Annotated in this window: 103 protein-coding genes, 1 tRNA gene and 2 pseudogenes (1 of these 106 cut by a window edge); 34 read left to right on the forward strand and 72 right to left on the reverse strand. The window is 69.8% G+C overall.

Going from position 1 to position 113,902, the window contains the following annotated elements; all coding sequences use genetic code 11:
• Both ACGFX9_RS34625 and ACGFX9_RS34630 read left to right on the forward strand, forming a co-directional pair.
• Nucleotides 1-146, forward strand: a pseudogene (locus ACGFX9_RS34625) (ABC transporter permease); the annotation flags it as partial.
• Between the two features lie 136 nt (nt 147-282).
• Nucleotides 283-1,185 (forward strand): hypothetical protein, encoded by a 903-nt coding sequence (locus ACGFX9_RS34630; protein ID WP_393482529.1) that lies wholly within the window; start codon nt 283-285, stop codon nt 1,183-1,185.
• An 85-nt stretch (nt 1,186-1,270) separates the two neighbouring features.
• Here ACGFX9_RS34630 and aspS read toward each other — a convergent pair whose 3' ends face one another.
• Nucleotides 1,271-3,055 carry an aspartate--tRNA ligase gene (gene aspS / locus ACGFX9_RS34635; RefSeq protein WP_393482532.1) on the reverse strand — a complete coding sequence of 595 codons (1,785 nt, stop codon included), beginning with the start codon at nt 3,053-3,055 and terminating at the stop codon, nt 1,271-1,273.
• A gap of 176 nt (nt 3,056-3,231) precedes the next feature.
• Between aspS and ACGFX9_RS34640 the strand changes: the two genes are divergently transcribed.
• A complete protein-coding gene (locus ACGFX9_RS34640) occupies nt 3,232-5,406 on the forward strand; it encodes a SpoIIE family protein phosphatase (protein ID WP_393482535.1) in 2,175 nt (724 codons plus the stop codon).
• Between the two features lie 45 nt (nt 5,407-5,451).
• Here ACGFX9_RS34640 and ACGFX9_RS34645 read toward each other — a convergent pair whose 3' ends face one another.
• From ACGFX9_RS34645 to ACGFX9_RS34655, 3 genes are all read right to left on the reverse strand, one after another.
• Entirely contained in the window at nt 5,452-6,522 is a 1,071-nt protein-coding gene (locus ACGFX9_RS34645) for an AI-2E family transporter (protein ID WP_393482538.1), read from the reverse strand.
• A gap of 61 nt (nt 6,523-6,583) precedes the next feature.
• A complete protein-coding gene (locus tag ACGFX9_RS34650; RefSeq protein ID WP_393482541.1) occupies nt 6,584-7,540 on the reverse strand; it encodes a pirin family protein in 957 nt (318 codons plus the stop codon).
• Nucleotides 7,541-7,659: 119 nt separating this feature from the next.
• Nucleotides 7,660-8,148, reverse strand: a complete 489-nt coding sequence (locus ACGFX9_RS34655) for an SseB family protein (RefSeq protein ID WP_393482544.1) — start codon at nt 8,146-8,148, stop codon at nt 7,660-7,662.
• Between the two features lie 119 nt (nt 8,149-8,267).
• Here ACGFX9_RS34655 and ACGFX9_RS34660 point away from each other — a divergent pair, with 119 nt between their 5' ends.
• From ACGFX9_RS34660 to ACGFX9_RS34675, 4 genes are all read left to right on the forward strand, one after another.
• The gene (locus ACGFX9_RS34660; RefSeq protein WP_393482547.1) at nt 8,268-10,094 is read left to right on the forward strand and encodes an acyl-CoA dehydrogenase; all 1,827 of its coding nucleotides are present in this window, start codon (nt 8,268-8,270) and stop codon (nt 10,092-10,094) included.
• A 138-nt stretch (nt 10,095-10,232) separates the two neighbouring features.
• Nucleotides 10,233-11,588 carry a M18 family aminopeptidase gene (locus ACGFX9_RS34665; RefSeq protein ID WP_393482550.1) on the forward strand — a complete coding sequence of 452 codons (1,356 nt, stop codon included), beginning with the start codon at nt 10,233-10,235 and terminating at the stop codon, nt 11,586-11,588.
• Nucleotides 11,589-11,679: 91 nt separating this feature from the next.
• A complete protein-coding gene (locus ACGFX9_RS34670; RefSeq protein WP_393482553.1) occupies nt 11,680-11,901 on the forward strand; it encodes a hypothetical protein in 222 nt (73 codons plus the stop codon).
• Between the two features lie 119 nt (nt 11,902-12,020).
• Nucleotides 12,021-12,518, forward strand: coding sequence for an LURP-one-related/scramblase family protein (locus tag ACGFX9_RS34675; RefSeq protein WP_393482555.1), 498 nt, complete (start codon nt 12,021-12,023; stop codon nt 12,516-12,518).
• Nucleotides 12,519-12,527: 9 nt separating this feature from the next.
• Here ACGFX9_RS34675 and ACGFX9_RS34680 read toward each other — a convergent pair whose 3' ends face one another.
• Nucleotides 12,528-13,334, reverse strand: coding sequence for a carbon-nitrogen family hydrolase (locus tag ACGFX9_RS34680; RefSeq protein ID WP_393482558.1), 807 nt, complete (start codon nt 13,332-13,334; stop codon nt 12,528-12,530).
• Nucleotides 13,335-13,503: 169 nt separating this feature from the next.
• On the opposite strand from ACGFX9_RS34680, the gene ACGFX9_RS34685 reads away from it, so the two are divergent.
• Nucleotides 13,504-14,328 carry a maleylpyruvate isomerase family mycothiol-dependent enzyme gene (locus ACGFX9_RS34685; RefSeq protein WP_393482561.1) on the forward strand — a complete coding sequence of 275 codons (825 nt, stop codon included), beginning with the start codon at nt 13,504-13,506 and terminating at the stop codon, nt 14,326-14,328.
• A gap of 31 nt (nt 14,329-14,359) precedes the next feature.
• On the opposite strand, the gene ACGFX9_RS34690 is transcribed toward ACGFX9_RS34685, so the two are convergent.
• Both ACGFX9_RS34690 and ACGFX9_RS34695 read right to left on the reverse strand, forming a co-directional pair.
• Complete coding sequence (locus ACGFX9_RS34690; RefSeq protein WP_393482564.1) at nt 14,360-15,667, reverse strand: nitrate/nitrite transporter; 1,308 nt, start codon at nt 15,665-15,667, stop codon at nt 14,360-14,362.
• Nucleotides 15,664-16,338: a GntR family transcriptional regulator gene (locus ACGFX9_RS34695; RefSeq protein WP_393482567.1), complete on the reverse strand. Its 675-nt coding sequence runs from the start codon at nt 16,336-16,338 to the stop codon at nt 15,664-15,666. Before ACGFX9_RS34695 ends, ACGFX9_RS34690 begins: the two co-directional genes overlap by 4 nt.
• A gap of 157 nt (nt 16,339-16,495) precedes the next feature.
• Between ACGFX9_RS34695 and ACGFX9_RS34700 the strand changes: the two genes are divergently transcribed.
• A complete protein-coding gene (locus tag ACGFX9_RS34700; RefSeq protein WP_393482570.1) occupies nt 16,496-17,386 on the forward strand; it encodes a D-alanyl-D-alanine carboxypeptidase family protein in 891 nt (296 codons plus the stop codon).
• A 93-nt stretch (nt 17,387-17,479) separates the two neighbouring features.
• Here ACGFX9_RS34700 and ACGFX9_RS34705 read toward each other — a convergent pair whose 3' ends face one another.
• The 3 genes from ACGFX9_RS34705 to pdhA (ACGFX9_RS34715) are packed head-to-tail and all read right to left on the reverse strand — an operon-like array spanning nt 17,480 to nt 21,131.
• Nucleotides 17,480-18,958, reverse strand: a complete 1,479-nt coding sequence (locus ACGFX9_RS34705; RefSeq protein ID WP_393482573.1) for a dihydrolipoamide acetyltransferase family protein — start codon at nt 18,956-18,958, stop codon at nt 17,480-17,482.
• An 11-nt stretch (nt 18,959-18,969) separates the two neighbouring features.
• On the reverse strand, nt 18,970-19,950 hold the full coding sequence (locus tag ACGFX9_RS34710) for an alpha-ketoacid dehydrogenase subunit beta (protein ID WP_393482935.1): 981 nt from the start codon (nt 19,948-19,950) through the stop codon (nt 18,970-18,972).
• 2 nt (nt 19,951-19,952) lie between these two features.
• On the reverse strand, nt 19,953-21,131 hold the full coding sequence (gene pdhA / locus ACGFX9_RS34715; protein ID WP_393482575.1) for a pyruvate dehydrogenase (acetyl-transferring) E1 component subunit alpha: 1,179 nt from the start codon (nt 21,129-21,131) through the stop codon (nt 19,953-19,955).
• Nucleotides 21,132-21,513: 382 nt separating this feature from the next.
• On the opposite strand from pdhA (ACGFX9_RS34715), the gene ACGFX9_RS34720 reads away from it, so the two are divergent.
• The 3 genes from ACGFX9_RS34720 to ACGFX9_RS34730 all read left to right on the forward strand — a co-directional run bounded on the left by ACGFX9_RS34720 (nt 21,514) and on the right by ACGFX9_RS34730 (nt 23,705).
• On the forward strand, nt 21,514-22,173 hold the full coding sequence (locus ACGFX9_RS34720; protein WP_393482578.1) for a response regulator: 660 nt from the start codon (nt 21,514-21,516) through the stop codon (nt 22,171-22,173).
• Between the two features lie 18 nt (nt 22,174-22,191).
• Complete coding sequence (locus ACGFX9_RS34725; protein ID WP_393482580.1) at nt 22,192-23,136, forward strand: NADP-dependent oxidoreductase; 945 nt, start codon at nt 22,192-22,194, stop codon at nt 23,134-23,136.
• Between the two features lie 122 nt (nt 23,137-23,258).
• Nucleotides 23,259-23,705, forward strand: a complete 447-nt coding sequence (locus tag ACGFX9_RS34730) for a pyridoxamine 5'-phosphate oxidase family protein (RefSeq protein WP_393482582.1) — start codon at nt 23,259-23,261, stop codon at nt 23,703-23,705.
• Between the two features lie 93 nt (nt 23,706-23,798).
• On the opposite strand, the gene ACGFX9_RS34735 is transcribed toward ACGFX9_RS34730, so the two are convergent.
• The gene (locus ACGFX9_RS34735) at nt 23,799-25,376 is read right to left on the reverse strand and encodes a protein kinase (protein ID WP_393482585.1); all 1,578 of its coding nucleotides are present in this window, start codon (nt 25,374-25,376) and stop codon (nt 23,799-23,801) included.
• A 295-nt stretch (nt 25,377-25,671) separates the two neighbouring features.
• Here ACGFX9_RS34735 and ACGFX9_RS34740 point away from each other — a divergent pair, with 295 nt between their 5' ends.
• Nucleotides 25,672-27,345: a protein kinase gene (locus ACGFX9_RS34740; protein WP_393482589.1), complete on the forward strand. Its 1,674-nt coding sequence runs from the start codon at nt 25,672-25,674 to the stop codon at nt 27,343-27,345.
• A 96-nt stretch (nt 27,346-27,441) separates the two neighbouring features.
• Here the strand turns inward: ACGFX9_RS34740 and ACGFX9_RS34745 are convergent, their stop codons facing one another.
• From ACGFX9_RS34745 to pdhA (ACGFX9_RS34785), 9 genes are all read right to left on the reverse strand, one after another.
• Nucleotides 27,442-27,984: a bacterial proteasome activator family protein gene (locus ACGFX9_RS34745; protein ID WP_393482592.1), complete on the reverse strand. Its 543-nt coding sequence runs from the start codon at nt 27,982-27,984 to the stop codon at nt 27,442-27,444.
• Between the two features lie 100 nt (nt 27,985-28,084).
• Nucleotides 28,085-28,504, reverse strand: coding sequence for a hypothetical protein (locus ACGFX9_RS34750; RefSeq protein WP_393482595.1), 420 nt, complete (start codon nt 28,502-28,504; stop codon nt 28,085-28,087).
• Nucleotides 28,505-28,623: 119 nt separating this feature from the next.
• On the reverse strand, nt 28,624-29,601 hold the full coding sequence (locus ACGFX9_RS34755) for an NAD(P)H-quinone oxidoreductase (protein WP_393482598.1): 978 nt from the start codon (nt 29,599-29,601) through the stop codon (nt 28,624-28,626).
• Nucleotides 29,602-29,646: 45 nt separating this feature from the next.
• The gene (locus tag ACGFX9_RS34760) at nt 29,647-30,744 is read right to left on the reverse strand and encodes a potassium channel family protein (protein WP_393482601.1); all 1,098 of its coding nucleotides are present in this window, start codon (nt 30,742-30,744) and stop codon (nt 29,647-29,649) included.
• Nucleotides 30,741-32,141 (reverse strand): molybdopterin-binding protein, encoded by a 1,401-nt coding sequence (locus ACGFX9_RS34765; protein ID WP_393482938.1) that lies wholly within the window; start codon nt 32,139-32,141, stop codon nt 30,741-30,743. Before ACGFX9_RS34765 ends, ACGFX9_RS34760 begins: the two co-directional genes overlap by 4 nt.
• A gap of 365 nt (nt 32,142-32,506) precedes the next feature.
• Nucleotides 32,507-33,547, reverse strand: coding sequence for an NTP transferase domain-containing protein (locus ACGFX9_RS34770; protein ID WP_393482604.1), 1,041 nt, complete (start codon nt 33,545-33,547; stop codon nt 32,507-32,509).
• Between the two features lie 69 nt (nt 33,548-33,616).
• Nucleotides 33,617-35,059: a dihydrolipoamide acetyltransferase family protein gene (locus ACGFX9_RS34775; RefSeq protein ID WP_393482607.1), complete on the reverse strand. Its 1,443-nt coding sequence runs from the start codon at nt 35,057-35,059 to the stop codon at nt 33,617-33,619.
• On the reverse strand, nt 35,059-36,087 hold the full coding sequence (locus tag ACGFX9_RS34780; RefSeq protein ID WP_393482609.1) for an alpha-ketoacid dehydrogenase subunit beta: 1,029 nt from the start codon (nt 36,085-36,087) through the stop codon (nt 35,059-35,061). The genes ACGFX9_RS34775 and ACGFX9_RS34780 overlap by 1 nt, the downstream gene beginning before the upstream one ends.
• Entirely contained in the window at nt 36,084-37,256 is a 1,173-nt protein-coding gene (gene pdhA / locus ACGFX9_RS34785; RefSeq protein ID WP_393482612.1) for a pyruvate dehydrogenase (acetyl-transferring) E1 component subunit alpha, read from the reverse strand. Before pdhA (ACGFX9_RS34785) ends, ACGFX9_RS34780 begins: the two co-directional genes overlap by 4 nt.
• Nucleotides 37,257-37,447: 191 nt before the next feature.
• On the opposite strand from pdhA (ACGFX9_RS34785), the gene ACGFX9_RS34790 reads away from it, so the two are divergent.
• On the forward strand, nt 37,448-37,972 hold the full coding sequence (locus ACGFX9_RS34790; RefSeq protein WP_393482616.1) for an Lrp/AsnC family transcriptional regulator: 525 nt from the start codon (nt 37,448-37,450) through the stop codon (nt 37,970-37,972).
• Nucleotides 37,973-37,976: 4 nt separating this feature from the next.
• Here the strand turns inward: ACGFX9_RS34790 and ACGFX9_RS34795 are convergent, their stop codons facing one another.
• On the reverse strand, nt 37,977-38,570 hold the full coding sequence (locus ACGFX9_RS34795; RefSeq protein WP_393482619.1) for a TetR/AcrR family transcriptional regulator: 594 nt from the start codon (nt 38,568-38,570) through the stop codon (nt 37,977-37,979).
• Entirely contained in the window at nt 38,567-40,084 is a 1,518-nt protein-coding gene (locus ACGFX9_RS34800) for a 3-hydroxyacyl-CoA dehydrogenase (protein WP_393482622.1), read from the reverse strand. The genes ACGFX9_RS34795 and ACGFX9_RS34800 overlap by 4 nt, the downstream gene beginning before the upstream one ends.
• A gap of 196 nt (nt 40,085-40,280) precedes the next feature.
• Here ACGFX9_RS34800 and paaN point away from each other — a divergent pair, with 196 nt between their 5' ends.
• Nucleotides 40,281-41,972 (forward strand): phenylacetic acid degradation protein PaaN, encoded by a 1,692-nt coding sequence (gene paaN / locus ACGFX9_RS34805; protein WP_393482625.1) that lies wholly within the window; start codon nt 40,281-40,283, stop codon nt 41,970-41,972.
• A 14-nt stretch (nt 41,973-41,986) separates the two neighbouring features.
• Here the strand turns inward: paaN and ACGFX9_RS34810 are convergent, their stop codons facing one another.
• From ACGFX9_RS34810 to ACGFX9_RS34820, 3 genes are read right to left on the reverse strand one after another with little or no spacing between them, the layout of a single operon-like run.
• Entirely contained in the window at nt 41,987-42,766 is a 780-nt protein-coding gene (locus ACGFX9_RS34810; protein WP_393482628.1) for a TrmH family RNA methyltransferase, read from the reverse strand.
• A 42-nt stretch (nt 42,767-42,808) separates the two neighbouring features.
• Nucleotides 42,809-44,083, reverse strand: a complete 1,275-nt coding sequence (locus ACGFX9_RS34815) for an HTTM domain-containing protein (RefSeq protein WP_393482631.1) — start codon at nt 44,081-44,083, stop codon at nt 42,809-42,811.
• Nucleotides 44,080-44,949 (reverse strand): DUF5819 family protein, encoded by an 870-nt coding sequence (locus ACGFX9_RS34820; RefSeq protein WP_393482634.1) that lies wholly within the window; start codon nt 44,947-44,949, stop codon nt 44,080-44,082. Before ACGFX9_RS34820 ends, ACGFX9_RS34815 begins: the two co-directional genes overlap by 4 nt.
• Before the next feature lie 225 nt (nt 44,950-45,174).
• Here ACGFX9_RS34820 and paaA point away from each other — a divergent pair, with 225 nt between their 5' ends.
• The 6 genes from paaA (at nt 45,175) to ACGFX9_RS34850 (ending at nt 50,083) form a co-directional block, all read left to right on the forward strand.
• The gene (gene paaA / locus ACGFX9_RS34825) at nt 45,175-46,173 is read left to right on the forward strand and encodes a 1,2-phenylacetyl-CoA epoxidase subunit PaaA (protein ID WP_393482637.1); all 999 of its coding nucleotides are present in this window, start codon (nt 45,175-45,177) and stop codon (nt 46,171-46,173) included.
• The gene (gene paaB / locus ACGFX9_RS34830) at nt 46,170-46,460 is read left to right on the forward strand and encodes a 1,2-phenylacetyl-CoA epoxidase subunit PaaB (protein ID WP_380958928.1); all 291 of its coding nucleotides are present in this window, start codon (nt 46,170-46,172) and stop codon (nt 46,458-46,460) included. Before paaA ends, paaB begins: the two co-directional genes overlap by 4 nt.
• Nucleotides 46,457-47,206 carry a 1,2-phenylacetyl-CoA epoxidase subunit PaaC gene (paaC, locus tag ACGFX9_RS34835; protein ID WP_393482640.1) on the forward strand — a complete coding sequence of 250 codons (750 nt, stop codon included), beginning with the start codon at nt 46,457-46,459 and terminating at the stop codon, nt 47,204-47,206. The genes paaB and paaC overlap by 4 nt, the downstream gene beginning before the upstream one ends.
• On the forward strand, nt 47,200-47,721 hold the full coding sequence (paaD, locus tag ACGFX9_RS34840; RefSeq protein WP_393482643.1) for a 1,2-phenylacetyl-CoA epoxidase subunit PaaD: 522 nt from the start codon (nt 47,200-47,202) through the stop codon (nt 47,719-47,721). The genes paaC and paaD overlap by 7 nt, the downstream gene beginning before the upstream one ends.
• Entirely contained in the window at nt 47,721-48,812 is a 1,092-nt protein-coding gene (paaE, locus tag ACGFX9_RS34845; protein WP_393482646.1) for a 1,2-phenylacetyl-CoA epoxidase subunit PaaE, read from the forward strand. Before paaD ends, paaE begins: the two co-directional genes overlap by 1 nt.
• Nucleotides 48,813-48,949: 137 nt before the next feature.
• Nucleotides 48,950-50,083 carry an acyl-CoA dehydrogenase family protein gene (locus ACGFX9_RS34850; protein WP_393482649.1) on the forward strand — a complete coding sequence of 378 codons (1,134 nt, stop codon included), beginning with the start codon at nt 48,950-48,952 and terminating at the stop codon, nt 50,081-50,083.
• Nucleotides 50,084-50,101: 18 nt separating this feature from the next.
• On the opposite strand, the gene ACGFX9_RS34855 is transcribed toward ACGFX9_RS34850, so the two are convergent.
• The 4 genes from ACGFX9_RS34855 to ACGFX9_RS34870 form a co-directional block, all read right to left on the reverse strand.
• Nucleotides 50,102-50,449, reverse strand: a complete 348-nt coding sequence (locus ACGFX9_RS34855) for a rhodanese-like domain-containing protein (protein ID WP_393482652.1) — start codon at nt 50,447-50,449, stop codon at nt 50,102-50,104.
• A 42-nt stretch (nt 50,450-50,491) separates the two neighbouring features.
• The gene (locus tag ACGFX9_RS34860) at nt 50,492-51,370 is read right to left on the reverse strand and encodes a J domain-containing protein (protein WP_393482655.1); all 879 of its coding nucleotides are present in this window, start codon (nt 51,368-51,370) and stop codon (nt 50,492-50,494) included.
• Nucleotides 51,371-51,496: 126 nt separating this feature from the next.
• Complete coding sequence (locus ACGFX9_RS34865) at nt 51,497-52,963, reverse strand: DUF2252 domain-containing protein (RefSeq protein WP_393482940.1); 1,467 nt, start codon at nt 52,961-52,963, stop codon at nt 51,497-51,499.
• Between the two features lie 227 nt (nt 52,964-53,190).
• A tRNA-Leu gene (locus tag ACGFX9_RS34870) sits at nt 53,191-53,277 on the reverse strand.
• A gap of 413 nt (nt 53,278-53,690) precedes the next feature.
• On the opposite strand from ACGFX9_RS34870, the gene ACGFX9_RS34875 reads away from it, so the two are divergent.
• From ACGFX9_RS34875 to pknB, 6 genes are all read left to right on the forward strand, one after another.
• Entirely contained in the window at nt 53,691-54,617 is a 927-nt protein-coding gene (locus ACGFX9_RS34875) for an FhaA domain-containing protein (RefSeq protein WP_393482657.1), read from the forward strand.
• Nucleotides 54,618-54,627: 10 nt separating this feature from the next.
• Nucleotides 54,628-55,152 carry an FHA domain-containing protein gene (locus ACGFX9_RS34880; RefSeq protein WP_361828992.1) on the forward strand — a complete coding sequence of 175 codons (525 nt, stop codon included), beginning with the start codon at nt 54,628-54,630 and terminating at the stop codon, nt 55,150-55,152.
• Nucleotides 55,153-55,272: 120 nt separating this feature from the next.
• On the forward strand, nt 55,273-56,811 hold the full coding sequence (locus ACGFX9_RS34885) for a Stp1/IreP family PP2C-type Ser/Thr phosphatase (RefSeq protein ID WP_393482660.1): 1,539 nt from the start codon (nt 55,273-55,275) through the stop codon (nt 56,809-56,811).
• 26 nt (nt 56,812-56,837) lie between these two features.
• Nucleotides 56,838-58,265: an FtsW/RodA/SpoVE family cell cycle protein gene (locus ACGFX9_RS34890; RefSeq protein WP_393482663.1), complete on the forward strand. Its 1,428-nt coding sequence runs from the start codon at nt 56,838-56,840 to the stop codon at nt 58,263-58,265.
• Nucleotides 58,262-59,725 carry a peptidoglycan D,D-transpeptidase FtsI family protein gene (locus ACGFX9_RS34895; protein ID WP_393482665.1) on the forward strand — a complete coding sequence of 488 codons (1,464 nt, stop codon included), beginning with the start codon at nt 58,262-58,264 and terminating at the stop codon, nt 59,723-59,725. Before ACGFX9_RS34890 ends, ACGFX9_RS34895 begins: the two co-directional genes overlap by 4 nt.
• Nucleotides 59,726-59,893: 168 nt before the next feature.
• Nucleotides 59,894-61,891 carry a Stk1 family PASTA domain-containing Ser/Thr kinase gene (gene pknB / locus ACGFX9_RS34900; protein WP_393482668.1) on the forward strand — a complete coding sequence of 666 codons (1,998 nt, stop codon included), beginning with the start codon at nt 59,894-59,896 and terminating at the stop codon, nt 61,889-61,891.
• 107 nt (nt 61,892-61,998) lie between these two features.
• Here the strand turns inward: pknB and ACGFX9_RS34905 are convergent, their stop codons facing one another.
• From ACGFX9_RS34905 to ACGFX9_RS34930, 6 genes are read right to left on the reverse strand one after another with little or no spacing between them, the layout of a single operon-like run.
• Nucleotides 61,999-62,736 carry a class E sortase gene (locus tag ACGFX9_RS34905; protein WP_393482671.1) on the reverse strand — a complete coding sequence of 246 codons (738 nt, stop codon included), beginning with the start codon at nt 62,734-62,736 and terminating at the stop codon, nt 61,999-62,001.
• 23 nt (nt 62,737-62,759) lie between these two features.
• On the reverse strand, nt 62,760-64,019 hold the full coding sequence (locus ACGFX9_RS34910) for a class E sortase (protein WP_393482674.1): 1,260 nt from the start codon (nt 64,017-64,019) through the stop codon (nt 62,760-62,762).
• A complete protein-coding gene (locus ACGFX9_RS34915; RefSeq protein WP_393482677.1) occupies nt 64,016-64,669 on the reverse strand; it encodes an aminodeoxychorismate/anthranilate synthase component II in 654 nt (217 codons plus the stop codon). The genes ACGFX9_RS34910 and ACGFX9_RS34915 overlap by 4 nt, the downstream gene beginning before the upstream one ends.
• A complete protein-coding gene (locus tag ACGFX9_RS34920; protein ID WP_383284977.1) occupies nt 64,666-64,827 on the reverse strand; it encodes a hypothetical protein in 162 nt (53 codons plus the stop codon). Before ACGFX9_RS34920 ends, ACGFX9_RS34915 begins: the two co-directional genes overlap by 4 nt.
• A gap of 31 nt (nt 64,828-64,858) precedes the next feature.
• Complete coding sequence (locus tag ACGFX9_RS34925) at nt 64,859-65,557, reverse strand: class E sortase (RefSeq protein ID WP_393482943.1); 699 nt, start codon at nt 65,555-65,557, stop codon at nt 64,859-64,861.
• A gap of 39 nt (nt 65,558-65,596) precedes the next feature.
• Complete coding sequence (locus ACGFX9_RS34930; RefSeq protein ID WP_393482680.1) at nt 65,597-66,367, reverse strand: DUF881 domain-containing protein; 771 nt, start codon at nt 66,365-66,367, stop codon at nt 65,597-65,599.
• Nucleotides 66,368-66,459: 92 nt separating this feature from the next.
• Between ACGFX9_RS34930 and crgA the strand changes: the two genes are divergently transcribed.
• Nucleotides 66,460-66,714: a cell division protein CrgA gene (gene crgA / locus ACGFX9_RS34935; RefSeq protein WP_160506128.1), complete on the forward strand. Its 255-nt coding sequence runs from the start codon at nt 66,460-66,462 to the stop codon at nt 66,712-66,714.
• Nucleotides 66,715-67,034: 320 nt separating this feature from the next.
• Here crgA and ACGFX9_RS34940 read toward each other — a convergent pair whose 3' ends face one another.
• Together ACGFX9_RS34940 and ACGFX9_RS34945 are read right to left on the reverse strand one after the other, a co-directional pair.
• Nucleotides 67,035-67,931, reverse strand: a complete 897-nt coding sequence (locus ACGFX9_RS34940; RefSeq protein ID WP_393482683.1) for a rhomboid family intramembrane serine protease — start codon at nt 67,929-67,931, stop codon at nt 67,035-67,037.
• Between the two features lie 115 nt (nt 67,932-68,046).
• Nucleotides 68,047-68,580, reverse strand: coding sequence for a peptidylprolyl isomerase (locus ACGFX9_RS34945; RefSeq protein ID WP_393482686.1), 534 nt, complete (start codon nt 68,578-68,580; stop codon nt 68,047-68,049).
• 258 nt (nt 68,581-68,838) lie between these two features.
• Here ACGFX9_RS34945 and ACGFX9_RS34950 point away from each other — a divergent pair, with 258 nt between their 5' ends.
• Entirely contained in the window at nt 68,839-69,561 is a 723-nt protein-coding gene (locus tag ACGFX9_RS34950) for a DUF5324 family protein (RefSeq protein WP_393482689.1), read from the forward strand.
• A gap of 106 nt (nt 69,562-69,667) precedes the next feature.
• Here the strand turns inward: ACGFX9_RS34950 and ACGFX9_RS34955 are convergent, their stop codons facing one another.
• From ACGFX9_RS34955 to ACGFX9_RS35000, 10 genes are all read right to left on the reverse strand, one after another.
• On the reverse strand, nt 69,668-70,618 hold the full coding sequence (locus ACGFX9_RS34955; protein WP_393482693.1) for a carbohydrate kinase family protein: 951 nt from the start codon (nt 70,616-70,618) through the stop codon (nt 69,668-69,670).
• Between the two features lies 1 nt (nt 70,619).
• On the reverse strand, nt 70,620-71,852 hold the full coding sequence (metK, locus tag ACGFX9_RS34960; protein WP_393482696.1) for a methionine adenosyltransferase: 1,233 nt from the start codon (nt 71,850-71,852) through the stop codon (nt 70,620-70,622).
• Nucleotides 71,853-72,008: 156 nt separating this feature from the next.
• Nucleotides 72,009-73,244: a methyltransferase domain-containing protein gene (locus ACGFX9_RS34965; protein WP_393482699.1), complete on the reverse strand. Its 1,236-nt coding sequence runs from the start codon at nt 73,242-73,244 to the stop codon at nt 72,009-72,011.
• A gap of 9 nt (nt 73,245-73,253) precedes the next feature.
• A complete protein-coding gene (locus ACGFX9_RS34970) occupies nt 73,254-74,246 on the reverse strand; it encodes an SDR family oxidoreductase (RefSeq protein WP_393482702.1) in 993 nt (330 codons plus the stop codon).
• Between the two features lie 105 nt (nt 74,247-74,351).
• Nucleotides 74,352-76,682, reverse strand: a complete 2,331-nt coding sequence (locus tag ACGFX9_RS34975; RefSeq protein ID WP_393482705.1) for a methyltransferase domain-containing protein — start codon at nt 76,680-76,682, stop codon at nt 74,352-74,354.
• Complete coding sequence (locus ACGFX9_RS34980; protein WP_393482708.1) at nt 76,679-77,374, reverse strand: antibiotic biosynthesis monooxygenase family protein; 696 nt, start codon at nt 77,372-77,374, stop codon at nt 76,679-76,681. The genes ACGFX9_RS34975 and ACGFX9_RS34980 overlap by 4 nt, the downstream gene beginning before the upstream one ends.
• Before the next feature lie 61 nt (nt 77,375-77,435).
• Complete coding sequence (locus ACGFX9_RS34985) at nt 77,436-78,458, reverse strand: methyltransferase (RefSeq protein WP_393482712.1); 1,023 nt, start codon at nt 78,456-78,458, stop codon at nt 77,436-77,438.
• Between the two features lie 69 nt (nt 78,459-78,527).
• On the reverse strand, nt 78,528-79,667 hold the full coding sequence (locus ACGFX9_RS34990; protein ID WP_393482715.1) for a nucleotide disphospho-sugar-binding domain-containing protein: 1,140 nt from the start codon (nt 79,665-79,667) through the stop codon (nt 78,528-78,530).
• A gap of 316 nt (nt 79,668-79,983) precedes the next feature.
• Nucleotides 79,984-80,988, reverse strand: coding sequence for a hypothetical protein (locus tag ACGFX9_RS34995; protein ID WP_393482718.1), 1,005 nt, complete (start codon nt 80,986-80,988; stop codon nt 79,984-79,986).
• A 91-nt stretch (nt 80,989-81,079) separates the two neighbouring features.
• Nucleotides 81,080-81,610 (reverse strand): MarR family winged helix-turn-helix transcriptional regulator, encoded by a 531-nt coding sequence (locus ACGFX9_RS35000; RefSeq protein WP_393482721.1) that lies wholly within the window; start codon nt 81,608-81,610, stop codon nt 81,080-81,082.
• Nucleotides 81,611-81,748: 138 nt separating this feature from the next.
• On the opposite strand from ACGFX9_RS35000, the gene ACGFX9_RS35005 reads away from it, so the two are divergent.
• From ACGFX9_RS35005 to ACGFX9_RS35025, 5 genes are all read left to right on the forward strand, one after another.
• The gene (locus tag ACGFX9_RS35005; RefSeq protein ID WP_393482946.1) at nt 81,749-83,362 is read left to right on the forward strand and encodes a DHA2 family efflux MFS transporter permease subunit; all 1,614 of its coding nucleotides are present in this window, start codon (nt 81,749-81,751) and stop codon (nt 83,360-83,362) included.
• Between the two features lie 348 nt (nt 83,363-83,710).
• A complete protein-coding gene (locus ACGFX9_RS35010) occupies nt 83,711-84,778 on the forward strand; it encodes a glucose-1-phosphate thymidylyltransferase (RefSeq protein ID WP_393482724.1) in 1,068 nt (355 codons plus the stop codon).
• Entirely contained in the window at nt 84,775-85,761 is a 987-nt protein-coding gene (gene rfbB / locus ACGFX9_RS35015; RefSeq protein ID WP_393482727.1) for a dTDP-glucose 4,6-dehydratase, read from the forward strand. Before ACGFX9_RS35010 ends, rfbB begins: the two co-directional genes overlap by 4 nt.
• Nucleotides 85,762-85,958: 197 nt before the next feature.
• Nucleotides 85,959-86,606 carry a DNA-binding response regulator gene (locus tag ACGFX9_RS35020; RefSeq protein WP_393482730.1) on the forward strand — a complete coding sequence of 216 codons (648 nt, stop codon included), beginning with the start codon at nt 85,959-85,961 and terminating at the stop codon, nt 86,604-86,606.
• A 599-nt stretch (nt 86,607-87,205) separates the two neighbouring features.
• Nucleotides 87,206-87,793, forward strand: coding sequence for a hypothetical protein (locus ACGFX9_RS35025; RefSeq protein WP_393482733.1), 588 nt, complete (start codon nt 87,206-87,208; stop codon nt 87,791-87,793).
• Between the two features lie 139 nt (nt 87,794-87,932).
• Here ACGFX9_RS35025 and ACGFX9_RS35030 read toward each other — a convergent pair whose 3' ends face one another.
• The 25 genes and pseudogenes from ACGFX9_RS35030 to ACGFX9_RS35150 all read right to left on the reverse strand — a co-directional run.
• Nucleotides 87,933-88,913, reverse strand: coding sequence for an acyltransferase domain-containing protein (locus ACGFX9_RS35030; protein WP_393482736.1), 981 nt, complete (start codon nt 88,911-88,913; stop codon nt 87,933-87,935).
• The gene (fabD, locus tag ACGFX9_RS35035) at nt 88,913-89,881 is read right to left on the reverse strand and encodes an ACP S-malonyltransferase (protein WP_393482739.1); all 969 of its coding nucleotides are present in this window, start codon (nt 89,879-89,881) and stop codon (nt 88,913-88,915) included. Before fabD ends, ACGFX9_RS35030 begins: the two co-directional genes overlap by 1 nt.
• A 65-nt stretch (nt 89,882-89,946) precedes the next feature.
• On the reverse strand, nt 89,947-90,135 hold the full coding sequence (locus tag ACGFX9_RS35040) for a ferredoxin (RefSeq protein WP_393482742.1): 189 nt from the start codon (nt 90,133-90,135) through the stop codon (nt 89,947-89,949).
• 52 nt (nt 90,136-90,187) lie between these two features.
• Nucleotides 90,188-91,372, reverse strand: coding sequence for a cytochrome P450 (locus ACGFX9_RS35045; RefSeq protein ID WP_393482745.1), 1,185 nt, complete (start codon nt 91,370-91,372; stop codon nt 90,188-90,190).
• Between the two features lie 39 nt (nt 91,373-91,411).
• A complete protein-coding gene (locus tag ACGFX9_RS35050) occupies nt 91,412-91,675 on the reverse strand; it encodes an acyl carrier protein (RefSeq protein WP_393482749.1) in 264 nt (87 codons plus the stop codon).
• A gap of 63 nt (nt 91,676-91,738) precedes the next feature.
• Nucleotides 91,739-92,947 carry a ketosynthase chain-length factor gene (locus tag ACGFX9_RS35055; protein WP_393482752.1) on the reverse strand — a complete coding sequence of 403 codons (1,209 nt, stop codon included), beginning with the start codon at nt 92,945-92,947 and terminating at the stop codon, nt 91,739-91,741.
• Nucleotides 92,944-94,212, reverse strand: coding sequence for a beta-ketoacyl-[acyl-carrier-protein] synthase family protein (locus ACGFX9_RS35060; RefSeq protein WP_393482755.1), 1,269 nt, complete (start codon nt 94,210-94,212; stop codon nt 92,944-92,946). Before ACGFX9_RS35060 ends, ACGFX9_RS35055 begins: the two co-directional genes overlap by 4 nt.
• A 99-nt stretch (nt 94,213-94,311) precedes the next feature.
• Nucleotides 94,312-95,820, reverse strand: a complete 1,509-nt coding sequence (locus ACGFX9_RS35065; protein ID WP_393482758.1) for an FAD-dependent monooxygenase — start codon at nt 95,818-95,820, stop codon at nt 94,312-94,314.
• Nucleotides 95,817-96,761: an aromatase/cyclase gene (locus ACGFX9_RS35070; RefSeq protein WP_393482761.1), complete on the reverse strand. Its 945-nt coding sequence runs from the start codon at nt 96,759-96,761 to the stop codon at nt 95,817-95,819. The genes ACGFX9_RS35065 and ACGFX9_RS35070 overlap by 4 nt, the downstream gene beginning before the upstream one ends.
• Nucleotides 96,762-96,810: 49 nt before the next feature.
• Nucleotides 96,811-97,062, reverse strand: a complete 252-nt coding sequence (locus ACGFX9_RS35075; protein ID WP_393482764.1) for an acyl carrier protein — start codon at nt 97,060-97,062, stop codon at nt 96,811-96,813.
• Nucleotides 97,063-97,120: 58 nt separating this feature from the next.
• Entirely contained in the window at nt 97,121-97,450 is a 330-nt protein-coding gene (locus tag ACGFX9_RS35080) for a TcmI family type II polyketide cyclase (RefSeq protein ID WP_393482767.1), read from the reverse strand.
• Between the two features lie 63 nt (nt 97,451-97,513).
• The gene (locus ACGFX9_RS35085) at nt 97,514-99,058 is read right to left on the reverse strand and encodes an FAD-dependent monooxygenase (protein WP_393482770.1); all 1,545 of its coding nucleotides are present in this window, start codon (nt 99,056-99,058) and stop codon (nt 97,514-97,516) included.
• Nucleotides 99,055-99,624 carry an NADPH-dependent FMN reductase gene (locus ACGFX9_RS35090; protein WP_393482773.1) on the reverse strand — a complete coding sequence of 190 codons (570 nt, stop codon included), beginning with the start codon at nt 99,622-99,624 and terminating at the stop codon, nt 99,055-99,057. Before ACGFX9_RS35090 ends, ACGFX9_RS35085 begins: the two co-directional genes overlap by 4 nt.
• Nucleotides 99,621-99,995, reverse strand: coding sequence for a darcynin family protein (locus ACGFX9_RS35095; protein WP_393482775.1), 375 nt, complete (start codon nt 99,993-99,995; stop codon nt 99,621-99,623). Before ACGFX9_RS35095 ends, ACGFX9_RS35090 begins: the two co-directional genes overlap by 4 nt.
• Before the next feature lie 38 nt (nt 99,996-100,033).
• Nucleotides 100,034-100,819, reverse strand: a complete 786-nt coding sequence (locus tag ACGFX9_RS35100) for an SDR family NAD(P)-dependent oxidoreductase (protein WP_393482778.1) — start codon at nt 100,817-100,819, stop codon at nt 100,034-100,036.
• Nucleotides 100,820-101,602: 783 nt separating this feature from the next.
• Nucleotides 101,603-102,706 carry a hypothetical protein gene (locus ACGFX9_RS35105; RefSeq protein WP_393482781.1) on the reverse strand — a complete coding sequence of 368 codons (1,104 nt, stop codon included), beginning with the start codon at nt 102,704-102,706 and terminating at the stop codon, nt 101,603-101,605.
• Between the two features lie 344 nt (nt 102,707-103,050).
• Nucleotides 103,051-103,857: a hypothetical protein gene (locus tag ACGFX9_RS35110; RefSeq protein ID WP_393482784.1), complete on the reverse strand. Its 807-nt coding sequence runs from the start codon at nt 103,855-103,857 to the stop codon at nt 103,051-103,053.
• Entirely contained in the window at nt 103,854-104,762 is a 909-nt protein-coding gene (locus tag ACGFX9_RS35115) for a DNA-processing protein DprA (RefSeq protein ID WP_393482787.1), read from the reverse strand. The genes ACGFX9_RS35110 and ACGFX9_RS35115 overlap by 4 nt, the downstream gene beginning before the upstream one ends.
• Nucleotides 104,763-104,857: 95 nt before the next feature.
• The gene (locus tag ACGFX9_RS35120) at nt 104,858-105,484 is read right to left on the reverse strand and encodes a response regulator (RefSeq protein ID WP_393482949.1); all 627 of its coding nucleotides are present in this window, start codon (nt 105,482-105,484) and stop codon (nt 104,858-104,860) included.
• A gap of 776 nt (nt 105,485-106,260) precedes the next feature.
• Nucleotides 106,261-106,606 (reverse strand): annotated as a pseudogene (locus ACGFX9_RS35125) (restriction endonuclease); the annotation flags it as partial.
• A gap of 394 nt (nt 106,607-107,000) precedes the next feature.
• On the reverse strand, nt 107,001-107,801 hold the full coding sequence (locus ACGFX9_RS35130; protein WP_393482952.1) for an ABC transporter permease: 801 nt from the start codon (nt 107,799-107,801) through the stop codon (nt 107,001-107,003).
• A gap of 17 nt (nt 107,802-107,818) precedes the next feature.
• Nucleotides 107,819-108,661 (reverse strand): ABC transporter permease, encoded by an 843-nt coding sequence (locus ACGFX9_RS35135; RefSeq protein WP_393482790.1) that lies wholly within the window; start codon nt 108,659-108,661, stop codon nt 107,819-107,821.
• Complete coding sequence (locus ACGFX9_RS35140) at nt 108,642-109,724, reverse strand: ABC transporter ATP-binding protein (RefSeq protein ID WP_393482792.1); 1,083 nt, start codon at nt 109,722-109,724, stop codon at nt 108,642-108,644. The genes ACGFX9_RS35135 and ACGFX9_RS35140 overlap by 20 nt, the downstream gene beginning before the upstream one ends.
• Nucleotides 109,678-110,484, reverse strand: a complete 807-nt coding sequence (locus ACGFX9_RS35145) for a thioesterase II family protein (protein WP_393482795.1) — start codon at nt 110,482-110,484, stop codon at nt 109,678-109,680. The genes ACGFX9_RS35140 and ACGFX9_RS35145 overlap by 47 nt, the downstream gene beginning before the upstream one ends.
• Nucleotides 110,481-113,902, reverse strand: the 3' portion of a protein-coding gene (locus ACGFX9_RS35150; RefSeq protein ID WP_393482798.1) for an SDR family NAD(P)-dependent oxidoreductase. 2,074 nt of this gene lie beyond the right edge of the window; 3,422 of the gene's 5,496 nt are visible here — the last part of the coding sequence; its start codon lies off the right edge, out of view — the gene reads right to left on this strand; its stop codon occupies nt 110,481-110,483. The genes ACGFX9_RS35145 and ACGFX9_RS35150 overlap by 4 nt, the downstream gene beginning before the upstream one ends.

The raw sequence follows: 113,902 nt of genomic DNA on the forward strand, positions 1-113,902 counted from the left end.
TCACCCCCGCCATCGAAACCCTGCGCGGCCTGCTCCTGGGCACCGAGATCGGCCACAACGGATGGCTCACGATCGCCTGGTGCCTGGGCCTGGCCATACTCGGCTACTTCTGGTCCACCGCAAAATTCAACAACGACCCGAAGTAACCCCGCCGACTCGCCCCACCCCCGGGCGGCGCACCCCGACACCACGTCGGCGTACGCCGCCCCGTCGACGTACTCGAAAGAGTGATCGCCGCCCACCGACCGGAAATCCGGGCCTTGATCCACCTACGTTCCGCACATGGTCACATCACAACACGAGGCCTCGCACCGGATCTTCCAGGAGCGGCCGGAGCTGCTGACGCCGGTCTTCCGGATCCTGGGCGTACCGCTTCCCGAACGACCATCCGTCGAAGTGCTCTCGCCGGACGTCACCGAGATCCGCCCTCTTGAACGCCGGATCGACACCGTGCTCCGCATCAGCGCTCCGAACGGCAGCGCGTTCTTGCTGGCCATCGAGGCTCAGGGACGCCGGGACCCGGAGAAGGCCGCGAGCTGGGGGTACTACCTCTCGTATCTCTACTCGAAGTACAACATCCCCGCACTGCTGCTCGTCGTGTGCCAGGACAAGGCCACGTCCGTGTGGGCCGCCGGGCCATTTCGGATCGGGCTGGACGGCTGGACAGCCCTCAGCGTGCATCCGATGGTCATCGGCCCCGACAACGTACCGATGATCACGGACCCGGACGAGATCGCACAGAACCTCGCCTTCGCCGCCTTCGCCGCGTTGATGCATGGGCGCAGCCCTGACTGCACGGCCATACTGGACGCACTGGCCACTGCACTGAGGTCGGCCGACGACGAGTTCATCGATTACTACTGGCAGCTGCTGGACGTCGGCCTGGGAGAGACCCCGGCCAGAGCAACGTGGAGGGACGTGATGGGCGTGACGATCTACTTTCCCGGTCAGGGGACCCTCGCCGAGGAGAAGTACCTCGAAGGCAAGGCCGAGGGCGAAGCCGAGGGCAAGGTCCAGTCGCTTCTGCTCTTCCTGGACGCGCGCGGCATCCCGGTCCCGGACAGTGCCCTCGGCCGGATCAAGGGCTGCACCGACCTGGACACCCTCGACCGCTGGCTCGTCCGTGCCGTCGCGGTCACCGATGCCGACGAACTCTTCGCCGAAGCACCGGGGCAGGGCGACTAGCGCCAGCACCACGCACAGCAAAGGCCCCAGGACTGTTGAAGTCCTGGGGCCTTGATCCGGCCGCGTCTACGCGGCGCGTTGCCTTCTACTTGTCCGCGTCACCCTTGCCGGAGGCAACCGGCTTCCGCAGGGAGATGTTCAGTTCCCGCAGGCGCGACTCCTCCAGCTCGGAAGGCGCCCCCATCATCAGGTCCTGCGCGTTGCCGTTCAGCGGGAACGCGATCGTTTCGCGGATGTTCGGCTCGTCCGCCAGGAGCATCACGATGCGGTCCACGCCGGGGGCGATGCCGCCGTGCGGCGGGGCGCCGAGGCGGAAGGCGCGGAGCATGCCCGCGAACTCCTGCTCCACGGTCTCGGCCGCGTAGCCCGCGATCTCGAAGGCCTTCAGCATGACCTCGGGCTCGTGGTTACGGATGGCGCCGGAGGACAGCTCGATTCCGTTGCAGACGATGTCGTACTGCCAGGCGAGGATGTCGAGGGGGTCCTTCTCCTCCAGGTCCTTCATGCCGCCCTGGGGCATCGAGAAGGGGTTGTGGGAGAAGTCGATCTTCCCGGTCTCCTCGTCCTTCTCGTACATCGGGAAGTCGACGATCCAGCAGAAGCGGAAGACGCCCTCTTCGAAGTGGCCCGCACGCTTGGCCGCCTCGACGCGGACAGCGGACATGATCTTGGAGACTTCGTCGAACTCGCCCGCGCCGAAGAACACCGCGTGGCCGGGGGCCAGGGAGAGGCGCTTCGTGAGCTCCTCTACGTTCGCCTCCGTCAGGAACTTCGCGATCGGGCCCGTCAGCGAACCGTCCTCGGCGACGCGCACCCAGGCCAGGCCCTTCGCGCCCTGCTCCATGGCGTAGTCGCCGAGGCCGTCGAAGAACTTGCGGGACTGCGAGGCCGTGTCGGGGACGGGGAGGGCCCGGACGTGCTTGCCCGCGAACGCCTTGAACTCCGAGTCCGCGAAGATGTCCGTGATGTCGGTCAGCTCAAGCTTCGCGCGCAGGTCCGGCTTGTCGTTGCCGTACTTCAGCATCGACTCGCGGAACGGGATGCGCGGGAAGGGGGACGTGACCTCGCGGCCACCGCCGTACTCCGTGAAGATCTCCGTCATGAGCTTCTCGATGGGCTGGAAGACGTCTTCCTGCTCCACGAAGCTCATCTCGACGTCGAGCTGGTAGAACTCGCCCGGCGAGCGGTCGGCGCGCGCGTCCTCGTCGCGGAAGCACGGCGCGATCTGGAAGTAGCGGTCGAAGCCCGAGATCATGAGCAGCTGCTTGAACTGCTGCGGGGCCTGGGGCAGCGCGTAGAACTTGCCGGGGTTCAGGCGGGAGGGCACGACGAAGTCGCGGGCGCCCTCGGGGGACGTCGCGGCGAGGATCGGCGTCGCCATCTCGTTGAAGCCGAGCGCGACCATCTTCGAGCGGATCGAGGCGATGACCGACGACCGCAGCATGATGTTGCGGTGCATGCGCTCGCGGCGCAGGTCCAGGAAGCGGTACTCAAGGCGCCGCTCCTCGTTCACGCCGTCGTCCGCGTTGACCGTGAAGGGCAGCGGGGCGGCGGCGCCGAGCACCTCGACCTCGGCGGCCTCGATCTCGATCTCGCCGGTGGGCAGCTCGGGGTTCACGTTCTCCGTGCCGCGCGAGACGACCTTGCCGTCGATACGGACGACCGTCTCCTTGGAGAGCTTGTCGAGCGTCTCGGCGGCGGGCGTGCCGGGGCGGGCCACCAGCTGCGTGATTCCGTAGTGATCGCGCAGATCGATGAAGAGGATGCCGCCCAGGTCTCGGCGATTGTGCAGCCAGCCGCTCAGCCGGACGTCGGAGCCGACGTCAGAGGCGCGGAGCTCGCCGCAGGTGTGGGACCTGTACCGATGCATCGTCGTTCATCCAGTCTTCGCGAATAGGGGAGAGAGCAGACAGGCCTTAAGGCTACCGTCCGGGCGGTGATCGCTTTCCGGATTACCTCCGGGGCCCCCTCCCGGGGCACCCCGGCAGCGCCTCCCGCCGCCCCCGGCGGTGGCGGCTTGTCCACCGATCTTCCTAAAGTGGGTCAATGCGAACTGACGATCCCCTCCAGCGGGCGGGCGACGAGCCCCTGCCGCCGGTAGGGGACGTCCTGGCCGCCATCGCCACCGGCCTGTGGCGCTGGGACAACGCCTCCGGGACCGTCACGCTCGACGCGGAGGCGGCCCGGCTCCTCGGTCTGCCCGCACGCGCCCAGACCCTCACCGAAGCGGCCGTACGCTCCCGCTTCCACCCCGTCGACTGGAACGAGATCGACGGCATCGTGCAGCTCGCCGTCGCCGAGGGCACCCTCGCCGAGGCCCGCCTGCGGATCATGGACGAGCAGGGGCGCCGGGTCCTGCGCATCGTGCGCAGCCGCTCCAAGCCGATCGTCGACGAGGCCGCACACTCGTACGAGCTCATCGGCACCCTCCAGGAAGTCACCGAGTCCCCGCCCGGCGCCGCCGCCCGCACGCCCGTCACCGGGGACTGGCGCCGCTCCCGCGAGGCCTTCCTGCTCGACGCGGGGCGCGCGCTGGCAGAGGCGCGGTCGACCGAGGAGGTGCTGCGGGTGGCCGGCGGGCTCTCCATGCCGGGGTTCTCGCCGGACGGGCTCGGCGTCTTCGGGGTCGAGGGCGACCGGCTCAAGGTCATCGGGCATCACGGCCAGCAGCCGGGGGACGACCTGCCCTTCTCGGCGATGTCCCTGGACACGGACTATCCGGCCGCCGAGGTGGTCCGCACGGGCCGCGCGGTCTACCTCTCCTCGCCCGAGGAGTACCACCGCCGCTATCCGGCGACCTGGCCGCTGGCCCAGCCCTTCGGGCGGCAGTCGTGGGCGTTCCTGCCGCTGACCGTCGCGGGCCGCACCATGGGCGCGTGGCTCGCGGCGTTCGCCTACCCCGTCTCGTTCACGCCGGACGAGCGCTCCGTCCTGACGACGGTGGCCCGGATGCTGGCCCAGGCCCTGTCGCGGGCCGGGGTCGCCGAGTCGGAGCGGGAGCTGACGGAGGGGCTCCAGCGCTCGATGCTGCCGCTGCTCGGGCCGCGCATCCCGGGGATGAGCGTGGCCGCGCGGTACGTGCCGACGGGCGGCGGGCTCCAGGTGGGCGGCGACTGGTACGACATGATCCCGCTGCCCAGCGGCCGCATCGCCTTCGTCATCGGCGACGTACAAGGACATGACGTGCGCGCGGCGGGCCTGATGGGGCAGCTGCGGATCGCCCTGCGTGCGTACGCCTCCGAGGGCCACCGGCCCGACGCCGTGCTCTCCCGGGCGACGCGCTTCCTCTCGGGGATCACCGACGGCATCACGGACGGGTCGAGCGGCGGCGCCCCGGGCGCCGACGGCTCCGACCCGCGCTTCGCGACCTGCCTCTACGTGGAGGCGGACCCCGTCACCGGCGTCCTGGAGATCGCCCGCGCAGGCCACCCGGACCCCGCGATACGGATGAGCGACGGAACGGTTCTGCTCCGCCCCACGGCGGGCGGTCTGCCGCTCGGCATCGACCCCGACGCGGACTACCCCACGACCCGCCTCGTCCTGGAGGCCGGCGAGACGATGCTGGTCTGCACCGACGGCCTCATCGAGACCGGCGGCCACGACCTGGACAGCGGCTGGGCGCGGATCCGCAAGATCCTGGAGGAGGACGGGGGCGGCGGTGATGACGGCGACGACGGGCTCGAAGAGCTGGCGGACACCCTCGTGCAGGCCGTGCACGGGCCCTCCTCGCACCACACCACGGGTCCCCTCGTGGACCGCCGCGAGGACGACATAGCGGTCCTGCTGCTCCGCAGGGCCGGCCGCCACGGCCACCGCACACCGGCCCGCCGCGCCGTCCTGACGGTCGCGCAGGCCGAGCCGGAGCGGATCGCGGGGGCGCGGCGCCATGTGCGGGACCTGCTGCACGACTGGGCGGACGCCGATCAGGTCGACTCGGCGGTCCTGATGGTCTCGGAGATGATCACGAACGTACTCGTGCACACGGACGGCGACGCGCTCCTCGTCGCCGAGGTCATCGGGGAGCCTGGCGCGCGGCGGCTGCGGGCCGAGGTGGCGGACGGCAGCGACGACCTGCCGCACAAGCGGCACCCCGGTGAACTGGCGTCGTCCGGGCGGGGGTTGGTGCTGATGGAGCTGCTCGCCGACGAGTGGGGCGTGGATCCGAGGGGCGAGGGCAAGTGCATCTGGTTCGAGCTGTACGAAGGAACTGCGGGCGAGTGATTCAGGCGCCCCGGAGCTTCGGGCGCCCTTGAGCTTCGGGCACCGTCAATCACCGGCTCCGCCGGGTTCGTCCTCGAACGCCGGACGGGCTGAAGCTCCTTCCCGCAGCTCAGAGATGACCCCGAAGGCCGCCGCCGTCACAGGAACGGCCAGCAGCATCCCCAGGATTCCCGCCACGGAAGCCCCCGCCGCGATCGCCAGCAGGACGACCGCGGGATGCATCTGCACGGTCCGTGACTGGATCACCGGCTGGAGCACATGCCCTTCGAGGACCTGGACGGCCAGGACGACCCCGAGCGCCCACAGCGCGATGACGAAGCCCCGGTCGGCGAGCGCGACGAGGACGGAGACTGCCCCGGAGATGAACGCCCCCAGATAGGGGATGTAGGCGCCGATGAACACGAGTGCGCCGAGCCCCCAGGCGCCCGGCACCCGCAGGATCAGCAGGCCGACGGTGATGCAGAGGGCGTCGATCAGGGCGATGAACGTGGTCCCGCGCATAAAGCCCTCGACGGCCTCGAAGGCGCGCCGGGCCATCGCCTCGACGGTGTCGGCGGTACCGCCGGGGGCGAGTGAGCGCATGGAGCGCACGGCACGGTCGGAGTCGCGCAGGAAGAAGAAGACGAGCAGCAGGGCCAGTACGGCCATGGCGATCATCTCGCCGACGACGCTGAGCCCGCTGATCACCCCGGAAGCGGCGGAGCCGCCGAACTTGCCGAGCAGTTCCTTGGCGTTGGACGCCATGTCGTCGAGCGAGGTACCGGCGGCGCCGAAGTGCTCGGTCAGGCCGTCGGCGGCCTGCTTCACGGAGGCGATGATCTGGTCACCGGTGTCGATCAGGGCCTTGGCCACGATGTACATCGCACCGCCGACGACGGCGACGACGGCCGCGCAGGTCAGCCCGGCGGCCAGCGAGCGCTGCACCTTCATCTTCAGGAGCCACCGGTAGACGGGGCCGAGGAGCGCGGTGCCGAGGAGCGCGAGCAGGATCGGGGTGACGGCCGCCTTGAAGGTGATGACGAGCCAGATCACCACGGCGGCCACGCCGACGACGAGCAGGAGGACGGCGCACCAGGCGGCGGTCCTGCGTGCGGGCTCGGGCAGAAGGGTGCTCACCCTCCTACCCGAGCATGGGCCGCGTGGCCCCGCACGTTATGTACGGCTGCCCGCCGGTGACTTACATGCCGTGTACGGCCGGGACCGTGCCGAGCAGCCCCTTCTGGAAGTCCTCGAAGGCCTGCTGGAGCTCGGCCTGACTGTTCATCACGAACGGTCCGTAGTGCGCCATCGGCTCACGGATCGGCTGCCCGCCGAGCAGCACGACCTCCAGGTCGGGGGTGTTCCCGTCCTGCTTCTCGTCCGCGCGGACGGTCAGCGACGAGCCCGTGCCGAAGACCGCCGTCTGGCCTATGTGCACCGGGCGGCGCTCGGCACCGACCGTGCCGCGTCCGGCGAGGACGTACGCGAGGCCGTTGAAGTCCTCGCGCCAGGGCAGCGTGACCTCGGCGCCGGGCCGCACGGTCGCGTGGATCATCGTGATCGGCGTGTGCGTGACGCCGGGGCCCTGGTGCCCGTCGAGCTCACCCGCGATGACGCGCAGGAGCGCGCCGCCGTCGGGGGAGGTGAGGAGCTGGACGTGGCCGCCGCGGATGTCCTGGTAGCGGGGGTCCATCATCTTGTCCCGCGCGGGCAGGTTCACCCAGAGCTGGAGGCCGTGGAAGAGGCCGCCGGACTGGACAAGGGACTCCGGCGGCGCCTCGATGTGCAGGAGGCCGCTGCCGGCCGTCATCCACTGGGTGTCGCCGTTCTGGATGGTGCCGCCGCCACCGTTGGAGTCCTGGTGCACGAAGGTGCCGTCGATCAGGTACGTGACCGTCTCGAAGCCGCGGTGCGGGTGCCAGGGAGTGCCCTTCGGCTCACCGGCCCCATAGTCCACCTCCCCCATCTGGTCCATCATGATGAACGGGTCGAGGTGCTTGTAGTTGATCCCCGCGAACGCCCGGCGCACCGGGAACCCCTCGCCCTCGAAACCGCTGGGCGCGGTCGTCACGGCGAGCACGGGACGGGCCACGGCGTCGGCGGACGCGGCCACACGGGGCAGGGTCAGCGGGTTCTCGACGGTCACAGCGGGCATGTCGGTGCCTCCTTCTTCGTACGTCCACTTTAGTTGAACGTAGAACTTCTTGCCACCGGGAACGCGGGACGCCCGGAGGGAATTCCCTCCGGGCGTCCTGAGTGGCCTGTTCTCGGCGGCTAGCCGTACATCCGTCGCATCGCGAAGTCGACCATCTGCTCGACCGCCTTCGCGTCGAAGACCATGCGGTGCTCGCCCTCCATGTCCAGGACGAAGCCGTACCCGGTGGGCAGCAGGTCGATGACCTCCGCGCCCGTGATCACGAAGTACTTGGACTCCTTGCCCGCGTACCGGCGCAGCTCCTTGAGGGACGTGAACATCGGGATCACGGGCTGCTGGGTGTTGTGCAGGGCGAGGAAGCCGGGGTTGTCGCCGCGCGGGCAGTAGACCTTGGAGGTGGCGAAGATCTGCTGGAAGTCCTCGGCGGACATCGAGCCCGTGGTGAAGGCGCGCACCGCGTCCGCGAGGGACGGGGGTGACGGCTCGGGGTAGAGCGGAGGCTGCTGGGCGTACCCGCCCGCGCCGCCCGGCATCTGCTGCGGCGGCGGCTGCGCCCCGGGCGGGGCGTACTGCTGCTGGGCGCCTGGGCTCTGGTCATAGCCGTACATGCCCGCAAGAGTACTGAGTCACAGATGACCCGTTAGGGGTTGCTTCTTATTACTGGCGGGTAGCATCATCGTAGCTACTTGCTGGTACATATCCCTTTCTGCTTACGGAGCCAGTCGCCATGGGGCACTACAAGTCGAATCTCCGCGACATCGAGTTCAACCTCTTCGAGGTGCTCGGCCGCGACAAGCTGTACGGCACCGGCCCGTTCGCGGAGATGGACGTCGACACCGCCAAGAGCATCCTCGACGAGCTGCGCCGCCTCGCCGAGAACGAGCTGGCCGAGTCCTTCGCGGACGCCGACCGCAACCCGCCGGTGTTCGACCCCGAGACCAACACCGCGCCGGTCCCGGCGTCCTTCAAGAAGAGCTACCAGGCCTTCATGGACTCCGAGTACTGGCGCCTCGGCCTCCCCGAGGAGATCGGCGGCACGACGTCGCCGCGCTCGCTGATCTGGGCGTACGCGGAGCTGCTTCTCGGCGCCAACCCGGCCGTCTGGATGTACTGCTCCGGACCGGCGTTCGCGGGCATCCTGCACGAAGAGGGCAACGAGGCGCAGAAGAAGGTCGCCGCGATCGCCGTCGAGAAGCAGTGGGGCTCGACGATGGTCCTGACCGAGCCCGACGCCGGTTCGGATGTCGGCGCGGGCCGCACGAAGGCCGTCCAGCAGGATGACGGCTCCTGGCACATCGAGGGCGTGAAGCGTTTCATCACGTCCGGTGAGCACGACATGTCGGAGAACATCCTTCACTACGTCCTCGCCCGCCCCGAGGGCCACGGCCCCGGCACCAAGGGCCTCTCGCTCTTCCTCGTCCCGAAGTACGAGTTCGACTGGGAGACCGGCGAGCTCGGCGCGCGCAACGGCGTGTACGCCACGAACGTCGAGCACAAGATGGGCCTCAAGGCGTCCAACACGTGCGAGATGACGTTCGGCGACCAGCATCCCGCCAAGGGCTGGCTGATCGGCGACAAGCACGACGGCATCCGCCAGATGTTCATGATCATCGAGTTCGCCCGCATGATGGTCGGCACGAAGGCCATCGCGACGCTCTCGTCGGGTTACCTCAACGCCCTGGAGTACGCCAAGGAGCGCGTCCAGGGCCCGGACCTGGCCGAGTTCATGGACAAGACGGCCCCCAAGGTCACCATCACGCACCACCCGGACGTACGCCGTTCGCTGATGACGCAGAAGGCGTACGCGGAGGGCATGCGCGCCCTTGTCCTGCACACCGCGGCCGTCCAGGACGACATCGCGGTGAAGGAGGCGGAGGGCGAGGACGCGTCAGCGCTGATCGCCCTGAACGACCTTCTGCTGCCCATCGTCAAGGGCTACGGCTCGGAGAAGTCCTACGAGCAGCTGGCGCAGTCGCTCCAGACGTTCGGCGGCTCGGGGTACCTCCAGGAGTACCCCATCGAGCAGTACATCCGTGACGCCAAGATCGACACCCTGTACGAGGGCACGACGGCCATCCAGGGCCAGGACTACTTCTTCCGGAAGATCGTCCGCAACCAGGGTGCGGCGCTGAACGGCCTCGCCGAGGAGATCAAGAAGTTCCTCGCGGTCGGTACGGGCGGCGAGGACCTGGCCGGGGCCCGCGAGGAGCTGGCCAAGGCCGCGGTCGAGCTCGAGGCGATCGTCGGCATCATGCTGACGGACCTCGCGGCCACCGAGCAGGACGTCAAGGCCATCTACAAGGTGGGCCTCAACACGACCCGCCTCCTGATGGCCTCGGGCGATGTCGTCGTCGGCTACCTGCTGCTGCGGGGCGCCGCCGTCGCCGCGGAGAAGCTGCCGACGGCTTCCGCCAAGGACAAGGCCTTCTACGAGGGCAAGATCGCCGCGGCCAAGTTCTTCGCCGCGAACGTCCTGCCGGGCGTCGCGGGCGAGCGGAAGCTGGCCGAGGGCGTGGACCTGGGCCTGATGGAACTGGACGAGGCGGCGTTCTAGCCTCTTCGCACCACTGCGCACCACTGCGCATCACCGCGGCCCGCTCCCGTTCCGGGGGCGGGCCGCGCCAGTTCCCGTACAGAACCTCCCGGAAAGCGCCCCCCACTTCCTCCACACCCCCTAGCTAGGCTGGAAGCCATGAGCACCTCTGCCCGCCCGTCTCCCGCCGCCGCCCCTGCGAAGAGCGCTCCGCGCGCCCCTCTTGCCTTCGACCGCGGCCACTCCGACGACCTCCTCTCCTTCCTCGCGGCAAGCCCCTCGCCGTACCACGCTGTGGCGAGCTCCGCCGAGCGGCTGGAGAAGGCCGGGTTCCGGCAGGTCGAGGAGACCGACGCCTGGGACGGCACGACCGGCGGGAAGTACGTGCTGCGCTCAGGGGCGATCATCGCCTGGTACGTGCCGGAGGGGGCAGCCGCGCACACCCCGTACCGCATCGTCGGCGCCCACACCGACTCCCCGAACCTCCGCGTCAAGCCGAAGCCGGACACCGGCGCGCACGGCTGGCGGCAGGTCGCGGTGGAGATCTACGGCGGGCCGCTGCTCAACTCCTGGCTCGACCGCGACCTCGGCCTTGCCGGACGCCTCTCCCTGCGGGACGGTTCGACGCGCCTGGTGAACATCGACCGGGCGCTCCTGCGCGTGCCGCAGCTGGCGATCCACATGGACCGCGGGGTCATCGCCGATGGCCTCAAGCTCGACAAGCAGAAGCACATGCAGCCCATCTGGGGGCTGAGTGACGACGTACGCGAAGGTGACCTGATCAGCTTCCTGGAAGAGGAGGCCGGGCTCACGGCCGGTGACGTCACCGGCTGGGACCTCATGACGCACCCCATCGAGGCACCCTCCTACCTCGGCCGCGACCGCGACCTCATCGCGGGCCCGCGCATGGACAACCTCCTTTCCGTGCACGCCTGCACGGCGGCGCTCGCCGCCGTCGCCACGTCGGAGGGGGCCGACTCCCTCCCGTACATCCCCGTACTGGCCGCCTTCGACCACGAGGAGAACGGCTCCCAGTCCGACACCGGCGCCGACGGCCCGCTCCTCGGCTCGGTGCTCGAACGCTCGGTGTACGCACGCGGCGGCACCTACGAGGACAAGGCCCGCGCCTTCGCCGGCACCGTCTGCCTCTCCTCCGACACCGGTCACGCCGTGCACCCCAACTACGCGGAGCGGCACGACCCGACGCACCACCCGCGCGCCAACGGCGGCCCGATCCTCAAGGTCAACGTCAACAACCGGTACGCCACGGACGGCGCGGGACGGGCCGTGTTCGCCGCCGCGTGCGAGAAGGCCGGCGTGCCCTTCCAGAGCTTCGTCTCGAACAACTCGATGCCCTGCGGCACGACCATCGGCCCGATCACCGCGGCCCGGCACGGCATCAAGACCGTCGACATCGGCGTCGCGATCCTCTCGATGCACAGCGTGCGCGAACTGTGCGGGGCAGACGATCCACACCTGCTGGCCAACGCGCTGGTGGCGTTCCTGGAAGGCTGAGTACCGCTTCCCTGTGTGGCTTGGGGAGGCCGGGGTACTCGATCTCCCTCATGCACAGCACAGCGAGCCACAACACAGGGAGGCGGTCCTCATGGGCCTGGGCGGATGCATCATTCTGATCGCCGCGGGCGCCATCCTCACGTTCGCCACCGACTGGGAGATGGAAGGCATCAACCTCACGGTCACCGGCCTGATCATGATGGCCGTAGGCGTGATCGGTGTCGCCGCGTTCACCAACGCGCGCCGTAAGACGGTCGTGCCGCCGGGCGCGACCGTGGTCGAGACGGAGACGGAGCACCACCACCGCTACTGACGCCCGCTCTCGCGGGCGGGAGCTCGCGCCGCTCGTCATCGCCGGGCCCGGCAGTCACCTCCGTGGCCGCCGGGCCCGGTGCCGTGCGGGCACGCGCTCCGCGGGGTAGTCATGGCTCCATGAAACTTCTCGTACGCGAGCGGCTCCTCGGCATCGGTGACGACTACTGGATCGAGGACGACCAGGGCCGCAAGGTCTTCCTCGTCGACGGCAAGGCGATGCGCCTGCGCGAGACCTTCGAGCTGAAGGACATGGAGGGCCGCGTCCTCGTCGACATCCGCGCCAAGATGATGACGCTGCGGGACACGATGGTGATCGAACGGGAGGGCGAGGAGCTGGCCACGGTCAAGCGCAAACGCCTCTCGCTGCTGCGCAACCACTATCGCGTCGCCCTGGTCGACGGCACCGAACTCGACGTGAGCGGCAAGATCCTGGACCGCGAGTTCGCCATCGAGTACGACGGTGAACTCCTGGCCGACATCTCACGCCGCTGGTTCCGGGTGCGGGACACCTACGGCCTGCACGTCACCCGGGAGGACGCCGACCCCGCCCTCCTCCTGGCCGTCGCGGTCTGCGTGATCCGCCTGGCGGAGAAGGAGCGGGGCGTCGAGGACTGAGCGTGATCCTCAGCGCCGGGGCGGCGCGTCGAGGCCGAGCAGGCGGTCCTTCAGCGCCGGGAACTGCTCCCGCGTGGTCGCGACCTTCGCCGGGTCGAGGTCGACGGTGAGGATCTCCTCGCCGTCCCCCGCCTCGGCGAGCACCTCGCCCCACGGGTCGACGACGACGCTGTGCCCGGCCTGCGGCACACCGGCGTGCGTGCCGCCCGTGCCGCACGCCAGGACGTACACCTGGTCCTCGACCGCCCGCGCGCGGGCAAGCAGCGTCCAGTGCTCCCGGCGCCGCGCCGGCCACCCCGCGGGCACGACGAACACCTCGGCGCCCGCGTCCACCAGGCCCCTGAACAGCTCGGGGAAGCGGAGGTCGTAGCAGGTGGCGAGCCCCACCGTCGTGGACGGGAGCCGCACCGTGGTCAGTTCGGTGCCCGCTCCCATCAGCACGGCCTCGCCCTTGTCGAAGCCGAAGCGGTGGATCTTGCGGTACGAGGCGGCGAGTTCACCGTCGGGCGAGAAGACGAGCGAGGTGTTGTAGAGGTCCCCGGCGGCGTCCCGCTCCGGGATGGACCCCGCGTGCAGCCAGAGCCCCGCGTCACTCGCGGCCTTGGCCATCGCCTCGTACGTGGGACCTTCCAGCGGCTCCGCCTCGCTCGCGAACGACTCGTACGCGAAGGCGCCCGTGGTCCACAGTTCGGGAAGAACGACGAGATCCGGCCGCTCGCGCCCGGCCACCTCGCGGACCAGTGAAGAGACCCGCGAGCGACGGGAATTGACCGATTCGCCCTCGTCTACGGCGATCTGGATGAGGGAGGCGCGCACACTACCACCGTCCTGGCATTCGAGCCGTCAATGCAGGCCTACGATCGTCACACGAAAGCACTGCAGGGGTGCCTGCGGGCAGCGTACTGTGATTTTCCGGGGGACTCCCCCGGGCCCCCACAACGCGTCCCAGACACCCACCGCCCGCGTACGACCGTCGAGGGGTCTCGTGAGTCTCCATCCCAGCCTGCAAACCTATGCCGACGCCTGGACCCAATCCGTATCGGCCATATCCGAGCTGGTGTCGCCGCTCGCCGAGGGCGAGTGGAACTGGGCCACGCCCTGCCCCGGCTGGTCGGTGCGGGACGTCGTCTCCCACGTCATAGGCCTGGACTGCGAGATGCTGGGCGACCCGCGCCCCATCCACACCCTGCCCCGCGACCTGTACCACGTACAGACCGAGGGCCAGCGGTACATGGAGGTCCAGGTCGACGTCCGGCGCCACCACACCGCGCCCGAGATGACCTCCGAGCTGGAGTACACGGTCATCCGCCGCTCGCGTCAGATGCGGAACGAGTCGCGCGACCCCTCCCACAAGATCCGCGGCCCGCTCGGCACCGAGCAGACCCTCGAACTGGCCATGCGGATGCGGGCGTTCGACGTGTGGGTGCATGAGCAGGATCTGCGTACGACGCTGCGGAAGCCCGGCAACCTGGACTCCCAGGGGGCGTACGTGACGCGGGACCTCCTTCTGCACGGACTGCCCAAGGTCGTCGCCAAGAAGGCCGCGGCGCCGGTGAACTCGGCGGTCGTCCTCGATGTGAGCGGCCCCGTCGAGTTCCTGCGCACGGTCCGCGTCGACGCCGACGGCCACGCCACGGTCGACGGCGCCCCCTCGCTCGGCCCGCTCGCCACGCTGAGCCTTGACTGGGACACGTACTTCCGCCTCGCGTGCGGTCGCGTCTCGTACGCGTCGGTGGCCGACCACGTCAAGATCGAGGGCGATCACGGCCTTGGCGAGGCGATTCTGCGGGAGTTCGCGGTCACGCCGTAGCCCTCCGGGGCCCCTCGGTCAGACCCCACGGTCAGACAGGTACGTGCACGGCCTCGACGCGGCTGGCGACAAGCCGCTCCTTCTCCCGGCGCACCGCCCGCGTCCGCAGCCGCAGGATCTGGCTGAGGCCGACCGCCTCCAGGACGAAGACGGCGGAGAAGGCGATGCGGTAGTTGTCGCCGGTCGCGTCCAGGAGCACGCCGATGGCGAGCAGCGTCGTCATGGAGGCGACGAAGCCGCCCATGTTCACGATGCCGGACGCGGTGCCCTGCCGCTCCGGCGGATTCGCGGGCCGCGCGAAGTCGAAGCCGATCATCGACGCGGGACCGCAGGCCCCGAGCACGGTGCAGAGCGTGATGAGCAGCCACATCGGGGCGTGGTCGCCGGGGAAGTGGATCGTGGTCGCCCACATCACCGCGGTCGCCGCGACCGTGCCGACGGCCAGCGGGGTGCGGGCCGCGTGGTGCCGGGCGACGATCTGGCCGTAGACCAGGCCCACCACCATGTTGGACAGCACGACGAGGGTGAGCAGTGTCCCGGCGGTCGCCCGCGAGAGCCCCTGCGCCTCGACGAGGAACGGCAGCCCCCACAGCAGCAGGAACACCATCGCGGGGAACTGCGTGGTGAAGTGCACCCACAGGCCGAGCCGGGTGCCGGGCTCGCGCCAGCTCAGGGCGATCTGCTTGCGCACGAAGGCCCCGCCGGTGTGCCGCGCGGGCTCGGGCGCGTGGCCTTCGGGGTGGTCCTTGAGGAACAGCGTCATCAGTACGAGGACGACGACGCCGCACAGCGCGCTGCCGGCGAAGGCCGCGGTCCAGCCGACGGAGTGCAGGAGCCGGGCAAGGACGAGGGTGGACACGAGGTTGCCCGCCATCCCGACCAGGCCCGCGAGCTGGGCGACCATGGGGCCGCGCCGGGCCGGGAACCAGCGGGTGCCGAGGCGCAGCACGCTGATGAAGGTCAGCGCGTCACCGCAGCCGAGCAGCGCGCGGGACGCGAGCGCCATCCCGTACGAGGGCGAGAAGGCGAAGCCGAGCTGTCCGAGCGTGAAAAGGACGACGCCGATGGTCAGCACCCGCTTGGTGCCGAGCCGGTCGACCATCAGGCCGACGGGTATCTGCATGCCCGCGTAGACGAGGAGCTGAAGGATCGAGAAGGTCGAGAGGGCGGAGGCATTGACGTGGAAGCGGTCGGCGGCGTCAAGACCGGCGACACCGAGCGAGGTGCGGAAGATGACGGCGACGAAGTAGACGGCGACGCCGATGCCCCAGACGAGGACGGCCTTCTTGCCGCCGGGCGGATCACCGGGCAGGGAGACGGGAGCGGAGGCCGAGCTCATCGGACATCGCCCCGCGCGAGACCCTGGAACCACCCGACGTGCCGGGTGATCACCGCCTCGGCCGCCTCCGCGTCGCCTGATGTCAGCGCGGCGAGGAGCTCCTCGTGCTCGGCGAGGGTCTTGGCGATGCGGTCCGGGTGGGAGTGCATCACGGCGACGCCCATCCGCAGCTGCCGGTCGCGGAGCTGGTCGTAGAGGCGGGCCAGGATTTCGTTGCCGCCGCTGCGCACGATCTCGGCGTGGAAGCAGCGGTCGGTCACAGCGGCAGCGGAGAAGTCTCCGGCGGCGGCCTGTTCGCGCTGCCGGGCGAGGAGCTCTTCGAGGCGGGCGATCAGGCCCGGGGTGGCCGGCACCGCCTTGCGCACCGAGTGCGTCTCCACCAGGAGCCTCGTCTCGACGACGTCGGCGATCTCCTGCGCGGACACCGGCAGGACCAGCGCGCCCTTCTTCGGGTAGAGCCGGAGCAGCCCCTCGACCTCCAGCTTCAGGAGCGCCTCGCGCACCGGCGTGCGGGAGACGCCGACGGCCTCGGCGAGCTCCCCTTCGGTGAGCAGGGTGCCGCCCTCGTAGCGACGGTCGAGTACGCCCTGTTTGACGTGCGCGTACACGCGCTCGGCCGCGGGTGGCCGCTTGAGGGTGGGCGCGGGGGACGAAGCGGGCGCGACAGGCATGCGCACAGCATAGATACAACAGGTACCCATGAGGACGTCCAGTCCACGATCCGGACATCACCCTCACGGGAGTACATCCATTTACCCTTCCCACGCGTCTTACCATCGAGCGGCACCCTCATGTGGCCGCATTCCAGGGGCATTTGGAGCACAGACCTTGAAAACCCCCATTAAGGGCATTCGTCGCGCATCGGCCGTCATCGTCACCGCGAGCGCGGTATTCGCGGGCGGAGCCCTCACGACCACGGCCCAGGCGGCCGCGCCGCCGAAGCCTTCCATCGCCGCCAAGGGCGGCTACGTGATGAACAACGGCACGGGCAAGACGCTCTTCACCAAAGCCGCGGACACCCGCAGGTCCACCGGCTCGACCACCAAGATCATGACGGCGAAGGTGGTGCTGTCCCAGTCGAACCTGAACCTCGACTCCAAGGTCACGGTCCAGAAGGCCTACAGCGACTACATCGTCAGGAACACCGCCTCGTCCGCCCGGCTGATCGTCGGCGACAAGGTTACCGTCCGCCAGCTGCTGTACGGCCTGATGCTGCCGTCCGGCTGCGACGCGGCGTACGCCCTCGCGGACAAGTTCGGCAAGGGCTCCACCCGCGCCGCCCGCGTGAAGTCGTTCATCGGCAAGATGAACACCCAGGCCAAGACCCTCGGCCTCACGAACACCCACTTCGACTCGTTCGACGGTATCGGCGGCGCGGGCAACTACTCGACGCCGCGCGACCTGACGAAGCTCGCCAGCAGCGCGATGAAGAGCTCCACGTTCCGTACGGTCGTGAAGACGAAGTCGACGAAGCAGAAGGTCACCACGAAGAGCGGTGGCTACCGCTACATGTCGTGGTCGAACACGAACAACCTGCTCGGCAGCTACAGCGGCACGATCGGCGTGAAGACGGGCTCCGGCCCGCAGGCCAAGTACTGCCTGGTCTTCGCCGCCACCCGTAACGGCAAGACGGTCATCGGCACGGTCCTCACCTCGACCTCCGCGGCCGCCCGCACGACGGACGCGAAGAAGGTGATGGACTACGGCTTCAAGCTGTAGTCCATGACGGGTAGTTCCTGACGGGAGTACGAGAAGGGGGCCCGCCGCGACATGCGGCGGGCCCCCTTCGTCGTACTGCCTGACTCGCCTTGCCTACGCCCACGTCATGAGCCGCTTGGGCTGCTCCAGGATCGCCGCCACATCGGCGAGCACCTTGGAGCCCAGCTCGCCGTCGACCAGGCGGTGGTCGAAGGAGAGCGCGAGCGTCGTCACCTGACGCGGCTTGACCTTGCCCTTGTGGACCCACGGCTGGAGCTTGATCGAGCCGACCGCGAGGATCGCGGACTCGCCGGGGTTCAGGATCGGCGTACCGGTGTCGACGCCGAAGACGCCGACGTTCGTGATGGTGACCGTGCCGCCCTGCATCGCGGCAGGCGACGTCTTGCCGTCGCGGGCCGTGGACACCAAATCGCCGAGCGCTTCGGCCAGTTCGGGCAGCGTCTTGGCCTGCGCGTCCTTGATGTTCGGGACGATCAGGCCGCGCGGGGTGGCGGCGGCGATGCCCAGGTTCACATAGTGCTTCTGGACGATCTCCTGATTCGCCTCGTCCCAGGCCGCGTTCACCTCCGGGTTGCGCCGGATCGCCACGAGCAGTGCCTTGGAGATGAGGAGCAGCGGGTTGACCCGCAGACCCGCAAAAGCCTTGTCCCCCTTCAGCTCCTCGACCAGCTTCATCGTCCGTGTCACGTCCACCGTCACGAACTCCGTGACGTGCGGGGCCGTGAAGGCCGAACCGACCATCGCCTGGGCGATGGCCTTGCGGACGCCCTTGACGGGGATGCGGGTCTCGCGGGCGTCACCGCTCACCACGGGGGCGGCGGCGGGTGCTTCGGCTGCCCCCGTCTGCGGCGCGGCCACGGGAGCGGAGGCCGGTGCGGCAGCCGGGGCTGCGGCGGAGGCCACCGCGGCGTGCACGTCCTCGCGCGTGATGATGCCGTCAGGACCGGAGGGGACGACCGACGTGAGGTCGACTCCGAGGTCCTTGGCGAGCTTGCGCACCGGCGGCTTGGCCAGCGGGCGCTCACCCCGCTCGTCCCGTTCGACCGACGCGGCGGTCGCCTGCGCGGCCGTGCTGGAGCCGTTCAGCTCGGCCTGCACCGCCTGCGCGTAGTACGTCCCGGCCGGCGGCTCATCCGCCTGCCCCGGCGCGGACTTGCGCGCGCGGCGCTTCGTCGAGGACTCGGCGACCCCATAGCCCACGAGCACGGGCTGGCGGCCTTGCGGGGCCTCGTCCTCGGCGGGCTCCGCGGCCGGCTCCGGGACGGTCTCCTGCACGGCGGCTTCCTCCGTGGCCGGGGCGGGCGCACCGCCGCCGGACACGTCCACCGCGATGATCACCTGGCCGACATCGACCGTCGTGCCCTCGGGGAAGCGCAGTTCCCGTACGACACCGTTGAACGGGATCGGCAGCTCGACGGCGGCCTTGGCCGTCTCGACCTCGCACACCACCTGCCCGTCCGTGACCGTGTCACCCGGCGCCACGAACCACTTGAGGATCTCCGCCTCGGTGAGCCCTTCGCCCACGTCGGGCATCTTGAACTCGGCGAGCGCAGCACTTGTCATCGTCGTCACGACCCTCTCCCTCAGTACGCCAGCGAGCGGTCGACAGTGTCGAGCACCCGGTCGAGGCCCGGCAGGTACTCCTCTTCGATCCGCGCCGGCGGATACGGCGCGTGGAAGCCGCCGACCCGCAGCACAGGGGCTTCGAGGTGGTAGAAGCACCGCTCGGTGATGCGTGCCGCGATCTCCGAGCCCGTGCCGAGGAAGACCGGGGCCTCGTGGACCACGACGAGCCTGCGGGTCTTCTCCACCGAGGCCTGCACCGTGTCGAAGTCCATCGGCGACATGGAGCGCAGGTCCACGACCTCAAGGGACTTGCCCTCTTCGGCGGCGGCCGCCGCGGCCTCCATACAGACCTTCACCATCGGGCCGTACGCGACGAGCGTCAGGTCCGTGCCCTCGCGGGCGACCCGGGCCTTGTGCAGCTGCCCCGGGATGGCGTCCGTGTCGACCTCGCTCTTGTCCCAGTAGCGCCGCTTCGGCTCGAAGAAGATCACCGGGTCGTCGCTCTGGATGGCCTGCTGCATCATCCAGTAGGCGTCCGAGGAGTTCGAGGGTGAGACCACCTTCAGGCCCGCGACGTGCGCGAACAGCGCCTCAGGGGACTCGCTGTGGTGCTCGACGGCGCCGATGCCGCCGCCGTAGGGAATGCGGATGACGACCGGCATCTTGATCTTGCCGAGCGAGCGGGCGTGCATCTTCGCGAGCTGCGTGACGATCTGGTCGTACGCGGGGAAGACGAAGCCGTCGAACTGGATCTCCACCACCGGGCGGTAACCCCGCAGGGCCAGGCCGATGGCCGTGCCGACGATGCCGGACTCGGCGAGCGGGGTGTCGATGACCCGGTCCTCACCGAAGTCCTTCTGCAGCCCGTCCGTCACACGGAAGACGCCGCCGAGCTTGCCGACGTCCTCGCCCATGATGAGGACCTTGGGGTCGGTGTCGAGCGCCGTACGCAGCGATTCGTTGATCGCCTTGGCGATCGGAAGTTTCTGTACGCCCATGGTCACTTACCGCCTTCTTCGGCGAACGACGCCTGGTAGGCGGCGAACTGCGCGCGCTCCTCGTCCACCAGCGCATGCCCGTCCGCATACGCGTTCTCGAAGATCGCCATCAGATCCGGATCCGGCATCGCCCGCACCACCTCTCGCACTCGCTTGCCCAACGCTTCGCTCTCCGCCTCGAGTTCCGCGAAAAATCCCTCATCAGCGTGGCCTTCGGCCTCGAGGTAGGTCCGCAGGCGCAGGATCGGGTCCTTCGCCTCCCAGGCCTCGCGCTCGTCGTCGTTGCGGTACTTGGTCGGGTCGTCGGATGTGGTGTGCGCGCCCATGCGGTAGGTGAACGCCTCGATCAGCGCCGGGCCCTCGCCCGTACGCGCCCGCTCAAGGGCCCACTTGGTGACGGCGAGCACGGCGATCACGTCGTTGCCGTCGACCCGCACACCCGGGAAGCCGAAGCCCTGCGCGCGCTGGTAGAGCGGCACCCGGGTCTGCTTCTCGGTGGGCTCGGAGATCGCCCACTGGTTGTTCTGGCAGAAGAACACGACGGGGGCGTTGTAGACCGCGGAGAAGGTGAAGGCCTCGGCGACGTCGCCCTGGCTGGAGGCGCCGTCCCCGAAGTACGCGATGACGGCCGAGTCGGCCCCGTCCTTGGCCACGCCCATCGCGTACCCGGTCGCGTGCAGCGTCTGCGAGCCGATGACGATCGTGTACAGGTGGAAGTTGTTGGTGTTCGGGTCCCAGCCACCGTGGTTCACGCCGCGGAACATCCCGAGCAGGTTGGCCGGGTCGACCCCGCGGCACCAGGCGACGCCGTGCTCGCGGTAGGTCGGGAAGACGTAGTCGTCCTGGCGCGTGGCACGGCCCGAGCCGATCTGGGCGGCCTCCTGGCCGAGCAGCGACGCCCACAGGCCCAGCTCGCCCTGGCGCTGCAGGGAAGTGGCCTCGGCGTCGAAGCGGCGGGTGAGGACCATGTCGCGGTACAGGCTGCGCAGGTCGTCCGCGGTGATGTCCGCGACGTACGCGTCGTACTCGGGATTCTTGACCCGCTTGCCTTCAGGCGTCAGCAGCTGGACAAGCTGGGGCTCCGTACTTTTCTTCGGCGCGGCCTTCTTGGCGCTCGCGCGCTTGCCGCCGCTGCTGGTGCTGCGGCGCGGTGTGCGCGCGGCGGTGCTCTCCACGGTCACGTGTGCTCCTCCGTCGGTCCGGCCCCCGGGATTACCGGGTAGGCCAGTGCGGCTCGCCTGATCCGTGCCCGCGCACGGGGTGTGTGCGACGCGGCCGGGAACAGGCGTGACAGGTGCCCCGGCGAGCGCCCTGCACAATGCACGTTACCCAGTGCTTACCAATTCTGTGAAACCCCATCTGACCTGCGAATTTGCTTGGATTTCCAAGTATCTGACTGCTTGGATTACCGAGTAAATCCAGAAAGTCGGGAACAGTTCCTGGTCACAGCACTGATCACAGCCTGGCAGGGGGCCGGAACACCGGCACGTTATCCCGGCCACCCCGCGCACGGGAAGGGTTCCAGCCCGGGCACCGGGAGAGATCGTGTGTGAGACTGGCTCCGTGCGCGAAGACGGAAAAATTACGGTATTTCTCCTCGACGACCACGAAGTGGTGCGCCGGGGAGTCCATGAGCTGCTCTCCGTGGAGTCCGATATCGAGGTCGTCGGCGAAGCGGGTACGGCGGCGGACGCCCTGGTCAGGATCCCGGCCACGCGTCCGGACGTGGCCGTGCTCGACGTGCGGCTTCCGGACGGCAGCGGCGTCGAGGTCTGCCGCGAGATCCGTTCGCAGAACGAGGACATCAAATGCCTGATGCTCACCTCGTTCGCCGATGACGAGGCCCTCTTCGACGCGATCATGGCGGGCGCTTCCGGTTATGTCCTGAAGGCCATTCGCGGCAATGAACTGCTCAGCGCGGTCCGTGACGTGGCGGCCGGAAAGTCCCTCCTCGACCCCGTCGCCACGGCCCGGGTCCTGGAGCGGCTGCGCGACGGGAACAGCCCCAAGGGCGACGACCGTCTGGCGAACCTGACGGACCAGGAGCGGAAGATCCTCGACCTGATCGGGGAGGGTCTGACCAATCGGGTGATCGGCGAGCGGCTGCACCTGGCCGAGAAGACGATCAAGAATTACGTGTCCAGTCTGCTGTCCAAACTGGGTATGGAGCGGCGCTCGCAGGCAGCCGCGTACGTGGCACGCATGCAGGCGGAGAAGCACTGATACCGGAAGGCGTGCTCCATGCGAGCTGTCGCGGTCAGGGAGTTCGGCGCCGAGCCCGAGCTTGTGGAGGTTCCGGATCCGGTTCCGGGCCCCGGTGAGGTTCTCGTCAGGGTCGACTACGCCTCGCTGAACCCCTTCGACTGGCAGAGCGCCGATGGCCTGCTAGAAGGCCGTGTCCCGCACGTCTTTCCGCTCGTCATGGGCACCGATTTCGCGGGCCGGGTGGACGCCGTCGGCGCGGGCACGGAGCGATTCCGGATCGGCGACCCCGTCTTCGGCCAGGCGTCCCGGCCCCCGATCGGAGCGGGGTCGTACGCCGAGTACGTGACGATGCCCCAGGACTCCGTCATCTCCGCCGTGCCGCCCGGCCTGAGTCTGGAGAGCGCGGCCATGCTGCCGACCGCCGGGATGACGGCGGCGCAGATCCTGGAGAACGCCGCGATCCGCGAGTGCGAGAGCCTCCTGGTCATCGGAGCCACGGGGGGTGTGGGTACCGCGCTCACCCAGCTCGCGGCAGCGCGTGACGTGCGCGTTCTCGCGGCGGTGCGCGGCGAGGAGAAGCACCGCATGGGGGCGCTCGGTGCCGCCGTCACCATCGACACCACCTCCGCCGACCTGGCGACCGCCGTCCGCGACGTCTGCCCCGAGGGTGTCGACGCCCTGGTCGACCTGGTCTCCGCCGACCCCGACTCCTTCGCCGCGGGCGCCGCCCTCGTCCGTGCCGGCGGCGTCGCCCTCAGCACTCGCTCCGCCGCAGGTCAGGCCCCGGTTCAGGCCGGCATCGAAACGGTCGACTTCGAGCTCGCCGCCAGCTCCGAACTGCTCGACATCCTCGCCGTCGCCGCCGCCAAGGGCGCCCTCAAGCCCCCCATCGACGCCGAGGTCCCCCTGGAGAAGGCGCCCCGGGCCATCGCCAAGAGCCGGGCGGGCGGGGCACGCGGCAAGACGGTCTTCGTGATCTGAGACGAGCCGTGGAGCGACTGGCGTGCCGTGGAGCGACTGGCGTGCCGGTGGGACTTACGTCCCGCTCCCCTAGGGGCGGGGTCCCCTTCCCCGGCCCCCTGCCCGTACCGGAGGGTGGACGCATGCCCTCCGATGTACAGGAACAGGAACAGGACGAACGGCTCGCCTACGAACTGCTCGGCCGCACCGACTACGGCCGGGTCGCCACGAGCATGCGCGCACTGCCCTTCCTCGCCGCGGCCCGCCACATCGTCGTAGACGGCCGCGTCCTGCTGCGCATGCACAAGGGGTACGGCTACCACGAGGCCTGCATCGGCAGCGTCGTCGCCTACGGAGCGGACAATCTCAACTCCGCCGCCGCCGCGGGTACGGGGCAGTGGATCGTGCAGTTCGTCGGTGTCTGCGAGGCCTTCGAGCCCACCAACGGCGAGCTGGAGCTGTTCGGTCCGGGGCCCCACTACGTGGACGGCGAGCTGTACGACCCGGTGTATCTGCGCATAGAGCCGCAGCTGGCCACCGTGCACACGCTGCAGGGTGGCCGGGCGCGGCAGCTTCAGCGCACTCCGTAGATGCGGGACAAGACCCGATAACGCGCCGCGCGCGTGGGGCCCTGTCGGGCTCCACGCGCGCGCGGCGTTGGTTGTACTGAGGCGCCTGACGGGTCAGCCGTCGTCTCCGACGCCCCCGATGTCGGCGCCTGCGTCCGTTCCGCCCGTCGCCGGCGGCTCCTCGGAGGTGGACGCGGTCGGGTCGTCCGTCGGCTCCGTCGGGTCGTCCGTCGGCTCCGTGGGCCCGTCCGTGGGCTCCGTCGGGTCGTCCGTCGGGGCGCTCTCGGTGGGCGTGGGGGTGGTCTGGCCGGTGTTGTCCGGCTGGGACGGGGTGTAGCTGCCCTGACCACCGGAGCCGTCGCCGGGTTCCGTGGCGTCGTCCGAGGTGTCCTCGTCCGGGCTCTTGCTCGGCTTCTTCGTCTCCGACTGCTTGGTCGGGGCCTTCGTCGGGGTGTCCTTTTCCTTGTTCTTGTTGTCGCCGGCCGTCAGCGCGAAGGCCACACCCACGGCGATGGCGATGACCGCGAGTACCGCGAAGATCCACATCTTGCCGCGGCCGCCCCGGCCGTTGCCGTCCCGGTGGCCGCCCTCGAAGCCGCCGTCGTCGCCGCCCGGCGGACGCAGCATGGCGCCCGGGATCTGCGCGGTGCCGGAGTCGCCCGGGTGCTGCATCGCGGCGGCGCCCGCGACGCCCATCGCGGGAGTGCCGCCGCCCTCGTGCATCTCCACGGGGCCGGTGTTCCAGGTCCCGGTGTGGCTGCCCTGCTCGTGCAGCATCTGCAGCCCGTACTGGACCAGGCCGCGCATCTCCTCGGCGGTCTGGAACCGGTCGTCCGGGTCCTTGGCGAGCGAGCGCATGACCAGGCCGTCCAGCTCCGGCGGCGCCGCGTCCGAGGTCTCGGACGGCGGCACGGGGATGTCCTGGACGTGCTGGTAGACCACGGAGAGCGGCGTCTCACCGGTGAACGGGGGCCGCAGGGCGAGGAGTTCGTAGAGCAGGCAGCCGGTCGCGTACAGATCGGAACGGTGGTCGACGGCCTTGCCGAGCGCCTGCTCCGGGGAGAGGTACTGGGGCGTGCCCATGACCATGCCGGTCTGCGTCATCGTCGACTGCACGCCGTGCAGCGCACGGGCGATGCCGAAGTCCATCACCTTCACCGCGCCGGTCTCGGTGATGATGACGTTCGCGGGCTTGATGTCACGGTGCACGATGCCGTGCTGGTGCGAGTACGCGAGCGCTTCGAGCACTCCGGAGACGATGATCAGGGCCTGCTCGGGGCCCGGCGCCTCCGCCTGGATCAGAAGATCACGGATCGTCCGGCCCTCGACGATCTCCATGACGATGTAGGGGACGACGTTCGGGCCGACCGCGTCCTCGCCGGAGTCGTAGACCGCGACCACCGCGTGGTGGTTGAGCCCCGCCACCGACTGGGCCTCGCGCGTGAAGCGGGCCTTGGAGACCGGGTCCTCCGCGAGGTCGGAACGCAGGAGCTTTACGGCGACCGTACGACCGAGACGTACGTCCTCGGCCGCGAAAACCTCTGCCATGCCGCCGCGGCCGAGTCTGCGGGTCAGCCGGTAACGGCCATCCCCGACAAGCCCGCCATTGCCCCACAATTCCGGCGCATCTGACATACCGCCGCCAGTCGCCTCGGGGTCGGACGGGCCCTGAGCGCGCTGCGTCTGTGCCATCAGTCCTCGCCGTCGTTTCTGGTCGTGGTGCTTGGTGGTACTGGGGGAACCCCGCCGGGCCACGCTACAGCCTCCGCGCGGCGCGCCGTTTCGAGGTGGACCGGACATCAAACCTGTCAGGTGCCCCCACGCGCAAACTTGTAACGCTTCCGAGACGCTTCTTGCGCGTACGGTCACGGAACGGGCATCGAGCTTGACGTGTCGGTGCCCTCGGGCAGACTTGGCCAGGAATAGCGGGAATCGATCACCGATCGCGGAGCCGTCCGGCACACCGCGCCGATGGGGGACGCACGACATGAGCAGCCAGGACGGCGCACAGGGACGGTATGCGGGGCGCTCGCTGGCCGGTGGCCGGTACCAGCTGCGTGATCTTCTCGGTGAGGGCGGCATGGCCTCCGTTCACCTGGCGTACGACTCCGTACTCGACCGTCAAGTCGCGATCAAGACCCTCCACACCGAGCTCGGCCGCGAGCAGTCCTTCCGCGAGCGCTTCCGCCGCGAGGCCCAGTCGGTGGCCAAGCTCACGCACACGAACATCGTGTCGGTCTTCGACACCGGCGAGGACACGCTGTCCGATAGCGGCTCCGCCGCGGGCGACGGCGCGCCGATGCCGTACATCGTCATGGAGTATGTGGAGGGCAAGCCGCTCGGCTCCGTGCTCGACGCGTCCGTCGCCCAGTTCGGCGCGATGCCGTCCGATCAGGCGCTGAAGATCACCGCCGATGTGCTCGCCGCCCTTGAGATCAGCCACGAGATGGGCCTGGTCCACCGCGACATCAAGCCCGGCAACGTGATGATGACGAAGCGCAACGTCGTCAAGGTCATGGACTTCGGCATCGCCCGCGCCATGCAGTCCGGCGTCACGTCGATGACGCAGACCGGCATGGTCGTCGGCACCCCCCAGTACCTCTCCCCGGAGCAGGCCCTCGGCCGCGGCGTCGACGCCCGGTCCGACCTCTACTCCGTCGGCATCATGCTCTTCCAGCTGGTCACCGGGCGGCTGCCGTTCGAGGCGGACTCGCCGCTTGCCATCGCGTACGCACACGTTCAGGAGGAGCCGGTCGCTCCGTCCTCGATCAACCGCTCGCTGCCGCCGGCGGTCGACGCGATCGTCGCCCGCGCGCTCAAGAAGAACCCGAACGAGCGTTTTCCGACCGCCGAGGCGATGCGCGACGAGTGCCTGCGGGTCGCGCAGTCCTTCCAGGCTGCCGCGCCGAGCATCGTGCCGGGCGCCCAGACGACGAGCGGCGCGGGCGTCGGCGCCGCGGTCTTCCCGCCGGTCGACTCCTCGCTCCCGCAGCAGGGCGGCGTCCAGACCCCGTACCAGCCGGGTCCGTACGGCCCTGCCACCCCGGCCCCGAACCCCGTGACCCCGGGCTACGGCTACCCGCAGCAGGGCGGCTACCAGACCCCGGCGCCCACGAACGCGTACGCCCCGCAGGCCGCGCAGACCCCGCCGCCGTACTCGATCTCCCCGCAGCACGGGCAGACGTCGGTGCAGGGGCAGGGCGGCGGCTCGGGCAGCGGCTCGGGTGGCGGCAAGCGGAACATGCCGGTGATCGTCGGCTCGATCGTCGTCGCGCTGCTCGCCATCGGCGGTCTGATCACGGCGATGTCGATGAGCGGCGACGACGGCGGCAATGACGCCAAGGACAAGAAGTCGGCGGCGCCGGTGGCGGGGCATCGGGGTCCGGACCGGACCCAGACGATAGAAACCGACGAGTGCACCGAGCCCGAAACCGCGTACAACGACGAGAACAAGATCAAGGTCCCGGACTTCACCTTCAAGGACTGGAAGTCCGTGCAGAAGTGCCTGCAAGCGGCGGGCTGGCAGTACGACAAGCGCACGGTGGACGAGAACACCTACGGGGAGGACACCGTCATGACGCAGTCCCCCAAGGAGGAGTCCGACATCGACCCGGACGACGTGAACATCGAGCTGACGATCTCGACGGGTAACCCGGCCTGATCCACGCGGCAAGGCGAAGGGCCCCGTCACTTGAGTGACCGGGCCCTTCGCGTTGTCGGTTGCCGCCTAGAGGTGCCTTTAGGGGGCCGGAGCCGCCTAGAGGTAAGGCCCTCCGGTCCGCCCCGCGATGCCGCCGTCCTCGTCCTCCTCGCCGCCGCCCACACCGGGCGGCAACGCGCGCCGCATCGACTCCAGCTGCGCCCGCGCCGCCATCTGCTGCGCGAAGAGGGCCGTCTGGATCCCGTGGAAGAGACCCTCCAGCCAGCCCACCAGCTGGGCCTGCGCGATGCGCAGCTCGGCGTCGCTGGGTACTCCGTCGTCGGTGAAGGGAAGGGAAAGCCGCTCGAGTTCCTCGACGAGCTCGGGGGCGAGACCGTCCTCGAGCTCCTTGACCGAACTGGCGTGGATCTCCTTGAGCCGCACCCGGCTCGCCTCGTCGAGAGGTGCCGCCCGCACCTCTTCGAGCAGCTGCTTGATCATGCTGCCGATGCGCATGACCTTCGCCGGCTGTTCGACCATGTCCGTCACCGGGACCTCGCGGGATTCGTCGTCTCCGCCGCCGCCGAGCGCCATTCCGTCCTGACCAACAACCAGGACCTGGGGGCTCTCCGGCGACCTTTCGTTCCTCGGCATCTCCATGCCGCCATTCTCTCGCACCCGTACATCACACATCGGTGGTGCCCCCGATTGCCGCTGATCCACCGTGTACGAAGGCGCCTTACGTGTCAGGCCGTTCGATTCAACCCCGCCGCATCCGTACGGCGAAGAAGCCGAGGCCGAGGCCGATGAGCACCAGACCGCTGCCGAGCGGGAGAACACGAAGGCCAGGGAAGGCCGGCCCGGCGGGGGTCCTGCGGGTGGCGTCGGCCGCGGCGGTGGCCTTGCCGGGAGGTTTTACGGCGGGGGACGGGATGGCGACGGGGGTGGGGGGCTGCTTCGGCGGCCTGCGGGGCGGCGCGGACGACGCGACCGACGGTGCGGGTTCGTCCCGGCCGGGCCTGGCACGGCCCTCGCCGGGTGCGCTCCCGGCGAGGGTCTCGCCGGGAGAGGGGTCAACCGCGTACGCCGCGTACGAGAGGGACAGGGGCGAGACGGTGAGCAGCACCGTCAGCACCGTCAGCACCGTCAGCGTCAACAGGGGCCGAAGCCACGGAGTCACCACGCAGACTCCCTCCCGCTACCGGGTCGGAGAGATCACTGAAGCTGGAGTAAGCGTCACATGGTGCTGCGAATCCGGCATCTCGACGGTCTCCGTGACCCGGCGGCGGGGGCCGCGCCCTAGCGAACGAGCAGCACCTTCCCGATGTGATTGCTCTCCTCCAGCACCCGATGCGCGGCAGCCGCATCCCTCATCGGCACCGTCTGGTCGACGATCGCCCGCACCTGCCCCGCTCCGATCAGCGGCCACACATGCTCCCGCACCGCCGCGACGATCGTCGCCTTCTCCCCGGCGGGACGCCCCCGCAGTGATGTCGCGGTGACGGCGGCGCGCTTGTTCAGGAGCATGGCGATGTTCAGCTCGCCCTTGACACCGCCCTGCATGCCGATGATCGCGAGGCGGCCGCTGGTCGCGAGGGCCTGCACGTTGCGGTCCAGGTACTTGGCGCCCATGTTGTCGAGGATGACGTCCGCGCCCGCTCCGTCCGTGGCGCCCTTGATCTCCTCCACGAAGTCCTGCTCGCGGTAGTTGATGAGGATGTCCGCGCCGAGCTCCCCGCAGAAGTTGAGCTTCTCCTTGCTGCCCGCCGTGACCGCGACCTTGGCGCCGACTGCCTTCGCCAGCTGGATCGCCATGGTGCCGATACCGCTCGATCCGCCGTGCACGAGGAACGTCTCGCCGGGGCGGAGGTGGGAAATCATGAAGACGTTGGACCAGACCGTCGATGTCACCTCGGGCAGCGCCGCCGCCGTGACGAGGTCGACGCCCTCGGGCACGGGCAGCAGCTGGCCCACGGGGACGACGACCTGCTCGGCGTATCCGCCGCCGGCGAGCAGCGCGCACACCTCGTCGCCGATCTTCCAGCCGGAGACGCCGGAGCCGATGTCCGTGATGCGGCCCGAGCATTCGAGCCCGGGGTAGGGGGACGAGCCGGGTGGCGGGTTGTAGAAGCCCTGGCGCTGGAGGAGGTCGGCGCGGTTCACGGCACTCGCCGCGACCTCGACCAGGACCTCGCCCTCACCGGGTACGGGATCGGGGACCTCGGCCCATACGAGCGCCTCGGGCCCACCAGCTTCGGGGATCGTGATCGCATGCATGGCGGCGAGGCTACTCCCACCGTTCCGGGATCGAGGTCCCGACGGTCACTCCTTCCGCAGTGGCCGCACATCCGGCGCCATCTGCGCCCCGGGCGAGGCCCGGACGATGGTGATCAGCCGGTCCATCAATTGCAGCTTTCCCACGGCGGCATCGTCGTACCCGAGCACCCGATGGCCGCGTACGACACTGACCACCAGGTCCTCCGTCTCGCGAACCCCCAGCCCCACCTCGGCCTTTATCACCGGCCGCTCGACGAGATCGAGTCCGCTGCCCTGCTGGATCAGGTCCTCCATGACCATGCCCGCGCTGGGGCTGAGCACCGAGAGGCCGAGCAGCCGCCCCGCCGCGCTGGCGCTGGTGATCACCGCGTCGGCGCCGGACTGCCGAAGGAGCGGCGCGTTCTCCTCCTCGCGCACCGCGGCCACGATCTTCGCCCCGCGGTTCATCTGCCGGGCGGTCAGCGTGACGAGGACGGCGGTGTCGTCACGCTGCGTCGCGATGATGATCTGCCGGGCCCGCTGCACCTCGGCACGGAGCAGTACGTCGCTGCGGGTCGCGTCGCCGATGACGCCCGCGTACCCCTCCGCCGTGGCGGCGTCGACGACCTTCGCGCTCGGGTCGACGACCACGATCTGTTCGGGCTTCAGACCGGTCGCGCAGACGGTCTGGATCGCGGAGCGGCCCTTTGTGCCGAAGCCGACGACCACGGTGTGTTCACGCAAGTTGGACCTCCAGCGGTTCAGACGCCATTCCTCGCGCGTACGTTCCGTCAGGACTTCAAGGGTGGTGCCGACCAGGATGATCAGGAAGAGCACGCGCAGCGGCGTGATCAGGAGAATGTTGCAGAGCCGCGCGCTGTCGCTGTACGGGACGATGTCGCCGTAGCCGGTGGTGGAGAGCGTCACGGTGGAGTAGTAGGCGGCGTCGAGGAAGTCGAGTCCGCTGTCCGAGTTGTCGTGATAGCCGTCGCGGTCGATCCAGACGATGAACGTCGTCAGGGCGAGCACCGCGAGCGCCATGAGGAGCCGCTTGGCGACCTGCCGCAGGGGCCGCTCGACGACCTGGCGCGGCAGTTTGATCCGGTGGGTGACGAGGTGCTCGTCGGGGTTGCGGGCGATCGCGTCATGGCCGGGAAGTTTCACGTGAAACACTCCCCGGCCGCGTCGCCGCCCAGGCCCGGGACGGCCCACGGGAGGTCGAGGACCTCCAGCTCCTGGCCGTGCCGCGCGCCACCCGGCAGGACGACCGCGAGCCCGTCGGCCACCGCGACCCCGCGCAGCATCGCAGGGCCGTTGTAGTGCAGCGGCACCGCTTGGTCGTCGTCGAGGGTGACGGGGACGAGACGGGTGTCGTGCGGGTGCCCGTGCACGTCATCGCGGAGAACAGCGGTGTACGGCGACGGGGCGGGGCGCCCCGAGAGCGCGCGCAGCAGGGGCTCGGCCAGCGTCAGAAGGCCGGAGACCGCGGCGAGCGGGTTGCCGGGGAGGCCGACGAGGTGCTGGTCGGGGCGGATGCGGGCGAGCAGCATGGGGTGCCCGGGGCGCACCGCGACGCCGTCCACGAGGAGTTCGGCGCCGATGCGGCGCAGGATGGGGTGGACGTGGTCGACGGGGCCGGAGGCGGTACCTCCGGTGGTGACGATGAGGTCGGCGGTGGAGGTCGTGATCGCCTGGTGAAGCGCCTCCGCGTCGTCTCCGAGCCTGCGTACGGCGATGACGTCCGCGCCGAGTGAGCGCAGCCACGGCGGGAGCATCGGCCCGAGGGCGTCGCGGATGAGGCCCTCGTGGGGGAGTCCCTCCGTCAGCAACTCATCGCCCAGGATCAGCACTTCGGCACGGGGCCGGGGGACCACCGCCAGTTCGTCGTACCCGGCAGCCGCCGCGAGCCCGAGCACCGCCGGGGTCACCAGGGTGCCGCCCGGCAGGAGTTGATCCCCGGAGCGGCACTCCTGGCCGCGCGGCCTGATGTCCTGCCCGTGCGTGACGTCCCGCTGGGGGTACAGCCGCCCCTTGTCATCGGTCACGCCGTGCTCACTGCGGATGACGGCGGTGGCCTCCCGAGGAATCCGCGCCCCGGTCGCGATCCGTACGGCTTCCCCGTCGGACAACGCCTCCGGCTGCCCCTGCCCGGCCAGAATCCCCCCGGCCCGGACGTCCCAGGGCCCGGGCCCCGCGACGGCCCAGCCATCCATGGCGGAGGTGTCGAAGGAGGGGAGATCGGTAAGGGCGGTGAGGGGGGTGGATAGGGCTTGGCCGAGGGCTTGGGGGAGGGGGAGGGGGGTGGAGCGGTTCAAGGGGGCTGATCCGGGGGCGGGTCCCGGGGCCTGCTCGGCCGTGGTGCGGGCTTGGGGCCAGGGGGTGATGTTTCGGGGGGTGGCGGGGGTGCTGGGTTCCTTGGGGGTGGCGGGGGCGTCGGGTCCCTGGGGGGTGGCGGGGGCGTCGGGGCCGGCCGAGGCTCCGGGTCCGCTCGGGGCGGCGTGCCCGCTGGGGGTGGCAGGGCCGCCCGAGGCGTGTCCCTCGGCAGAACCCCGCGTGTTCAGCGAGCCCTGGCCGCGCCGCTCTCCGGGCTCACCGGAGCCGCCGTTCCGCGTGGCCGACTGTCGGCGGGGAGCTGGCGCTGAGGGCTCGGTGGAGGCGGCGGACCCGGCAGACCCGGCAGGCACAGCCGACGCCGCAGGCCCGGCAGGCGTACTCGGAGGCAGCGACGCATCGCCCCGCTCCTGGTCGCCCGAAGCGGACCCTGCGGACGAGGCACCCGAGGCGGACGCACCCGCCACGCCCCGGCGGCCATCTCCAGCCGGCGCGGGAGGCTCCCCCTCGGCGAGCCTGCCGGTACGGCGGCCATGGTCGTCGTTCACCAGCGCGAGAGCCTCGTCCAGCTCGGCGTCCGGCGCGGGCTGCCCACTCATCCGGCATCCGGCCGCGCGTCGGACCGCCCATCCCGCGCCGCTCCGGAAGCGGAGCCGGACCCAGGACCGGCATCCGGCGCCGCGCCGGCCGCCGTCTCCCCTTCCGCCCCGGGGGCACTCTCCTCCGCCCACCGCACGGCAAGCGCCGCCGCCTTGCGCGCCGCATCGGCCACCGCTTTTGGCCCGCCGCCCGCCGCGGCCGTCGCCGCCGCGTACCCCACGAGGAACGTGGTCAGCGGGGCCGCTGGCCGGGCCACGCCGTGCGCGGCGTCGCGGGCGAGGTCGAGCAGAAGGCCGGTGTCGACGTCGAGCTCGATGCCCAGTTCGTCCTTGACTGCGGAAATCCATTCATCCAACACGTGCCCATGCTCCCTGATCCGCGCCCTGGCGGCCGCGATGTCGTCCCAGGTGTCGCAGTCGAAGGACGCCACGGCGTCCGCGACCCGGGTGAGTTCGAGCCGCGCGGTGAGCGACCGCAGGGGAAGCCCCGTCAGACCGTCGTGCTCTGCCGCGAGCACCCCGATCTCACGCCGCAACGACGCACGCCGGTACGCCGCGACCAGCGGCTGGTCCCGGCCGCCGGGGTCCCGCAGCACCGCACCGTCCGCACCGCTGTCCCGCAGCGCGGCGAGAAGGCGCCGGACGGTCGGCTCCCCCAGGAACGGCAGATCGGCGGAGAGCACCACCACCCACTCCGCCCCCGCACACCGCAGCCCCGCGTCGAGCGCGGCCAGCGGCCCGGCCCCGGCGGGCTCCTCGCGCGCCCACACGACAGGGCGGGCGGTAGGCCGAGGCGCGGCGACGACCACGGTCGTACCCGCGCCGGAGCACGCGCCGAGCACCCGGTCGAGCAGCGCCCGGCCGCCCACCCGCACCCCCGGCTTGTCCACACCGCCGAGCCGCCTGGCACCGCCTCCCGCGAGCACCACGGCGTCGTACGCGGCTTCGGTCGCCGACGAAGCCTCGTTCGGGGCGGCGTTCGGGGCGGTGTTCGAGGCGGCTGTCACGGCGCCACCCGGAGCCCTCTGCGCGGTCATCCCCCGAGTATGGGCGTACGAGGGATCAAAGCCACCCCCTTGTCCGCGGACTCACACCCCTCACACCCCTCACACCGAGCGCAGCAACACCGCCGGCTGCTCCACACAGTCCGCCACGTACCGCAGGAACCCGCCCGCCGTGCCGCCGTCACAGACCCGGTGATCGAAGGTGAGGGAGAGCTGCACGACGTGCCGCACCGCCAACTCCCCTTGGTGCACCCATGGCTTGGGCACGATCCGGCCGACCCCGAGCATGGCCGCCTCGGGATGGTTGATGATCGGCGTGGAGCCGTCGACCCCGAACACCCCGTAGTTGTTCAACGTGAACGTGCCGCCCGTCAGTTCCCCCGGCGTCAGCTTTCCTTCCCTGGCGATCTCGGTGAGCCGGATCAGCTCATCGTTGACCGAGTCGGTGGTCCGCCTGTCCGCGTTCCTGACGACGGGGACGACGAGACCGCGCTCGGTCTGCGCGGCGAAGCCGAGATGGACGTCGGCAAGACGGACCACCTCGCGGGCCTCCATGTCCACGGTGGAGTTCAGCATCGGGTAGCGCGCCAGCGCGGCCACGCTGATGCGGGCGAACAGCGCGAGCAGCGAGACCTTCCGCCCGGCACCCTCGCCCTCCTTCACGGCACCGTTCATCGCGGCGCGCGCCGCGAGCAGTTCGGTCGCGTCGGCATCCACCCAACAGGTCGCTTCCGGTATCTCGCGCCTGCTGCGGGACATCTTGTCCGCGACGAGCCCCCGGATCCCGGTCAGCGGATACCGGACCTCCCCGCCCGCCGAAGCGCTGTCGTCGCGCCCGGCCACACTCGGCTCCCGGGCCGGGGCGAACGTGGACCCGCTCGTGACGGTCTTCTCCGCCGCGATGGCGCCCTCCACATCGGCCCGCGTGATCAGCCCGTCGGGACCGGTGCCCGTCAACTCCCGCAGTTCCAGGCCGTTCTCACGGGCCAGCTTGCGTACGAGGGGGGAGATCACCGGCACAGGACCGTCCGCCAACTGCGGCACACCACGCCCCGCCGGCTCGGACGGCGCGCACGGCTCCGGCGCCGCCGGCAGCATCGACGGCTCCTCCTGCGGGGCCACCCGTGGGACCGGCTGCCGGCCAAGGCCCGCCGACCGCACCCTCCTGCGCCGCGCGGGCGCCGCCGCCGTGCCGTATCCGACCAGGACGTTGCCCGACGACTCCTCGGCGGCAGCCGTCTGCAGGGCCCTCTCCGCGGGCTCCTCCGGAGCCGGGGCCCCGGCCGCAGCACCAGCCGCAGCGCCCACGGCGACCGTAAGGAGCGGCGCGCCCACCGGCAGCTCGGCCCCCTCCTCACCGAAGCGGGCCGTCACCACGCCTCCGTACGGGCAGGGCACCTCCACCATCGCCTTGGCCGTCTCCACCTCGACGACCGGCTGGTCCACGGCGACTACGTCCCCGACCCGCACCAGCCAGCGGACGATCTCCGCCTCGGTGAGCCCCTCGCCGAGATCGGGCAGCTTGAACTCCAGCACCTGAGCCATCAGTTCTCCGCCTCCCACTGCAACCGCGCGACCGCGTCCAGAATCCGGTCCACACCGGGCAGATGGTGCCGCTCCAGCATCGGCGGCGGATAGGGAATGTCGAACCCGGCCACCCTCAGGACCGGCGCCTCCAGGTGGTGGAAGCACCGCTCCGTGACGCGGGCGGCGATCTCTCCGCCGGGGCCGCCGAAGCCCCCCGACTCGTGCACGACGACCGCGCGCCCGGTCCGCCGCACGGATGCGGCCACCGTCTCGTCGTCGAAGGGCACGAGGGAGCGCAGGTCGACGACCTCGAGGTCCCATCCCTCGGCGACCGCCGCCTCGGCCGCCTCCATGCAGACGGGCACGGACGGCCCGTACGTGAGGAGCGTCGCGCTACGACCGCTGCGCCGCACCACGGCACGGCCTATGGGTTCAACGGCCTGCGGCGCGTCCGGGTTCCAGTCGGCCTTGGACCAGTAGAGGCGCTTCGGCTCCAGGAAGACGACCGGGTCGTCGGATGCGATGGAGGCCCGCAGCAGGCCGTAGGCGTCCTCGACGGTGGCCGGCGTGACGACATGGAGCCCCGGAGTCGCCATGTAGTACGCCTCGGAGGAGTCGCTGTGGTGCTCGACTCCCCCGATGCCGCCCCCGTAGGGCACACGCACCGTGATGGGCAGCGGCATCGCGCCGCGGGTGCGGTTCCGCATCCGCGCCACATGGGAGATCAGCTGCTCGAAGGCGGGGTAGGCGAACGCGTCGAACTGCATCTCGACGACCGGCCGAAGCCCGTACATCGCCATGCCGACAGCTGTCCCGAGGATGCCCGCCTCGGCGAGCGGGGTGTCCGTACAGCGGTCCTCGCCGAACTCCTTGGTGAGTCCGTCGGTGACCCGGAAGACTCCGCCGAGCGCTCCGACGTCCTCTCCGAGGACATGGACGGCCGGGTCCTCGGCCAGGGAGTCACGCAGCGCGCGCCCGAGCGCCTGCGCCATGGTGGCCGGTTTGGCGGCCTTCTTGGTGGCCCGTTCGGCCGCGACCGTGCTCATCGCCCGTTCCCCTCGCCGTGCGCGGCGTCAGCGCCGGTTGCGGCGTCTTCGTCGGATGCTTCGAGCTCCGCCCTCAGCAGGGCGGCCTGCTCGCGCAGTTGAGTGGTCTGTTCGGCGTAGACATGGGCGAAGAGGTCCATGGGGTTCAGCTCGGGGTCCTGGTTCATCCGTTCGCGCAGGTCGGCCGCCATGGCGTCGGCGTCGTCGCGGGCCGCCCGCATCCCGTCCTCGTCGAGGAGGCCGCGCTGCGTCAGCTCCCGCTCCAGGAGCAGGATCGGGTCGTGCTCGCGCCAGGCCTCGACCTCGGCGTCACCTCGGTAGCGCGTGGCGTCGTCGGCGTTGGTGTGGGCCTCCATGCGGTACGTCACCGCTTCGACCAGCGTGGGGCCGCCGCCCGCTCGTGCGCGGGAGACCGCGTCGGTCAGCACGTCGTGCACCGCCGCCGCGTCGTTGCCGTCCACCAGGCGTCCCGGCATTCCGTACCCGACGGCCTTGTGGGCCAGGGACGGGGCGGCCGTCTGCTTGTCGAGCGGAACGGAGATCGCGAAGCCGTTGTTCTGCACCAGGAAGACGACGGGTGCCTGCCAGACGGCCGCGAAGTTCAGCGCCTCGTGGAAGTCGCCCTCGCTGGTGCCGCCGTCGCCGACCATGGCGAGCGCGACCACGTCGTCGCCCTTGAGGCGCGCGGCGTGCGCGAGGCCCACGGCGTGCGGGAGCTGGGTCGCCAAAGGGGTGCACAACGGCGCTATGCGGTACTCGCGAGGGTCGTACCCGGTGTGCCAGTCGCCGCGCAGCAGGGTCAGCGCCTGGACGGGGTCGAGGCCACGGGCGACCGCGGCGAGGGTGTCCCGGTAGCTGGGGAAGAGCCAGTCGCGCTCCTCCAAGACGAGCGCGGCGGCCACCTCGCACGCCTCCTGGCCGGTGCTCGACGGATAGACGGCGAGCCTGCCCTGCTTCGTCAGGGCCGTCGCCTGCGTGTTGTACCGCCGTCCGCGCACCAGCTGGGCGTACAGACGGCTCAGGAGCTGCTCGTCGGCCTTGTCCGCGGCCTCCGTACCCAGGACGCGGTAGGGCTCCGCGTCGGGCAGCAGCGGCGCGGGATCGGTCCTGAGCTGCCATGCGGGTGGCGGGGTGGGCCGGTAGACGCCCCGCTGCTCCATGACCGTCATGTCGGCACCTCCATGTGGAAGCGGTCTCCTCGTGGGGAGCGGCAAATGAGGCGCGGCAATGTGAGGCGCCTCACCTACCGATTGTTCGGTCGTCGGCACATTTTGGCTACAGGCACCCCCAGGCTGTGGACAAACGGTTCTGCACAGCCTGGGATGGACGCAGTACGTCCATGGTAGGGAGGCGGGGGGACATGGCATCTGAACGAATGGCCGACGGACGCGACGGTGATCGCCCGGCAGGCAGGTCCGGTGACCGCTCGGAGGAGCTGCCCCGCGCTCTGGATTCGATCGACCGCGACATCCTGCAGATCCTGCACACGGACGGTCGCGCGTCGATACGTGCCGTGGCCGAGCGCGTGCATGTGTCACGAGCCAACGCGTACGCGCGGATCAACCGCCTCATCGACGACGGGGTGATACGCGGCTTCGGCGCCCGGATCAACCACGAACGGGCGGGCCAGGGCGCGTCCGCGTACATCACGCTCAAGATCGTCCAGAACACCTGGCGCACGGTCCGCGACCATCTGCGCACCCTGCCCGGCGCCTCTCACATCGCTCTGGTCAGCGGAGACTTCGACGTACTGCTCCTGGTGCACACGCCGGACAACCGCGCGCTGCGCGAACTGGTCCTGACCCGGCTGCAGTCCATCCCCGAAGTACTCAGCACGCGTACGTTGCTGGTCTTCGAGGAGGACGACCTGGAGGCGGAGGGCTGACCTGTCAGCTCTCGCTGCGCAGCCCCGCGAAGGCCAGCTGGACGACGGCGTCGGCGACCTGCTCCCCCGAAGAGGCGCCACGGGCGTCCGGGCGGTACCACTCCACGATGGAGTTGATCATCCCGAAGAGCAGCCGGGTGGCCAGGCGCAGCTCGACGTCCGAGCGCAGATCGCCGTCGGCGACGGCCTCCTTCAGGAGATCGGCGACCTGCTGGTCGAACTCCCTGCGCCGCTCCATGGCCCACCGCTCGGTGTCGGTGTTGCCGCGCACGCGCAGCAGCAGCGTCACATAGGGCAGTTCGGCGATCAGCACCTCGACGGTGCGGCGCGTGACGTGCTCCAGGCGCTGCACGGCGGTGCCCACGCGCGCGTGCTCCTCGGCGAGGATCCCGAAGAGCCCGTCGAGCGCCCGGCTCACCGCGCGGCGCAGCAGCTCCTCCTTGCCCGAGACGTGGTGGTAGATCGACGACTTGGAGATCCCGGCCGCCTTGGAGAGGTGCTCCATGGACGTGCCGTCGTAGCCGCGCTCGTTGAAGGCCCGGACCGCCACCGTCAGGAGGGTCTCCGGGGTGTACGTGTCGCGCCTGGTGGTGGTCATGCGAAGAGGTCCTCTCGCGCTGCCGCGCGGCGTAGCGCCTGGGACGGCGCGTAGCGGCCGGTGGGGTACTCCTGGTGCAGGCATTCCAGGGTGTCGACGGCCCAGTGCGCGCTGAGCTCCTCGCCCCACGCGAGTGGTCCGCGCGGGTAGTTGACGCCCAGGCGCATCGCCGTGTCGATGTCCTCCCTGCTGGCGACACCGCGCCCGACGGCGTCCTGGGCGAAGTCGACGAGCATGGCGACGGTACGGGCCACGATCATCCCCGGGACGTCGGCGACGACGCTGACCTGCTTGCCCAGCGCCTGGAAGAGGCCCACGGCCTCGTTGAGCTGGTCCTCGCTCACCGCTACGGAGGGGGCCAAGGCGATCCTGGTCGCGGAACGGTAGTCCAGCGCGAGATCGAACTGGATCACCGCCGTCTCGGCGTCGTCCCCGGCGGAACCGTCGCTCAGGAACATCCGCACACCGCTGGGCAGTTCGATCCAGCCGGGGCGGTCGGGGTCGAAGGGCTCTTTGTGTACGAGGTCGATCCCGGCGTCGTCGATCAGCCCGGCAAGGTCGTGCGCCTGGAACAGTTCCCCGTGCACCGCGACGGACGCCGGGGCGGGCGCGGGCGCCGCCGTGTGCGGCTCCGCGCGCGGGGCGTCGTCCCCGTACGCGTACCAGCCCTGCCCCGACTTTCGGCCCAGGCGGCGTGATTCGACGAGCCGGCGCTGGGCGAGCGAGGGCGTGAACTTGGGGTTCTGGAAGAAGGACTCCCACACGGAGCGGGTGACGGCCTCGTTCACGTCCTGGCCGATGAGGTCGGTGAGCTCGAAGGGGCCCATCTTGAAGCCGCCGCATTCGCGCAGCACGGCGTCGATGGTGGCCGGGTCGGCGACCCGCTCCTCGTACAGACGCAGCGCCTCGGCGTAGAAGGGCCGGGCGACACGGTTGACGATGAAGCCCGGGGTGTCCGCACTGCGTACCGGCGTCTTGCCCCAGGCCAGCGCCGTCTCGTACGCGCGCGTGGCCGCCGTTTCCCCGGTCGCGGAGCCGCTGACGACCTCGACGAGAGGGAGGAGCGGGGCCGGGTTGAAGAAGTGCAGGCCGACGAAGCGGCCGGGCTTCTTGAGGGTGCCGGCGATGGCGGTGACGGAGAGGGAGGACGTGTTGGTGGCGAGGAGGCAGTCCTCGGAGACGATCTCTTCCAGCTCTTCGAAGAGGCGCTGTTTGACGGGTAGTTGCTCCAGGACCGCCTCGATGACGAGTCCGCATCCGGCCAGCTCGGCGATGCGCTCGACCGGCGTGAGGCGCTCCCCTGCGGCGGTCCGGCCTTCGGCCGTCAGCCTGCCCTTCTCGACCAGCCGGTCCAGGCGGGCCGCGATCGCGGCGGCAGCCTTCTTCGCCTGGCCCTCCACGGCGTCGTAGAGCCGCACCGGGTGGCCCGCCAGCAGGGCGACCTGAGCGATGCCCTGCCCCATGGTGCCGGTGCCGACCACGGCAACGGCGCTGCTGAGCTCGAGTGCTGTCATGCTCGCGATCCTCCCGCACGTGGTGCCCGCCGGAGGGTGCGGGGGTGCCCGGCGAGAAGTTGTCCACAGGTTCGGCGGACCCCCTTGTCCCGACCGATCGTTCGGTTACTCTAGCTCTGTCCGTCTGTTCCTGCCCACTGCCCTGCCCAGCTCGCCGGCTCGACGAAGAGCCGGCTCGACGAGGAGTTGGTCCGATATGGCCGCCGAACTCACCGCGCACCAGCTGATCGCCACGCACCGGCCCACGCTCGACCAGGCGCTGGAGACGATCCGCACGCGCGCGTACTGGTCGCCGCACCCCGAGCACCCCAAGGCCTACGGAGAGAACGGCAGCCTGAGCCTGCCCGAGGGCAAAGCCGCCTTCGACGCCCTCCTGGGCAGCCGCTTCGACCTCGGCCAACCGGGCACGGACGACTGGACAGGCGCGGAAACCTCTCCGTACGGCCCGGAGTTGGGGATCACCTACCCCCACCCGGACATCGACACCCTGCTGCCTGCGATGCGTGCCGGAATGCGCGCCTGGCGCGACGCGGGCGCGGAAGTGCGCGCGATGGTCTGTCTGGAGATCCTTTCGCGCATCAGCGCGCGCACGCACGAGATGGCGCACGCGGTCATGCACACCAGCGGCCAAGCCTTCATGATGGCCTTCCAGGCGGGCGGCCCGCACGCCCAGGACCGCGGCCTGGAAGCGGTGACGTACGCGTACGTGGAGCAGGCGCGCACCCCCGACGCCGCCGAGTGGTCCAAGCCCCAGGGCAAGCGCGACCCGATCGCGCTGGACAAGCGCTTCACGCCCGTCGCTCGCGGCATCGCGCTCCTGATCGGCTGCAACACGTTCCCCACGTGGAACGGCTACCCCGGCCTGTTCGCGTCCCTGGCCACCGGCAACCCGGTCCTGGTCAAGCCCCACCCGCGCGCGGTGCTGCCGCTCGCGCTGACCGTGCGCATCGCGCGCGAGGTCCTCTCCGAGGCGGGCTTCGACGCGAACCTCGTGTGCCTGGCCGCCGAGCGCCCCGGCGAGGGCATCGCCAAGACCCTCGCCGTCCGCCCCGAAATCAAGATCATCGACTACACGGGATCGACGGCTTTCGGTGACTGGCTGGAGACCAACGCCCGCCAGGCGCAGGTCTACACGGAGAAGGCCGGCGTGAACACGGTCGTCGTCGACTCGACGGACAACTACAAGGGGATGCTGTCCAACCTCGCCTTCTCCTTGTCGCTGTACAGCGGCCAGATGTGCACGACCCCGCAGAACCTCCTGATCCCGCGCGACGGCATCGCGACGGACGCGGGCGCCAAGTCGTACGACGAAGTGGTGTCCGACCTCGCGGCCTCGGTGAACGGCCTGCTCGGCGACGACGCCCGTGCGAACGGCATCCTCGGAGCCCTCGTCAACCCGGACGTCAAGGCCCGCCTCGACGCCGCGGCCGGACTCGGCGAAGTGGCCCTCCCCTCACGGGAGATCGCCAACCCGGAGTTCCCGGACGCCGTCGTGCGCACCCCGGTGATCGTCAAACTGGACGGCGCGAAGCCGGACACCGAGGCGGTCTATCTCAACGAGTGCTTCGGGCCCGTCTCCTTCGCCGTGGCCGTCGACTCCTCCACGGACGCCGTGGAGCTGCTGCGCCGCACGGTGCGCGACAAGGGCGCGATGACCGTCGGCGCGTACACGACGTCGGACGAGGTGTCCGAAGCCGTGGAGGAGACCTGCCTTGAGGAGTGCGCCCAGCTCTCCTTGAACCTCACGGGCGGCGTCTATGTGAACCAGACGGCGGCCTTCTCGGACTTCCACGGCTCGGGCGGCAACCCGGCGGCGAACGCGGCCCTGTGCGACGGCGCGTTCGTGGCCAACCGCTTCCGCGTGGTGGAGGTGCGCAGGGACGCCTGACACTCCCGGCGGGTTCAGGCCTCCGTGCCCGGGGGCCTGCCCGCCGACCAGTGGAAGAGCGTCATCCCGACGCTGGTGGCCAGGTTGTAACTGGAGACCTGGGGCCGCATCGGCAGGGACACCAAGTGGTCGGCGCGGTCCCGCAGCCGCGCGGACAGGCCGCTGCGCTCGGACCCGAAGGCCAGCACGGCGTCGTCCGGCAGCTTGAGGCCGCGGATGTCCACGCCCTCCGCGTCGAGCGCGTACACCTGCCCCGGCGGCAGCTCCTCGACGTCCATCCGCTCGACGGCCGTGGCGAAGTGCAGGCCCGCACCTCCGCGTACGACGGTGGGGTGCCAGGGGTCGAGCGTGCCGGTCGTGACGACGCCCGTCGCCCCGAACCCCGCGGCGAGCCGGATCACGGCCCCCGCGTTGCCCAGATTGCGGGGATCGTCGAGGACGACGACTGGCGCGGACCTCGGCATGCGTGCCAGTGCCTCCAGATTGGCCGTACGCGAAGGACGCACCGCGAGGGCGGCGACCCCCGTGGGGTGCAGTCGCGGCACAAGGTGACGCAAGGTGCCGTCCGGGATCTCCACGAGGAGTGTTTCCAGGGCGCCGCGCACATCAGGCGCGAGCTCGTCGGCCAGGGCGAGTACGGCGGCCGTGTCGCTGGTCAGCGCCGCGGGGATGGTCGCTTTGAAGCGCAGCGCGTGCTTGATGGCGTGGAAGCCGTCCAGGAGCACGGAGGTGTCGGCGAGCGCCCGCCAGGCACGCACGGCGTCGTCCGGATCACGTTGGTGCGTCTCGTTCATCGCGCGCGTGTCCCGTTGATGCTCATCGCGCGTGCGTCCCGTTCATGAAGGGAAGCCTACGCGCGCGTGCTCGGTGGATTCCCTGGCCGGTTCCTCGTCCGCCGCGCGCTGCCCAGGCACCGTACCGCCGCGCGAGAACAGCGCTCCACGCGCGCGCGTCACCCATCCGCCGAGGCGCCGCAGGAACGACGTGGGCAGGAACACCGCGTCGGCCGCGATCATCGCGAGCGAGAAGAACGGCAGTCCGAGGAGGACCGCGATGAACGCGTGCTCGCAGATCATCGCGGCCAGCAGGACGTTCTTGACGCGCCTGTTGAAAAGGGTGAAGGGGAAGGCGACCTGCACGGCGACCGTCCCGTACGTCACCAGCATCACCATGAGGCCGTGCGAGGCGAGCAGGTCGGAGAGCGCGGGCCAGGGGGAGAAGTAGTCCAGACGCAGCGGGTAGTAGACCGCCGTGCCGTCCTGCCACCGACTGCCCTGGATCTTGTACCAGCCTGCCGTCGAGTAGATCAGACACGCCTCGACCATGATCACGAGCAGTGCCGCGTTGTGCGCGAGCTTCACGATGACGTCGAGCGTCATGCGCGCCTCACCGTGGGGCGCGCGACGCCCGACGGACCACCACAGGCCGTGCGCCAGCCACAGTCCCCAGAAGACCAGCAGCCAGCCTCCGCTGAGCTCCCCCATGAAGGTCACCACGGAGAGGGCCAGTCCAAGGACCCACCACAGCGCGGGCCCGACCTTGTCGACCGGCTCCCCTGACGTCCCCGGCTTCTCTGACGTCCCCGGCTTACTCGGTTTCCCCGGCTTCCCCAGTTCCTGGACCGACGTGGCACGCGCGCGTGCCGTGCGACGGGCGTCCAGCGACCAGACCTGGCCGCAGCGCGTGAATACCAGGTAGGTCGCCATCAGATGGATGACGTTGTCGCCGCCGTCTCCCATGAAGATGGAGCGGTTCTGCAGGGAGAGCACGCCGATCATGAACAGCACGGACATCGTGCGTGTGCGCCAGCCCAGCATCAGCAGGGCGCTGCTCAGGACGGCGAGCGCGTAGAGGACCTCGAACCAGACGCGCCCGTCGGACCACATCAGCGCCGTGAAGGCGTCGTTCTCCGCGATGAGCTGCTGGGCCATGTCCCAGTTCCAGGGGCTGTCGGGCCCGTACAGCTCGTGGCGGTGGGGGAGTTCGCGCAGCAGGAAGAGCAGCCAGGTGGCGGCGAAGCCGATGCGGATCACGGCGGTCTGGTACGGGCCGAGCGCGGATGCGGTGATCCGCTCGATGCCGCGCCCGAGCAAGGCGCCGAAGCGGTTCATCGGGCATCCCCCCGCGAGCCCTGGGCCTTGCCCAGGGGCATGTCGTCGGGCGTCACCGACCACCACGGGAGCTGACGCAGTACCGGCTTGGTGGCGATCTTCTCGTCACTCCACTCCGGGGCGGGCACGTTCGTGGTCCTGGAGCGGACCTGGACGCGCTCGATGGTGGCGCCCCGGCCCACGGGCTCCTCGCGGTCGAGGCGCATCATCACGATCCGGCGCACATAGCGCTCCGCGAGCTGTCCGCGCAGGCCGCGGGGACGATTCTGCGTGTCGTGCGCGGCTACGTAGAAGTCCCAGGCCCGTCGCAGCTCGTTCTGCTGCGTGTGGCTGGGGAGCGGATTGCCGTCGATGGCGGCGCCGTCGCGTGCGGAGAGGTCGTACCAGGCGGTGGTCCGGGTGGTCCCGCTCTCCGTACGGATCTCGGCGCGGGCCTGCACCGCGATGTTCTGCTGCATCGGGTTGGGCGCGAAGAGCTTCCAGTTCTGTTCGAACTCGGGGTAGACCCAGTCGTCGATGACCTGCCCGTGCTGCTTGGTCATGGTGTTCGAGGGGGCCACATGGAGGAAGAGCATCCCGACGTGGACGCAGGCCGTGACGGTGATGAGGGCGAGCGCGAGGACGGCGGCGACCTGGTAGCGCGGGGAGAGGGCGGCGAGGCCGGCGCGGCGCGGGGCGGGGGCGGGGATCGGTGAGGAACCGGCGGAGCCACCGCTCAGTGGGGGGTCGGCGGAATTGTTGAGCAGTGAAGCATTGGCGGGCCCGTCGGCGCGTCCATCGGCGAGTCCGCCGACTGGCGGAGAGCCGCCGAAGCCCTCGGCGGATCGCGGCGGCGGCTCGTTCGCGTTGTTGTCGTTCGCGTCCATTCCGCCCCGATTCCCGATCCCGCACGCTGACGCGCACGTCGGCCCGCCCGTCACACGGCTCTCTACCGCCCGCCTAGCACCGGAACGGTACTCATGCCTGCCCGCCAGGCACAGCGTCCGTGAAGTTATCCACAGGGTTGACACCTTATGGCGCTGAGCCGCACCATTGAATTCCACGAACCGAACGATCGGTCGGTAGCCAGCTAAAGGTCGAGGGGGACCGCGATGGCGACAGCAGCCGAGCACCAGACGGCCCGGTCCGAACCGGACCGGGCAGCGGCCGACGCCGCCCGCACAGCGGCGTACGAGGCCGCGTTCGACGCCGCCGTGGCGGCCGACGAGCGCATCGAGCCGCGTGACTGGATGCCCGACGCCTATCGCGCCTCGCTGGTCAGGCAGATAGCGCAGCACGCCCACTCCGAGATCATCGGCATGCAGCCCGAGGCGAACTGGATCACGCGCGCCCCGTCCCTGCGGCGCAAGGCGATCCTGATGGCCAAGGTGCAGGACGAGGCCGGCCACGGCCTGTATCTGTACAGCGCGGCCGAAACCCTCGGCACCGGCCGTGACGAGCTGCTCGACAAGCTCCACTCCGGCCGCCAGAAGTACTCGTCGATCTTCAACTACCCGACGCTGACCTGGGCCGACGTCGGCGCGATCGGCTGGCTGGTGGACGGCGCCGCGATCACCAACCAAGTCCCGCTCTGCCGCTGTTCGTACGGCCCCTATGCCCGCGCGATGGTCCGCGTCTGCAAGGAGGAGTCGTTCCACCAGCGCCAGGGGTACGAATCGCTGCTCGCCCTCAGCCGCGGCACCGAGGCCCAGCACGCGATGGCACAGGACGCGGTGGACCGCTGGTGGTGGCCGTCCCTGATGATGTTCGGCCCGCCCGACGACGAGTCGTCGCACTCGGAACAGTCGATGACCTGGAAGATAAAGCGCCACTCGAACGACGAGCTGCGCCAGCGCTTCGTGGACATCTGCGTCCCCCAGGCCGAGTCGCTCGGACTGACCCTCCCCGACCCGGACCTCGTGTGGAACGAAGAGCGGGGACAGCACGACTTCGGGGCGATCGACTGGACGGAGTTCTGGGCGGTCCTCAAGGGCAACGGCCCCTGCAACGAACAGCGGATCACCCAGCGCAAGAGCGCGCACGACGAAGGCGCCTGGGTGCGCGAGGCAGCAGCGGCGTTCGCCGCCAAGCACGGGGAGGCGAAGGCATGAGCAGCTCGACCGACTGGCCGCTGTGGGAGGTGTTCGTGCGCTCCCGCCGCGGGCTCTCCCACACGCACGCGGGCAGCCTGCACGCCCCGGACGCGGAGATGGCCCTGCGCAACGCGCGCGATCTGTACACGCGCAGGAGCGAGGGCGTCTCGATCTGGGTCGTGCCGTCCACCCAGATCACCGCCTCCTCGCCGGACGAGAAGGACTCGTTCTTCGAACCGGCAGGCGACAAGCCCTACCGCCACCCGACCTTCTACGAAATCCCGGAGGGGGTGAAGCACCTGTGACCGCGCCCCTGAGCCCGACGACATTCGCCGCGGCCCTCGCCCTGGGCGATGACGCGCTGGTGCTCTCGCACCGGCTGGGGGAGTGGGCGGGCCACGCACCCGTCCTCGAAGAAGAGGTCGCCCTCGCGAACATCGCCCTCGACCTGCTCGGCCAGGCCCGTGTCCTGCTCTCCCTGGCCGGCGACGAGGACGAACTGGCCTACCTCCGCGAGGAGCGCGCCTTTCGCAACCTCCAGCTGGTCGAGCAGCCGAACGGCGACTTCGCGCACACCATCGCCCGCCAGCTCTACTTCTCCACCTACCAGAAGCTGCTGTACGGGCAGTTGGCGAGCGGAGAGGGCGAGTTCGCCCCACTGGCGGCCAAGGCGGTCAAGGAGGTCGCCTACCACCAGGATCACGCGGAGCAGTGGACGCTGCGGCTCGGTGACGGGACGGGCGAGAGCCACGAGCGGATGGCGCGCGGGCTCGACACGCTCTGGCGGTTCACCGGGGAGATGTTCCAGCCGCTGGAAGCCCTGCAGAGCACCAGCCGTTCCAGCGGGGTCGACTGGCAGGCACTGCGGGAGGAGTGGACGGCCTCGGTGACCTCGGTCATCGAGAAAGCGACACTGACCGTTCCCTCCGGCCCCCAGGAAGGGGCCTGGGCCGCGGGCGCGGGCCGCCAGGGTCTGCACACCGAGCCCTTCGGGCGGATGCTCGCCGAGATGCAGCATCTGCACCGCAGCCACCCGGGGGCGTCATGGTGACCACCGCGCTCGAGGAGGAGCTCCTGGCCCTCGCGGGCTCGGTACCCGACCCGGAGCTGCCGGTCATCACCCTGGCCGAGCTGGGGGTACTGCGCGGCGTGCGCGTCAGCGCCCCGGGGAAGGTCGATGTCGAGCTGACCCCCACGTACACCGGCTGTCCGGCCATAGAGACCATGACGGCCGACATCGAGCAGGTGCTGCACGAGCACGGCATGGCCGAGGTCTCCGTGCGTACGGTGCTCTCGCCCGCCTGGTCCACGGACGACATCAGCGCCGAGGGCCGCCGCAAACTGGCGGAGTTCGGCATCGCGCCGCCGCGCCCGCACAGCACCCCAGGGCCCGGCAGCGGTGCCGGCACCGATGGCGGGCCGATACCGCTCACCCTCTCGGTCCGCTGCCCGCACTGCGGCTCGACCGACACCGAGCTGCTCAGCCGCTTCTCGTCGACGGCCTGCAAGGCCCTGCGCCGATGCGTGTCCTGCCGTGAACCGTTCGACCACTTCAAGGAGTTGTGATGGCGCGCTTCCACCAGCTCCGGGTAGCGGCGGTCGAGCAGCTCACCGACGACTCCGTGACGCTCACCTTCGAGGTGCCGCCCGCACTGCGCGAGGAGTACCGCTACGCACCGGGTCAGCATCTCGCCGTCCGCCGCTTCGTCGACGGCACCGAGATCCGGCGTACGTACTCGATCTGTGCGCCCGCCCCACGCCCCACAGACCCCTCGGAGCCACGGACCCTGCGGGTGGGGGTGCGCCTGGTCGAAGGCGGTGCATTCTCGACGTACGCCCACAAGGAAGTCGTCGTCGGCGATGAGCTTGAGGTGATGACGCCGGCCGGGCGCTTCACGCTGGAACCAGCCCCGGGCCGCTATGCGGCGGTGGTCGGCGGCAGCGGCATCACCCCGGTGCTCTCCATCGTCACGACACTCCTGGAGCAGGAACCGCAAGCCACGTTCTGCCTCATCCGGAGCGACCGCACCGCCGCGTCGACGATGTTCCTGGAGGAGGTCGCCGACCTCAAAGACCGCTGGCCGGACCGGTTCCAGCTGGTCACGGTGCTCTCCCGGGAGGAGCAGCAGTCGGGCCTCGACTCCGGACGGCTCGACGAGGAGAGGCTGGGCAGGCTGCTGCCCGCGCTGCTGCCGGTCGACGAGATCGCCGACTGGTTCCTGTGCGGTCCGTTCGGTCTGGTGCAGGGCGCGGAGAAGACGCTGCGCGGCCTGGGTGTGGCGCGTCAGCGCATCCACGAGGAGATATTCCACGTGGACGACGGCCTCAGCTCGCCGGCGCCCGTGGCGGCGATGTCCGCCGCCGCGAAGTCCGCCCCCGCGCACAGCACCGTGACGGTGACGCTCGACGGCCGCTCCGGCACCTGGCCGGTGCAGGACGGGGAGTCCCTGCTCGACACCGTGCTGCGCAACCGCGCGGACGCGCCGTACGCCTGCAAGGGCGGGGTCTGCGGGACCTGCCGGGCCTTCCGGGTCTCGGGCGAGGTGCGGATGGACCGCAACTTCGCGCTGGAGCCGGAGGAGACGGAGGCCGGATATGTGCTCGCGTGCCAGTCGCATCCGGCCACGGACACGGTGGAGTTGGACTTCGACCGCTGAGCGGGCGCCATTGAACGGGCGCCGTCCCTCTGCCGCTGTTCCCTTCCCATAGAACCTGTTCTATCTTGACGACCCATCGTGACGACCCGTCAGAAACAATGGGGCCGTCGATCGGCCGGTGCACGGGAGGACAAGCAGTGGACTTCACCTTCACCGAGGAACAGCAGGCGGCCGTCGAAGCGGCGAAGGCACTCTTCGCCTCCGTCGCGCCCGACACAGTGCCGAGCCCCGCCCTCGTACCGGGCGCCGTCGCCGAGGACTTCGACCGCGCACTGTGGGCCAAGCTCGCCGACGCCGACCTGCTCAGCCTGCTGCTCGACCCCGAGCACGGCGGTGCGGGCCTGGACGCCATCGCCCTCTGCCTGGTCCTGCGCGAATCCGCGAGGCGGCTCGCCCGGATACCGCTCCTGGAGAGCAGCTCAGCCGCCTACGCCGTACAGACCTACGGCGGCCCGGAGTTGAAGCAGCGGATCCTGCCGGGAGCCGCCCGCGGCGAGATCGTCCTGACCGTCGCGGCGAACGGCCGCACGGGGCACGACCCCGCCGAACTCGCCGTCACCGCACGGCAGGACGGCGACCGATGGCTGCTCGACGGCATACAGACAGCCGTGCCCTGGGCCCAGAACGCCGACTTCATCGTGGTCCCCGCCCACACAGCCGCAGGCCGGTCCGTCCTCGCCCTGGTCCCCCGCGTCCACGAAGGCCTCACCCTCGCCGACCAGGTGTCCACGAGCGGTGAACGCCTCGGCGAACTCAGCCTGGACTCCGTACGCATCGACGGCGCCGACGTCATCGAGGCCGACGGCGCATGGGACTGGCTGCGCGATCTGCTCGCCACTGGCACCTGCGCCCTAGCGCTCGGCCTCGGCGAGGGGGTACTGCGCATGACCGGCGAATACACCAGCAAGCGCGAGCAGTTCGGCTACCCCGTCGCCACCTTCCAGGCCGTGGCGGTGCAGGCAGCCGACCGCTACATAGACCTGCGCGCGATGGAGGTCACCCTCTGGCAGGCCGCCTGGCGGATCAGCACGGGGGCGAGCGGCGCCCTGCCCGCCACAGGTGATGTGGCGGTCGCCAAGATCTGGGCGTCGGACGGGGTCCGCAGGGTCGTACAGACGGCCCAGCATCTGCACGGCGGTTTCGGATCCGACACCGACTACCCCCTGCACCGGTACCACGCCTGGGCCAAGCAGCTGGAGCTCTCCCTCGGCCCGGCCGCGGCACACGAGGAAGCACTGGGCGACCTCCTGGCCGCCCACCCCCTCGGCTGAACCGCAGCCGAAAAAGAGCTAGATCACGGCGCCCGGCTGGCCCTTGCCATCGACGACGGGCCGCCCCGCGGCCTCCCAGCTCTGCATGCCGCCGTCGACGTTCACGGCGTCGATGCCCTGCTGGACGAGGTACATGGCGACCTGCGCCGAGCGTCCGCCGACCCGGCAGATGACGTTGACCTTGCCGTCCTGCGGGGCGGCCTCGGTCAACTCGCCGTAGCGGGAGACGAACTCGCTCATCGGGATGTGCAGCGCACCCGCGGCGTGGCCCGCCTGCCATTCGTCGTCCTCGCGGACATCAAGGAGAAAGGCGTCGGGCGCGAGTTCGCCGATCCCGACCGTGGGCACCTGTGATCCGAAAGCCATGCCCCGACGCTACCCGACGGGGCGCCCGGTCAGCCGCGCGAGCTACGCGGTCAGCCGCGCAAGCTCCGCCTCGCGCTCGGTGACCTGCGCGAGCAGCTGCTCGGCGATCTCCTCGAGAAGCTGATCGGGATCGTCCGGCGCCATCCGCAGCATCGCGCCGATCGCACCCTCCTCCAGCTCCCGGGCGACCACGCTGAGCAGTTCCTTGCGCTGGGAGAGCCACTCAAGGCGGGCGTAGAGCTCCTCGCTCTTGCTGGGCCACCGCTGCTCACGCACCGGCCCGGCGGCCCACTCCTCGGAAAGCTCCCGCAGCAGGGGCTCGTCCCCACGCGCGTAGGCCGCGTTGACCCGCGTGATGAACTCCTCACGGCGGTCGCGCTCCTGGTCGTCCTGGGCCAGGTCGGGGTGGGACTTGCGGACCAGCTCGCGGTAGAGCTTGCGGGCCTCGTCGCTCGGCCGCACCCGCTGCGGGGGCCGAACCGACTGATCGGTGAGCATCGCCGCGGCCTCCGGGTAGAGACCCTCGCCGTCCATCCAGCCGTGGAACAGCTCCTCGACGCCCGGCATCGGCATGACCCGCGCCCGCGCCTCGTCCGCCTTGCGCCGGTCCTCGGGGTCACCGCTGCGGGCCGCCTTGGCCTCGGCGATGTCCGCGTCGAGCTCGTCGAGGCGCGCGTACATCGGGCCGAGCTTCTGGTGGTGCAGCCGGGAGAAGTTCTCCACCTCGACCCGGAACGTCTCCACGGCGATCTCGTACTCGATCAGCGCCTGCTCGGCCGCGCGCACCGCCTTTTCGAGCCGGTCCTCCGGCCGCCCGGCGCCATCCTGCCCGGCCGCCCCGTCAGGGCCTTGGTGACCAGCGGTCATGGTCACGGGATCAGGCGTCTGGGGCTGCGTCGGCTCGGCTTCCGGGGTCGTCACCCGTCCAGCGTAGGCCACCGGCACACCGCCCGGCCCGCGACGGCCCACGAGGCCCCGAGAGCCGCCTCCGGGCCCCCTCTCCCCCCCTCCCCTCCCCTCCCCGCCCTCCCCCTCACCCCCCACCCCTCACACCCCCGCCTCCGCAGCCACCCGTCCCTCCTTGACGGCGCGCACCAGCTCGGCGTGGTCGGCCTCCGTGCGGTCGGCGTAGGCCACCGCGAACCCCGCCACCGCCTCGTCCAGCTCGTCGTTCTTGCCCGCGTACCCGGCGATGAGGCGTGGGTCGGCGCTGTGCGCGTGGGCGCGGGCCAGCAGGGCCCCGGTCATCCGGCCGTAGTCGTCCATCTGGTCGGCGGCCAGGGCCGCGGGGTCCACGCTTCCCTTGCGGTTCCTGAACTGCCGTACCTGGAAAGGCTTTTCGGCCACCGTCGTCCAGCCGAGCAAGAAGTCGCTGACCACCTGCATCCGCTTCTGCCCGAGCACCACCCGGCGCCCCTCGTGCTCGGCCTTGGGCACCGCGAAGCCCGCCGCGGGCAGGTACGGAAGCAGCGCGGAGGGCCGCGCCTCCTTGACCTGGAGCACCAGTGGCTCGCCCCGGTGGTCGAGCAGCAGGACCACATAGGACCGCAGGCCGACGCTTCCCGTGCCCACGACGCGGAACGCCACGTCCTGGATCGCGTACCGCGCGAGGAGCGGCAGCCGGTCCTCGGGGAGCGTGCCCAGATACTCCCCGAGCGCGGACGCGACCTCGGCCGCCTCCGCGTCCGGTATTCGCCGCAGCACCGGCGGGGCATCGACGAAGCGGCGCCCCCGAGAACCGGCACCATCACCCCCGGCATCCACCGGCTCGGTGGACTTGGCGGCGAACCGGGCGCTCGTGTTCTGGCGGGCCTTCTCGGAGACCCGTTCCAGGGTGCCGAGCAGATCGCGCGCGTCCGTGTGCGAGACCAACTCCTCGTCCGCTATGGCGTTCCACGCGTCGAGCGACGGGAGCTTCGCCAGCAGCCGCATCGTGCGGCGGTAGGCCCCCACCGCGTCGAACGCCGCTTCCCGGCAGACGTCCTCGTCGGCCCCCGCCTCACGCCCCGCGAGCACCAGGGAGGCCGCGAGCCGCTTCACGTCCCACTCCCAGGGCCCGTGCCCCGTCTCGTCGAAGTCGTTCAGGTCGATGATGAGCTCGCCCCGCGCGTCCCCGTACAGACCGAAGTTCGCCGCGTGCGCGTCACCGCATATCTGGGCGCCGATCCCCGTCGAAGGGGTCCGCGCGAGGTCGTACGCCATGAGACCGGCGGAGCCGCGGAGAAAGGCGAAGGGCGTCGCGGCCATCCTGCCCATCCGGATCGGCGCCAGCTCGGGGATCCTGCCGCGGTTGGACTCCTCCACGGCGGCGACCGGGTCAGGGCGGCCGTCGTCCTCGGCGAACCACTCGTGCGAGGCACGGCTCACGCGCCCTCGCAGCGCCTTGCCCTCCCGCTTCGGCGAAACCCCCGGGCCCGCCGCGAGCCCTCCCGCGAACCCCTCCACGTACGGCAGCCGCACGCCCTTGAAGCGCTCCTCGGGCTGCGCCTCGAACTCTGCCTTGACCTGCGCCATGACCACCCCCACCGTCCCGGCGACCCCCACGGCCATCACCTGGCATTGAAGGTACCGCCGGGCGCCGGACAGCGTCAGAGCCTGTGGATAACCCGGGATCTGTGGACAACCCGGCGCCCCCGACGGCTACCGGTGACATAGATCACCAAGAGACCGCGCGGTGGCTGCGGCACAACGAAAAGCGGGCCTCCACCAGAACTTTCGTCCTGATGGAGACCCGCTCCACATGGTGCGCGAGGGGGGAGTTGAACCCCCACGCCCTTTCGGGCACTGGAACCTGAATCCAGCGCGTCTGCCTATTCCGCCACCCGCGCATGGGTGTTGTCTTCGGTCTCTCACCGCTTGCTGCGAACTGCTTGGTGTGAGCGCCTGCCGACATCCAGAAGATTAGCACGGTGCCGAGGGTGGGTTCACATCCGTATTCGGGGGCACCTGCCCCCAGGCGATGCCGACCGGCGACCGCCGGGTGGCCCTCCGGCCGACCGACTTCCGCCGTACCCGGCGAAGGTCCGCAGTCGGGTGCGGGACACTGGTTTGAGGCCCCCTCTACGATCCCTCCTAGAGGAGCCCGAGAGGAGCCCGGAAGGATCCCGGAACCCCAGCGCGGGCATGCCTTGTGAGAGGCGACACTCAGCGACTGGGCGGACAGGGGGAACCAGCCGATTTCCCGGCGCGTGGATACGATCAGTAAGCAGTACCAGGATGACTACGACGGAGGAGGTGCCCCATGGGAGTCATGAAGAAGTTCGAGCAGCGACTCGAAGGTCTCGTCAACGGCACCTTCGCCAAGGTGTTCAAGTCCGAGGTCCAGCCCGTCGAGATCGCCGGCGCCCTGCAGCGCGAGTGCGACAACAACGCGACGATCTGGAACCGCGAGCGGACCGTCGTCCCCAATGACTTCATCGTGGAGCTCAGCGCGCCCGACTTCGAGCGCCTGAGCCCCTACTCGGGGCAGCTCGGCGACGAGCTCTCCGGGATGGTGCGCGAGTACGCCAAGCAGCAGCGGTACAGCTTCATGGGCCCCATCAAGGTCCACCTGGAGAAGGCCGAGGACCTCGACACGGGTCTGTACCGAGTGCGCAGCCGCACGCTCGCGTCCAGCACCTCCCAGAGCCCGGAGCGCGCCCCTGCGGGCTCCACGGGCCCGGGTCACGGCGCGGGCCCCGGCCCAGCCGGTCACGCGGGTCAAGGCCCCGCGGACCGCAGGCCCCCCGCAGCCGGTGCGGGCGGCGGCGGTGGCTACGGCTATCCGCAGCAGCCCTCCAGCGCTCCTCCCATGCCCGCCGCGCCGCCTCCGGGCGGACGTCCCGGCGGCCCGGCACCAGTACCCAACCGCCCGCAGGGCCCCGGCGCGGGGCCCCTTCCGGGTGCGCAGGTGCGGCGCTGGATCGAGATCAACGGCAATCGCCATCAGATCTCCCGCCCGACGCTGGTGCTGGGTCGCAGCACCGACGCCGATGTGCGGATCGACGACCCCGGCGTATCGCGCCGGCACTGTGAGATCCGGACCGGAACGCCCTCGACGATCCAGGATCTCGGGTCTACCAACGGCATCGTGGTAGACGGGCAGCACACCACCCGCGCTACGCTCCGCGACGGCTCGCGGATCGTCGTGGGCCAAACCACCATCGTTTACCGGCAAGCCGAAGGGTGAAGCGGGGGCAATGTCAGAGCTGACCCTGACGGTCATGCGGCTGGGTTTCCTAGCCGTTCTGTGGCTGTTCGTGATCGTGGCCGTCCAGGTCATCCGAAGCGACCTGTTCGGGACGCGTGTCACGCAGCGCGGTTCGCGCCGTGAGAACGCGCGTCCGCAGCAGGCCGCCCGCCAGCAACAGCAGGCGGCCACACCACCTCCCCAGCGCCAGCAGCAGGGCGGCGGGCGGCAGCGCCGTGGCGCCCCCAGCAAGCTGGTCGTATCCGAAGGGATCCTCGCGGGCACGACGGTCGCCCTGCAGGGCCAGACCATCACGCTGGGCCGGGCGCACGATTCGACGATCGTGCTGGACGACGACTACGCGTCCAGCAGGCATGCCAGGATCTACCCGGACCGCGACGGCCAGTGGATCGTCGAGGATCTCGGGTCCACCAACGGCACGTATCTCGACCGGACCCGACTCACCACCCCGACGCCCGTTCCCCTTGGGGCGCCGATCCGCATCGGCAAGACCGTCATCGAGCTGCGGAAGTAGTACGAAAATGAGCGAGCGGAGCGAGCGAGTCGACGCGGTCCACACACTGGACGCCAGCGCGCTCCCGACCGGAGGGTGGGCACCGTGCGGATGTACCCGGAGCCGACGGGCGAGGTGCGCATGAGTCTGTCTTTGCGTTTCGCCGCCGGATCGCACAAAGGCATGATCCGGGAGGGGAACGAGGACTCCGGTTACGCCGGTCCGCGTCTCCTCGCGATCGCCGACGGCATGGGGGGCCAGGCCGCGGGCGAGGTCGCGAGCTCCGAGGTGATCTCGACGCTCGTCACCCTCGACGACGACGTGCCGGGATCGGACATCCTCACGTCGCTCGGCACCGCCGTGCAGCGCGCCAACGACCAACTGCGCCTGATGGTCGAGGAGGATCCCCAGCTCGAGGGCATGGGGACCACCCTGACGGCACTTCTGTGGACGGGTCAGCGCCTTGGCCTCGTCCACGTCGGTGACTCACGGGCGTACCTCCTTCGGGATGGTGTTCTCACGCAGATCACCCAGGACCACACCTGGGTGCAGCGGCTCGTCGACGAGGGCCGGATCACCGAGGAAGAAGCCACCACCCACCCGCAGCGCTCCTTGCTGATGCGCGCGCTCGGCAGTGGCGAGCATGTCGAGCCGGATCTCTCCATCCGTGAAGTCCGCGCGGGCGACCGGTACTTGATCTGCTCTGACGGCCTCTCCGGCGTCGTGTCGCACCAGACCATGGAAGACACCCTCGCGAGCTACCACGGCCCGCAGGAGACCGTGCAGGAGCTCATCCAGCTCGCGCTGCGCGGCGGCGGGCCCGACAACATCACGGTGATCGTCGCCGATGTCCTGGACATCGACAGCGGCGACACCCTGGCCGGCCAGCTCTCCGACACCCCCGTGGTCGTCGGCGCGGTCGCCGAGAACCAGCTCCAGGCGCAGGACGACGGCGCCATGCAGACGCCCGCGGGCCGTGCGTCGGGCCTCGGGCGTCCGGTGCCCCCGCAGCCCTCCGGAGGCGGCTTCGGGCCGCCCGGAAGCGGTGACACGACGGGATACGTTCCCGAGGGAAGCTTCGGCGCGTTCAGCGACGAGGACTTCGTGAAGCCCGGCGGGCGCCGCAAGTGGCTCAAGAGATCGCTCTACACCGTGCTCGCCCTCGCGGTCATCGGCGGCGGCCTCTACGGCGGCTACCGCTGGACTCAAACCCAGTACTACGTAGGCACGAACGACAAGAACGTCGCCCTGTACCGCGGCATCGATCAGGATCTGGCCTGGGTCAGCCTGTCGAAGGTCGAGGAGAACTACCCGAAGATCGAACTCAAGTACCTGCCGCCGTATCAGCGCAAGCAGGTCGAGGCGACCATCGCCGAGGGCAACCTCGACGACGCCAAGGGCAAGATCAAGGAGCTCGGCATGCAGGCCTCGGCGTGCCAGAAGGACGCCGAGCGCCGCCAGGCCGAGCGCGAGAACGCCAAGCCCGGCGAGGGCGAGGCGGGCGGGACGACCGGTCTCACCAAGGCCGAGGACGACCCGACCACGTCGCCCGACAAGAACAAGAACAGCGACTCGAACAAGACAGACGCCAACAAGTCCAAGACCGCACCGACTCCCACACCCGGCCCCAGCCTCTCCGAGGACGAGGAGAAGCTGGTCCCACTGTGCGGTAAGCAGTAAGCAGCCGTTGGGGGCCTTTGCACGCCATGAGCAGTAGCACTACACACACGTCGACCATCGGCGCGATCGGAGCGCCGAGCAGGCGCAACACCGAGCTCGCGCTCCTCGCGTTCGCCGTCGTCATCCCGCTGTTCGCCTACGTCAACGTAGGGCTCGCGATCGACGGCGAGCTGCCGTCCGGCATGCTCGGCTACGGCTGTGGCATCGGGCTGCTCGCGGCCGTCGGTCACATCGTGGTGCGCAGGTTCGCGCCCTACGCGGACCCGCTGCTGCTGCCGCTCGCGACGCTGCTCAATGGGCTTGGTCTGGTTGTCATTTGGCGCCTGGACCAGTCTGAGAAGCTGCAGAACATCGCCAAGGCGGCCACCGGCTCCTTCAGCGCCTCCGCGCCCAAGCAGCTGATGTACTCGGCCATCGGCATCGCGCTCTTCGTGGCCGTGCTGCTGCTGCTCAAGGACCACCGTGTCCTGCAGCGCTACACGTACATCTCGATGGTCGGGTCCCTCGTCCTGCTGCTGCTTCCGCTCGTTCCGGGCCTCGGCATGAACATTTTCGGCGCGAGGATCTGGATCAGCGTCGGCGGATTCTCCATCCAGCCCGGTGAGTTCGCGAAGATCGTCATCGCGATCTTCTTCGCGGGCTATCTGATGGTGAAGCGCGACGCGCTCGCGCTGGCCAGCCGCCGCTTCATGGGGATCTACCTGCCGCGTGGCCGTGACCTCGGTCCGATCATCGTGGTCTGGGCGATGTCCATCCTGATCCTGGTCTTCGAGACCGACCTCGGTACGTCGCTGCTGTTCTTCGGCATGTTCGTCGTGATGCTGTACGTCGCCACGGAGCGCACCAGCTGGATCGTGTTCGGCCTGGTGATGTCCTCGGTGGGCGCCGTGGGTGTGGCCACTTTCGAGCCGCACGTCCAGGAGCGTGTGGACGCCTGGCTGAACCCGTTCTCCGACGCCGTCATCGCCTCGACGGGCAGTGACCAGATCGCCCAGTCCCTGATGGCGTTCGGCTCGGGCGGCGTGCTCGGCACCGGCCTCGGCCAGGGCCACTCCGACCTGATCGGCTTCGCCGCCAACTCCGACTTCATCCTCGCCACCTTCGGCGAGGAGCTGGGTCTCGCCGGTGTCATGGCGATCCTGCTGATCTACGGGCTGATCGTGGAGCGCGGTGTGCGTACGGCGCTCGCCGCCCGCGACCCGTTCGGCAAGCTCCTGGCGATCGGCCTGTCCGGCGCCTTCGCCATCCAGGTGTTCGTCGTCTCCGGCGGTGTCATGGGCCTGATCCCGCTGACCGGTATGACCATGCCGTTCCTCGCGAACGGCGGTTCCTCCGTGATCGCCAACTGGGCTCTGATCGGCATCCTCATCCGCATCAGCGACACCGCACGACGCCCCGCGCCGGCCCCCGCCCCCAACCCCGACGCCGAGATGACCCAGGTGGTCCGACCGTGAACAAGCCCCTGCGCCGGATCGCGATCTTCTGCGGACTGCTCGTCCTCGCCCTGCTCGCCCGGGACAACTGGCTTCAGTACGTACAGGCCGACACTCTGGCCGAGCACGACAAGAACCGCCGCGTCTCCATCGAGCGGTACGCCTCGCCGCGCGGCGACATCATCGTCGACGGCAAGGCCATCACCGGCTCCAAGGAGACCGAGGGCGGCGACTACAAGTACAAGAGGACGTACAAGGACGGGCCCATGTGGTCGCCCGTCACCGGCTTCGCCTCGCAGCGCATCGGTGCCACGCAGATCGAGTCCATCGAGGACGGCATCCTCACCGGCAACGACGACCGGCTCTTCTTCACCCGCAGCCTGGACATGATCACGGGTAAGAAGAAGGAGGGCGGCAATGCCGTCACGACCCTCAACGCCGCCGCGCAGAAGGCCGCGTACAAGGGCCTGAAGGGTCGCGGCAAGGGCGCAGTCGCCGCGCTGGACCCGTCCACCGGCGCGATCCTGGCGCTGGCCTCCGCTCCTTCGTACGACCCCTCGACGTTCGCGGGCAACACGGACGAGGAAGCCGAGGAGTTCGGGAAGCTGGACAAGAACAAAGACCAGCCGATGCTCAACCGCGCCCTGCGCGAGACGTACCCGCCGGGCTCCACCTTCAAGGCGGTCACCGCCGCGGCGGCCCTGGAGCACGAGCTGTACAAGGACATCGACGCGCCCACCAAGTCCCCGCTGCCCTGGACGATGCCCGACACCACGCAGCCGCTGCCGAACGAAGGCAACCTCCCCTGCAAGAACGCCTCGCTGCGTGAGGCGCTGCGGGTGTCCTGCAACACGGTCTTCGGCAAGATCGGCTCGGACCTCGGCAAGGACAAGATGCTTGAGACGGCCGAGAAGTTCGGCTTCAACGAAGAGCAGTTCGTGCCGGTCCGCTCGAACGCCTCCGTCTTCCCCAAGAAGATGGACAGGCCGCAGACCGCGCTCTCCTCCATCGGCCAGTTCGAGACGGCCGCGACGCCGCTGCAGATGGCCATGGTCGCCTCGGCCATCGCCAACGACGGCAAGCTGATGGAGCCGTACATGGTGAGCGAGCTTCAGGCGCCGAACCTGGACGTGATCGAGAAGCACGCGCCCAAGGAGATGAGCCGGCCGGTCTCCGAGGAGAACGCGCAGAAGCTGCAGGACATGATGGAGACGGTCATCAACGACGGCACCGGTACGAACGCCAAGATCCCCGGCGTCACGGTGGGTGGCAAGACCGGTACGGCCCAGCACGGCGTCGACAACAGCGAGAACCCCTACGCGTGGTTCATCAGCTACGCCAAGACCGACTCCGGTTCGCCGGTGGCGGTCGCCGTGGTCGTCGAGGACGACAAGGCCGGCCGCGACGACATCTCCGGTGGCGGTCTGGCCGCTCCCATCGCCAAGAGCGTGATGCAGGCGGTGCTCGACAGCAAGAAGTGACGCGCATCACGGCCTCTTCACATCAGTGCACGTTGCGATACCGGTCCTGTATCGGGTGACGGTGGCGGCCGGGTCACGTAAGGCGAGCCGGGTACGGTATGCCCGGACAGCACACCGCCGGACCACACAAGGGTGCGGTCGGGACTGACGGAGAGGGCTGGATTAGCTATGGAAGAGCCGCGTCGCCTCGGCGGGCGGTACGAGCTGGGCCAGGTGCTCGGCCGTGGTGGGATGGCGGAGGTCTACCTCGCGCACGACACCCGCCTCGGCCGCACCGTGGCGGTGAAGACGCTGCGCGTTGACCTCGCGCGCGACCCGTCATTCCAGGCCCGGTTCCGCCGCGAGGCCCAGTCGGCCGCCTCGCTCAACCATCCTGCGATCGTCGCGGTCTACGACACCGGCGAGGACTACGTGGACGGGGTCTCGATCCCGTACATCGTGATGGAGTACGTCGACGGCTCCACCCTGCGTGAGCTGCTGCACTCCGGGCGCAAGCTGCTGCCCGAGCGCGCCATGGAGATGACGATCGGCATCCTCCAGGCCCTTGAGTACTCCCACCGCAACGGCATCGTCCACCGTGACATCAAGCCCGCGAACGTCATGCTGACGCGCAACGGCCAGGTCAAGGTCATGGACTTCGGCATCGCCCGCGCGATGGGCGACTCCGGGATGACGATGACGCAGACGGCGGCGGTCATCGGCACGGCGCAGTACCTCTCGCCGGAGCAGGCCAAGGGCGAGCAGGTCGACGCGCGCTCCGACCTCTACTCGACGGGCTGCCTGCTCTACGAGCTCCTGACGGTGCGCCCGCCGTTCGTCGGGGACTCCCCGGTGGCGGTCGCCTACCAGCACGTACGGGAGGAGCCGCAGGCCCCGAGCGTCTTCGACGGCGAGATCACGCCGGAGATGGACGCGATCGTCCTGAAGGCCCTCACCAAGGACCCGGACTACCGCTACCAGTCGGCCGACGAGATGCGCGCCGACATCGAGGCCTGCCTCGACGGCCAGCCCGTCCAGGCCACCGCGGCCATGGGCGCGGTCGGCTACGGCGGCCACCCCGATGACCAGCAGACGGCGATGCTGCGCCCGCAGAACGGCGGCGGCCAGACATCGATGATGCCGCCGGTCGGCCCGGACGACGGCTACGACGATCATTCGCGCCGCCGCCAGAAGAAGAGCAACACCTCCACGATCCTGTTGATCCTGGCGGGGCTGCTTGTTCTCGTCGGCGCGATCCTGATCGGGAAGACGTTCATGGGGGGCGGTGGCGGCAGCGACTCGATCAAGGCGCCGAACTTCGTGGGCGAGAAGTACAAGGACGCGCAGACGCAGGCCAGTAACGTCGACCTGAAGATCGCGGTTTCGGAACGCAAGGAATGCGCGTCCCAGAGCAAGGGCAAGATCTGCAGCCAGGACCCCAAGGCCAACACCGATGTCGAGAAGAACTCGACCATCAACGTGGTCGTGTCCACCGGTGCTCCGAAGATCCTCGTCCCGGACGTTCAGGGCCTGAGCTACGCGAAGGCCGAGAAGCAGCTCAACGACAAGGGCTTCACCGACGTCCAGAAGGAGTCGGAGGAGTCCGAGCAGACTCCCGGCACGGTCATCGACCAGGACCCCGCACGCGACACCGAGGCGGCGAAGGACGCCACGATCACGCTGACCGTCGCCAAGGCGGCCGAGAAGGCCACGGTCCCCGATGTCGCCGGCAAGACCTGCGAAGAGGCCAAGGCCCAGCTGAAGACCAACGACCTCGTCGGTACGTGCGAGGAAGAAGAGAGCGACTCTGTCGAGGCCGGCAAGGTCATCTCGCAGAGCCTCGCCCCGCAGAGCCAGGCGGACCCGGGCTCGACGGTCACACTGAAGGTCGCCAAGGCCGCCGAGAAGGCCACCGTGCCGGCGCTCACGGGCCAGAAGCTCAAGGACGCCCGTAAGGCCATCGAGGACGCCGATCTGACGGTCGGCACCATTACGGGCCCGCAGGAGGACGATGCCCTCGTGGTCCTCTCCCAGCCCGGCGCCAACGAGCAGGTCGACCCGGGCACCGCGGTCAACCTGACCACGGCAGGTGGCAACCAGGGCGACAACGGCGGCGGCAACGGCGGGGACGACGGAGGCGGCTTCCTCGGGGGCAACGCCGGCTTCTCCCGCAACAACGAGGACTGAGCGCCCACCTCGTAGCCGTACACGAGAAAGAGCCCCGGCCACCGCGCGGTACGCGGCGGCCGGGGCTCTCAGTACTTTCTGGGCGCAGTACTTTCTGGGCGCAGTACTTACTGGAGCTCCGCCGGTGGTGTCCGCTTGTTGTCGACCTTCTCGACCCGCTCCAACTCGCCCCATACCACGTAGCGGTAGTTCGACGTATAGACCGGCGTGCACGTCGTCAGGGTGATGTAGCGGCCGGGCTTCTTCGCGCCCGATTCCTTCGGGACCGGGTTCAGGACGTTCACGTTGTACTTCGAGGTCTCCGAAAGCGTCGAGTAGACCTTGTAGACGTACCACTTGTCCCGGGACTCGAAGACGATCGAGTCGCCCTTCTTGATCTTGTCGATCTTGTGGAACTTCGCGCCGTGCCCGTCGCGGTGCGCGGCCAGCGTGAAGTTGCCTTCCTTGTCCTCGGGGAGCGCCGACTTGACCGGGTCCTCGTAGTAGCCCGCGACACCGTGGTTGAGCACCTTGCTGTCGGTGCCCTTGGTGACCAGCACCTCGCCGTTGCCCATCGCGGGCACGTGGAGGAAGCCGATGCCGTCCTTGGTCTTCAGCTCGCCGGGGCCGCCCGCCCAGCGGTCGCGGACCCGGTCGCCCTGCTTGTGCGCCTCGCGGTCCGCGACGACGTTGGTCCACCACAGGGAGTAGACGACGAAGAGACCGAGCACCAGGCCCGCGGTGATGAGGAGTTCGCCGAAGACGCTGACCGCCGTGGCGATCGGGCCGCGGCCCCGCTGTCGTGGCGCCGGCGAAGGCGCGGTCGCCTCGGCCTGCTCCTCTTCGTGGTCGGTCGTGGCTGCCACTGGTTCTGCCCCGTTCTCACCGTTCAGTTGACGAGCGCGCTCGGTTTGCCCTTGCCGCGCGGTCGTTCCTCGACCATCTTGCCCCAGACGATCATTCGATACTTACTCGTGAATTCCGGGGTGCACGTGGTCAGTGTGATGTAGCGGCCCGCCTTGGTGAAGCCCGACCCCGGGGGGATCGGTCCGATCACCGAGGTGTTGTTGGGCTGGGTCTGCGGCAGGATGCTCGCCATCTTGTAGACGTAGTACGTGTCCTGCGTCTCGACGACGATCGGGTCCCCCGGCTCAAGACGGTTGATGTACCGGAACGGTTCACCGTGGGTGTTGCGGTGCCCGGCGACGGCGAAGTTGCCCTGCTTCGCGTCCGGCATCGGGGTCTTGGTGCCGCCCTCGTTGTAGTGGCCGACCATGCCGCGGTCGAGGACCTTCGACTTGTCGATGCCCTCGGCGATCGGCACGACGACGTCGAGGCGGGGGATGTGCAGGAGCGCGAAGCCCTGCCCGGGTTCGAAGGCGCCGGGCTTGCCCTTGCCTTTCGCCCACTCCTCCTGGAGGTCGTTGGCGGCGCCGTCGGCCTGCTGGTGGGCGCGGATGTTCGTCCACCAGAGCTGGTAGGTGACGAAGAGAAGCATCAGGACGCCGACCGTGATGAACAGCTCGCCGATCCCCCGGCTGACGACGGCGCCCGCGGAGGGCCTGCGGGCGCGCTCGGCGCGACGGGCCTCGACGCGGGAGAGGGGGGCGGCGGGGTCCGTCGACGCGGGGGGTGCGCCGGAGGCGCCCTTCTTGGCGGCCTTTCGGCGGGCTGCCCTGCCACCCGGTTCCGGCTGCGGCTGCGGCTGCGGCTCCACTATTCGGCGCGTGTCCGCCGTGCGCAGACCCACCGTCTCGTTGTCGTACACCGCCGGGGCCTGCGGCTCCTGGGGCTGGGGTTGGGGCTGCTGGGCCTGCTGAGGGGCGTACGCGCCGTACAGCTCCTCGTACGTCGGCTCCCGCGTCCCGTACCAGTCCCGGGCGTAGCCCTCGGGGTCGTACCACTCCTGCTCCAGAGGCCGCTCCGGCTCCGGCTGTGTCTCCGGCTGCGGCTCCGGCTCCGCGGGGCCGCTGCGGAACCACGGTGAAGGGTGCTGGCCCGGCAGCGGGTCCGTCAGCGGGTCGGAGAGGTGATCGACCGCCGCCTCGTACGCCCCGGGCGCCTCGAAAGCCCCCGGCTCCCCGTACGACGCGTGCTGCTCGTCGTAAGGGAGTCCGGAGGAATCGCGCTCGGGGCGCAACGCGGTCACGCCGTGGCCCTGCCCACCACCGGGGCAAGGCCGCTGGACCGGCCGACCGCCCCCTTGTCGCCGCACTCGACGAGCCAGTTGGCGAGCATCAGGTGGCCGTGTTCGGTGAGGACGGACTCGGGGTGGAACTGCACGCCCTCGACCGGCAATTCACGGTGGCGCAGGCCCATGATGATGCCGTCCTCCGTGCGCGCGGTCACCTGGAGCTCGGCAGGGACGGTGGCCGGCTCGGCGGCGAGCGAGTGGTAGCGGGTCGCGGTGAACGGCGACGGGAGCCCGGCGAACACGCCCTCGCCCTCGTGCACGACCGAGGACGTCTTGCCGTGCAGCAACTCCGGCGCCCGGTCCACCACTCCGCCGTACGCCACCGCCATCGACTGCATGCCGAGGCAGACGCCGAACACCGGCACCCCGGTGTCGGCGCAGTGGCGCACCATGTCGACGCAGACACCGGCCTGCTCGGGGGTGCCGGGGCCCGGCGAGAGCAGGACTCCGTCGAAGCCGTCCTGCGCGTGGCGCAGCTCGACCTCGTCGTTGCGCAGGACCTCGCACTCGGCGCCCAGCTGGTACAGGTACTGGACGAGGTTGAAGACGAAGCTGTCGTAGTTGTCGACCACCAGGATGCGGCTGGGGCGCCTCTCGGTACTCACTGGCCGTCCACCGTCACGTCGTTGAAGGGAAGCAGCGGCTCGGCCCAGGGGAAGACGTACTGGAAGAGCACGTAGACCACAGCGAAGACGAGCATCAGCGAAAGCAGTGCCCTTACCCATGCGTTTCCCGGCAGATGCCGCCAGATCCAGCCGTACATGCCGTCCCTTCCGTCGCCGTACGGCACCAGACTAACGGCGCAGTGCCTCCGGTTTCCCGGCCTCGACGGGCTGGGTGGCGTCGAGGTGCGCCCAGACGATCAACCGGTGGCTGTGGCCCCACTCTGGTTCACAGGTGGTAAGGGTGAGGTAACGGCCCGGCCCCTCGTATCCGGACTTGCGCGGGACCGGATCGATGACGTCGATGTCGCCGGGCAGCGTCTTGTAGGGCTTGTTGTCGACGCGGTACGTGAACCAGGTGGTGCCGTCGGTCAGGACCACGGGGTCGTTCGGCCGCAGCTCCGGGAAGTCCTTGAAGGGGTCGCCGTAGGTGCGGCGATGGCCCGCCACGGAGAAGTTGCCCCGCTGGCCGAGCTGAGCGGTGTCTCCGTAGTGACCGAGCCCCTTCTTGAGGAGGTCGGTTCCGGTGCCCTGGAGCACCGGCTTGTTCCACGTGAAACCGAACCGCGGGATGTACATGACGGCGAAGGGCTTGCCGTCCTTGTAGGGGGCGGGCTTCTTCGGAGAGGTCTCGGAGGTCCCGGCGGCCTCATCATCCGTCCCCGTGGGCACGGAGCCCTGCGCCCACTGGTCCCGCAGGTCGTCGATCTGCCCGTCCATGGCGCTGTCGGCCTTCACGCCGGTCCAGAACAGGACGTACACCACGAAGAGCACGATCAGCGTGCCGACGGTGATGCACAGTTCGCTGAACGTCCTCAACAGCACTCGCACCGACACCGGACGGTCCCTCCCCGGGTGCTACTCCACGGGTTACTCCACAGGCTTCGCGTAGTGGAGATCCACTGTGCCCGAGTAGCCGGGAAGAGTCATCGCCCCGTCGTCGTCGACTTTCCAGCCGAGGCCGTAGGCGTTGACGTACAGCATGTAGTTCTGGATCTCCGGAGACGCCGCGAGAGCCGTCTTGAGCTTCTCCGGGTCGCCGACCGCCGTCACCTTGTACGGGGGCGAGTAGACGCGGCCCTGGAGGATCAGGGTGTTGCCCACGCAGCGCACGGCGCTGGTGGAGATGAGCCGCTGGTCCATGACCTTGATGCCCTTCGCGCCGCCCTGCCAGAGGGCGTTGACCACGGCCTGGAGGTCCTGCTGGTGGATGACCAGGTCGTTCGGCTGGGGCTCGGGGTAGCCGGGGAGCTTGGCGGTGGCGTCCGGCGGGGCGTCGGCGAGGGTGACGGAGACGGCGTCGCCGCTGAGCTTCTTGGTGCCCGCGTTCTTCTCCAGGGCCTTGAGCCGGGCGTCGTCGGCCTTCGTGCCGCCGTTGTCCCGCTCGGCCAGGGATTCGACGTCGTCGCGCAGCGAACCGTTGGACTCGTCCAGCTTGCCGTTCTTGTGGCTGCGCTCCTGGATGAGGTCGGAAAGCCGCAGCATTGAGGCGTCGGTGCGGATGTTCGTGCCCTTGGCCGTGTTGAAACTGGTGAAGAAGATGAGCCCCGCGAGCGCGAAAACGGCGGCCGTCAGCAACCGGACCGGCCGCCAGCGAGGGCGACGACCCGGACCTGTGGGGGAGTCGGCGGAATTGCTCAACGTACCCTTATCTCCTTCAGCGCCGCGGAAGCACTACGCTAACGGACGCCCGGGGGAGGGCTCAGCTCCCCGTATCGACAGGAGAGACCCTCGTGCCGAAGTCACGGATCCGCAAGAAGGCCGACGATTACACGCCGCCCGCGAAGAAGGCGACGAACATCAAGCTGACCAGTCGTAGCTGGGTGGCTCCGGTGATGCTCGCGATGTTCCTCATCGGGCTCGCCTGGATCGTCGTCTTCTACGTCACCGACGGCAAGCTGCCGATCGACCCGCTGGGCAACTGGAACATCGTGGTCGGCTTCGGCTTCATCGCTGCGGGGTTCGGCGTCTCCACGCAGTGGAAGTAGCGAGCCGCCCGCAGGGCTGAACGCAAGCCTTGCCCTGAGTTATCCACAGCGCTATCCACAGTGGGGACCGAACTGGGGAAAAGAACGACGATCTGTGGATAACCCTCATGGTGTTGACGCCGGTGTGACCGGTGGCCCACCATGCGCGCCACCACTGGCCCCTTGTCCTTCCTGGGGAAACCCAGGTCAGCGACAAGGGGCACAGCTGTTCCCCACAGCATGCACAAGATCCGGCACACGCTGTGGACAACAGTGCGCTTCGGAGGCACTCGGAGGCACATGGGAGGCGCTTCGGAGGACAACTGTGGGCTTCAGAAGCCTCACACCAGCTGTGCGGTCCTGATGACCACAGTGGCCAGGACCACGACGAGCACCACCGCGCAGGTCCCCCACTGCACGAGCGTCCGCCGCTCACGGGGCGCGTGCACCATCCCGTACGCGATGGCGACACCGGCGACAAGACCGCCGACGTGCGCCTCCCAGGCGATGCCGCTCCAGGTGAAGGTGAAGAGCAGGTTCAGCGCGAGCAGCGCGATGACCGGGCGCATGTCGTAGTTCAGGCGCCGCATCAGGACCGCGGTCGCGCCGAGCAGTCCGAAGATCGCTCCGGATGCCCCGAGCGAGGCCTGGTCCGGGTCGGCGACGACATAGGTCAGGGCGCCGCCCGCGAGGCCGGACAGTATGTAGAGCGCCAGATAGCGGGCGCGGCCGAGCGCGGCTTCCAGGGGGCCGCCGAGCCACCACAGGCCGAGCATGTTGAACGCGATGTGCCAGATCTCCTGGTGCGTGAACATCGACGTGACCAGGCGGTACCACTGGCCCTCGGCGACGCCCTCGGTCGGCGCGAAGGGGGCGGGCGGCCACGCTCCGACCAGGACGAGGTCGCTCACCAGACGGTCGCCCATAGAACTGACCGCGAGGAACACCGCGATGTTCAGACCGAGGAGGATCTTGGTGACCAGGCGCGGGTCGGAGGCGATCGAGCCGCCCGCGAGCGTGCGCGGCTGGTTCGCGGCGGGCGCGTGGCCGGTGCCCGAGCCGCCGCGCACGCACTCGGGGCACTGGTAGCCGACCGAGGCGCTGATCATGCACTCCGGGCAGATGGGGCGCTCGCAGCGGGCGCAGCCGATGCCGGTCTCGCGGTCCGGATGCCGGTAACAGCCGGGCAGCCGCGGTGCGTCCTTCGGCCCCTGCGGGCTGCCTGGTGCCTGGTCCATGGGGTCCCCTCAATCTCCGTACGAAGGCACAGCTACGCCCACGCGTGCGAACGCGCCGCCCCGCTCTTCCTTACGGATGAGCGGGGCGGATTGGTTCCCTCGCGCGTACGCCGGGTCAGGCGGCGCGGGTCTCGATGACCACGGACTCGATGACCACGTCCTTGACGGGGCGGTCGGTGCGCGGATTGGTCTGCGTGGCCGCGATCTCGTCGACGACCTTCTGGCTCGCCGGGTCGGTGACCTCGCCGAAGATGGTGTGCTTGCGGGTCAGCCAGGCGGTCGGGGAGACCGTCAGGAAGAACTGGGAGCCGTTGGTGCCCGGGCCCGCGTTGGCCATGGCGAGCAGGTAGGGCTTGTCGAAGGCGAGGTCGGGGTGGAACTCGTCCGCGAACTCGTAGCCCGGGCCGCCCGTGCCGTTGCCCAGCGGGTCGCCGCCCTGGATCATGAATCCGCTGATGACGCGGTGGAAGACCGTGCCGTCGTAGAGCCGGTCCGTGGTCTTCTGGCCGGTCGCCGGGTGGACCCACTCGCGCTCACCCTGGGCGAGCTCGACAAAGTTCTTGACCGTCTTGGGCGTGTGGTTCGGGTGCAGGAGCACCTCGATGTCGCCTCGGTTGGTCTTCAGGGTGGCGTAAAGCTGCTCGGCCACGGTCTGCCTTCCGTTGTCCTCTGTGACGTCCCGATCCTCGCACGGACCGGATTGGGACGAGTAGCTGCGGAGTGGGCGCGCGGCGGGGCGATCCGTGGCATGGTCGGCGAAGCACTCTCTTGTACCGATTTGATGGCATTGATCGAATTGATCGCACCCGGATGCCCGCCCTCTCATGCCTGGGAGCCATCCAAAAGGCATGATCCTTGAAAGGGTGGAAAGGTGACATACCTATAAGCCACCGAGGAGGAGGATCCCGTGACCCGCATCGACAGCGTGCGCGCCGCGACCGGTTCGGCGAGGGAAAGCGTGCGGCATGCCGCGGAGGCGGTGGCCCCCTACGCCGGCACGGCCAAGGAGCAGGCCGTCCATTACGCGCACGAATCCCGCGCACGGCTCGCGCCCAAGGTGTCGCAGGCCGCCGGACAAGCTCGTGCGCAGTACGGCGCCCACGTCGGCCCGCGCATCGAGCAGGCCCGTACGCATGTGCCGCCGAAGGTCGACCACGCCGCGCACGAAGCCGCTGTCCGTACCCGCAGGGCCGCCGAGCAGACCCGCAAGGCAGCCCAGCAGGCCGCCGACTATTCGAAGCCGCGGATCGAGCACGCCGTGGCCGTGGCCCAGCCCGTCCGTGAGGAGGCCGCGTCCCGCGGGGCGGCGGCACTCGCCGCACTGCGCGGTGAGGTCTCGCCCAAGGAGATCCAGCGGCTGGTCCGCAAGCACAACCGCCGGGCCCGCGCCGGGCGTGTCGCCAAGGGCCTCATCGTCCTCGGCGTCCTCGCGGGCGGTGCGGTCGCCGCCTGGAAGTGGTGGGACAAGCAGGCCAACCCGGACTGGCTCGTCGAGCCGCCCGCCGCGACGGAGGTCCCGGACAGCACGCCGCTGGCCTCGGTCGACGGCAGCGGTCAGGCCTCCCTCGACCCCGAGGTCCAGGCCAAGCAGGCCGAGTCGGAGGCCTCGGAGCGCGATGATCTGCGCTGACCTGCGCTGATCTGCTCAGTCCTGCGCAGACCTGCGCTGAAGAAGTGCGAGAGAACGTCCGTAGGGCGGGTGGACCCCAGCTGGGGCTCACCCGCCCTACCGGCGTTTACGCCGCGTCCGCTCCGTAGGCGGCGACAAGTAGTTCACTCACGCGTTCGGGCGTGGGGGTGTAGTTCTGCGTGCCGATGACCGAAAGGGCGAGGGTGGCGAGCGCCGATCCGGTCCGGGCGCACCGGACCGGATCGGCCCCGGCCGAGAGCGAGGCGAGGTAGCCGGCGCGGAAGGCGTCACCGACTCCGGTCGGGTCGGCGACAGTGGCCGCGAAGACGGCCGCGACCTCCACCGGCGGCTCGTCGGCGCGTTCGATGCGGCTGCCCTTCTCGCCGAGCGTGGTGATCCAGCTGCCGACGCGTCCGAGTACGTCGCCGCGGGTCCAGCCGGTTTTGCCGAGGAGGAGCTCATGCTCGTACTCATTGGTGAACAAGTGGTCGGCGCCGTCGACCAGTTCACGGATCTCGGGGCCGGTGAGCCGGGCCAGTTGCTGGGCGGGGTCGGCGATGAAGGGGATGCCCAGGGTGCGGCAGGCGTGGGTGTGACGGGCCATCGCCGTCGGGTCGTCGGCTCCGATCAGTACGAGGTCGGCGCCGCCGTGGCGGCGCAGTACGTCGGCGAGGTCGATCGTGGAGGCCTCGGCCATCGCGCCGGTGTAGAAGGAGGCGAGCTGGTTGCCGTCGGTGTCGGTGGTGCACAGGAAGCGGGCCGTGTGCCGGGTGGTGGAGACGTGCACCCCGGAGGTGTCGACTCCCAGTCCGCTCAGGCGTGTTCCGTAGTCGTGGAAGTCGGCGCCGACGGCCGCGACGAGGAGGGGGCGGTGGCCGAGGCGGGCCAGGCCGTAGGCGATGTTGGCGGCGACGCCTCCGTCGCGGATCTCCAGGTCGTCGACGAGCAGCGACAGGGAGACGTGGTCGAGTTTGTCGGCCAGCAGTTGTTCGCTGATGCGGCCGGGGAACGTCATGAGGTGGTCGGTGGCGATGGAGCCGGTGACGGCGATGCGCACCTCAGGCCTCCGCCGACTTGCGCAGGGCGTCCACGCGGTCGGTGCGCTCCCACGTGAAGTCGGGGATCGCCCGCCCGAAGTGACCGTACGCCGCGGTCTGCGCGTAGATCGGCCGCAACAGGTCCAGGTCACGGATGATCGCCGCCGGACGCAGGTCGAAGACCTCGGCGATGGCCGCCTCGATCTTGTCGGTGTCGACCGTGGCCGTACCGAACGTCTCCACGAACAGACCCACCGGCTCCGCCTTGCCGATCGCGTACGCGACCTGCACCTCACAGCGCGCCGCGAGACCGGCGGCCACCACATTCTTGGCCACCCAGCGCATCGCGTACGCCGCACTGCGGTCGACCTTGGAGGGGTCCTTGCCCGAGAAAGCGCCACCACCATGGCGGGCCATGCCGCCGTACGTATCGATGATGATCTTGCGGCCGGTCAGACCCGCGTCACCCATCGGACCGCCGATCTCGAAACGACCGGTCGGGTTCACCAGCAGGCGGTAGCCCTCGGTCTCCAGCTTGATGCCGTCCTCCAACAGCGCCTTCAGCTCCGGCTCCACCACGAACTCCCGGATATCGGGAGCGAGCAGCGAGTCCAGGTCGATGTCCGAGGCGTGCTGCGAGGAGACCACCACCGTGTCCAGACGGACGGCCTTGTCACCGTCGTACTCGATGGTGACCTGCGTCTTGCCGTCCGGGCGCAGATACGGGATCGTCCCGTTCTTGCGCACCTCCGACAGACGACGCGACAGCCGGTGCGCGAGATGGATCGGGAGCGGCATCAGCTCCGGCGTCTCATCGCACGCGTAACCGAACATCAGGCCCTGATCGCCCGCGCCCTGCTTGTCGAGCTCGTCCTCTTCTTCTGCTTCTTCTACGCGGGAGGCGTCCTCGACGCGCTTTTCGTACGCGGTGTCGACGCCCTGCGCGATGTCGGGGGACTGTGCGCCGATGGACACCGAGACGCCGCAGGAGGCGCCGTCGAAGCCCTTCTTCGAGGAGTCGTAACCGATCTCGAGGATCTTGTCGCGGACCAGCTGCGCGATCGGCGCGTACGCCTTGGTCGTCACCTCGCCGGCCACGTGCACCAGGCCGGTGGTGATCAACGTCTCCACGGCGACCCGGGACTTCGGGTCCTGGCGCAGAAGCGCGTCGAGAATGGTGTCGCTGATCTGGTCAGCGATCTTGTCGGGGTGACCCTCGGTCACAGACTCCGAGGTGAAGAGACGGCGGGACATTCGTTTCTCCCATGGGTCGTATGAAACGGTCGGAAGCACGCAAAGTACGCGCACAGGGCAAAAAAAGGGGGCGCACCCGGCCGCGGGAGGGCGCGGCCGGGTGCGCCGGCGGTACAGCGGTACAGGGGTCAGAGGTCAGGCGGTCCGGTACAGAGGTCAGTCGATCCGTACGTCGGGGACGTAGTGGATCCAGCGCCCGCCCGCCTCGCGGAACGCGGCCTCCTTCTCGAGGATCTCGTCCTTGTGGTTCCAGGCCAGCAGCAGCGCGTAGTCCGGGTACGGGTCCGCGAAGGCCTCCGGGCTCTCGATCGGGATGAGCGTGCCCGGCGTGAGGCGCCCCTGCTTCTCCGCGGTGGAGTCGCAGATGAAGGAGACCAGGTCCGGGGTGATCCCGCAGTAGTTGAGCAGGGTGGTGCTCTTGGCCGTGGCGCCGTAGCCGACCACCCGCTTGCCCTGGTCCCGCAGTTCGCGCAGCCGGGCCACCAGGTTCTCGCCGAGCTCACGCACCCCGTCCGCGAAGCGCGTCAGCGTCGCGGAGTCGGTAAGGCCCTGCTCCTCCTCCTGCTTGAGGAGTTCGGTGACCGCGGGGCTCACGGGCCGAGCGCCCGTGTGGGCCAGCACGCAGCGCAGTTCGCCGCCGTGCACCGGCAGAAGCTCCACGTCGACCAGTTCGAGGCCGTAGCGGGCGGCCATGTCCTGCACGGAACGCGCCGTGAAGAAGAAGATGTGCTCGTCGTAGATCTGGTCGAACGAGGCGCGCTGCACGATGTCGCCGAAGTACGGGTCCTCGAAGACGAAGACACCGCCGGGCGCCAGCAGATTCTTGATGCCGCGCAGGATGGAGTCGAGGAAGTCGATGTGCGAGAAGGTGTTGGCGGCGAAGACGACATCGGCCTTGCCGTCGTCGGCGAGGATGCGGGCGGCGAGATCCTCGTCGAAGAACTCGTTGACCACCCGTATCCCGTTGGACCTGCCGACCTCGGCGACGTCCCCGCACGGCTCCACCCCGAGGTGGCGCACACCCGCCTTGGCGATCGTGTGCAGCATGATGCCGTCGTTGCTGCCCAGCTCGACGATGAAGGGGTCCGAGCCGGTCAGCTCCTCCGACAGGAAGCGCCCCGCAAGATCCTCGAAGTGGGCCCGCATGACGGACGAGCCCGAGGAGCGGTACGGGTAGGCGGAGTGGAACATCTGGTCGTGCTGGACGTAGTCGATCAACTGCACCATGGTGCACGCCTCGCACATGGCGACGGCGAGCCGGAAGCGGAAGGCGAAGGCCTCGTCGTCACGCTTGTCGGGCGGGACGAACGCGTTGCCCATGGGCTGCGGGCCCAGGTCGAGGAACTCACGCAGGGCGCCGCCACAGATGCGGCAGATCGGCTTGTCGGACATGAAGTCTCCTCAGGTCGGTCGCTGTGCGGGGGAAGACTGGGCGGGCGAAGACTGGGCGGGGGGAGCAGGAAGCGTGGGCGTGGGCTGGCTTGGGCGCCGCGTGGCGGACACAGCGGCCGGTCCGTGCTCGCGCAGGAACTCCGTGAGCGCGCTCCGCCAGGGGCGGTTCAACTGCCGTACGCGGGGCGGAAGTCGCAGGGAGACGAGCGGGGTCGTGGCCGGGCGCGCCGGGCCGGCCGACGCGGGGCCGGGCGAGGCCCGGCGGGGCAGTGCTTCGAGACCGAGGCCCGCCACGGCGGCGTACGCCAGGTCGTACCAGGTCGCGCTGCCCTCGTTGGTCACGTGGTACGGCCCGCCGTCCACATCGGCGGCGAGCAGTTCGATGAGCATGCGGGCCAGGTCCACCGTGTACGTGGGCGACATGACCAGGGTGTCGATCACATCGGCGGGCTCCCCCGCCGTCGCGCGCCGCAGGATCTGTTCGAGGAAGCCCGCCCTGCGCCGGTCGCTCGTCGGGGACGGTCCGAACAGGGCCGCGGTGCGCACCACCAGGTGCCGGGGGCTCGCGTGGCAGGTCTCGAACTCCCCCGCGAGCTTGGACATTCCGTAGGTCAGCAGGGGGCGGGGGGCCGCGGTCTCGTCGTACGCGTCGGGGCCTGTGCCGTCGAAGACGTAGTCCGTGCTGATGTACACGCAGCGGGCGTGCGCGTCGGCCGCGGCCCGCGCGACCCGGCGGGCGCCGAGCACGTTGACCTCGTACGCGCGGGCCGGATCGGCCTCGCAGGGGTCGACACCGGTGAAGACGGTGGCGTTGACCACGACATCGGGCCGCGCGGCGCCCATCAGCCGCTCGACCTCGCCGGGCCGGGTCACGTCGGCCTGGGCGCGTCCCGCCCGGTGCACGGCCTCGATCCGGGGGTCGGCTTCGGCGACGTCGGCGACAGCGGAGCCGAGCAGACCATCGGCTCCCAGGATGAGCCACCGCGGGGGAGGGGTCGGCATACCGTCAACCTCCGTGTGTTCGTGGGCGGTTGGTGGAGCGCGGCGGCATGTGGGCCCGCAGGACGTACCGCGGGCCCACAACCGTCGGCTGCGGAGGCGCCGGATTCAGGGCCGGCGCTGGGCGGTCACGTGCCAGACCGGCATCGTCGCCTTGCCCTGCTCGTCGAGCGCGAGCCCGGCGAGCCGCTCCGGGTCGACGTCGCCGTCCGGGTACTCCGACTTGATCATGGCCGAGATGTCGTCGACGCCGAGCGAGCTGGAGAACGTCGCGGGCTCGACGGAGACCACGTTCCAGACGCCGCCGACGACCTCGCGCAGGTACGCGGCGGTGTGCCGGTGCGGTCCCGGGAACGGGGCCTCGAACTCCTGGGCGAAGCAGAACATGTGCAGGGTGGCGCCCGGCCGGGACGCCTCACGCAGAGCCACCAGGTAGCGCTCACGCTCGTCGGCGGCCAGCGCGTGGAAGCAGGCGCTGTCGACGATGGTGTCGAAGCGGCCCTCGAAGCCCGTGAGCCGGGTGGCGTCCGCGACGGCGAACTCGACCTCGACCCCCTTGGCCTTCGCCCGGCGCCTGCCCTCCTGGACCGCCGCCTCGGCCACGTCGATCGCGGTGACCCGGTGGCCCTGCCCGGCAAGGAAGGCGGCGTTGTCGCCGAGGCCACAGCCGACGTCGAGGACATCCCCGACGACGGCCCCGGAGGCGTGCACGGCCACCAGGGCCGGCTGGGGCCTGCCGATGTCCCACGGCTGGACCGGCGGCGCCTTCTCCTCGCCCGCGGCCTTGCCCGACTCCTTGCCCGCGTCCTTGCCCTTGCCCGCGTAGATGGACTCGAAGTCGTAGTGGTCGGGGATGTGGGCGGTGGGGTACGTCATCTGTTCCTCCGGCAACCGCACGGACAGGGCGTGGTGGAAGACGTCACGGGGATCCCATGTCGCCTTGACGGCTTGCAGCGCCGCGTAGTTGTCCTTGAAGTAGAGCTCGTGCCAGGGCACCCCGGAGCGGTTCTGCTCCGGGTCGGCGAGGTCGATGTCCGGGTAGTTGATGTACGACCCGTCCGCGAGGTCGCCGGGGACCGGCACCCCGCCGGTGTCCGCGTACAGCTCTCCGTAGAGACCGCGCAGCCAGGCGATGTGCGCGTCGTCCTCGGCCGGGTTGCCCCAGGACGCCGAGTACGCCGCCTTGATCACGGAGTCGCGCTGGACCGAGGCGGTGTCCGCGGGCCCGACCGCGTTGATGGCGCCGCCGTAGCCGTTGAGCATCATCAGGGACTCGCGGCCGAAGTAGTCCTCGCGCTGGAACCACCGGTAGAGCGTCGCGATCTGCTCCTCGGTGTGCACGCCGCGCAGGTAGGCGGCCTTGGTCTTGATGCGCGCGCCCATCACGGGACCGGAGTCGCCCTGGCCCATGTAGCGGCTCGCGGTCAGCCACGGCAGTTCGTTGCGGATGACGAAGGGGGTGACCCCGACGCCCTCGTCGACGGCCGCGAGGAACGCGTCCAGCTTGCCCGCGGCGTCCGGCGCCGTGGAGTCCATCTGCACGAACATGGTGAGCCCGCCGCCCGAGCGGTGCCTGACCCACAGCGAGGCGAAGAGCCCCGCGAACGGTGAGCCGGGCCCGCTGTTCTCGACGTGCCAGCCCATGAAGTTGCGGACGATCCTGCTGAACGCGGGCAGGTCGCACTGGTCCCACGACCAGTTGACCATCGCGGTGAGCAGCGAGGCGGGCGGCTTGGGCAGCAGCCCCGCGGGGTCGGTGCCCGTCGCCTCGGGAGAGCGCATCCAAAAGCGCGTCACAATCCCGTAGTTGCCCCCTCCCGCGCCGGTGTGGGCCCACCACAGCGCCCTGTTGGGGTCGTCCGGCTCACGGGTGGCGATGACCGTGCGGACCTGGCCGCCTTGGTCTACGTGGACGACCTCGACGGCGTAGAGGTGGTCGGCGACCAGGCCGTGCAGCCGCGACAGCGGGCCGTACCCGCCGCCGGAGATGTGGCCGCCCATGCCCACCGCGGTGCAGACACCGGCGGGCAGCGTCACGTCCCAGTTCCAGTACAGCGTCTTGTACACGTGGCCGACCGTCGCGCCGGCCTCGATGGCGACGGCGTTGAGCTCCGGGTCGTAGTACACCCGCGACATCAGCGAGAGGTCGATGACGACCTTGACCTCCGGATCGGCCACGAAGGCCTCCGGGCAGTGCCCGCCGCTGCGTACGGCGACCCGCTTGCCGGCGGCCAGGGCGCGGCCGAGGGCGTCGGCGACCTGACCGGTGGAGCCGACAAGTTCGATCTGGTCGGGCGCGCCGACGAACCGGTAGTTGTCGCCGCGCGCCAGCTCGCCGTAGCGGGAGTCCTGGGGCCCGACGACGACCGGTCCGGGCGCGGGGTGCGGACCGGGGACACCGGCGGCTTCGGCGCCGTCGACCGAGGGGGTGGTCGTCACTGGCCACCGGCCGGCTGATCGGTGGCGGAGCGCGAGAACACGACCTCGTAGGTGTTCGCCGACCGCGATGTCAGCAGCGGGCGGGCCTCCGCGCGCATGGCCCGCGCCTGCGCCGAGCGCGTCTCCTCCGGCAGGTTGTGGAACGTCTCGTACGCCTCGCGGCTCTCCCACTGGGCGTAGTTGACGACGAAGTCCCCCTCGATGCCGCGCAGGATGGAGTTGGAGCGGTAGCCCGGCACCTCCTGCATCGACTCGTCGGGCTTGGCGAACAGGTCCACGACTCGGGCCTGGTTCTCCGGCTTGACGCCCATGATCACGATGACGGTGAAGTCGTCCCGCTCCGTCGAGATCTCTATCTGCTCCAGCGAGTGGTGCAGATGGGTGGCGATCACCTCTGTCTTGAGCAGGTGCACCGTGGTGGTCAGTTCACTGAAGTAGGGCACCGTGTTGTGCTTGAAGTTCTCGCCCTCGTAGCGCTCCTGGAGGTCCTCCAGGCTGCGCCACTGGATGTAGTTGGCGGCACAGGGCTTGTCCAGGCCGCCGTGCAGGGTGGAGGAGCGCCACCCCGGGTAGTTCGCCCCCTCGATGATCCCCTGCATCGTGTCGAGCAGGGTCTTCTGGCCGTCCCTGTCGACGGTGTCGAAGAGGTTGAACACGGTGAGCGACCCGTTGTCGGGCGTGATGATGGGCATTACTTACTGTCCCTCCGCTTGGCTTGGGTCGGTCAGACCCGGACCGCTTGGCTTGGGTCGGTCAGACCCGGACGGCTTCGACGACGCTGTGCAGGCCCGCCCGGACGATGCGCTCGAGGCGCAGGCCGGCTTTCTCGAAGAGGGCGGCGAACTCGGCCCGGGTGCGCTGTTTGCCGCCGCAGAGCACCAGCATGTTGAGGTCCATGAGCGTGACCGTCGGCGACGGCTCGGCGCGCTCCGGCATGACGGCCTCGACCAGGAGCACCCTGCCGCCCTCGGCGAGCGCTTCCCGGCAGTTGGTGAGGATCTTCAGGGACTGCTCGTCGTCCCAGTCGTGGATGACGTTCGACAGCAGGTAGGCGTCACCGCCCACCGGTACGGAGTCGAAGAAGTCGCCCGCGACGATCTCGACGCGGTCGTCCACCCCGCGGTCCTTGAACGTCTGCTCGGCCCCGGCCACCACGTCGGGCTGGTCGTACAGCAGGCCGCGGGTGTCCGGGTTGTCGGCCAGGACCGCTGCGAGCAGGGCGCCGTGCCCGCCCGCGACGTCGACGAGGGTGCCGATGCCGCCGAAGTCGAAGGCGCCGACCACCGGGGCGATCAGCTGGCGGGAGGCCTCGGACATGGCGTCGTCGAAGACCTTCGACACGTCGGCGCGGCCACGCATGTAGTCCCAGACGTCCTGGCCGTGCACCTGCTCGAAGGCCGGATTGCCGGTGCGGACGCTGTCCGCGAGTCCTGCCCAGGTGTTGCGGTCGGCGGCGAGGCCGACCCAGCGGGCGAAGTTGCGCATCGAGGTCTGCGAGTCGCTGCGGAGCGCGTCACCGACCTCGGTCAGGGCGAACACCTGGCCCTCGCGCTCCTCGAAGAGGCCGATGTCGGCGCAGGCCCGCATCAGCCGGTAGAGGGTGGGCGCGTGGGCGCCGACGGTCTCCGCGATCTCGTGCACCGGGCGGGGCCCGGCGGCGAGCGCGTCGGCGACGCCGAGTTCGGCGGCGGCGCTGACGGCGGCGGCCATCCAGCTCGAAGTGGCGAGCTGCAGCACCCGTGCGGAAGGCGGCGGCTTGGGGGGTGAGGTCTGCATGGCAGGCGGACCCTTTCGGTCGCGGGTTCAGTGGTTGCGTCAGTGCTGTGCGAGGGGCGGCTACCGGTGTCAGCCGCGCGCCAGCGCTTCCAGATCGCCGACGACGTCGTTGGGCGACGGCATCTTCGCCAGCTCTCCCGCGAGGTCGCGGGCGTGGCGCGCGTAACTGTCGTCGGAGAGGATCTTGTTGCAGGCGTCGAACGTGTTGTCCGGCGACTTGTCGCCCCGGTGCAGGATCACGCTGGAGCCCTGTTGTTCGAGGATCCGCAGCGAACTCTCGAAGGCCTGGAACTGGTTGACCACCACCTGCGGCGTGCCCGCCGCCATGGCGTTGAGCGTGGTCAGACCCCCGGCGTGCACGATCGTGTCGCAGGTGCGGACGAGGAACTCCATCGGCACCCAGTCGCTTCGTACGTCCGGGAAGCGGGCCCGCAGCTTCTCCGACGCCGCCTCGTTCGCCGCGACCACGATCTCCGCGTCGAGCTCGGAGAGGCGTTCCACCAGCGAGCAGAGGTAGTCGAACATCTCCGGCATGGCGGTGCGGAAGCTGCCGAGCGTGACGCACACCCTGCGGCGCTCACCCGCGGCGTACATCCACGGCTCCAGCTTGCGCTGCCGGTTGCCCGGCACCCACCTCATCGGCCGGCCCGGCTTGGTGCCCGGCGGGATCAGGCTCGGCGGGCAGATGTCGATGAACAGATCCGGGTCGGGCAGCCGGTCGAGGCCCAACAGGCCTAGCTCCGGGGCGAGTTCCTCGTTCGCGTACTGCTCGACCCCCTCGAAGTGCAGCCAGTCCCAGGCCTGACGGACGTAGGGAATCCCGAGTTTGGAACCGAGCAGCCCGGCGGCGTGCGCGTCGGTGCCGCCGACCACGAGGTCCGGCCGCCAGGCGTCGGCGAGCCGCAGGAGCCCCTCAAGGCCGACCGCCGCCTGGCGCCCGAACCAGCGCCCCACGTAAGGGAGTTCCTGTTCGGGCGACCACGGGAACTCGATCGGGCCGCCCGGCCGGTCCAGCTGCTTGATGCTCTCCGTGGTGTGGCCCTCGGCCACGGCCACGGCGGGCAGTCCGACGGAGGCGATGGTCGGGGTCAGTTCGTCGAAGGCGGCGACGAGGATCTCGTGCCCGGCGTTGCGCACCGCCGTAGCGAGCGGGGCCAGGGCGAAGACTCCCGCCGGGCTCGTTCCCGCGGCGATGAACAGGACTTTCATGCTTCTCCTTCAGGGCAGGCCGCCCGGGCACGCCTGACACCGCCTCGGCCGCTGGGGCGGAGGCGGTGGGCAGGACGACGTCCGGGGAGGGGGCAGGAGGTGAGGGTGCGAGGCGCGTACGGTCGCGGCGCCGGGTGAGGCGGATTACGTACTGTCCGGCCGGCGCGGTGATGGGAACGGGGCCGCTGGGCATACACGTTCCAAGATGGAGAGTATCTTCTTCGCCCCAGGTCGGGCTGTCAAGGGCCGTCTTCTGTACGGAGGTTGACTCAGCCGGCCGTCCCGAACCTCTGGAGGATCTCGCGGTGCAGGTCGATCAGGAGCGGCACGTCCTCGCGCTCGGCGCGCGCCATCCCGCACTCGGTGCAGATCCCCCAGGCCGTGTCGTCCCCGGGGAGGAACCGGTCGATGAGCTCGATCTGCTTCTGAACGGTGCCCTCGGCCTGCCGGGCGGGGTGGTAGGGCACGACCGACAGACAGAGCTCGGTCGCGGGGCCGGTCCGCAGGCCGGCCAGTGGTTCGAAGTACGCCTCGTCGGAGCGGTCCTGCGGGACGGTGAAGGAGATCCAGGACGGGGCCCGGCCGGGCCCCCGGCGAGCGCGTTGGCGATCTCGACCTGGTTCGCGAGGGACTCCGGCTCGATCATGTGCCGGTGCTCGAAGTCGCCGTAACACAGGTGCACTCCGACCGGTACGCCGTCCGGTACGCGGCCCATGAGCGCCGCCACCCGCGACGTCAGCGGTTCCAGGCGTGAGGGGTCCTGGTCGATCAGCACGGTCTCCACCGCGAGGTCCCACTGCACGGCCAGGTCGGCGTGCGGCACGAGGGCCAGGAGCCGGTCGAGATCGCCGAGGAGCGCCCGCTCGTAGGAAGGCGCGATGCGCTCCTTGTCGCCGGGGCTGAAGAGGCTGCCGACCGCCAGGGGCGTGGGGTACTCGGCCTGCATGCGGACACCGCCGGGCACCACGCCCTCGTCCCGCAGGGCCACGAAGGCCGCGTAGGACTTCTCGTACTCGCTCGCGTAACCCAGGTCGGGCCACCGCAGGCCCTCCGGGTCGGTTCCCTCGGCCAGCCGCACCGAGGGCCCGCCCTCATAGGAGTCGTCGGCGGCCGTGTCCCCGGTTGACCCGGTGTCCGGCACCAGTCCGGGCGTGGCAAGGAGCCGGGGGAACTGGTATCCGATCCACTGGGCCCGGTCGCCGGTCTCGCCGTCGGGCAGGCGGCGTACGCCCGCGGGGACCCGTTCCGCGAGAGCGCGCAGGACGGTGGGGGCGTCCGGCAGGTTGACCCCGCCGTTGAAATGGACACTGGCAGGGGGCATGGGGGACCTCTCGGTGGTGCGTGCGCCGTGCGGTTCGTTCCGCGGAGGTCCAACTCCTGTGCGGGCGCGTCAGTCACGATCCCCGTGTTCGTCAGGTCTGGCGGGGGGTGGCGCGGCCGCCCGTCTGGCGCTCCTGGTACTCGGTCGCGAGCAGCGAGTCCATGGTGTCCCGCAGGTGAGCGATGAAGTTCTCGAAGTGCTGGAGCTGTTCGGGGGTGTACTGCGACATCTCGGCGGTCATGCGGGTGGCGTAGGGGCCGAAGAACTCCTCGGCCCGCGGCTTCACATGGGGGCTGCTGCGCAGCGTCACGATCCTGCGGTCGGTGTGCTCGCGGGTGCGGACGATGTGCCCGGCCGCTTCGAGGCGGTTCAGCAGGGCGGTCGTCGCGCCGGATGAGAGGGAGACGCGCTCGCTCAGCCGGGCGGGGGACAGCGGGGTGCCCTTGTCCTCGGCGTACAGGATCTCGACCAGGGCGGCGGCGTCGGTGGAGTGCAGGCCGAGCCACGTCGCGAACCGCTGGGTGAACTCCGCGTAGTTGGCGCCGAAGGCGCGCAGTCCGTCCATGAGGCGATCGCGTCGCGCCTCCAGGCCGTCGAACCCGGCTCGCTCCACTTGCTCCATCGTCAATGCTCCCGTTCCCGATCCGCGCCGTGGCCCAGCGGGCCAAGGGGTTTGACACCGTAACGCGTCCAATCTATCTTCATGGCAAAGATACATCAGAGTGGAGGTACCTTGAACGGCACCGCGGAACCCCCCACCATGCGCCAGTGGCTCGGCCTCGTCGCCGTGTCCCTGGGTGTGGCCCTGATCGTCGTGGACATCACGATCGTCAACGTGATCCTGGCCCCGATCATCGAAGACCTCTCGATCGACTCGGCGGAAGCCCAGTGGATCCAGGAGTCCTACGCGATCGCCTTCGCGGCGCTGCTCCTGCTCGCCGGCCGCCTCGCCGACCTGTACGGCGCCCGCAAGATCTTCGTCATCGGTCTCGTCGTGTTCGGCGTCACCAGCCTGCTGGCCGCCGCCGCGCCCAACGGCGGCCTGCTCATCCTGGCCCGCGCCCTCCAGGGCATCGGCGGCGCCATGATCCTGCCGACGTCGCTCGCCCTGGTGAACGCCACCTTCACCGGTAAGGCGCGAGGTCAGGCCTTCGCCATCTGGGGGTCGACCATCGGCGCCGCGGCGGCCGTGGGCCCGCTGCTCGGCGGCTGGCTCGCCGACATCTCCTGGCGCTGGGCCTTCGGCATCAACATCCCCCTCGTCGCCCTGATCATGGCGGGGGCGATGATCTACCTCGCCCCCTCGCCCCACACGCGGGGCCGCATCGACGGCATCGGCGGCGCGCTGTCCGCCGTCGGGCTCGGTCTGCTGGCCTTCGCCCTGATCGAGGGACGCACCTACGGCTGGCTGATGACCACCGAGTCGCTTGACGTCGGCGGCGTCTCGTGGAGCGGCGGTCCCTCGCCCGTGTTCGTCTCGTTCATCGTCTCGGTCGTGGTCCTGTGGGCGTTCTGGCGGCGCCAGGCGACGCTGGGCAGGAAGAACGACGAGCCGCTGATGGACGTCAAGCTCTTCTCCATCCCCTCGTTCCGCAACGGCAACGTGGTGACGCTGATCGTCGGCCTCGGCGAGTTCGGCATCATCGCGGTGCTGCCCCTGTGGCTGCAGTTCACGCTGGACTACAGCGCGTTCGAGGCCGGGCTCGCGCTCGTCGCCCTCGCCGTGGGCAGCTTCTTCGCCAGCGGTGCCAGCTTCTCGATGGCCGCCACGGTCCCGCCGATCTCCCAGGTGCGGATCGGTCTGGTCCTGGAGGCCGGCGGTCTGGTGATGCTCGGCATGATCGCCGCCACCGACAGCTCCTGGTGGGCGATCGCGATCGCGCTGTTCATCTACGGCATCGGCGTCGGCTTCGCCACGGCGCAGGTCACCAACATCGTCCTGGTGGACGTGCCCCACGAGAGCGCGGGCCAGGGCTCGGGCGTACAGAGCGCGGCCCGCGAACTGGGCTCCGCGCTCGGTATCGCCGTACTGACCACGCTGTTCTTCAGCACGCTCTCCTCCGACCTGAACGACCGGCTCACCGACTCCGGTGTCCCGTCGGCCGAGGCCGACAAGCTCAGCGGGGTCGTGACGGACAGCGCGGGGTCCGTGATCCACGCGCTCGACGACGACCAGAAGACCGCCGCGGTCGCGGACGCCGCCCGCGAGGCGATGTCCCACGGCCTGGAGATCTCCAGCTACGTCTGTGCCGTGCTGCTCGGTCTCGCCCTGCTCACCACACTGTTCGTCACCCCCCGCAAGCAGCCGGGCGCCCCCGCGGGCCATGGGCCCACGGAGCAGGAGGCCTCGGAGCAGGAGCCCAGCACGAACTGAGCTGAACACCTGCCAAAGAACGACCCGGCCGGCGGGTTACCCCTCTCCCCCATGGGACCCCCGGCCGGGTCATCATCCTCAACAGTACTAACCAAAATGGCGCGAGAAATCCCGGGGAATGTTGCGGAAATCACTCGCGCCACCGGAGGTCGTAAGCGATGTTAATTAGAGAAGGCTGGACAAGAGGCCACCTGAGCACATAAATTCTGACGCGGCACGTGCACAATGGCGTTTATCGATGCGGCGACCGGGCCTACCGACCCGGTCGTGGCTTGGGGGCTGCTGCATGTCGTTGCACATTTTAAAGACCGTTACAGCAGGCCGTTTCCGCAGGTCGGAGGCCTCGTCATGAAGGCTCTCGTCCTCTCGGGAGGAGCGGGAACGCGTATGCGGCCGCTCACTCACACCACGGCGAAACAATTGGTCCCGGTGGCCAACAAACCCGTTCTCTTCTACGGCCTTGAAGCCATAGCAGAGGCAGGTATCACCGAGGTCGGCATCATTGTCGGCGAAACCGCCGAAGAGATTCAGGAAGCGGTAGGCGACGGGTCCAAGTTCGGCCTCGACGTCACCTACATTCCGCAGGAAAAACCACTGGGCCTCGCGCACGCGGTCCTGATCTCCCGTGAATTCCTGGGAGATGAAGATTTCGTCATGTATTTGGGCGACAACTTCATCGTCGGCGGCATCACGGACCTGATCGACAATTTCGTACGGGACCGCCCCGACGCCCAGATCCTGCTGACCCACGTGAACGACCCCAGCGCCTTCGGCATCGCCGAGCTGAACGACGCGGGCGACATCGTGAGCGTCGAGGAGAAGTCCCGCTGGCCCAAGAGCAACCTCGCGATCGTCGGCGTGTACCTGTTCACGTCGGCCGTCCACGAGGCGGTCCGCTCGATCGCACCGTCCCCGCGCGGGGAGCTGGAGATCACCCACGCCATCCAGTGGCTCATCGACGAGCGGCGCAACGTACGCTCCACGACGGTCTCCGGCTACTGGAAGGACACCGGGAACGTCGTGGACATGCTGGAGGTCAACCGCTCGGTCCTGGAGACGCTCGAACCGCGGATCGAGGGCGACATCGACGAGGAGAGCCAGATCATCGGCCGGGTGCTGATCGAGGAGGGCGCGCGGGTGCGCAGGTCCCGCGTCGTGGGTCCCGCCATCATCGGCCGGGGCACCGTCGTCAGCGACTCCTACATCGGCGCCTACACCTCCGTGTCGGAGTACTGCCACATCGAGAACAGCGAGATCGAGTTCTCGATCGTGCTGCGGGACTCCTCGATCAAGGGCGTGGGCCGGATCGAGGCCTCCCTGATCGGCCGCAGCGTCATGGTCACACCGGCCCCCGCCGTGCCGCACGCCCACCGGCTCCTCCTCGGCGACCACAGCAAAGTGCAGATCTCCTCATGACGGCCACCCATGTACTGGTGACCGGCGGAGCGGGCTTCATCGGCTCCCACTACGTACGTACGGTCCTCGGCCCGCAGGGCCCGGGCGAGGTCACCGTGACCGTGCTCGACAAACTGACCTACGCGGGAAATCCGGCCAACCTCGACGCGGTGCGCGGCCACCCCGGGTTCTCCTTCGTCCACGGCGACATCTGCGACGACCAGCTCGTGCACAGGCTCATGGGAAACGTCGACCAGGTGGTCCACTTCGCCGCCGAGTCGCACGTGGACCGCTCCATCCGGAGCTCGGCCGAGTTCACGCGGACCAACGTCGTGGGCACCCAGGTCCTGCTCGACGCGGCCCTGCGCGCCGGCGTCCGCACGTTCGTCCACATCTCCACGGACGAGGTCTACGGATCGATCGCCGAGGGGTCCTGGCCGGAGGAGCATCCGCTGAGCCCCAACTCGCCCTACGCCGCGTCCAAGGCGTCGAGCGATCTGCTCGCCCTGAGCTATCACCGCACCCACGGCCTGGACGTGCGCGTGACCCGGTGCTCCAACAACTACGGGCACCACCACTTCCCCGAGAAGGCCATCCCCCTCTTCGTGACCAACCTGCTCGACGGCAAGCGGGTGCCCCTGTACGGCGACGGCCTCAACGTCCGGGACTGGCTGCACATCGACGACCACGTGCGGGGCATCGAGCTGGTCCGCACCGGTGGCAGGCCGGGCGAGGTCTACAACATCGGCGGCGGCACGGAACTGACCAACAAGGAGCTGACCGGGCGGCTGCTCGCGGAGTGCGGCAGCGACTGGGACATGGTGGAGTACGTCGCCGACCGCAAGGGGCACGATCTGCGCTACTCGGTCGACTGCACCAAGATCTCCGCCGAGTTGGGGTACCGGCCGCGCAAGGACTTCGCGACCGGCCTCGCCGAAACCGTCGCCTGGTACCGCGCCAACCGGGCGTGGTGGGAGCCGCTGAAGGACCGCGCGGCGCTGTGAATTGACGCCCCGTCAGCAACGGTGGCCCCGCTCTGCGATGCAGGCCACACTCCAGCCGGAACCTCATACTCCGGGCACGTGACCAGCGCGTTCGAGCCTGTTTGCAGGCCCGGAGTCATTGGGCAGCGGAATTTCTCTCTGTGAAAAACGGCCACCAGAGGCTAAGCTCTTGATCTCCGAGCACATTGGCGGCACCAATGGCACCGCCTCAGGAACTTGTGGTCACCTTGGAGGGGAAAGTGATTAGGGTTCTGCTTGCTGAAGAAAGAGAAATGGTACGGGGGGCGTTTCTTGTGCTGTTGGCGCAGGAAAGCGACATCGATGTCGTCGCCAATTTGGGTTACAGCAACGGAATCCTGTCCGCCGCCCGGCTCCACAGACCAGAGGTAGCCGTCATCGGCATGGATATGCCGAGCGCGGACGACCTCTCCATCGTACAAAAGATCCATGACGAGATCCCAGAAACGCGGACATTGATTTTGACCAACCGCGGGCATCCGGGAGCGGTACGCCAGGCGTTGAAAATAGGGGTCGGCGGTTTCCTGCACAAGGATTCACCGCCGGAGAAACTCGTGAGCACGATAAGGGACCTCGCGGCAGGGCACCGTGTCATAGACGCCGATCTCGCGGTGTCCGCCTGGCAGACACCACCCCCGCCGCTCACCGAGCGCGAGCTCGAGGTGTTGCGCCTCGTCGCCACCGGCTCGGCCGTACCGGACATCGCGGCCCAGCTGCACCTGTCCCCCGGCACCATCCGCAACTACCTGACCACGGCGGAGAGCAAGCTCAACGCTCGGACCCGGGTCGACGCCGTCCGCATCGCGGTGGATGCAGGCTGGCTCTGAACGGCGTCATATGCCGCGCATTCTTGCGGCAGCCGACCGTCGGGCGATCCGGTAGGGCGCATTTCGGCCAAGTCCCCGTGTGACGCGTGCGTAGTTGAATGGCGAAGGAAAGCCCCCGCAGACGGTTCCGCACTCCCGCGAGCCGCCCGCAGGGGCTTTGCCGTGCCCCGGCCCCCGCGAACCGGCTAAACAAACTGTAGCGGAAGGCTGTTGCGGCCGGGTGAAATTTCGGCGGTTCCGGCCATGTGAATTTTCCATGATCCAATGTGATCGTCCCACCGTACATTCATGACCGAGACACTCCATCATGGAAATTGTTTAATTTACTATCGATGAAAGGAAGTGACCAGTCACATGGCGTGAAGCACGGGGGAATGACGACAGTCATGGTCCATGCAAAGCAAACCCAGAACCGCCCTTACGACCATTCGATCGACTGCCTGACCAAAACTGCCTGCAGCGTTCTGTGCAGCAGTTGCAGAGAGCTTCTCTCCGGCCTTCTGCACAAGCTTCCCACCCTCTATTTCAGCTGCGAACTCACCCTGGGCGGTACATATACGGCCGAAGAAAAGGTGAGCACTTCACGCAGCCCCCAGGGCATGCCTTTCAACGCGGCGGCAGCCGAGGTCCGGTCCTCGATCATGACAGTCCTCGCCTCGTGGGCCGGCCTCATCGCCGAGGAGCGCGGGGTCGCGGCGCCCCAGCGTCACGTCGTACGGCTGGCGCGCTTCATCCACGAGAACATCCCCTGGATCTCGGCCCACTCGGCGGCCTCCGACCTCATTGAAGAGCTCACCCAGCTGATCCGCGTCGCACGCAAGGCCTGTGATACCCGCCACGTCCGCATCGTGCCGATCGGCGACTGTGTACGCAGCGGCTGCACCGGAAAGCTCCGGGCCGTGGTCAAGGCCGTCCCGGGCGTGCGGTCGAGGCCGTCCGAGATCCGGTGCAACGCCGACGACTCCCACTGGTGGGCCTCCGACGAGTGGGCGGCGCTCGCGATGCGCATGCAGACCCTGCGCGAACACCGCCGTACCTGGTACAGCGTGGCCGACATCGAGGTGCTCTGGAAGATACCCAGCGGGAGCATCTACCGCCTGGCCAACCGGTACAAGTGGCGCCGCCGCAAGGTCGCGGGCCGGGTCTTCTACCACGCGGCGGATCTCCAGGCGGCGCTGCGGGGCTGAGATCCAGGACGTCTGCCGCAGACAATCCAGGACGTCAGCCGCAGACAGAAGACGTCTGCCGCAGACAGAAAAAGCGGGGTGCCGGCGCAACACGCCGGCACCCCGCCTTCCCTGCTGTACGGCAGGCTGTACCGCAGCCTCAGGCGCCCGCGGCCGCCAGCTGCTCAAGGCCACTCGTCCACGCGCTCCAGGCGTCCCGCGCCGGCGGCGCAAGCAACGGGATGACCGCGCTGTCGCCCTGGCGCACCGACGCGTGCCCGCGGGCCAGCGTCGCGAGCCCGCCGGCCGGGCCGCCGTCGACCAGCACGTGGCCGGTGGCGTCGAGCAGACCGTCGAGGGCCGGCCAGAACAGCACCGGTGCCGCCATCTGCCCCGCCCAGAACTCGGGCCGTACCGCCTCGTCCGCGGTGACGGCACGCCCCGTGCGGGTCGACACGATCGGGATCTCGGGAGGCCGCAGGGCCTCGGCCGCGACCGCCTCGCCGAACCTGTGCGCGGCCCCGGCCATCGCCGGCGCGTGCCACGGTTCCAGCGCGCGCACCCGCCGGACCACCATGCCCGCCTCCCGAACGGTCCTCTCCGCATCGGAGAGCTGCGGCTCGGGCCCGGCAAGGATCGTCTGCCTCCGCCCGTTGTGCGCGCCGAGCGTCACGTGCTCGCCCGCCGGGCCGCCCCGGACACACTCCACCACCTGCTCGGGAGCCCCCGCCACGGCGAGCATGCCGCCGGCGGGGGCTTCGTCGAGGGCGGCGCAGCGGGCCGCGATGATCCGGCCCGCCGCGGGCAGGTCGAAGACGCCGGAGAGGGTGGCCGCGGCCAGCTCGCCGACGCTGTGGCCGATCATCACGTCCGGGCGCACACCACGCCTCAGCAGGACCCGGCCGACTCCGTAGCCGATCATGAAAAGGAGCGGCTGCGCCCGTGTGCCCCGGTCGGCCCTCTCGCCGTCCACGCAGGCCAGCCAGTCGTCCCTGACCGGTCCGCCGCGTGGCCCGAGCGCCGCGAGGAACTCGTCGGCCGCGGCGGCGAATTCCGGGTCCCGCTTGTAGAGCTCGACCGCCATGCCGGCGTGCTGGAACCCCTGGCCCGGCAGGAGCAGGGCCACCGGTCGCGCGCCCATCACGTCCACGCGCCTTGCCGCCGCGCGGTGCCGAGGGCCTCGGTGACCCGGTCCAGGTGCTCCAGGTCATTGGTCCTGTGCACCTCGGCGTGCGGTGCGAGGCGCCCGCAGAGTTTGCTCAGCGCCCGGCCGGGGCCGACCTCCACGAACCTGCCCACGCCGGACGCGGTAAGCGCCTGAACCGTGTCGGTCCACATGACCGGGCTCGTGAACTGGCGCCGCAGGGCGACGGCTGCCTCGTCCGCCGTCCGCACCGGAGCGGCGGTGATCGCCGACACCACGGGGATCGCCGGGTCGCGCAGGGAGAGCCCGTCGATCGCCTCCCCGAACTCCGGCTCGATGCGGGAGAGCAGACTGCAGTGCGCCGACCCGCCCACGTCCAGGGTCAGCACCCGCTGGGCCCCTGCCCCGTCGGCCAGTTCGAGCAGCCGCGCCACGCCCCCGGTCTGGCCGGCCACCACGATCTGCCGGTGGTCGTTGTGGTTGGCGATCTCGACGACCTCGCCGGTGTCGGCGGCGGCGCGGGCGCACAGATTCTCAAGGTCGGTCAGCGCGACGCCGACGACGGCTCCCATGCTGCCCGGGATCTCGCGGTTGACGGACTGCATCAGCTCGCCGCGCAGCCGGACCAGGCGCAGTCCGTCGACCCAGTCGAGCACCCCGGCGACGACCATCGCCGCGAACTCGCCCAGGCTGTGCCCCGCCACCACGTCGGGCACGACCCCCTGCTCGTCGAGCACCGCGTGGGTGACGACGCTGGTCAGGAACACCGCGGGCTGGGTGACGGGCATGACGCGCAGTTCCTCGGCCGGGCCTCTCCAGCACAGCTCGGTGAGGGGGATTCCCAGCACCTCGTCGGCGACCCGGTAGTAGGAGTCGAGCAGGTCAGGGCGCCGCTCCAGCAGAGCGCGTCCCATGCCGACGCGCTGCGAACCCTGGCCCGGGAACACGAAGGCTGTCGTGCTCATCTTCGGCACCACCCTCCATTCATCGAAGTTCATCGAGATCCATCGAGATGCATCGAAGGCGGCGCTCAGGTCACCCTGAGCGCCGCGATGGGACACACCCGTACCGCCGTCTTCGCGGCGCTCTGCAGTTCCGTCGGCACGTCACCGTCCACGAGCAGCGCGGCATAGCCCTCGTCCGCCGACAAGAGTTCGGGCGCCACGCCCTCGCACAGTCCGTGACCCTCACAGCGACCTCGGTCGACGGTGAGCTTCATTGACGTCGTCGCCTTCCGTCCCAAGTCGTCGCCTTCCGTCCCAAGGTGCTGCTCACGTGCGCAGCGTCACGGGCAGCGACGCGATGCCGCGGATCGTGTTGTGCAGCCGCCAGGTGGGCTCGCCGATCTCGATCGAACGCACCCGGGAGGACAGCGCCTTGAGGAGGCTGTGCCCTTCAAGGCGGGAGAGCGCCTGGCCGACGCAGCCGTGGATGCCGTGGCCGAAGCCGACGTGCTGCGCGACACCGGCCCTGCCGATGTCGAACGTGTCCGGGTCGCTCCACTGGCGCTCGTCGCGGTTGGCCGAGCCGTACAGCAGCAGCACCCGCGAGTCGGCCGCGAGCTCGACACCACCCAGCTCACGCTCACGGGTGGAGAGCCGGGTGAAGCCGCGCAGCGGGGACTCGATGCGCAGGATCTCGTTGAACGCGTGCGGAATGCGGGCCTCCTCCTTGCGGAGCAGCTCCCACTGGTCCGGGTGCTGCCCGAACAGCCACAGCATGCTGGAGAGCGCGCTGACGGAGGTGTCCATCGAGGGCGCCAGGAAGTCCCCGAGCAGACCCGGCAGGAGGTACTCCTCGATCTTGCCCTCCTTGGCGTCGCTGACCAGTTCGGCGCCCCAGCTGTCCGGCCGCAGGTTGCCCGGCACCGACATCCGCTGGAGGAACTCGGACATCTCCTGGAGCTGCGGGAAGCCGGCCATGGTCCGCTCGTTGAGCGGCCCGAACGCGTTGAATCCGGCGGTCGCCCAGTCCAGCAGGCGCTCCTTGCCCTCCTCGACCGGCCAGCCGAGCAGATCGGGCACCACCGCCAGGGGGAAGGCCTGCGCGAAGTCGGTGACCGCGTCGAACGTGCCCTTCTCTATGAGCTGGTCGACGAGCTTGTTGGCCCAGCCCTCGATGTAGTCGTGGAACTGCTCGAGCGCCTTGGGCTTGAGGTGCCGGGCCACCAGACCGCGTACGTAGCCGTGATAGGGCGGGTCACTGGTGAAACTGCTGCCCTTCTGCGCCTTGTTGAGGGTTTCGGTCAGCCCCACGCCCGACCCCGAGGAGAACGTCGTGTGGTCGTGCAGCGCGTCGTAGACCTCGCGGTACCGGGCGACGGCGAAGACCTGGTGGGTCTCCAGCCACACCACGGGGCCCAGGTCGCGCAGCCGTCGGTAGTCCTCGTAGGGCGAAAGGATCGACGCGTCGCTGTAGGGATCGATGTCGGTGCGGGGAATGGTGTTCGTCGGCATGCTGAACTCCTCGGTGGGCAGCGGGGGTTGACTACGGGCTCAGCTACGGGCCGCGTGGTCAAGGAGGTGGGCGTTGACGACCTCGACGAGGCCGCGGGGGGTGTCGACGTCGACGAAGGCCGTGTCCTCGAACTCCAGGCCGTACTCCCGGCCGATGCGGGTGCCGGTCTCCAGGAGGGCGAGGGAGTCGTATCCGAGGTCCTCGAAGGCGACGTCCTGGATGTCGCCCTGAAGCTGGCTCTCGCCGCCTGCTCCCTCGCTGAGAATGCGCTTGAGGTCGTCGATGCTGAACTTCTCGCTCACAGTTCCACCCTGTTCAAGAGGTCGTTTGAGGTCGTCGGTACGGCGACGTGGTGCTCGGGGCGCTCACCGCGCCGCGCGCACCACGACGGCCGAGTTGAAGCCGCCGTGCCCGCGCGCCAGGACGACCGCGGTGCGCACGGTGGCGCTGCGGGCCTCCCCGGTGACCAGGTCGATGGCGTAGCCGGGCGCGCGCGAGACGTTGACCGTCGGCGGGATCACGCCGTCCCGCATCGCGAGGAGCGCCGCCGCCACATCGAGGGCCGCGGTGCCGGCCGCCGGGCGGCCCGTCATGGTCTTCGGGGCCGTCACGGGCACGCGTCCGGCGCCGAAGACGGCGTTGATCGCGTCGACCTCGATCCGGTCGAGCTCGGGCACGGCCGCCGCGTCGGCGAAGACGACGTCCACCTCGTCGGGGGACACCTCCGCGTCCTGGAGCGCGATCGTCAGCGCTCTGCGCAGGCCCGGCTCGCGGCCACTGCCCGGCTTGGGGTCGGTCGTCGCGCCGTACCCGGCGATCTCGCCGTAGACCCGCGCGCCCCGCTCCCGCGCGGACTCCATGTCCTCCATGACGAGCAGTGCGCCGCCCTCGCCCGCCACATGCCCCGCGGCCCGCGCGTCGAAGGGGAGATACGCGCCATCGGGGTCATCGGACGAGCTCATCCGGGGGTCCGTCATCTGCGCCACCCAGCCCCAGGGGCAGAGCGAACCGTCCACGCCGCCGGAGATGATCAGCTTGGTGCCCTTGCGGATCTGCCGCCGGGACTGGGCGATCGCGTCAAGGCCGCCTGCCTGGTCGCTGACCACCACGCCGCTGGGGCCGCGCATGCCGTGCCGGATCGAGATCTGGCCCGAGTTGACGGCGTAGAACCAGGCGTAGGACTGGTACACGCTGACGTACTTGGGCCCCTTGCTCCACAGGTTCTCCAGCTCGCGCTGGCCGAGCTCGAAGCCCCCCGCGGAGCTGGCGGTGATCACGCCGGTGCTGAAGTCGGGCAGCTCCGAGGGGAGCGCCGCGGCGTCCTCAAGGGCCCAGTCCGCGGCGGCCAGCGAGAGCCGCGTGACGTGGTCGGTCGCCGGGATCAGCCTGCTCGACAGGTGGGCCGCGGCGTCGAACGTCACCTCACCGGCCAGCTTCGACGGATAGCCCGACGCGTCGAACCTGGTGATGGGGTTGATGGCGCTGCGGCCCTCGACCGTGGACTTCCAGTACTCCTCGGTGCCCTGCCCGTTGGGCGCTATGGCACCGATCCCGGTCACCGCTACGGCCGTCATGCGGCGCTCCTCTCGGGCGTGGCGAGGACCATCGCACTCTGGAAGCCGCCGAAGCCGCTGCCCACGGTGAGCACGCGGTCGGTCTTCCAGTCGCGCGCCGTCAACGGCACGTAGTCCAGGTCGAGTTCGGGGTCCTGGTGGTGCAGGTTCGCGGTGGGCGGCACCACGTTCTCCTTGATCGCGAGGGCGGACGCGGCGATCTCGATCGAGCCGATCGCCCCCAGCGAGTGGCCCACCATCGACTTGATGGAGCTCACCGGCAGGTGGTGGGCGTGGTCGCCGAGGCTGCGCTTGAACGCGGCCGTCTCGTGGCGGTCGTTCTGTTTGGTGCCGGACCCGTGGGCGTTGATGTAGTCCAGGTCGGTCGGGTTGAGGTGCGCCTCGTCCAGCGCCGAGGTGATCGCCGCCGCCATCTCGGCGCCGTCCGCGCGCAGTCCGGTCATGTGGTACGCGTTGCTGCGCGTGGCATAGCCGACGATCTCGGCGTAGATGGTGGCGCCGCGCCGCTTGGCGGTCTCGTACTCCTCCAGGACGAATCCCGCGGCCCCCTCGCCGAGCACGAAGCCGTTGCGGGTGCTGTCGTAGGGGCGCGAGGCGTGCTCGGGGTCGTCGTTGTGCACGGTCGTCGCCTTGATCGCGTCGAAGCAGGCGACCGTGATGGGCGCGATCGGAGCCTCGGTCGCGCCGGTGATCATGACGTCGGCGCTGCCCTCGCGGATCAGCTCGACCGCGTGTCCCACGGCGTCGATGCCCGAGGTGCAGCCGGTAGAGACCACCGTGCTCGGCCCCTCCGCGCCCAGGGACCACGCCACCTCGGTGGCGAACGAGCTGGGCACGAGGTAGTCGTACAGATGGGGAGTGGCGTACGCGCGGTCGACGAGGTGCGCCGAGCCGTCGTCGCTCACCACGCGGTACTCGTCCTCCAGGCTGGTGGTGGCCCCGACGGCGCTGCCGATCGTCACGCCGATCCTGTGCGGGTCGATCTCGGACAGTTCGAGCCCGCTGTCGTTCGCCGCCTCGCGGGTGACGACCACGGCGAACTGCGCCGCACGGTCCATCCGGCGGATCTCCTGGGCCCGCAGCCCGTGCTCGTACGGCAGGAAGTCGACCTCGGCCGCGACCCGCGAGCGGTAGGGGGTGGCGTCGAAGCGCGACAGGGTGCGCGTGGCCGTGCGTCCCTCGCTGATCAGGGACCAGAAGTTCTTGGTGCCGACACCTCCCGGTGCCAGGACACCGATGCCGGTGATGACTACTCGCCGCCTCATGTTCTTTCCTTCCGCAGAAACGACAGAAAGCTGATTCCGGGCATGCTCCGGGCATGCGTGAGAACCGCCCGTGCCGGGCGGTTCCTGTACGCCGTACGCCTATACGCCGAACCAGCGGCGCAGCGCCCGCGCCGGTGAGGTCCCCGCCCGGTCGGTCCACACGACGTGCCCGTCGGGCCGCAGCAGGAACGCAGCTCCTTCGGTGAGCTCCTGCGTGGGGTGCGCGGTGACGACGCGTACGCGGCCGGCCTCCTCCGCGGTCCGCGTGTACCGCTTCGCGGTGGCCCCCTCCGCGGTCAGGTCGAGCAGGACCCCGCGGCCGTCGTACAGGAGCCGGGCCACGGTCGTGGGCCTGCCGCCGACGGTGAGGTCGACATCGGGCATGCGCTCGCCGATGAGCGGCGCGCTGCCGGGTCCGACGTCATGGCGTACGCCGAGTCCGCTGACCAGACCGGCGAACAGGTCCTGGAGTCCGGGTCCTGCCAGCAGTTCGCCGAGCACCGCGCGCATGGGGGCGACCTCGGCGCCGCCGAAGAGCAGCATCCCTTGCGCACGTACGTTCTGAAGGACGCGCCCGCCGTCGGCGTGACACTCCTCGTGGTAGCTGTCGAGCAGCTCGGGCGGCGCCCACCCCCGCACCTGCGCGGCCAGTTTCCACCCGAGGTTGGCGGCGTCCCGCAGGCCGAGGTTGAGGGCCTGCCCCCCGACCGGCATGTGTACGTGGGCCGCGTCGCCCGCGAGCAGCACGCGACCGCGCCGGTACCGCGTGGCCTGCAGACAGGCGTCGTCGAAGGCGTCGAGCCAGACCGGCGTGGCCCCGGCGATGTGCTCGCCCGTGACCGTCTCCCAGACCTTCGCGACCTCGGCGAACGACGGTGGCCTCGTGCGCCGGACCGGGGGGCGGCCGAACTCGTGCACCATCACCCGCGTCACGCCGTCGGGACGCCGCGCGGAGGCGGCGAAGCCGAGGTCGAAGCGCTCGAAGCGGTGGTCGGGAACGCGGATTCCGCTGATGTCCGCGCGCAGCAGCTCGCGCACGGCGTCGTTGCCCGCGAGCTCGAAGCCCGCGAGGCGCCGCACGGTGCTCTCGCCGCCGTCGCACCCCACCACGTACTGGGCGCGCAGGAAGCGCGGGCCGTCCGGCGTGCGCAGCTCGGCGATCACGTCGCCGTCAGTGACGCCCTCGTCGGTGACGTCGAGGCCGGTGAGTTCGTGCTCCCGGCGCAGTTCCACACCCGCCGCGAGCGCCCGCTCCGTGAGGAGAGCCTCGGTGCGGAACTGGGGCACCTTCCAGTTGCCCGCGAATCTGCTGCCCGTGCCGGTCGCGTCGAAGGGGAGGCCCCCGAAATGACCGGACGGTTCGTGCGTCAGATCGCCGAACCCCGCCACCAGGCCCCGCTGGTCGAGGAGTTCCAGCGTGCGGGCGTTGAGCTGGGAGGCACGGGACTCCGTCATCGGCCCGGCCAGAGCGTCGACGAGCACCACGCGTACGCCGTACCGCCTCAGGTCCCCCGCGAGCAGCAGCCCGACTGGGCCGGCGCCCACCACGAGGACCTGTGTCGCCTCGACCGCGCCGGCCGGCCTCGGGGGATGGGCGCCGTCGGTCATGAACCGCTGCCCTCGATGTGGGCCTTGGCGTGGGCGAGGGTGCTCAGACTGTTGGTGCCGAGGGCCTTGCGGACCATCTTGCGCGCGTCCTCGACACCGGCGTCCGCCCCGAGGACCGCCTCGATGTTGGCCTCGTTGATGACGACCGTGTGCTGTGACGTGGCGAGGACGCCGTCGGCGTTCTCCTCGAAGCGCCACTGCCCCGTGTGCAGCGTCATCAGCGCCGGCACCTGGGTCTGCTTGTAGTAGATGCGGTCAGGCGCCAGGCATACGCGGACCGACTTGGTGGTGTGGGTGGACCCGTCGGTCGTACGCGTGTCCATCTCCAGGATCTGCAGCCCCTCCTCGTCCTCCAGGCGCACCCGCGCGACGTGCGGCAGCCGCTCCTCCCACAGGTGCGCCTCGTTGATGAAGTCGAAGACGTCCTGTGCCCGTCCGGCTATCTGCTGCGTGTCCTCGAAGGAGAGCAGCGGGCTCGAACCGGCCGCCGCCGCCTCGGCGTTGACCTTGAGCGCGGCGAGCTCGGCGTGGCTGTTGCGGTCGACGGCCGAGGCGATCCACTCCAGGGCGTCCGCGTCGTCGTCGACGGCGCGGTAGTCGTGCAGCAGCCGCACCCGGCAGCGCTCGTCGCCGTCCGCCTCGACGATCCAGGCGCCGCCCATTGCGGCGACCGGCGGGCTCGACACCTCCTGGCGGAACTCGATGCGGCCCTCGTCGGGGGCCAGGCGCCTGATGGACGTCCAGGTCTTGGCCGCGCCGTTGGCCGTGGCCCAGATGCGTATCCGTTCGTGCTCGCCGTCCTGTTCGAGGCGTTCCACGTGGACGCTCGGCGGGAACATCTGCGGCCAGTTCTCCACCTCGACGAGGAGCTGGTAGACGGCCTTCGCCGGCGCGGCGACCGTGATCTCGTGCTCGACTTCATGGACCTTCGGTCCGGACATCGTGCCTCCCGGCTCGTTCGGATATGGGGGTACGCGGCGGTCTCGGTCGTCAGGCGGCGTTGTTGACCAGGTCCACGAAGCCGCGCGCCGTGGTGACGGCGGTGACGGCCTCGTCGTCGAGGGTGATGCCGTACTCGCGGTCGATCGCCGCGGCGGTCTCCAGGAGCGCGAGCGAGTCGTACCCGAGGTCGGTGAGCGAGGTGTCCAGAATCTCGCCGTCCAGGTTGATGCCTTCGTCGGCGCCCGCCGAACTGACCAGGATCCGCTTGAGATCGTCGATGGTGAACACGGCTACGGTCATGGTTTCCTCCTCCTTGTCACGCCTTCTGTTGCTGCGCCTTCCGGGTCTTCCGGACGGCTCACGCGTCCTGCTCCCAGTGGTAGAAGCGCTGGGCGATCGCGTCGGCGGGCGACCGCCAGGTCTCGGGGTCGTAGGCGTTGATATGCGCCTTGAGGTCGTCGCTGATCCCCACGAAGAGCGGGTTCGTACGCGCCTTCGCGATCCGCTCGCCGCCGTCCTCGGACTCGAAGTCCTGGAGGTGGAAGTAGAGGCCCTGGTAGCTGAACAGCTGCCGGCGCACGGTGCCCATGCGCTCCGGCATGTCCGTCCGGTCGAAGTCGCCGAAGAGCTTGGTCACGTCGCCGATCGAGTTCGGATCCATGCGGGCGACGATCAGAGTGCTGTGCATCCCGACCTCCTTGTTGTCCTTGTTGTTCTTGTTGTTCTTGTTGCTCTTGTGTCTGTACGGGCTCTACTGCTGGGTCGCGAGCTCCGCCTCCGGGGCATGGCCCCGCGCCGGGGAACTCCCCGCCTCGCCGAACCACGTGCCGAGCGCCTGGGCCAGGTCCCCGCCGTCGGGCGCCGCCCAGGCGACGTGCCCGTCGGGACGCAGCAGCACCGCGTCCGTGCCGGTGAGCCGCTCGTCAGCGCAGGTCGCGGTGACGACGTCGACCCGGTCCGCCCAGGGCGCGGCGGTCGCCAACAGGTCCGCGCGGTCGGCCAGTTGGAGGAGCACACCGCGCCCGGCACGCAGCAGCCGTGCCGTGGTGGTGGCGTCCGCGCCGGTGAGCAGGTCGCACGGAGGCATCCGCCGTCCGAGCAGCGGATGCCTGCCCGCGCCGATGTCGTAGCGGATGTCGAGGCCGCTGACCATGCCGGCGAGGTGCCGGGTGACGTCGTCGTTGGCCAGCAGCTCCTCCATCACCGCGCGCAACGGCTCGACCTCGCTGCCGCTGAGGTAAAGCAGGCCCTGCGCCCGGGTATTGGTCAGGACGCGCTCGCCCACCGGGTGCCGCTCCCGGTGGTAGCTGTCGAGCAGGCCCGCCGCGCCGCGCCCGGTGACGACGGCGGCGAGTTTCCACCCCAGGTTCATCGCGTCCTGCACACCGACGCTGAGCCCCTGGCCGCCCGCGGGCAGATGGATGTGGGCGGCGTCGCCCGCGAGGAACACCCGCCCCCTGCGGTACTCGGTGACCAGCCGGGACGCGTCCGTGAAGGAGCTGATCCAGCGGGCCCGCCCCCCGCTGATGTCCTCGCCGGTGAGCCGCTGCCAGGCCCCGGCGACCTCGTCGAAGGAGGGCGGTTCCATGCGTTCCCCGGGCGCGGTGCCGCGTTCGCAGACGATGACCCGGTCCACGCCGTCACCGAGGCGCGCGGCCATGACCATCCCGTCGCGTACGCGCTCGCCGATGAAACGCGGCCGGATCTCGACGCCGGTGACATCGGCGAGGAACATCTCGCAGGTCGCGTCCTGCCCGGGGAAATCGAAGCCCACGGCCTGACGCACGGTGCTCCGACCGCCGTCGGCTCCGACGAGGTAGGAACAGCGCAGCACTTCCGCACCGCCCGGCCCGGCCACCTCGACCTCGACCAGCTCATCCGTCTGCCGTACGCCGGTGACCTCGCGGCCACGCAGGACCGTGGCTCCCAGGCCTTCGGCCCACCGGGCCAACACGCCCTCGGTCTCGGTCTGTTCGACGTTGCGCACACCGAAGTGGGCGCCGGGCAGGGTGGCGTAGTCCATCGGGATGCCGCCGAAATGGCCCTTGGGGCTGATCTCCGGGGCCTTGAAGTGGTCCAGTAGACCCCGCTGGTCGAACACTTCGGTGGCGCGGGCGGTGAAGCCGAGCCCACGGGATTCGGCGACGGCCTCGGCCAGCTTGTCCAGGACGATCACCTCGGCGCCCCCGAGGCGGAGTTCACCGGCCAGCATGAGGCCGGTCGGTCCTCCTCCGACGACGATGACCGGCGCGTCGAGCGGTCCGGCGGAGGTTTCCCGGCTCAGCCCCGCCGTCATGCCTGCGCCTTGCGGCGTACGGGTTCGAGCGCCTCGCTCCATGAGACGACCTGGTCCAGGACCTGCCCGACGATCGCGCCGCTCTCGTCGGCGGGCCGGAAGGTCATCGGGTCGGCGAAATCGGTGGCGAAGGCCAGCGCCGCCTGCGCGCGCACCGTAGCGACCTGGAGCTCGGACATGATCAGCCGCAGGTGTTCGACGGCCCGGATGGCCCCGGTCGGCCCGTATCCGACGAAGCCGGCCGCCTTGTTGCCCCACTCGGCGAACAGGAAGTCGATGGCGTTCTTCAGGACGCCGGGCACGGAGTGGTTGTACTCGGGCGTCACGAAGACGAACCCGTCGAGCCGCGCGATCCGCTCGGCCCAGGCAAGGGTGTGCGGCTGCGCGTACACGCCGGCCATGGGCGGAATGGCCTCGTCGAGGTGGGGCAGCGCGACATCGGCGACGTCGATGAGCTCGAACTCCGCGTCGTCACGGCCGCTCGCGATGTCATGGACCCACCGGGCGACGGCTTCGCCGTTACGCCCCGGCCGGCTGCTGCCGAGGATGATGCCGATCCTGGTCATGCCTGCTCCCCGCTGTCCGCGCCCACGGCCTCGCCCGCACCGCTCACGTCCCTCGCGTCATCCGCGTAATAAGCCGCCTCGATACCGATGAAGTTGTCGGTGATGGTGGCGAACCGGTTGGCCATCAGCGGGCGTTCACGCATCTCCTCGATGAGGTCGTTGTACGCGGGGATGTCGTCGAAGTGAACGAGGAAGAAGTTGGTGTGCCGCGAGCTGAAGGCCGAGGCGCGGAAGGGCCGGATCCGCAGGAACTGAGCGTGCTTGGCGAGGATCGGGAAGACGTGCTCAGCCTCGAACTTCTCCCGCTCGGCGGAGTCCATGAGGAACCACTCGGGCTCGAACCGGACACCGAGAAACGCCGTGTACTTCAAGGGGGTTCTCCTTGGGTTTTTTTTGGGGGGGAGAGCGCTCAGAAGTTGCCCAGGCCGCCGCACACGTTGATGGCCTGGGAGGTCACGGACGCGGCCGTGTCGCTGACGAGGTAGCCGACCATGCCCGCCACCTCGTCCACGGTGGAGTAGCGGCCCAGCGGGATCTTGGCCTCGAACCGCTGGAGGATGTCGTCCTCGGTGGTCTCCCACGCCTGCGCGTAGCCGCTGCGCACGCGCTCCGCCATGGGCGTCTCCACATAGCCGGGGCAGACCGCGTTCACGGTGATCCCGGTCTTCGCCAGCTCGTTGCCGAGGGACTTGGTGAACCCGACGACACCGTGCTTGGAAGCCGAGTAGGGAGCGGCGAGGACCACGCCCTGCTTCCCAGCGGTGGAGGCGATGTTGACGATCCGGCCCCAGCTCTTGTCGCGCATCCCGCCGACCGAGAGCACGTCCCGCGTCGTGTGGAAGACGCTGTTGAGGTTCGTGTCGATGACGTTGTCCCACGCCTCGTCGGTCAGGTCCGCGGTGACACCGCCACCGCCCGTGCCCGCGTTGTTGACGAGGACGTCGACGCTGCCGTAGCGCTCCGCCGCCGCGGTCACCATGGCCCGGATCTGCTCGGCCGAGCGCACGTCGCAGTCGGTGCCGTCGGCGTCGTAACCCTTGGAACGCAGCTGCTCGACGGTCAGTTTCACGGTGTCCGCGCTGCGGGCACACAGGAAGATCCGGTAGCCGAGCTCCCCCAGGTGGTGCGCGACCGCCAGGCCGATGCCGCTGGTCGCTCCGGTGACGATCGCGGTCTTTCCGGCTCCGTTCGCCATGTTCCCTCCTCGGGTACAGCGCACGTCACTGACGGCGCACACGAAAAACGGCCCCGTGGTCACGGGGCCGTGCAAGTTCAATGAGAGGTGTCGAGTGATCGCCCGCGCGGGCTTCGGAAAAGCGGGAGTTGATCGCTTCGGAAAGGGGCCAAGATCCGCGGTCCACGCGTCAAGATCCGTGACGCGGCGCCGATGGGCACAAGCTTTCCAATCTGAGCTTTATGTTCTTCACCCCAGCTCAGATTGTCAAGAGACTTCAACGACAGCCGACCGGAACGACACCCTCCCGGCAGCGCCTCCACCCTGCCCGCGAAGCCCCTTCACTCACGGTGACCACACCGTCGCTCCCGCCTCGACGCCTGCGACCCGGCATGCAAAACGCCCCCCGAGTCTGCGTTTCCGCAGGTCGGAGGGCGTTCGTTGTGGAGCCTAGGAGATTCGAACCCGAAATTGTTACTGTCCTGACCTGCGGTTTTGCTGTAGAAACGGGCCTCAGCACGATTGCACACGCAATACAAGCAGGTCAGACGGGGCTGTTCTCCGGCTCAGGGCGGAGCAGCTTGTCCAGGTCGAGGGTGTAGGTTCGCCCGTCGGCCAGCTCAATGAGAAACCCGTCGCAAGTGCACTCGCTCACCCTGTGCCGTTCAGTGTTCCAGCTCGGCACGGACAGCAGGCAGCTCCGCCGAACAGCGACGGCAGCTCTTCCCGCCAGCCCCTCTTACCCCAACGACACTGCCCAGCTGAGACAGCAAAGGCTGCCCCCCGCGCGGGCTACCTCAAGACTCATTCGGCCAGGCATGAGGTGACGACCAAGGCCGTCCCCTCCAGCGGGCTCCCCACAGTCGTCTGAGCCCACTCCTTGAGTACTCCCGGCTCCGCAGAGACCCTGGACAGCAACTCGCTGACGTCTTCGGCACTCGGAGTCGCGGGCAGCACGCACCGGAGGAGGTGTTCACCGGTGGCGCTGCTGTACTCCTCCTCCCCCTTCTCCTGAGGATCATTGGGCACCCACCGGCACACATCGACGTGCCAGGCGTCCATGCCCTCACCACCGGGATCCGGTGCGGAGACCGTCAGGAAGTGGTGATCCGCGTCGTACGGCTCGGCGAAGATCTCGGGGTACTCGAGCGAGAACATCCCGTCGTCCGCCTGCGCGGCCGACCACTGGTCGAAGGCGGTGACCAGCAGCCGCAAGTCCGAAACTGCCGCCTCCCGCTTCTCGCGGGTGATGCCTTCCTCAAGACGGTCCAATTCCTTCCGCGCTTCACGCGTCAGGAGGTGCATACCACCGTTGTACGGAACGAACGGGAACCCGGAATCCCACGAACGCTGGTTCTCCTCAGGCACAGGGACTGCCTCCGAGTACTCGGCGAGCGCATCGCGCAGCTCACGTTCCTCTGTCTCCAGCTCCGCCTCGATCGCGATCCGGATCGGAGCGGGTGCGGCCTCGACCGCCTCGTCCAGGTCGACCAGCGCCTGGTGAAGATCCCAGCAGACCCACTCGTACCAGAGACTGTGCGCTCCGCTCAGGAGCCCAGCACGCGCCGCCCGGTCGGTGAGCGCCGCCAGATGCTCCGTGGGATAACGAGCCACCCGCCTACGCCGCTCGTCAAAGAGGCCCAGCGGGACTGTGGCAAGGGCGGAGATCCGATTGAGCGCTTCGACGATCGGTGCCGCAAGCCCTGCAGAGCCGAGGCTCGTCACGGTGGACGACACCGCATCGTCCTCACGCCGGTAGACCGCCAGAATCTGCGTCTTCCCACGGGTCGCGTGTTGACAGTAGATAGTCATGCAGACGCCTTTCGGCCGCTGGAGCGCTGACATCCCGGCGGCAACGGAAGAGAACACGGAAAGAGGCGGTGGCGAGGGTGCGTTCCGACGCTCCATGCCTCGAAGAGATCAGCGGTGGTTCAGGTCCTATCCCGAACTCCTTACTCCCGGGCAGGCTATCCACACCGCACCACCCCCGACAACCCCCGAGGCGGCAGGGGCCCACGTCCTGAAGACCGCCGCAGAGTCTAGGAGATCCGCCAGAGCGCCGGACGGCCAGCCATCGTCCACGATCCCTGACAAGCCGGGCCTCACCGAATCCCCAGAGTCCACCCTGTGCGCACGTGTGCGCGGCAAAGAGGCTCTCGAACCAGCGTTTCCTCAGGCCAAAAGAGACTTTTTCGGACCTGATCCGGTCCTCAACGTCGATCGCGTACGTGCACCCGTGAAGCCGGTGTGCATCATCCCTCCTGCGCCACGTGCTCACCTACCGGGCAAACCGTGACGTCGTACGGACGGGCGAGTTGCTCGGTGATGAAGGCATCGTTCGCACCCCAGTCCAGACGTAGGCGGCGAGCGAGGACCAGACCCGTCACGTGCAGTGCGCCAGCCTGTCGCAGAGCCGCTGAGGCGGATTGGAAGTGGCTGCCAGTCACCCAGGTGTCGTCGAAGAGCACGACATGACAATCACGGACCACGCTGCCGTGGCTCACGGTGAAGTAGTCGGGCCGGAACACCCTCCGCTGATCACGATCTCCCCGCTCCAGCGTGGACGCAGACAGCGGGACGGCCGGGACGCCCGGCAGCAGATAGCTCACGAGGGCTTCAAGCGGGTGCGGCGACGGCCGGCCGCTGAGCGAGGGCACCACCGCGAAAGCGTCGACCGGCCCGGAGAGCCCGGTGTCCAGGCAAGCACGGTGCATCAGGCCGAAGTACGCGGCCAGCCCCGCCGCCCGCATCCACGACGGGTTCGCCGGACCGGGCGAAGCGGCCTTGTAGCGGTGCATGTCCCAGTCCGACTGGCGGCCCGCGACCGAGTACGCCGCGAAGACGACCCGGTCCGCCGCGTGCGTCCCGAGCGACGCTGCCTGCCGGCTGTGGGCCGTACAGGTAGCGCACCACAGGCCACCGCCCGCCTGGGGTTCGGCGCACACCTCGCAGATGCCGCGGACGGATCGGACCGGGGCCAGAAAGTGATCGACGAACCGGGTGCGGGAGATGATCTCGGCGGCACGCGCACCCCGCCCACCCCTCGGATCGGTTGTCACGGCAGATCGACGAGATCCCGCAGCAGACGGTCGACGTCCAACGGACGGCGCACGATGTCGTCCAGCACGCCCAGGACGCCGTCCACATCGTCGGCGACATGGACATCCGGGCGGTCGAGCAGCTCACGCGCCCAGTCGTTCCCGTCGAGGACGGAGCGCAGCAAGATCACCGGACGGCCGTGCTCGACGGCCCTGCGAGCCTGAATACGGGTACCGCTGCGCGGACCGGCCGCCACGATCACCGTGGCCAGGCAGTACGCCGACATCGTGCCGTTCCGACGCGGAAAAGTCGTCTTCGACGGCGGGGTGTCCGGCCAGAACGGGGAGAGCACGAGCCCCGAGGAGACGACCCAGCGGTGCAGGTCGAGGTTCCCCGGCGGATAGGCGTGGTAGACGCCGGTGCCGATCACGCCGACCGCACGCCCGCCCGCCTCCAGCGAGGCCACCGTCGCCGCGGTGTCGATCCCCGATGCGAGCCCGGACACCACGCTCAGCCCTCGCGCGACTAGGCCACGGGCAATGGCGGCAGCATCAGCGAGGGCCTGCGGCGAGGCGCTGCGCGAGCCGACCACCGCCACCCCCGCATCGTCAGGCCGTACATCACCGCGGGTGAAGACCAACCCCGGTGCGTCAAAGGCGCTGCTCAGCTGGTGCGGGTAGTCCGGCTCGGTCAGCACGTATACCCCGATGCCCTGCGCCGCCCAGCGTTCCAGCTCGGCACGGGCAGCAGGCAGCTCCGCGTCGGCGGTTCCGCCGAACAGTGAAGGCTGTTCCTCGCCCAGAAGCCGCCAGGCGCTGCCGGCCTCCATCACCCGCGCCACGGTCTCCCGCTCCTGCTTCTCCGTGCCGGCTCGCCGGAGCAGCACGACCATCGCCGCCCGCTCATCCCCCCAGCGCTCCTGCATACCCCCGACGATACTGCCCGCCACCGACAACGCCACGGCCAATCGCTCGGTCGGCCTGAGATGCCCCGCCGTGGTGCGGCGGAAAGGGTACAGACCTACGGTTCGGCGCTGACCAGCCCCGCGTCGTACACGAGGATTACAGCCTGGATGCGGTCGCGTGCGCCGATCTTGGTGAGGACGCGGCTGACATGTTTCTTCACCTTGGATTCGGACAGGACGAGCCGCTGTGCGATCTCGTTGTTGTTCCAGCCCTGGCCGATGGCGACGAGAACCTCGCGTTCACGTTCGCTGTGTGTGCTCAGGCGGGGGTCCTCGACGTTGGGAGGGCCGGTGGGAGCGAGCCCGGTGTGGGCGTGGGCCTCCAGGGAGCGGCGGGTGAGGGCGGGGGCGACAACGGCGTTGCCGGTTGGGACGGCCCGGGTACCGGCGACGAGTTCCTCGGGGCGGACGTCCTTGAGGAGGCGACCGCTGGCTCCGGCGCGCAAACCGTCGTGGGCGTACTCGGCGAGGTCGAAGGTGGTGACGATCAGAACGCGGGCGCGACCGCCGGTGCCAACGATGCGGCGGGTGGCCTCCAGGCCGTCCATGCCGGGCACGCGGACGTCCATGAGGACGACGTCGGGGCGGAGTTCGGCGGCCATGCGGACGGCCTCGGCGCCGCCCGCGGCCTGACCGACGGGGGTCAGGCTGTCGGTGCCCTCCAGGAGCATGCGCAGGCCCATGCGTTGCAAGGGCTAGTCGTCGGACGCCGATGCCGACTCAAGACATACCCGCGAAAGTGTCACCGGCCCGCCCCCTCCGGTAACCCACCAGCCACCCCAGAACCGAAGCGTTCTCATCCGGTGAGGCCAAGGAGGCATGTGGCCTGGCCGGGAGCCTAGGCGATCCCCGGGAGAGCAACGGTGAGCGGCAAACTCTGTAGATTCCCCGAAGATCCGGGGCTCCGACCGCGGTTTGTCAGCACCACTGTGCTGACACGTCAGCACGCAAAATCGGGACAAAAATACCCCCCTGGCCGCGTTTCCGCAGTTCAGAGGGGATTACCTGTGTGGAGCCTAGGAGATTCGAACCCGAAACAGCCGAGCCTCCGACCTGGGGCTTTACTAAACCTTTGCGGGAGAATCGGACTTTCCCACCCGTTTCCATCCCACTCCATCCTGCTCGATCCCGCCGCCCCGACTCGATGTGCCCGCTGGTGGGCACACGCTATAGAGCCATTGCGCCTGCAACTCGAAGCGAGCTTCTACCTCAGAATCACAGGCCTCCAAGGCGCACGTGAGGCGAAAGAGCAAAGACGGCGCGACCGCCGCTCTCGGCAGTACCCCAGCCCCCGAAGTGCTTCCACTGGCACGGCGCTCTACGCCGCGGCGGTACGTACGCGGCCCCAGTCCCCATGTGGCGCCGTCAAAGCCGCTGACTATGCGGCCAGTGCGCCGGGCCGCTTGAAGACCTGTTGCCCGTGCCAGAGGACGAACTGGACGTCGACGGCGGGCCGCCCGGGTCGGGACATTGCGAACGGCAAGTAGGCCGTATCGTCCAGCCCGGCCAAGTCCAAGCCGACGGCGTCGCAGATGGCTGCCTCCAGGGCCGGGGTGAAGTGCTGCTCCAGCAACAAGCGGGCGGCCGCCGCGAGCGTGCCCGGGGCGGGGATCAGCCTCTCCGCTTCCGGCCGCAGCCAGTTGCCACGCTCGGGGACTCGTTACCGCGGGCCCGAAGTCATTGATCAAGCGGCTGACAGGCTTCTCCGCCTCGCCGTACGTCACCGCGGTGCTGCCCGATGCCGCGAACCGCCCCAGCGGGCAGAGCGCCGGCAGCGGCTTGTGCGGGGCCCGGCGGTTGCCCATCTGCGCCCGCCGCAGCCCGGACAGCGCTCTTATCAGGTCGTCATGCTCACGGGGGCACCTTGTCACCAAGCGCCTGCCGCCGAGCGGTACGCCCCCGAGATGAGGAGAACCCAACCCTGGCGCATGCAGAGCGGGGTGTACGAGACTGAAATGCTGTCATGTTCCGTCAGGACTGCGGCATCAGGGGGCATACTGCGTGGGCTGTGAGCCGCCCACGTGGCGCACAGGAAGCCCGGGGCACGGCCGCAAAGCCGGTCCACCATAGCGGTGGTGCAGACGGGCACAGTGCCCACCGATATGTCGACATCGGACGTCATTCCCCGTAGAGGGTGGGCAGGTCGACGAGGAGGAGCCCTGGTCGGTGAGCAGGGTCCGGATGCAGGATCCCGCAACGTCAGAACTGGGTCAGTGCCCCCGTCGTCTGCACCTTTCGTTCCGCCCGCAGGAAGATCCGGCGGCCGAGGAGCAGGAAGCCGAGCGAGGTCACCACCAGTGCCGTCACCTCGTAAGGCAGCGGGACCAGCGTCCGGGTGTCCAGGGTCAGCCAGCGCATCAGGTCCAGGGACCAGGTCGTCGGCAGGACGAACGTCAGCCAGCGCACGGCCTCGGGCAGCACCGTGAGAGGGAAGGCGACCCCGGAGAAGGCGGCGGCCAGGCCCGTGAGCGGGTCGAGGAGGGGCGCGGGGCGCCGCAGCAGCAGGGCAGCGGCGGCTGCGAGGTAGCCGAAGCCGCAGTTGCCGACCAGCAGCGCCAGGACGACCGGCAGGCTCAGGAGCACACCGGTGGGGTCGTAGTCGGCGCCGAGCACTCCGATGCCGAAGGCGAGCAGCAGCGCGCTTGCCCCTGCCGTGAAGATCGTGCCCGCCCCCACCGCGCCGAGGACGAACGCGTCACGCGAGACGGGTCCGGCCCAGGAGTGCTCCAGCGCTCCCGTCTGGCGGTCGGACTGGAGCGTCCCGGAGACGCCTCGTACCGCGCCCGTCATCACCGAAGCCACCAGGACGCCCAGGCCGATCCATCCCACGAGGTCGTCGGTGCCGACCATGCGGGTGAGGCCGACCGACGAGTCATCCACCAAGAAGGCCGTGCCGAGGAGCAGGGTGGGGATGGCCATCTCGTAGAGCGGGGTCAGCAGCACCAGGTTGATCATGCTCAGTGGGTATCGCCACTGGACACGGAGCTCGCGCAGCACCACTGCGCCGGATGCCTGTATCAAAACTGCCCCATCTGTCCGGTGAGACGTGCGCTCTTCAGTGCCCGTCCGAGCGCGAGGACGGCGGCCGCGCCCAGTACGGTGCCCACCACGAGCAGCGTCAGCAGCCGTGTCCCCGTGCCGTCGGGCAGGGAGGGCCGGAGCACTGCCTCCCGCAAGAGGTCCAGGACCTGCGTGGGCGGCAGGCGTTCACTGACCGGCTGGACCCATCCGGGGAGTACGGCGATGGGGTAGGTGACGCCGCAGACCACCCCGAGCACCCCCCGCAGCGCCTCCGTGATGCCTTCGGCGTCGCGGAATCGGAGCGCCACGACGGCCATCAGCCCGCCCAGGGCGAACAGCGCCGGTATCGACGCGAGGACGACGAGCAGTCCCGCCAGGAGCTGCCCGAAGCCGAGGGGTACGCCGAAGACGAACTTCAGCATCCCGCCGATCGCGCCGAACAACAGGGCGGCGGGGACCATCTCGACGACCGCGGGACCGAAGAGGACGGTGAAGCGGGATACGGGCGTGAGGTGCACCATTTCCAGGGACCCCTGCATCCGTTCCATGCGCAGGGCCGACCCGGGTCCCCAGAGGATCATCGAGATCCACAGGTAGACCGCCCAGCCGAGGTAGATGAACCCGGCCCACTGCGTCGTGCCCGACCTGGCGGCGAAGGCGCCGACCGCGTCTTCGTCGCCGCCCCCGGAGAATCCGCTGGCCTGTGCGACGAAAGAGGCCGGCACGATCACCGACATCACGACGACGGTCACCAGGTTGCCGGGGTAGCGGATCAGCACCTGCCATTCCTTGCGCACCGTCGCGGCGAAGGAGACCGCCTCACTCCGTAGTGGACGCATCGTTCTGCCCCTCTCCCGTCAGGGACAGGAACGCGTGCCTGAGCGTGACCAGCTCGTTCTCCATCCGCAGGATCGTCGTCCCGTGGCGGGCCGCCACGGAGAAGAGCCACGGCGCCAGGTCCTCCTGGTGGGAACTGGACAGGGTCCAGGACGCGATGTCGGCCGGCCGCTCGTCGGGCGGGGCGTCCTCGCGGACGGTCGCCTTCTCCGCCACCTCGGCGGCCAGCAGGCGCAGCCCCTCCGGGCCGGGGTCACGGAACTGGAGGTGCAGGACCCGTGCGGCGCCCACCGAGCGCTTCAGCTCCGCGGGGGTTCCCTCAGCCACCAGGCGGCCCTTGTCGATGATGCCGACGCGGTCGGACAGCAGGTCGGCCTCGGCCATGTCGTGGGTGGTGACCAGGATGGTGTGTCCCGCGTCGCGGAGCCTACGGATGTGGTTGTGGAGGTTGTCTGCAGCGTGCGGATCGAGTCCGCTGGCCGGCTCGTCGAGGAGGAGGACACCGGGCCGGTTGAGCAAGGCCCTGGCGATCACCAGGCGCTGGCGCATCCCCGTGGAGTACCGCTCCACGTAGTCGTCCGCGCGGTCGGCGAGGTCCATCTCCTCCAGCACCTCGTGGATGCGGGCCCGCGACTTCTTGCGCGAGGTGCCGTGCAGAGCGGCGAAGTACTCCAGATTCTGACGTGCCGTCAACTTCCAGTAGACGCTCCGCTCCCCGCCCAGGGCCACACCCAGCATCGATCTCACCTGGCGGCGGTGCCTGCTCGTGTCGAGACCGCAGACGCGGATGGTGCCCGAGGTCGGCTCCAGCAGGGTGGCGATCATTCGGATGGTGGTCGACTTCCCCGCGCCGTTGCGGCCGAGCAGCCCGTAGACCTGTGCCGCGGGCACGCGCAGGTCGACGCCCCGGACCGACGCGACAGGGTTTCCCTCCTCGTCCTTGCGGTCGGGGTAGAACTTGGTCAGGTCCGCCACCTCGATGACGTACTGACCGGTCGGTTCGCGGTCGGGAGCGGGCTCAGACACGCGTCCGGCCGGCTCGTCCTTCACTCCGGTCCGTCTCATCGCAGATCACCTCCACGAGGGTGTGCACGGCGCGGGAGTCGGGAAAGTGCCCGCCCGGGAAGGTGAGGGCCTCGGCCCGGCCGCTCGTCACCGCGCCCCAGTGCGGCAGGAGGCCCACGGGCACGGTGGCGTCCCGCTCACCGCCCGCAGCGGTCACCGGGCAGGTGAACCACGGTCCTTCGGGCCATGAGGCCCTCTCCACGAGGCGGAAGTCCGCCCGCGCGGTCCTGACGGCCATCTCCATCAGCTCGGGGGAGGAGCGCAACAGCGGGGGGATTCCACCGTAGGTCTCCAGCTTCGCGAGCAGTTCCGCGTCACCCATCAGGTGCATCGGGCTGTCGGGGTCGGGGTGGGAGGGGGGCCGCGCGGCGCCGGTGAAAACGTACCGGGGGCCGGGGAGTTGGCGTTCGGCCATGCGTAGGACGAAGGCGCTCGCCACGTAGGCACCGATGCTGTGGCCGTAGACGGCGTACGGGACGCCGTCGAGGGGGCCGGCCAGGAAGTCGGCCAGTCCGGCGGTCAGGTCCGTCAGGTCCGTCGCCATCGGTTCACCGATCCGCGTCTCCCTGCCGGGCAGTTGGACGGGCCACACCTCGATGCCCCGGGCGGCGAGGGCGGCCGTCCACTCCCTGAACAGCGTGGCTCCGCCGCCCGAGTGATGGAAACACAGCAGCCGCAGCCGAGGCGGCCCGGCCGGGCGCGCCGCGAACCTGATCCACGGTTCCAGGTCCACCGGGCTCCCGTGCGGTGCGCGGTTCACTCGCCGCCTCCCGTCCGGGCGCCGGTGTCCGTGACATGGGCGGCGAGTTCCCTGAGTGTCGGGTTGTCGAAGAGGCCCGCGATGGGCAGCGTGAGGGACAGGCTGTCCCTCATGCGTGCCGCCAACTGCACCGCGACCAGGGAGTTTCCTCCCAGCTCGAAGAAGTCGTCGTCCAGGCCGATGGCACTGACCCCGAGCGTCGCGGTCCACAGCTCCGCGAGCTTCTTCTGCAGCTCGGTCTCCGGCGGTGCGTACGGGGTGTTGTCGAGCAGCCTGTCACCGGCGGCCGTGGCGCCGTCGGTCAGCCGACTGTCCTCCAGTTCGCGCCGCACCACGTCCAGGCTCAGCGCGCGCGAGCGCCGTATCGCCCTGCGTATGCCCTCGGGGCAGACGACGAGGTGCGGTTCCGGGCGCCATTGGACGATCCGCCACAGTACGTCCAGGCCCAGTTCGGCCGAAATCCCGACGTCGGCCAGCGCCTCGCCGTACACGCCGGGGCCGGTATCGGCCTCCGCCGGTTCGCCGTCGGTGTCGTTCACCACGGCCCGGATGGCCCCCGGGTCGACACGGCGCTCGGCGTAGCCGGTGATCTCGACCACCACCCGGCCGTCGTCGTCGAGGATGTCGACGTCCGTGGTGTCCACCTCCACGTCGCCGCCGCCCGAGGTGTGCCGGATGTGGACCCAGAACGCGGAGGGAATCGGTTCGTGCACGCGGACGCGCTGGTAGCCCAGGGGCAGATAGGCGTCACCGCGGGCCCGCCGCTCGGCGTCGTCCTTGGCGCTCACCGCGATGTCCAGCAGGGTGGGGTGCAGCCGGTACAGGGCCGCCTCGGTCCGGTACTCCTCGGCGAGTTCGACCCGGGCGATCTCCTCACCGTCGCCCACCGAGACGCTTCTGAGCGCTCCGGTCCAGTGCGGTCCGAACTGAACCAGCCTGCCCGGTTCGGCGAGCACCTCCTGGCCGACGGAGAACTTCTCGCACCGGGCGGCGATCTCCCGCAGGTCCCGCTGCGGGACCGGATCGGCCGCGACCGGTTCAAGACGGCACCTCATCCGCTCCGTCCAGACCCGTGGCTCCGGTCCCACCGCCGTGGCGGCGACCGAGGCGGTGTGCGCGGTGCCGTCCGGGGTCAGGGTGATGCGCAGCTCGGTCGGCTCGCGCACACCGATGGGCCCGAGGAACACCAGGTCGCTGATGGCGGCGATGCCTCCGACGCCTCCGCGGTAGCCGCCCTCGACCATCTCCAGCAGTGCCGTGCCCACCACGACGTCGGCGCCGCCCATGCGGTGCTCGGCGGAGATCCAGTGGCCCCCGGGTTCCAGCACGGTGGTGAACTCGACGACGTCCTTCCTGCGCGTCACGCGGTCGAGCAGCGGGTGCCCGGCGGCCTCGTACCTGGCTCCGGTCTCCAGCCTGCGGAACGCCTGAGGAGCCGCGGTCTCGGTGTCGGCCGCCATGCCGAACTCGCTCCAGCCCGCCCAGCCGATCGAGACGACGGGCAGCCCGCGCCGGCAGGCCCAGGAGGCGAACCGGTCAAGGAAGTTGTTGGCAGCGCAGTAGTCGACCTGGCCGAAAGCGCCGGTGACCGCGATCTCGGAGGAGAACAGCATCATGAAGTCAGGCTCGGTGCCGAGCAGTCGGTGCAGCCCGAGCGTGCCCGCCACCTTCGGCGCGAGGACACGTGCCGCATCGTCGTCGCCGCGTACGGCCATCATCCCGCCGCCCGCGATACCCGCCGAGTGGAAGACTCCGTGGACGGGGCCGAATTCGGCCCGCACGGCGGCGAGCACCTCCGCGAGCGCTGCCTCGTCGGACACATCGCACCGTACGGGTACGACAGTGGCCCCGCGCTCCTCGAACGACAGCAGCCGCAGCAGCTTGCCCCGCAGGGCCTCCTCGGTCTCCAGAGAGTCCGCCAGTTCCTTCCACTGCTCCCTCGGCGGCACCGGGGACCTGCTCATCAGCACCAGCGTGACGGGTCCTGTCCTGGCCAGGTCGTCGGCGACCGCGAGACCGATCCCGCCAAGGCCGCCGGTGATCAGGTACGTACCGCCGGGCCGGATCACCGGCGCGTCGGGGCGCGGCTCCTCGACCGGCGCGGGCCGGTAGTCCAGGCGCCACCGCTTGCGGCCGCGCCACGCCACCTGGAGGTCGTCCGTGGGCGTGCCGAACTCCGCGACCAGCCGGCGGGCCAGCACCTCGGCCGGCTCGTCGGCGGGCAGGGAGAGGTCGACGGCACGCGAGGTGACGCCGGCGAGCTCCCGTTCCATCAGCAGGACGGGGCCGACGAGCGTCGCCTTGGCCGGTTCCAGCCGCTCCGTGCCGGAGACCTCCTGGAGGTTGCTGGAGACCGCGTACACCTTGACGTCCGTGCCCAGGTCGGCCCGGTCCAGCTGCTGTCCCAGGTGGAGCAGGCTGTAGAAGCCCTTGGCCAGGGTGTCGGCCACCGTCGCGTCGGCGAGCGGGTCTGCTTCCGGGTCCGTCAGCGTGAACGCGTGCACGACGGTCCCGGGCGGGTCATCGGCGAGCGCCGTCAGCAGTTGTTCCAGGTCGTCGGCGGCGTCGGGCCGAAGGGTGAACCGCCCCTCCGCGAGCCGGGCGAACTCCGTGCCCGCACGCACTACCGTCACGCGTGCCCCGCCGCCGGAGAGCTGATCGGTCACGTGCTGGACGACGGGGTGGCCGGAGTCGAACACCAGCCAGTGGCCACCGGCGGGGGGCGGCTCCTGGGCGGGCAGGGGCGCCTCCTGCCAGTTCTGCGCGAAGGTGCAGCGGTCCGCGGGGAGGGAACCTTGTTCCTCGGCGCCGTCGGCGCCGCCAGGGACCACGGGGTCCGGGTCGACCCAGTACACGCGCCGTTCGAAGGGGTACGTCGGCAGCGGGAGCCGCCGCCCCTCCGTCGACCAGGCCTCCCAGTCGATGGGCACGCCGCCGACCCACAGCGTGCCGAGGGCCTCGGCGAACACCTCGTCGTCCGGACGGCTCCGCTGCGGGTGACGCATCGTCGGCACGATCGGAACGGCGTCGTACCCCACGCGCTGGCGGGCCAGACGGCTCAGCGTGTCGCCGGGGCCGACCTCCACCAGGACGCGGTCGTCGCCCGCCACGAGCGTCTCGACGCCGTCCGCGAACCGCACGGTGGAGCGCAGATGGGCGGCCCAGTAGGCGGGGTCCGTCGCCTGACCCTCCGTGATCCAGGTGCCGCTGACGTCGGAGATGAAGGGCAGTTGGGGTGCCGCGAGGGGGATCCGGGCAAGTTCGGCGGCGAACTCCTCCAGGCACGGTTCCATCGACGCGGTGTGGAAGGCGTGCGAGGTCTGCAGGGCCGTGACCGTGAGGCCGTTCTCCTCGCAGGCCCGGGACACAGTCTCCAACGCCTCGAACGGTCCGGCCACGACCGTGCTCCGGGGCCCGT

The organism is Streptomyces sp. NPDC048436, from assembly GCF_043200355.1.
Classification (GTDB): domain Bacteria; phylum Actinomycetota; class Actinomycetes; order Streptomycetales; family Streptomycetaceae; genus Streptomyces.

Bases quoted from the DNA above. Each gene is read 5' to 3' on its own strand.
- paaN (WP_393482625.1), top strand. From the start codon at position 40,281: ATGGCCGCCGAACTCACCGCGCACCAGCTGATCGCCACGCACCGGCCC.
- ACGFX9_RS34865 (WP_393482940.1), bottom strand. From the start codon at position 52,963: ATGGCGCAGGTCAAGGCAGAGTTCGAGGCGCAGCCCGAGGAGCGCTTC.
- ACGFX9_RS34690 (WP_393482564.1), bottom strand. From the start codon at position 15,667: ATGAGCTCGGCCTCCGCTCCCGTCTCCCTGCCCGGTGATCCGCCCGGC.
- ACGFX9_RS35120 (WP_393482949.1), bottom strand. From the start codon at position 105,484: ATGGGCCTGCGCATGCTCCTGGAGGGCACCGACAGCCTGACCCCCGTC.
- ACGFX9_RS34735 (WP_393482585.1), bottom strand. From the start codon at position 25,376: ATGGCACAGACGCAGCGCGCTCAGGGCCCGTCCGACCCCGAGGCGACT.
- ACGFX9_RS34670 (WP_393482553.1), top strand. From the start codon at position 11,680: ATGGGCCTGGGCGGATGCATCATTCTGATCGCCGCGGGCGCCATCCTC.
- ACGFX9_RS35080 (WP_393482767.1), bottom strand. From the start codon at position 97,450: ATGCACAGCACTCTGATCGTCGCCCGCATGGATCCGAACTCGATCGGC.
- ACGFX9_RS34770 (WP_393482604.1), bottom strand. From the start codon at position 33,547: ATGACCGCGCAGAGGGCTCCGGGTGGCGCCGTGACAGCCGCCTCGAAC.
- ACGFX9_RS34725 (WP_393482580.1), top strand. From the start codon at position 22,192: ATGCGAGCTGTCGCGGTCAGGGAGTTCGGCGCCGAGCCCGAGCTTGTG.
- metK (WP_393482696.1), bottom strand. From the start codon at position 71,852: ATGTCCCGCCGTCTCTTCACCTCGGAGTCTGTGACCGAGGGTCACCCC.
- ACGFX9_RS34755 (WP_393482598.1), bottom strand. From the start codon at position 29,601: ATGCATGCGATCACGATCCCCGAAGCTGGTGGGCCCGAGGCGCTCGTA.
- fabD (WP_393482739.1), bottom strand. From the start codon at position 89,881: ATGAGCACGACAGCCTTCGTGTTCCCGGGCCAGGGTTCGCAGCGCGTC.
- ACGFX9_RS35010 (WP_393482724.1), top strand. From the start codon at position 83,711: ATGAAGGCTCTCGTCCTCTCGGGAGGAGCGGGAACGCGTATGCGGCCG.
- ACGFX9_RS34980 (WP_393482708.1), bottom strand. From the start codon at position 77,374: ATGCCCATCATCACGCCCGACAACGGGTCGCTCACCGTGTTCAACCTC.
- ACGFX9_RS34810 (WP_393482628.1), bottom strand. From the start codon at position 42,766: ATGAACGAGACGCACCAACGTGATCCGGACGACGCCGTGCGTGCCTGG.
- ACGFX9_RS35020 (WP_393482730.1), top strand. From the start codon at position 85,959: ATGGCACCGCCTCAGGAACTTGTGGTCACCTTGGAGGGGAAAGTGATT.
- ACGFX9_RS34985 (WP_393482712.1), bottom strand. From the start codon at position 78,458: ATGCAGACCTCACCCCCCAAGCCGCCGCCTTCCGCACGGGTGCTGCAG.
- paaE (WP_393482646.1), top strand. From the start codon at position 47,721: ATGGCGCGCTTCCACCAGCTCCGGGTAGCGGCGGTCGAGCAGCTCACC.
- ACGFX9_RS35040 (WP_393482742.1), bottom strand. From the start codon at position 90,135: ATGAAGCTCACCGTCGACCGAGGTCGCTGTGAGGGTCACGGACTGTGC.
- ACGFX9_RS34890 (WP_393482663.1), top strand. From the start codon at position 56,838: ATGAGCAGTAGCACTACACACACGTCGACCATCGGCGCGATCGGAGCG.
- pknB (WP_393482668.1), top strand. From the start codon at position 59,894: ATGGAAGAGCCGCGTCGCCTCGGCGGGCGGTACGAGCTGGGCCAGGTG.
- ACGFX9_RS35025 (WP_393482733.1), top strand. From the start codon at position 87,206: ATGCCTTTCAACGCGGCGGCAGCCGAGGTCCGGTCCTCGATCATGACA.
- ACGFX9_RS35065 (WP_393482758.1), bottom strand. From the start codon at position 95,820: ATGACCGACGGCGCCCATCCCCCGAGGCCGGCCGGCGCGGTCGAGGCG.
- ACGFX9_RS34740 (WP_393482589.1), top strand. From the start codon at position 25,672: ATGAGCAGCCAGGACGGCGCACAGGGACGGTATGCGGGGCGCTCGCTG.
- ACGFX9_RS34660 (WP_393482547.1), top strand. From the start codon at position 8,268: ATGGGGCACTACAAGTCGAATCTCCGCGACATCGAGTTCAACCTCTTC.
- paaD (WP_393482643.1), top strand. From the start codon at position 47,200: ATGGTGACCACCGCGCTCGAGGAGGAGCTCCTGGCCCTCGCGGGCTCG.
- paaA (WP_393482637.1), top strand. From the start codon at position 45,175: ATGGCGACAGCAGCCGAGCACCAGACGGCCCGGTCCGAACCGGACCGG.
- ACGFX9_RS34815 (WP_393482631.1), bottom strand. From the start codon at position 44,083: ATGAACCGCTTCGGCGCCTTGCTCGGGCGCGGCATCGAGCGGATCACC.
- ACGFX9_RS34855 (WP_393482652.1), bottom strand. From the start codon at position 50,449: ATGGCTTTCGGATCACAGGTGCCCACGGTCGGGATCGGCGAACTCGCG.
- ACGFX9_RS35085 (WP_393482770.1), bottom strand. From the start codon at position 99,058: ATGACGGCGGGGCTGAGCCGGGAAACCTCCGCCGGACCGCTCGACGCG.
- ACGFX9_RS34665 (WP_393482550.1), top strand. From the start codon at position 10,233: ATGAGCACCTCTGCCCGCCCGTCTCCCGCCGCCGCCCCTGCGAAGAGC.
- ACGFX9_RS35105 (WP_393482781.1), bottom strand. From the start codon at position 102,706: ATGGAGCGTCGGAACGCACCCTCGCCACCGCCTCTTTCCGTGTTCTCT.
- ACGFX9_RS34675 (WP_393482555.1), top strand. From the start codon at position 12,021: ATGAAACTTCTCGTACGCGAGCGGCTCCTCGGCATCGGTGACGACTAC.
- pdhA (WP_393482612.1), bottom strand. From the start codon at position 37,256: ATGACGGTCATGGAGCAGCGGGGCGTCTACCGGCCCACCCCGCCACCC.
- ACGFX9_RS34655 (WP_393482544.1), bottom strand. From the start codon at position 8,148: ATGTACGGCTATGACCAGAGCCCAGGCGCCCAGCAGCAGTACGCCCCG.
- ACGFX9_RS34640 (WP_393482535.1), top strand. From the start codon at position 3,232: ATGCGAACTGACGATCCCCTCCAGCGGGCGGGCGACGAGCCCCTGCCG.
- ACGFX9_RS34965 (WP_393482699.1), bottom strand. From the start codon at position 73,244: ATGTCCGACAAGCCGATCTGCCGCATCTGTGGCGGCGCCCTGCGTGAG.
- ACGFX9_RS34630 (WP_393482529.1), top strand. From the start codon at position 283: ATGGTCACATCACAACACGAGGCCTCGCACCGGATCTTCCAGGAGCGG.
- ACGFX9_RS35000 (WP_393482721.1), bottom strand. From the start codon at position 81,610: ATGGAGCAAGTGGAGCGAGCCGGGTTCGACGGCCTGGAGGCGCGACGC.
- ACGFX9_RS34790 (WP_393482616.1), top strand. From the start codon at position 37,448: ATGGCATCTGAACGAATGGCCGACGGACGCGACGGTGATCGCCCGGCA.
- ACGFX9_RS34970 (WP_393482702.1), bottom strand. From the start codon at position 74,246: ATGCCGACCCCTCCCCCGCGGTGGCTCATCCTGGGAGCCGATGGTCTG.
- ACGFX9_RS34780 (WP_393482609.1), bottom strand. From the start codon at position 36,087: ATGAGCACGGTCGCGGCCGAACGGGCCACCAAGAAGGCCGCCAAACCG.
- ACGFX9_RS34800 (WP_393482622.1), bottom strand. From the start codon at position 40,084: ATGACAGCACTCGAGCTCAGCAGCGCCGTTGCCGTGGTCGGCACCGGC.
- ACGFX9_RS35060 (WP_393482755.1), bottom strand. From the start codon at position 94,212: ATGAGGCGGCGAGTAGTCATCACCGGCATCGGTGTCCTGGCACCGGGA.
- ACGFX9_RS34990 (WP_393482715.1), bottom strand. From the start codon at position 79,667: ATGAAAGTCCTGTTCATCGCCGCGGGAACGAGCCCGGCGGGAGTCTTC.
- ACGFX9_RS34940 (WP_393482683.1), bottom strand. From the start codon at position 67,931: ATGGACCAGGCACCAGGCAGCCCGCAGGGGCCGAAGGACGCACCGCGG.
- ACGFX9_RS34880 (WP_361828992.1), top strand. From the start codon at position 54,628: ATGTCAGAGCTGACCCTGACGGTCATGCGGCTGGGTTTCCTAGCCGTT.
- ACGFX9_RS34795 (WP_393482619.1), bottom strand. From the start codon at position 38,570: ATGACCACCACCAGGCGCGACACGTACACCCCGGAGACCCTCCTGACG.
- ACGFX9_RS35100 (WP_393482778.1), bottom strand. From the start codon at position 100,819: ATGGCGAACGGAGCCGGAAAGACCGCGATCGTCACCGGAGCGACCAGC.
- ACGFX9_RS34920 (WP_383284977.1), bottom strand. From the start codon at position 64,827: ATGTACGGCTGGATCTGGCGGCATCTGCCGGGAAACGCATGGGTAAGG.
- ACGFX9_RS35030 (WP_393482736.1), bottom strand. From the start codon at position 88,913: ATGGGCGCGCGACCGGTGGCCCTGCTCCTGCCGGGCCAGGGGTTCCAG.
- ACGFX9_RS35075 (WP_393482764.1), bottom strand. From the start codon at position 97,062: ATGACCGTAGCCGTGTTCACCATCGACGATCTCAAGCGGATCCTGGTC.
- ACGFX9_RS35135 (WP_393482790.1), bottom strand. From the start codon at position 108,661: ATGCGTCCACTACGGAGTGAGGCGGTCTCCTTCGCCGCGACGGTGCGC.
- ACGFX9_RS34995 (WP_393482718.1), bottom strand. From the start codon at position 80,988: ATGCCCCCTGCCAGTGTCCATTTCAACGGCGGGGTCAACCTGCCGGAC.
- aspS (WP_393482532.1), bottom strand. From the start codon at position 3,055: ATGCATCGGTACAGGTCCCACACCTGCGGCGAGCTCCGCGCCTCTGAC.
- ACGFX9_RS34820 (WP_393482634.1), bottom strand. From the start codon at position 44,949: ATGGACGCGAACGACAACAACGCGAACGAGCCGCCGCCGCGATCCGCC.
- ACGFX9_RS34650 (WP_393482541.1), bottom strand. From the start codon at position 7,540: ATGCCCGCTGTGACCGTCGAGAACCCGCTGACCCTGCCCCGTGTGGCC.
- paaB (WP_380958928.1), top strand. From the start codon at position 46,170: ATGAGCAGCTCGACCGACTGGCCGCTGTGGGAGGTGTTCGTGCGCTCC.
- ACGFX9_RS35055 (WP_393482752.1), bottom strand. From the start codon at position 92,947: ATGACGGCCGTAGCGGTGACCGGGATCGGTGCCATAGCGCCCAACGGG.
- ACGFX9_RS34775 (WP_393482607.1), bottom strand. From the start codon at position 35,059: ATGGCTCAGGTGCTGGAGTTCAAGCTGCCCGATCTCGGCGAGGGGCTC.
- ACGFX9_RS35045 (WP_393482745.1), bottom strand. From the start codon at position 91,372: ATGCCGACGAACACCATTCCCCGCACCGACATCGATCCCTACAGCGAC.
- ACGFX9_RS34710 (WP_393482935.1), bottom strand. From the start codon at position 19,950: ATGGGCGTACAGAAACTTCCGATCGCCAAGGCGATCAACGAATCGCTG.
- ACGFX9_RS35090 (WP_393482773.1), bottom strand. From the start codon at position 99,624: ATGACCAGGATCGGCATCATCCTCGGCAGCAGCCGGCCGGGGCGTAAC.
- ACGFX9_RS34875 (WP_393482657.1), top strand. From the start codon at position 53,691: ATGGGAGTCATGAAGAAGTTCGAGCAGCGACTCGAAGGTCTCGTCAAC.
- ACGFX9_RS34730 (WP_393482582.1), top strand. From the start codon at position 23,259: ATGCCCTCCGATGTACAGGAACAGGAACAGGACGAACGGCTCGCCTAC.
- ACGFX9_RS35115 (WP_393482787.1), bottom strand. From the start codon at position 104,762: ATGCAGGAGCGCTGGGGGGATGAGCGGGCGGCGATGGTCGTGCTGCTC.
- ACGFX9_RS35140 (WP_393482792.1), bottom strand. From the start codon at position 109,724: ATGAGACGGACCGGAGTGAAGGACGAGCCGGCCGGACGCGTGTCTGAG.
- ACGFX9_RS34885 (WP_393482660.1), top strand. From the start codon at position 55,273: ATGAGTCTGTCTTTGCGTTTCGCCGCCGGATCGCACAAAGGCATGATC.
- ACGFX9_RS34695 (WP_393482567.1), bottom strand. From the start codon at position 16,338: ATGCCTGTCGCGCCCGCTTCGTCCCCCGCGCCCACCCTCAAGCGGCCA.
- ACGFX9_RS35005 (WP_393482946.1), top strand. From the start codon at position 81,749: ATGCGCCAGTGGCTCGGCCTCGTCGCCGTGTCCCTGGGTGTGGCCCTG.
- rfbB (WP_393482727.1), top strand. From the start codon at position 84,775: ATGACGGCCACCCATGTACTGGTGACCGGCGGAGCGGGCTTCATCGGC.
- ACGFX9_RS35070 (WP_393482761.1), bottom strand. From the start codon at position 96,761: ATGTCCGGACCGAAGGTCCATGAAGTCGAGCACGAGATCACGGTCGCC.
- ACGFX9_RS34745 (WP_393482592.1), bottom strand. From the start codon at position 27,984: ATGGAGATGCCGAGGAACGAAAGGTCGCCGGAGAGCCCCCAGGTCCTG.